Annotated in this window: 60 protein-coding genes, 1 tRNA gene and 8 pseudogenes; 33 read left to right on the top strand and 36 right to left on the bottom strand. The window is 70.0% G+C overall.

The window, feature by feature from the left end; all coding sequences use genetic code 11:
• Positions 1-415 precede the first annotated feature (415 nt).
• The gene (locus tag ACIQ6Y_RS37880) at positions 416-1,093 is read right to left on the bottom strand and encodes a hypothetical protein (RefSeq protein WP_404046991.1); all 678 of its coding nucleotides are present in this window, start codon (positions 1,091-1,093) and stop codon (positions 416-418) included.
• A 509-nt stretch (positions 1,094-1,602) separates the two neighbouring features.
• Here ACIQ6Y_RS37880 and ACIQ6Y_RS37875 point away from each other — a divergent pair.
• From ACIQ6Y_RS37875 to ACIQ6Y_RS37865, 3 genes are all read left to right on the top strand, one after another.
• Complete coding sequence (locus tag ACIQ6Y_RS37875; RefSeq protein WP_404046989.1) at positions 1,603-2,775, top strand: hypothetical protein; 1,173 nt, start codon at positions 1,603-1,605, stop codon at positions 2,773-2,775.
• 607 nt (positions 2,776-3,382) lie between these two features.
• A complete protein-coding gene (locus ACIQ6Y_RS37870; RefSeq protein WP_404046987.1) occupies positions 3,383-3,670 on the top strand; it encodes a hypothetical protein in 288 nt (95 codons plus the stop codon).
• A 12-nt stretch (positions 3,671-3,682) separates the two neighbouring features.
• Positions 3,683-4,762: a helix-turn-helix domain-containing protein gene (locus ACIQ6Y_RS37865; protein ID WP_404046984.1), complete on the top strand. Its 1,080-nt coding sequence runs from the start codon at positions 3,683-3,685 to the stop codon at positions 4,760-4,762.
• A 275-nt stretch (positions 4,763-5,037) separates the two neighbouring features.
• Here ACIQ6Y_RS37865 and ACIQ6Y_RS37860 read toward each other — a convergent pair whose 3' ends face one another.
• The 5 genes from ACIQ6Y_RS37860 to ACIQ6Y_RS37840 all read right to left on the bottom strand — a co-directional run bounded on the left by ACIQ6Y_RS37860 (position 5,038) and on the right by ACIQ6Y_RS37840 (position 12,639).
• Entirely contained in the window at positions 5,038-5,832 is a 795-nt protein-coding gene (locus ACIQ6Y_RS37860) for a DUF5677 domain-containing protein (protein WP_404046981.1), read from the bottom strand.
• 347 nt (positions 5,833-6,179) lie between these two features.
• Complete coding sequence (locus ACIQ6Y_RS37855; RefSeq protein ID WP_404046978.1) at positions 6,180-6,857, bottom strand: helix-turn-helix domain-containing protein; 678 nt, start codon at positions 6,855-6,857, stop codon at positions 6,180-6,182.
• A gap of 6 nt (positions 6,858-6,863) precedes the next feature.
• Positions 6,864-7,043 (bottom strand): hypothetical protein, encoded by a 180-nt coding sequence (locus ACIQ6Y_RS37850; RefSeq protein ID WP_404046975.1) that lies wholly within the window; start codon positions 7,041-7,043, stop codon positions 6,864-6,866.
• A 520-nt stretch (positions 7,044-7,563) separates the two neighbouring features.
• A complete protein-coding gene (locus ACIQ6Y_RS37845; RefSeq protein WP_404046972.1) occupies positions 7,564-11,034 on the bottom strand; it encodes a hypothetical protein in 3,471 nt (1,156 codons plus the stop codon).
• A gap of 231 nt (positions 11,035-11,265) precedes the next feature.
• Positions 11,266-12,639: a helix-turn-helix domain-containing protein gene (locus ACIQ6Y_RS37840; protein ID WP_404046969.1), complete on the bottom strand. Its 1,374-nt coding sequence runs from the start codon at positions 12,637-12,639 to the stop codon at positions 11,266-11,268.
• Between the two features lie 268 nt (positions 12,640-12,907).
• Between ACIQ6Y_RS37840 and ACIQ6Y_RS37835 the strand changes: the two genes are divergently transcribed.
• Positions 12,908-13,783, top strand: coding sequence for a DUF3800 domain-containing protein (locus ACIQ6Y_RS37835; protein ID WP_404046968.1), 876 nt, complete (start codon positions 12,908-12,910; stop codon positions 13,781-13,783).
• 497 nt (positions 13,784-14,280) lie between these two features.
• Here the strand turns inward: ACIQ6Y_RS37835 and ACIQ6Y_RS37830 are convergent, their stop codons facing one another.
• Entirely contained in the window at positions 14,281-14,418 is a 138-nt protein-coding gene (locus ACIQ6Y_RS37830) for a hypothetical protein (RefSeq protein ID WP_274506972.1), read from the bottom strand.
• Positions 14,419-15,225: 807 nt separating this feature from the next.
• Here ACIQ6Y_RS37830 and ACIQ6Y_RS37825 point away from each other — a divergent pair.
• Positions 15,226-16,911, top strand: a complete 1,686-nt coding sequence (locus ACIQ6Y_RS37825; RefSeq protein ID WP_404046964.1) for a hypothetical protein — start codon at positions 15,226-15,228, stop codon at positions 16,909-16,911.
• A 114-nt stretch (positions 16,912-17,025) separates the two neighbouring features.
• Here ACIQ6Y_RS37825 and ACIQ6Y_RS37820 read toward each other — a convergent pair whose 3' ends face one another.
• The 3 genes from ACIQ6Y_RS37820 to ACIQ6Y_RS37810 all read right to left on the bottom strand — a co-directional run bounded on the left by ACIQ6Y_RS37820 (position 17,026) and on the right by ACIQ6Y_RS37810 (position 22,726).
• On the bottom strand, positions 17,026-19,494 hold the full coding sequence (locus ACIQ6Y_RS37820) for a Helicase associated domain protein (RefSeq protein ID WP_404046961.1): 2,469 nt from the start codon (positions 19,492-19,494) through the stop codon (positions 17,026-17,028).
• Positions 19,495-19,650: 156 nt separating this feature from the next.
• Positions 19,651-20,274 (bottom strand): hypothetical protein, encoded by a 624-nt coding sequence (locus ACIQ6Y_RS37815; RefSeq protein ID WP_404046958.1) that lies wholly within the window; start codon positions 20,272-20,274, stop codon positions 19,651-19,653.
• Positions 20,275-20,356: 82 nt separating this feature from the next.
• Positions 20,357-22,726 carry a Helicase associated domain protein gene (locus tag ACIQ6Y_RS37810; protein WP_404046955.1) on the bottom strand — a complete coding sequence of 790 codons (2,370 nt, stop codon included), beginning with the start codon at positions 22,724-22,726 and terminating at the stop codon, positions 20,357-20,359.
• A gap of 174 nt (positions 22,727-22,900) precedes the next feature.
• On the opposite strand from ACIQ6Y_RS37810, the gene ACIQ6Y_RS37805 reads away from it, so the two are divergent.
• On the top strand, positions 22,901-23,944 hold the full coding sequence (locus ACIQ6Y_RS37805; protein WP_404046952.1) for a TniQ family protein: 1,044 nt from the start codon (positions 22,901-22,903) through the stop codon (positions 23,942-23,944).
• A 56-nt stretch (positions 23,945-24,000) separates the two neighbouring features.
• On the opposite strand, the gene ACIQ6Y_RS37800 is transcribed toward ACIQ6Y_RS37805, so the two are convergent.
• Positions 24,001-24,074: transfer RNA gene (locus ACIQ6Y_RS37800), tRNA-Met, on the bottom strand.
• A 193-nt stretch (positions 24,075-24,267) separates the two neighbouring features.
• On the opposite strand from ACIQ6Y_RS37800, the gene ACIQ6Y_RS37795 reads away from it, so the two are divergent.
• Positions 24,268-25,032: a hypothetical protein gene (locus tag ACIQ6Y_RS37795; protein WP_404046950.1), complete on the top strand. Its 765-nt coding sequence runs from the start codon at positions 24,268-24,270 to the stop codon at positions 25,030-25,032.
• A 65-nt stretch (positions 25,033-25,097) separates the two neighbouring features.
• Here ACIQ6Y_RS37795 and ACIQ6Y_RS37790 read toward each other — a convergent pair whose 3' ends face one another.
• The 3 genes and pseudogenes from ACIQ6Y_RS37790 to ACIQ6Y_RS37780 form a co-directional block, all read right to left on the bottom strand.
• Positions 25,098-25,673 (bottom strand): transcriptional regulator, encoded by a 576-nt coding sequence (locus ACIQ6Y_RS37790; protein WP_404046948.1) that lies wholly within the window; start codon positions 25,671-25,673, stop codon positions 25,098-25,100.
• Positions 25,674-27,222 (bottom strand): annotated as a pseudogene (locus tag ACIQ6Y_RS37785) (helix-turn-helix domain-containing protein).
• Complete coding sequence (locus tag ACIQ6Y_RS37780; protein ID WP_404046946.1) at positions 27,219-27,506, bottom strand: helix-turn-helix domain-containing protein; 288 nt, start codon at positions 27,504-27,506, stop codon at positions 27,219-27,221. Before ACIQ6Y_RS37780 ends, ACIQ6Y_RS37785 begins: the two are co-directional and overlap by 4 nt.
• A gap of 920 nt (positions 27,507-28,426) precedes the next feature.
• Between ACIQ6Y_RS37780 and ACIQ6Y_RS37775 the strand changes: the two genes are divergently transcribed.
• Positions 28,427-32,188, top strand: a complete 3,762-nt coding sequence (locus ACIQ6Y_RS37775; protein ID WP_404046944.1) for a hypothetical protein — start codon at positions 28,427-28,429, stop codon at positions 32,186-32,188.
• Between the two features lie 111 nt (positions 32,189-32,299).
• Here the strand turns inward: ACIQ6Y_RS37775 and ACIQ6Y_RS37770 are convergent, their stop codons facing one another.
• The 4 genes from ACIQ6Y_RS37770 to ACIQ6Y_RS37755 form a co-directional block, all read right to left on the bottom strand.
• Positions 32,300-33,790, bottom strand: coding sequence for a UvrD-helicase domain-containing protein (locus ACIQ6Y_RS37770; RefSeq protein ID WP_404046941.1), 1,491 nt, complete (start codon positions 33,788-33,790; stop codon positions 32,300-32,302).
• Complete coding sequence (locus ACIQ6Y_RS37765) at positions 33,787-34,269, bottom strand: hypothetical protein (RefSeq protein WP_404046938.1); 483 nt, start codon at positions 34,267-34,269, stop codon at positions 33,787-33,789. Before ACIQ6Y_RS37765 ends, ACIQ6Y_RS37770 begins: the two co-directional genes overlap by 4 nt.
• A complete protein-coding gene (locus ACIQ6Y_RS37760) occupies positions 34,266-35,126 on the bottom strand; it encodes a DUF6083 domain-containing protein (protein WP_404046935.1) in 861 nt (286 codons plus the stop codon). The genes ACIQ6Y_RS37765 and ACIQ6Y_RS37760 overlap by 4 nt, the downstream gene beginning before the upstream one ends.
• A gap of 170 nt (positions 35,127-35,296) precedes the next feature.
• The gene (locus ACIQ6Y_RS37755) at positions 35,297-35,560 is read right to left on the bottom strand and encodes a helix-turn-helix transcriptional regulator (RefSeq protein ID WP_014043978.1); all 264 of its coding nucleotides are present in this window, start codon (positions 35,558-35,560) and stop codon (positions 35,297-35,299) included.
• A gap of 192 nt (positions 35,561-35,752) precedes the next feature.
• Between ACIQ6Y_RS37755 and ACIQ6Y_RS37750 the strand changes: the two genes are divergently transcribed.
• From ACIQ6Y_RS37750 to ACIQ6Y_RS37685, 14 genes and pseudogenes are all read left to right on the top strand, one after another.
• A complete protein-coding gene (locus tag ACIQ6Y_RS37750) occupies positions 35,753-36,763 on the top strand; it encodes a hypothetical protein (protein WP_404046932.1) in 1,011 nt (336 codons plus the stop codon).
• Between the two features lie 405 nt (positions 36,764-37,168).
• Positions 37,169-37,927, top strand: a complete 759-nt coding sequence (locus ACIQ6Y_RS37745; RefSeq protein WP_404046929.1) for a TnsA-like heteromeric transposase endonuclease subunit — start codon at positions 37,169-37,171, stop codon at positions 37,925-37,927.
• Positions 37,928-37,944: 17 nt separating this feature from the next.
• The gene (locus ACIQ6Y_RS37740; protein WP_404046927.1) at positions 37,945-40,311 is read left to right on the top strand and encodes a transposase; all 2,367 of its coding nucleotides are present in this window, start codon (positions 37,945-37,947) and stop codon (positions 40,309-40,311) included.
• Positions 40,312-40,431: 120 nt separating this feature from the next.
• Entirely contained in the window at positions 40,432-41,553 is a 1,122-nt protein-coding gene (locus tag ACIQ6Y_RS37735; protein ID WP_404046924.1) for an AAA family ATPase, read from the top strand.
• Positions 41,554-41,748: 195 nt separating this feature from the next.
• Entirely contained in the window at positions 41,749-43,119 is a 1,371-nt protein-coding gene (locus tag ACIQ6Y_RS37730) for a Wadjet anti-phage system protein JetD domain-containing protein (protein ID WP_404046921.1), read from the top strand.
• Positions 43,112-44,392 carry a hypothetical protein gene (locus ACIQ6Y_RS37725; RefSeq protein ID WP_404046919.1) on the top strand — a complete coding sequence of 427 codons (1,281 nt, stop codon included), beginning with the start codon at positions 43,112-43,114 and terminating at the stop codon, positions 44,390-44,392. Before ACIQ6Y_RS37730 ends, ACIQ6Y_RS37725 begins: the two co-directional genes overlap by 8 nt.
• Positions 44,382-45,659 carry a hypothetical protein gene (locus tag ACIQ6Y_RS37720; RefSeq protein WP_404046916.1) on the top strand — a complete coding sequence of 426 codons (1,278 nt, stop codon included), beginning with the start codon at positions 44,382-44,384 and terminating at the stop codon, positions 45,657-45,659. Before ACIQ6Y_RS37725 ends, ACIQ6Y_RS37720 begins: the two co-directional genes overlap by 11 nt.
• Positions 45,656-48,808 (top strand): hypothetical protein, encoded by a 3,153-nt coding sequence (locus ACIQ6Y_RS37715; protein WP_404046913.1) that lies wholly within the window; start codon positions 45,656-45,658, stop codon positions 48,806-48,808. The genes ACIQ6Y_RS37720 and ACIQ6Y_RS37715 overlap by 4 nt, the downstream gene beginning before the upstream one ends.
• 703 nt (positions 48,809-49,511) lie before the next feature.
• A pseudogene (locus tag ACIQ6Y_RS37710) lies at positions 49,512-51,023 on the top strand (helicase associated domain-containing protein); the annotation flags it as partial.
• A 272-nt stretch (positions 51,024-51,295) separates the two neighbouring features.
• Complete coding sequence (locus tag ACIQ6Y_RS37705) at positions 51,296-51,604, top strand: transposase (protein ID WP_404046911.1); 309 nt, start codon at positions 51,296-51,298, stop codon at positions 51,602-51,604.
• 652 nt (positions 51,605-52,256) lie between these two features.
• Positions 52,257-53,450 carry a DNA-binding protein gene (locus ACIQ6Y_RS37700; RefSeq protein ID WP_404046908.1) on the top strand — a complete coding sequence of 398 codons (1,194 nt, stop codon included), beginning with the start codon at positions 52,257-52,259 and terminating at the stop codon, positions 53,448-53,450.
• 116 nt (positions 53,451-53,566) lie between these two features.
• Entirely contained in the window at positions 53,567-54,403 is an 837-nt protein-coding gene (locus ACIQ6Y_RS37695) for a TnsA-like heteromeric transposase endonuclease subunit (protein WP_404046907.1), read from the top strand.
• A 331-nt stretch (positions 54,404-54,734) separates the two neighbouring features.
• On the top strand, positions 54,735-56,213 hold the full coding sequence (locus tag ACIQ6Y_RS37690; RefSeq protein WP_404046904.1) for a transposase: 1,479 nt from the start codon (positions 54,735-54,737) through the stop codon (positions 56,211-56,213).
• Positions 56,214-56,472: 259 nt separating this feature from the next.
• Positions 56,473-57,186: pseudogene (locus tag ACIQ6Y_RS37685) on the top strand (DUF2637 domain-containing protein); the annotation flags it as partial.
• Positions 57,187-58,458: 1,272 nt separating this feature from the next.
• Here ACIQ6Y_RS37685 and ACIQ6Y_RS37680 read toward each other — a convergent pair.
• Positions 58,459-58,614 (bottom strand): annotated as a pseudogene (locus ACIQ6Y_RS37680) (IS701 family transposase); the annotation flags it as partial.
• Between ACIQ6Y_RS37680 and ACIQ6Y_RS37675 the strand changes: the two are divergent.
• Both ACIQ6Y_RS37675 and ACIQ6Y_RS37670 read left to right on the top strand, forming a co-directional pair.
• A complete protein-coding gene (locus ACIQ6Y_RS37675) occupies positions 58,600-59,043 on the top strand; it encodes a hypothetical protein (RefSeq protein WP_404046901.1) in 444 nt (147 codons plus the stop codon). The pseudogene ACIQ6Y_RS37680 and the gene ACIQ6Y_RS37675 sit on opposite strands and share 15 nt — an antisense overlap.
• A 584-nt stretch (positions 59,044-59,627) precedes the next feature.
• A pseudogene (locus ACIQ6Y_RS37670) lies at positions 59,628-60,230 on the top strand (transposase family protein); the annotation flags it as partial.
• Positions 60,231-60,345: 115 nt separating this feature from the next.
• On the opposite strand, the gene ACIQ6Y_RS37665 reads toward ACIQ6Y_RS37670, so the two are convergent.
• The 5 genes from ACIQ6Y_RS37665 to ACIQ6Y_RS37645 all read right to left on the bottom strand — a co-directional run bounded on the left by ACIQ6Y_RS37665 (position 60,346) and on the right by ACIQ6Y_RS37645 (position 63,815).
• Positions 60,346-61,326 (bottom strand): pentapeptide repeat-containing protein, encoded by a 981-nt coding sequence (locus ACIQ6Y_RS37665; protein ID WP_404046899.1) that lies wholly within the window; start codon positions 61,324-61,326, stop codon positions 60,346-60,348.
• Positions 61,323-61,751, bottom strand: a complete 429-nt coding sequence (locus tag ACIQ6Y_RS37660; RefSeq protein WP_404046897.1) for a DUF6233 domain-containing protein — start codon at positions 61,749-61,751, stop codon at positions 61,323-61,325. The genes ACIQ6Y_RS37665 and ACIQ6Y_RS37660 overlap by 4 nt, the downstream gene beginning before the upstream one ends.
• A 109-nt stretch (positions 61,752-61,860) precedes the next feature.
• A complete protein-coding gene (locus ACIQ6Y_RS37655; RefSeq protein ID WP_404046895.1) occupies positions 61,861-62,928 on the bottom strand; it encodes a hypothetical protein in 1,068 nt (355 codons plus the stop codon).
• A gap of 57 nt (positions 62,929-62,985) precedes the next feature.
• Positions 62,986-63,312, bottom strand: coding sequence for a hypothetical protein (locus tag ACIQ6Y_RS37650; RefSeq protein WP_404046893.1), 327 nt, complete (start codon positions 63,310-63,312; stop codon positions 62,986-62,988).
• Positions 63,294-63,815, bottom strand: a complete 522-nt coding sequence (locus ACIQ6Y_RS37645) for a hypothetical protein (RefSeq protein WP_404046891.1) — start codon at positions 63,813-63,815, stop codon at positions 63,294-63,296. Before ACIQ6Y_RS37645 ends, ACIQ6Y_RS37650 begins: the two co-directional genes overlap by 19 nt.
• Before the next feature lie 530 nt (positions 63,816-64,345).
• Between ACIQ6Y_RS37645 and ACIQ6Y_RS37640 the strand changes: the two genes are divergently transcribed.
• Both ACIQ6Y_RS37640 and ACIQ6Y_RS37635 read left to right on the top strand, forming a co-directional pair.
• Complete coding sequence (locus ACIQ6Y_RS37640) at positions 64,346-65,038, top strand: calcium-binding protein (protein WP_404046888.1); 693 nt, start codon at positions 64,346-64,348, stop codon at positions 65,036-65,038.
• Positions 65,039-65,714: 676 nt separating this feature from the next.
• Positions 65,715-66,041 carry a hypothetical protein gene (locus ACIQ6Y_RS37635; protein WP_404046886.1) on the top strand — a complete coding sequence of 109 codons (327 nt, stop codon included), beginning with the start codon at positions 65,715-65,717 and terminating at the stop codon, positions 66,039-66,041.
• A gap of 2 nt (positions 66,042-66,043) precedes the next feature.
• Here ACIQ6Y_RS37635 and ACIQ6Y_RS37630 read toward each other — a convergent pair whose 3' ends face one another.
• The gene (locus tag ACIQ6Y_RS37630; RefSeq protein WP_404046883.1) at positions 66,044-66,283 is read right to left on the bottom strand and encodes a hypothetical protein; all 240 of its coding nucleotides are present in this window, start codon (positions 66,281-66,283) and stop codon (positions 66,044-66,046) included.
• A 56-nt stretch (positions 66,284-66,339) separates the two neighbouring features.
• Complete coding sequence (locus tag ACIQ6Y_RS37625) at positions 66,340-67,683, bottom strand: XRE family transcriptional regulator (RefSeq protein ID WP_404046880.1); 1,344 nt, start codon at positions 67,681-67,683, stop codon at positions 66,340-66,342.
• Between the two features lie 870 nt (positions 67,684-68,553).
• On the opposite strand from ACIQ6Y_RS37625, the gene ACIQ6Y_RS37620 reads away from it, so the two are divergent.
• Positions 68,554-69,495, top strand: coding sequence for an ADP-ribosylglycohydrolase family protein (locus ACIQ6Y_RS37620; RefSeq protein ID WP_404046878.1), 942 nt, complete (start codon positions 68,554-68,556; stop codon positions 69,493-69,495).
• Between the two features lie 358 nt (positions 69,496-69,853).
• Here ACIQ6Y_RS37620 and ACIQ6Y_RS37615 read toward each other — a convergent pair whose 3' ends face one another.
• A complete protein-coding gene (locus tag ACIQ6Y_RS37615; RefSeq protein WP_404047016.1) occupies positions 69,854-70,132 on the bottom strand; it encodes an ANTAR domain-containing protein in 279 nt (92 codons plus the stop codon).
• Between the two features lie 687 nt (positions 70,133-70,819).
• Between ACIQ6Y_RS37615 and ACIQ6Y_RS37610 the strand changes: the two genes are divergently transcribed.
• Positions 70,820-71,203, top strand: a complete 384-nt coding sequence (locus ACIQ6Y_RS37610) for a hypothetical protein (RefSeq protein ID WP_404046875.1) — start codon at positions 70,820-70,822, stop codon at positions 71,201-71,203.
• 487 nt (positions 71,204-71,690) lie between these two features.
• Here the strand turns inward: ACIQ6Y_RS37610 and ACIQ6Y_RS37605 are convergent, their stop codons facing one another.
• The 4 genes from ACIQ6Y_RS37605 to ACIQ6Y_RS37590 all read right to left on the bottom strand — a co-directional run bounded on the left by ACIQ6Y_RS37605 (position 71,691) and on the right by ACIQ6Y_RS37590 (position 74,381).
• Positions 71,691-72,218 carry an EF-hand domain-containing protein gene (locus tag ACIQ6Y_RS37605; protein ID WP_404046872.1) on the bottom strand — a complete coding sequence of 176 codons (528 nt, stop codon included), beginning with the start codon at positions 72,216-72,218 and terminating at the stop codon, positions 71,691-71,693.
• Between the two features lie 548 nt (positions 72,219-72,766).
• Positions 72,767-73,243, bottom strand: coding sequence for a DUF4142 domain-containing protein (locus ACIQ6Y_RS37600; protein ID WP_404046870.1), 477 nt, complete (start codon positions 73,241-73,243; stop codon positions 72,767-72,769).
• A gap of 137 nt (positions 73,244-73,380) precedes the next feature.
• A complete protein-coding gene (locus ACIQ6Y_RS37595) occupies positions 73,381-73,830 on the bottom strand; it encodes an RICIN domain-containing protein (RefSeq protein ID WP_404046867.1) in 450 nt (149 codons plus the stop codon).
• Positions 73,831-74,198: 368 nt separating this feature from the next.
• A complete protein-coding gene (locus ACIQ6Y_RS37590; RefSeq protein ID WP_404046864.1) occupies positions 74,199-74,381 on the bottom strand; it encodes a hypothetical protein in 183 nt (60 codons plus the stop codon).
• 172 nt (positions 74,382-74,553) lie between these two features.
• Between ACIQ6Y_RS37590 and ACIQ6Y_RS37585 the strand changes: the two genes are divergently transcribed.
• On the top strand, positions 74,554-74,718 hold the full coding sequence (locus tag ACIQ6Y_RS37585) for a hypothetical protein (protein WP_404046861.1): 165 nt from the start codon (positions 74,554-74,556) through the stop codon (positions 74,716-74,718).
• 1,515 nt (positions 74,719-76,233) lie between these two features.
• On the opposite strand, the gene ACIQ6Y_RS37580 is transcribed toward ACIQ6Y_RS37585, so the two are convergent.
• Complete coding sequence (locus ACIQ6Y_RS37580; protein WP_404046860.1) at positions 76,234-80,076, bottom strand: FAD-binding protein; 3,843 nt, start codon at positions 80,074-80,076, stop codon at positions 76,234-76,236.
• A gap of 555 nt (positions 80,077-80,631) precedes the next feature.
• Here ACIQ6Y_RS37580 and ACIQ6Y_RS37575 point away from each other — a divergent pair.
• Both ACIQ6Y_RS37575 and ACIQ6Y_RS37570 read left to right on the top strand, forming a co-directional pair.
• On the top strand, positions 80,632-80,769 hold the full coding sequence (locus ACIQ6Y_RS37575) for a hypothetical protein (protein ID WP_404046857.1): 138 nt from the start codon (positions 80,632-80,634) through the stop codon (positions 80,767-80,769).
• 489 nt (positions 80,770-81,258) lie between these two features.
• A pseudogene (locus ACIQ6Y_RS37570) lies at positions 81,259-82,011 on the top strand (IS5 family transposase); the annotation flags it as partial.
• 137 nt (positions 82,012-82,148) lie between these two features.
• On the opposite strand, the pseudogene ACIQ6Y_RS37565 reads toward ACIQ6Y_RS37570, so the two are convergent.
• Positions 82,149-82,283: pseudogene (locus tag ACIQ6Y_RS37565) on the bottom strand (IS5/IS1182 family transposase); the annotation flags it as partial.
• Positions 82,280-82,690, bottom strand: a complete 411-nt coding sequence (locus ACIQ6Y_RS37560; protein WP_404046855.1) for a hypothetical protein — start codon at positions 82,688-82,690, stop codon at positions 82,280-82,282. The pseudogene ACIQ6Y_RS37565 and the gene ACIQ6Y_RS37560, both read right to left, overlap by 4 nt.
• A 289-nt stretch (positions 82,691-82,979) precedes the next feature.
• Between ACIQ6Y_RS37560 and ACIQ6Y_RS37555 the strand changes: the two genes are divergently transcribed.
• Positions 82,980-83,438, top strand: a complete 459-nt coding sequence (locus tag ACIQ6Y_RS37555) for a hypothetical protein (RefSeq protein WP_404046853.1) — start codon at positions 82,980-82,982, stop codon at positions 83,436-83,438.
• A 363-nt stretch (positions 83,439-83,801) separates the two neighbouring features.
• Positions 83,802-84,191: pseudogene (locus ACIQ6Y_RS37550) on the top strand (site-specific integrase); the annotation flags it as partial.
• Positions 84,192-84,293: 102 nt separating this feature from the next.
• Here ACIQ6Y_RS37550 and ACIQ6Y_RS37545 read toward each other — a convergent pair.
• Complete coding sequence (locus tag ACIQ6Y_RS37545) at positions 84,294-84,980, bottom strand: response regulator (protein ID WP_404046850.1); 687 nt, start codon at positions 84,978-84,980, stop codon at positions 84,294-84,296.
• A complete protein-coding gene (locus tag ACIQ6Y_RS37540) occupies positions 84,977-86,386 on the bottom strand; it encodes an ATP-binding protein (protein ID WP_404047013.1) in 1,410 nt (469 codons plus the stop codon). Before ACIQ6Y_RS37540 ends, ACIQ6Y_RS37545 begins: the two co-directional genes overlap by 4 nt.
• Positions 86,387-86,418: the final 32 nt, after the last annotated feature.

The raw sequence follows: 86,418 nt of genomic DNA, 5'->3' as shown, positions 1-86,418 counted from the left end.
CGCGCGTCCTGCTCCGCAGGAACGACGCGCCGACGCTACGCGTCGGTACCACGTCTCCGCTCCGCGGAGACGTCCGGGCCCGCCGGGCCCGGTTGATCCGCTCCGCGGATCAGAGGGTGGTGTCCCAATCGCTCCGCGATCGGGACCCGACGGTCTTTATCTGCAACTGGGCTGTACTCACGGTGAGTTGATGGGCCGTCCACTCCGTGGCCGGCCTTGGCTTGCTAGGGGGCAGCGTGTGCGGTCCGTCGGCTTCCTGTTGATGCCTCATCAGATAGCCGATCCGGCACGTGGTTGGTTGGGCTGCTTCCTTATCTTCAGAACTATGGAAGATTCGAGTCTTGGGTCTCCCCCGTTACGGAGGTGACCGCCCCGGTAGTACACCCTTTGTGAGGAGCCCGGTGCGGGGAGATCTTCAGGAATCAAGGGCGCGCAGGACGGGGGCGAGCAGTTTTCGCGTCCAGGTGGTTCGTTTGGTGTCGGCGCCTTCGGGTGGGTGGTCGAGTGCCGTGGCAATGCGGAGCAGCAGTAGCCGTGCGCCCAGCGCGGCGCGTAGCCGGTCCGCACCCTGGGCGACCTGCTGCGGATCGACGGCACCGGCGAATGCCCCCACACCCGGGATCATCCCGAGGCCGACCAACCCCACCTGCGCTGCGACCGACGACGGCAGCGAGGCCGCAGACGGCTCTGCTCCGGCGCTCTCTACGGTCGTCTGGGTATCCCGGGCCGACTGCGCCTCGTGCTCGCGCTGGCGCAAGATCGCCAGCAGCTTGTCGAAGCCGCGCAGTTGCAGGCCCTGAAGGCCGAGCTGGTCGGCGATCTGCGCCATCGCCTCCACGGCGCTGTGCACGAGGTCGTCGAGATACACCGTGGCCGCGCCCTGCTCCCTGGCGACCATCTCCCACTGCCGTAACAGCGACGTCTTGCCCACGCCGGCGTTGCCCCGGACGTGGAAGAGGAACTGGTAGTCGTCGTTTTCCGGATCCCGGGCGAGGTTCTCCCTGAACGCGTTCACCTCGCTGTGCCGGCCCACGAAACCGCTCCGGCGGCGGCGCCGTATCAGCTCCTGACGTGACAGCCGCTGTTCTGCCATCCCGCACCCCCGGCCGCCAGTATGGCAAGGGTGCACTGCGGCTGGTACACGGATGACGATGCCTTGCGTGGCCGGTGCTGGTGGCGTCCTCCCTCACCGTCAGTTCGTCAGCGATGCCCCTCGCCCGTTCCCTGTGGGCGGTCGGGGTACCAGGGGCGAGGCGCAGGAGGAGGTGGAGGGTGTGGCGGGCGGCGGTGCGGTGAGCCGGGCGGGGGGCGTAGGCGGCGCCGAGGGCGAGGGCGGCGGTGAGGGCCAGGAGCAGCAGGAGGGCAGCGCCGGCGTAGGTGAGGGCGGTGCGGCCGGTCGGGGCGAGCAGGAGCACGGTAGCGGCCGCGGTGGCCGTGCGGGCGGAGCGCTGACGGGTGCGGCGGGGGCGGGCGGGCATGGGTGGACGGCTCCTTCGCGGGCTGGGGTACCGGGCCCTTTGTGTCGGAGCCCTGTTGTCTGCCCAGTTCAGCGCGCACGTGACCGGTCTTTTCCGGGTGCCTCGCGGGGTTCTAACCTGGGGTGTGGCCAGAGGGGTGCCGAGCGCGGCGGATGCGGAGCTGATCGAGCGTCTGGAGGCGCTCGGGGTGCGGGTGTCGGCGGCGCAGCTGGAGCGGTGGCGTGGGGCGGGGCTGCTGCCCGGGCATGCGCGGCGGTGGCTTGGGCGCGGGCGTGGCTCCGTGTCGGTGTTGGCCGAGGAGACGGTCGCTGTTGCGGCGGCGCTGGGGCGGCGTGCGCGGCCGGGGCGGGACCTGCGGTGGACGGTGATCGCCTGGTATGCCGAGGCCGGACGCCCGGCGCTGCCGGGCGAGTTGGCGGTACCGGAGCCGCCTTGGCCGGCCGTGCACGAGGCCCTGGTGTGGGCGATGAGCCGGTCCTCGGCGCAGCGTCTGGTGGTGGCCGCGCGCGCCGCGGGCGAGGGTGGCGAGGCCGCGCAGGACGCCTTCTACACCGAGGCCGGGCGGGTACTGGGACACGGTCCGGCTGGCCCGCCCGATCCGCAGGAGATGCGGCGGGTGCTCGAGGACCCCGAGGCCGAACTGGACCGCAGCAGGGAGCGCCGGTTGCGGCGCGGGGCGGTGCGCCTGGCCGCGGCTGCCGGGATGGGGGCCGGTGAGGTCGGCAGCGAGGCGCTCGTCGAGGCGCTCGCCGTGCTGATGCCCGGCATCGACTGGAGCGAGATCACCCCCGATGCGCAGCAGGCCGAGGAGAGCGGCGAGTTCGACGGCTGGATCCAGGCCGGGTCCGTCGACCCGCTCGGCCGCCTGGAGGCGGCCGGCGTGCACGACATGGCTGCCGCGCGCCACGCTGCCCAGGTGCTCGCCGGGGTCGGCGGCCTGTACCTGATGCGCGGCTTCGGGATGCCCGAGACCCATGGCCTCGCCCGGCTGCGCACAGAGCTGGAGGAGTCCGGGTTCGCGCTGATCGTGGCCCAGATGGTTCCGCTCATGATCAACCCGAGTGGTGTCGTCCACGCCCTGTCCACGTGTCTCGCCCCCGAAGTCGCGGCTCTCGCCGCATGGTTGGAGTCAGTGCTCACCGAACACGCTCACAGTTCGGGCGGGTTGCTGCGGCTGCCCGGGGCCGAACAGGACGGGGTGGAGGCTTTCGGACGGGCCTGGATCGGGCGGCTGGACGATTTCACTGAGCGTGCGCGGGCGCGGCGGACCGGTGCTGTGGAGGCATCTGATTCGTGACGGTGGCGCAGTGGACGGGCGGACCGGGGCTGTCCATGCAGGGAGATCGTGTCGTTGATGCCGCGGCGCGCCGTGGCGCGGGTATGCGCGAGGGCCGACCCTCGCGTCGGGGGGCCGGCTCTCGCGTCCGCGGGCACGCGTCACCGTGACCTGCGGCAGTTGTCCCTGGGGCGCGTCGGTTTGCGGCCAGTAGCGGTCAGGGAACCGGCGGTCAGTACTGCTGCGACTACCGGTTGTGATGCAGCATCGGCCGCTTCTGTCGGAGAGGGCAAGGCAGGTTGAAACAGGAGCGGACCGCGGTCGCCGGGCCCGGGGGGACAACGTGCTGGCCACCGCGGGTGACGACGCCGAGCCGTTGTGAACTCAGTCTAGGTAGGTACCTGGAACACCCGTGGACCGGCAAACCGGCATTACGGTCTTAACAGGCACTCCGGGTGAGCGGGGTGGGGCGGGGCGTGCCATGCTCGTCGGCACCGGAGGGCTGGCAGCCGTCAACTGCCGTCTCGCGACACCGGTTTGCGGCCAGTAGCACCCCCATCCCGCCTGGCCGCCGGATCCCGTCCGCGGGACCGGCAGCCGGGCCACCGGTCAGGAGGAACACCCCGTTATGTCCCCGCACCACCCCGGCGCGAGCGCGCCCGAGTCCGAGCCATCCCGCACCCCCGTGCGGGTGCTCACGCCCGCGCAGGTCGCCGGCATCACCATCTTCCCCATCCTGGGCACCGGCCTCGTCCTGCAGGGCGTGCCCGTCGACGACATCCTCACTCTGCTCGCGGGGTGCGGCGCGATCGGCGCGGGCACCATCGCCGCCGCCGGCGGCGGACGGCGCCTGCTCACCGCGCTCGCGCAGGGCGTGGTCCGCGCGGCCACCCCCACCGAGAACGCCGGCAAGTAGAAGGGCAGGCCGATGACTTCGCCCTTGACCGCGCCCTCCGGCACCCGCCGGAGCTCGCGCCATCACGCCCATCTCACCGCGCTCCTGCGGGCGCTGAAGGACCGCTGCCGGCTCACCTTCAGCGAGCTCGCCGAGCGCACCGCCCAGGACGAGAGCGGCGCCGTCTCCGCGAGCACCCTCAAGCGGGCGGCCGGCGGCCGCACGCTGCCCCAGGAGGACGTCGTCACCGCGTACGTGCGCGCCTGCGGCGCCACGATGGAGGACGAGCTGGAGGCGCGGAAGCGGTGGCGGGCCGCCCGTGCCGAAGAGCGCGGCATCCTTGCCGACCTGCACGCCCCGGCCGTGCGAAGTATCCGCACCCCCGCCGACCTCGATGCCGCGCTGGCCGCCGCCTACGAGCGGGCCGGTGCCCCGCCCCTGCGCGTCCTGCAGGAACGCGCCACCACCGGCGAGGCCGACGGGACCCTGCTGCTGCCGCTGACCACCCTGTGGCGCATCACCCGCCGCGAAGCCCGGCCCGCGACCTGGGAGCAGTGCGCGGCCTTCCTGCGCGGCTGCGGCATCCACCGCCGCCGTATGGGCCGCTGGCAGGAAGCCTGGCAGCGCATCCACACCAATGTCTGGGCCGAGCAGCCCGCGTCCGCCGCCCAGCGGGCCGCCCGCGGCTGGTGGAACGAGGCCAGCCTGTCCGCGCACGTCATGCCGCTCGCCGAGCAGCTGGACCTGAGGGAGGCGTACCGTTCCGCGGTCGACCACGGGGAGTCCGCAATGGTTCACCCCGTCAGCCGCGTCTCCGCCGGGCTCGACCCCATCATCCGCGTCTCCGCCGGGCTCGACCCCGCCGAGCAGCGCACGGTGCTCACCGCAGGGCTCACCCACCTCCTCACCGCCCGGGGCCGGGCCCGCCGCAACGGCACCGCCCCCGACACCGGCATCGACGCCGTGGTCGTCCGCGACGGCGAACTCGTCCTGTTCCAGAGCAAGTACTCCGGGGGCACCGCCGCCCCGCCCACCGGCGAGAGCACGCCCGCCCCTGTTGCGCCCCGGCCCTCCGGCCCCGGCCATCGGGCCCGCTACGCCGCCTCGGCGTAGCCCCACCCCGAGCCCGACGGCGCACAGCCCTACGACGAGGCCGGCACTGAAGCAGGTGCCGGCCTCGTACCAGTAGCGGGGCTTCCAGGTGCCACCGGACGACCCGGACCACCGCACCGACTGGATGTCACGTCTTCGAGTCACCTGCCCCACCCTGCTGCGATCCCCTGCCACCTGGTGCTGGACGGGCCGTTCCGCTCGCTCCCTCGTTTCCGGGGCGCGCTGGCCGTCCGGCTCACCGAGTTCGCAGGCCGGAAGCAGTGCGGTCCAACCTTTTATCTGACGCGGACGGGAAGGAGTTGGGTGTTCTCCAGACCCAGCTCGGTGGCGGCCTCGTCGATGCTGGCACGCAGAGGGTCGCCGTCGATCAGAGGGCTCATCACGGTGGCGGTCTGCAGGAGGGCCAGAGCCAGCTGGATGATGTCGGCGTGACCGAGGTCGGCGGCTTCCTGCCGGATCTGTAGGGAGCCGTCGCTCATCTGCTCGACGTATGCGCTCGCGGTGGAGATGGTGGTGTGTGAGAGCGAGGAAAGGTGCGAGTAGACGGGGTAGATCTCAGCGACGTCGTAGCGGTCGAGCATGTCGTAGAAGTTCTTCAGCTCGTGCTTGAGCTTGTCGTGCAGAGCCTGTTCGGCCGGGGTGCGGACGGGCGGGGCCGGCTGCTGGGCGGCGGCCTGGTCGAGCGCGGCACGGAACTCGGCCGCATTGGGCCAGCCAGTCGCCTCCAACTTCCTGCACAGCGCCTCACGCTCCTCGTCGCCGCGGGCGATCAAAGCGTCGACGGCGGCATCTCCGTTGTCGACAAGCCAGTTGATGGCGTACGCGTGGTTGAGGATGTTGCGGACCATCGGCGCCGCCTCGAGAGTGAAGCCGCGCTCGGTGAGCAGCAGGACAGCCTCGGAGGTGCGGCAGACCAGACGCCACCAGCTGTAGACCGGGCCGAACACCCGCACCTTGTCCGCAGGCACCCGCACGCCGTTGGCGATGGCCGCGTCGGCGGCCTTGAGGAGGCTGGCGGCTGTCGCCCGGGCGCGGTCGGCGGACTCCTGGTCGTTCGCAAGGGTCGGCATACCGTGGACTGTAAGGCTGCGCAGCGGTCGGCACGAACGGTTTGAGGCCGCCTCAAGCAATGCACAGCCGTCCCCTCCTCGTTGGCGGGCGGATCATCCCAGTATCTCCTCGGGGCTGGAGGCGGTGGGGAGGGGCAGATGTACCTCGTGTCGTGCTCTGGCGTCGCTCAACACCCTCTGCCGTGCCTGCCGCCACAGGATCTGCTCGTCCGACGGCACGCCGAGCGCACCGAGCACAGGACCGAAGAAGAGGTCGCCCGGCTGCCGCCCGGCCATAATGCGCTCGACGGCGGTGCCAGGAGCCCACAACCCGATACGGGCGGAGCGCTCTGAGATCTGCTGGTCGGTCAGGGGCCCGGCGGCCAAGCGCAGGGCGCCCAGCGCGGCCACCAGAAAACCGTGCGCAGCGCGTCCAACTCCTGGCGCAGTCGCCACAGGTGCGGCACCTTGCGCTGGATCCGTACGGGGCCATTCAGGGTGATCACCCGGTCCCATGCCTGTACGCACTGGGAGCGCAGGGGTTCGTGGACTTCGACGGCGTCGAGGAAGGCGGCGAACTGGTCCCGGTCGGCCGGGATCGTCCTCTTGGTGACGAGGCGGTGCGCCGTGGAGTGCCCGAGCCGGCCGTCCGTACGATGCTCCATCTCGCTCATCGACGGGGCGCCGTTCTTCTCGTACAGCTCCTCGACGAGCGCGGCCAGGTCGACGACAGTGCGCACCAGATGCGCGGCGGGAGCCTGGGGGCGGGGGCGGTCGGCCAGCCGCTGGTGGTAACGAGCCTGCCTCCACAGGTCGATGGTCTCCTGCTCGGGTCCGCCGCAGTGGGTGACGGCGTCACGCACGACGTCCCGGCGCGGCGGGCGGCGGCCGGAAGCGGCATTGCGCAGGGTGGCGGCGGACCAGCCGGTGGCGCGCGCGAGATCCTCGTACGTCAGGCCCGCAGTCGCGCGCCATGTGCGCTGGAAATCGGCGAGCCGGCCGACGGCGGGCACCTTCCGGACGACCGGGTTCTCCGTGCGTCCCACGGCCATTCACTCCTCCCCGGCGAGTTTGCCGAGCTTGCGGATCCAGCCGCGTACGGAGATCCGGCTGGTCACCGAGGCCAGAATCACTGCCGCCAACCCACCCACAGCGGCGACCATGCGCATGACCTCTCCGAACGTCGCCCCGGTGAGATACAGGAGAATCGCCGTGCCGAAGACAACGGTCATCATGGCGGTCTCGGCCCGTTGAGCCGCTTGCTTCCCTCGTTCCCGGACGAGGAGACCGGGCCAGCCAGGGGCATGTCGGCAGCGGGAACCGCATGCGCGGAAGGAGGTACGGGATTGTTCTCGGGGGACGTCACAACTGGCTCCTGGAGGCGACAGGGCTCCGGCAGCGGGGCCCAACGTGGTGGGGGAAGCGGCGCCAGACCGCGGGGTCGCGTTCATCCGGCATGTGCCGTCATCCTTGCAGCCATTCGGCCAAGTTCCTTACTGGAAAAGGACTGTTGAAGCCGATTCCGCAAAAAACATCCCAGTGCTCCAGATGTCGCTCTGAGGGTACTGGGCCGCTTGCCGGATCGGTGCCAAAGGCCGGTGGCGCGGGCAGCCGCGCGTGCTGCGTCCTCTGCCGCCACCCGGGCCCACATATTCCGCAGATGTCATCCCAACCCCGGGCTGTCCCGGGGCGAGCAGGCATGCCTCACCCGGCCGGGGCCGAGCACGGCGTGCGAGGGCATGCAGATGCCGGTCAGTGACTGCTTGGTGGGTAGAGGCGGTGGGCGTCGAGGTCGCCTGCGGTGATCAGGGCATCGCGCAGTTCCTGCAGGGCGGGGGCCGGTTGCTGGGCGGGGGGAAGCTGGCCGGCGTGGGTGAGCTGGCTGCGGGCGTGGTCGCGGACGGCGCTGTCGCGCCAGGGGTCGGGGCTGGGGTGGGCGAGGAGAAGGGCGGTGATCTGGGCGGCGGTGGCGCTGTGAGGGTGGTCGGAGGTGCGTTCGGCGATGTGGTCGGGGTCGTCGAGGGAGGGGGTGTGGCGTGCGGAGGCGAGGGTGAGTTCCAGCCAGGCGGTGTCGTCGATGTCGGTGCGGGCGAAGGCTCCGGCGCCAGCGAGGGCGCCTTCGGGAAGGGAGGCGTCCAGTGCGGCACGCCACAAGATGACGGCCGTCTCGGTGGTGGCCGGTTGGGTGTCGAGGGCGATCCGGTGCAGCAGGCGGGAGACGGTGGCCGGTGCGTTGTTGCCGTGGGCAAGGTGGGTGAAGAACGTGTGCGGGTCGCCCAGTTGGGCGGGGTTATGCAGCAGGGCGTGAGCGAGGTGGATGACGATCTCGGGCGGGGTGTCGTCGCGTAGGCGGCGAAGGAGTTGGTCGCGGTCGAGTTCGGCGAGGAGCTGCGGGTGCAGCGGGCCGCGGCGCAGCCAGGCGTCGGCGGGTGATGCGGTGTCGGCGGGGAGGGTGAGCAGGGTGGTGCGGTGGGCGTGGACCCAGGCGGGAGCCATGTCGTGGAGCAGGGGAAGACGGGGGCCGAGGGCGGTGGCAGTACGGTGCGTGTGGCCGGTGGCGCCGGTGATGGCGCTCAGGTGGGTGATGAGTTTCTCGGGCGGTCCGTGGCCGGTGGTGCGGGTGTGATGGTGAGCGTGTTCCATCAGGCATCGCAGGGCGTGGGCGGCGGGATCGGGGCCTGTGGTGTCTGTGGCGGGCGGGTCCGCGGGGGCGGATGTGGTCAGTGATTCGGTCAGGGCGTAGAGGTGGTCCAGGGCTACGGGCAGGTGGTCGCCGAGGTCGGTGTCGGTGCGCCACGCGGCGGTCAGCAGGCGGAAGGCGGCCTGCTGGGCGAGGTCGGCTGCCGGGGCCTCGTCGTCCTCGTCGTCCGCTGCGGGGGTGGGCATCGTCGTGGGGGTGGGGGGCCAGGCGAGAGCAGCGGCGACGGCGTCGGTCAGGGCGCGGTGGGGGAAGGCACCGGGGGTGTAGGCGTGGTCTGCGGCGACGGCCAGGTAGTAGGCCTGCAACTCGGGCAGTGCGAGCGCCTGGAGGATCTCGGCCGGGGCGGTAGTCCAGGCGGTGGGATCGCCGTCGATCAGGGTGCGCAGGACCATCAGGTAGCGGGAGTTGCCCGCGTCGTCTGCGGCGGCCAGGGCTGCGGCTGCGGCGGGTGGGCCGTGCTCGGCAGCGCGACGTGCGGCCTGCTCGGCTGTGACCGTGGTCGGCTGCGGATCGGTGATCTCGAAGAGCGGGGCGGCGGTGCGCGGGTTGTCGGGGCCGGAGGGTCGGGCCTGCCGCAGCAGGGCCAAGGCCGGCTGCCAGGGGGTGGTCGCCGCCTCGGGCAGTACCGGGGACCAGTGCCATACCCGCCGCCAGGCTCTGGGGGGCCGGACGGGCCCGGTGGGGTCGTAGGAGGCCAGTTCGGCGGGGCCGGGCGGAGTGCCGAGGGCGGCCGTGATTTGGAGGGTGTCGTCGCCGGTGGTGAGGTTGTGGCGGAGCAGGTGATCGGCCAGGCGGGCGCCCTCGGCGGTGGGCTCGTGGGCCAGGAGTGCGGGCAGCAGGGCGCGTGCCTGTTCCCACCAGGTGTCCTCCTCCCCCGCCGCGGCGTCGGGGTGGTGCTCGTCGAGGTGGGCGGCAAGCATCCGGTCACGCATTCGCTCGTCCGCCTTGGCGACCTGCTGTGCCAGGGCTTTGGTGCGCTCGGTGAGCGGGACGCCGGCGCCAGCGTCGGCGCCGGCCAGGTCCAAGACCGCGCGGGCCAGCAGCGGCCCCACAAATGCCTCCGGGTGTTCCAGGGACACCTCAGCCAGATCCCGGTGGAAGACGGCCGTGTGGCGGAGGCGGGGATCGGTTAGGCGGAGGTCATCGCGCAGCAGCGCGGCGAGGACCGTGCGGACCGTGGGCGCCGCAGGGCGGGTGCCGCCACCTTCCGTATGGTCGGCGGTGGCTACGAGGGCGGCGAGCAGGCGGGCCGTCTCCCACTCGGGCAGGCGCGCAGCGAACCGTGCTGCGCGCTCCTCGGGCGACTGTCCCCCGGTAGGCGGGGCCTCGTCTGCGGCAGTGACGTCGCTCTCCTGGTCGACGGCGTGTTCAGCGCGCACTGCAGTGCGCAGCAGCGCCTCCACCGCGAAGATCCAGTCCTGGTCGCGGTGAGTGAGGGGGATGTCCTGGGCCCAGTCGGCGGCCAGCCGCAGCAGCCAGGTGTCCGTCGCCCGGACTTCCCGCTGAGGATCGGCGAGGCCCTCGAGGATCGTGCGAACCTGGCGGTTCAGGCCGATACCGGGCTGTCCGGCCAGGCGAAGCAGCGCGGCCGTGCCATCCGGCCCGGCCGCGGTGATCGCCTCTGCATGATCGGCCAGCCACACAGCGGCCCGGGCAGAGTCAGTCTGGGCGACGTGGTCGAGGTACGGGGCGGCAGGCCAGTGGCCGGTGGTGCTGCGGGTGTCGGGTAGCAGCAGGACGTCGTCCAACAGCTCCAGCCAGGCGGCTGCCGGGCGGGAGAGGAAGAAGTAGCGCAGGGCGCGCGGGTCCGCCCAGTCGGCCAGTACGGCCGCATCTGCGAGGTCGGGGTGCTGGAGTTCAGCGAGGGCCACCACCTCCTGGGCGCGGCCGGGCAGCGGGACGAACACTTCGCGGGCCAGGCGCAGCACCTGCCGATAGTGGGCGGCGGCTTGTTGTTCAGCGCTGCCGTGCAGCACGCCGGAGGTGTCACTGTAGATCTTGCCCCAGGCATCCAGGGCGTGGTCCTGCGCAGAACCGAGCTGCTGGCCCATGAGTCGCTCGGCGATGTTGCGGGCCCGGCGGCGATGGTATCCACCGGGCCGCCTCAACTCGGGGCGCAGTGCGTCGGCCGTCTGCCGGATCTGGCGCAGCGCCTCCTGCGGGTCCCTCCTGCGGGGGCGTCGTCCGGCAGAATCGGTGACCCGTTCGTCCTCGTCATCAGGCCGGTAGGCGTCCACCGCGTCCAGCAGGTTCTGGGCCGCGCTCTTCAGCCCTGCGGGCCTGGACACGGTGGTCGCGCCGGGCAGGTTCAGGAGGGCGTCAACCGCACCGCGTACGCAGGTGTCGGCGATCTCCCCCTGCCGCTCGTAACGGTCGTCGGCAAGCATGCGGTAGGCGTCGCGCAGCAGGCCCAACGCCCGCATACCGTCTTCGCCCTGGTCGGAAAGAGAGGCCGCCAGTGCCTCATCGACCGGCTCCAGCACGAGGTCGGCATCATCAGCGGGCGGCGTCGCAGCGTCCATGGCGGTCACCGTAGTCGGCGCCGAGCAACGCACATGCTTTTGGCCCGCTGCGAACTCGTCGTGCTCGGCACACCGCCGTCCGTATGTGCCCGGCCGAGCGCTTTTCAGACGCGGGGCTACCCAGCGGGTGGTGTGGACGTACGCCGAAGGCGAGACCGGCCGTCTGCCTTTGTCACGCTGGGCTCGCCCCAGTCTTCCGGCGGAATGGGCCATGTACTCCTCAACGATCCTTCAGGTCCTGCCGTCGGCGAACAGTTCGTAGAAGGGCTGCGCCTTGGCCCGAGGAAGCGTCACGGTTCCGGATTCGATCCCGTCGCGGTTGGTGCATGTAACGGACCACTCCGCGATGACTGAGCCCGTTTCGTCAGGGGAACTGACGACGACAAAGGATTCCAGGGCGGCATGCCGATGAGGTCGTAGGTGCACTGGTGGAAACTGAAGGCGCGCGGAGCCGCTGTTGTCGATGTTGACGGAGACATCACCCGTTCGGGGAATGAGATCTCCGCTGGGAACGGAGAATCCAGCGCCGAAGGTCAGGCGACTGCGCGGCCCGTAGGAGGGGCGAGCAGGCAGAGCCCTCGGGAATCGTTCGTTGTCGGCAGTCCAGTCAGACTCGGTCTCCAGAGCTTGCACTGCTCCAGGGATGTAGAGCTCAACCTGGACGCCTTCCAGATTGGTGCTCTCATGGTTGACCAGACGTAGGGCAACTGGGGTGATTCGTGCCGCCGCTGCCTCTTCGAGGGCTTCAGGAAGCTTCTGGCGGCATTTCTTCAGATAGTGCTGTACCTGCTGGCGGTACTGCTCTGGCGTGCGCTCTTCCGAGGTCTGCATGAGTGCATGGCTGAGGGATCGGGAGAGGGCTGATTGGGGTGTTGAGGGTTGAGCTTCTCGCGCCAGACGGCTCTCCAGAGAGGCCAGCGCTGCCCGTTCCTCCTCCCGTAGCCACAGTTTGATCTCGTCTTCTGTGCAGGAAAGTGGGCGGATGGCGCCGCTCAGCACCTCCAGGGCAAGGTTCATCGAGGGAGGGCGGTGCATCAGCCGTTCACTGAGCGCGTCAATGTCACGGGCCTTGGCAGGCCGGGTTTCTCCTTCGCGGGCTCGAACGAAAACGGCAGCTTCAGCAATGCTCTTGTGGGGACTGGGCGCTTGTTTCCGCATGCAGTGGATCGGGTCACCCCACTGAGGGGGATCCACCGTGATGACCAGGATGGAGACGGCCCCGTTCTCTCCCTCAGCCTCAACGTAGGTGGGCATCCAGCCGATCTTGTCGCCGACGTATGGGGTGATCCATCGGACGAGTTCAGTGACATCGTGCTGTTTGACACCGGGCATTCGCTCATGGTCAACGCCGACCAGGAGGTAGCCATGCCCTTCGGCGAAGCGACGTGCTTCCTCAGGATGCCGATTCGCGAATCCGATGATCGCTCGAGCGACGTGAGCTCTGCCGCTTTTGTCGCCCCTGTCGGCGGGGTCAAGATCCAGTTCGGACTTCCACTCCAGCCAGAGCGCCTCGTCCGCCTTGCTGGCTTGGCGCACTGCCCGGACGAGCCGTTTGAGGTCGCCGTGATTGCGTGGAGCTTTGCGGCTGTCGAAGTCCAGCGCCATTGAAACGCCCTCCCTGCTGTCCTGCCGCTGTAACGGTAAGGGACGCTGGTCGGCCGACGATCGGGCATCGGCAGCGAGCTCGGCGACAACGAACCAACGACAGCCCGCTCCACGGTCGTACGGCCCGCGGCGGTCCCCTGGGTCGCACGACCGTTCCGCTGCCCCTGGAACCCCAGGAGAGGCTCCCTCGTACGCTCCTGCGCCGGATGCACACCCCGAGGGTGGCGTTGCATGCTGGCGTAGTTGGATCAGGGACGGGAGAGAACGAGTGCGACTGATCTTCATTGATGACAGCGGGCAGCGAAGCCCTCGCCGGAAGCACCTCGGCGAGCTCGTCTCGGTGGGCGCGGTCATTTTCCCGGAGAATCAGGTGGCCGTGTACAGCCGCGCGATCGACCACCTCCGGTCTGAGATCGGGATGCCCAGCGGTGAGGAGTTCAAGTGGAAGCCGTCCAGGGGGAGCTGGCTGGCCGGCGCGGGCGGCGATGTGGTGAAGGGCATGCGCCGCCGGATGCTGGAGATCGCGGGGCAGTGCGGCGTCCGTACAGCTGTGGTGATCTGGGACCGGGGCCGTGTGGACTGGGACAAGGAGTTCGCGGCCAACGCGATCCTGAGCTATCTGTACGAGCGCATTGAGATGGAGTTGAAGACCGCTGAGGAACGTGGGGTGGTCATCGCCGACGTGCCCGGCGGCGGCAGCAAGGACCACACGAAGTGGCTGGCGGAAGCGCTGGATCTCACGACGGTCGGCACCACCTACGTGAAGCCGGACTGCGTGGTGATGCCCATCGTGACTGCCCCGTCCGATCACGTTCCGCACCTGCAGCTCGCCGACCTCGTGTGTGCCGCGACCACGGCCGCCGTCGCCGGCCTGCCCCACGGCCTGGAACTCATAGAGCTGCTCAAGCCGCTAGCCCGGCGGAACACGTACGGGCGCATCGGAGGAGCTGGCCTCGCGCTCTTCCCGCGAGATCTCGTCGACCTCTACTTCTGGCTGTTCGGGGAGAGCGAGTACTACAAGCAGGGTCGCGGCTCCCCAATCGGCCCGACGGACTCGCCCTTCTCCCAGCCTGGGCGCCCTTTCCAGCGCCACGACGGCCTGCCGGTCGCCGGACCGGACAGCACTGTCAGTGCCTCCCACTAGGGTCTTCGGACATGCCAGGGTTCCAGTGAAGGTCCCGTTGTCAGAGGGGGCGGGTAAAGTACCTCCGCCCATGGCTGGACGCTGAGGTTCCGCGAAATTTCACACGACGAACCTCCGGCAAATCACCCCATACCGCATCGCTCACGTGTGTCCCTCCCCACCCTCCAGCGTGTGATGTCCGTCACTGAGCAAGGTGAGAGGGTAGAGAAAACTGCCCGCAAGCTGGGCCGTTATCGGAATTCCGTGCCTCAAGTGCCCAGATCAACATATGGTTACGTGTCGCACAGGTGCGGCAACTCAAGGCAGTATGGGGTCATCGCCGCCTCCGGCTGTGACGGGCGTCACAAAACACCCGGTTTCACTTGCCTTACGGGGCGGTAACCGCATTCGGCCATAAGGAAAGCCCCACCCGGTCGCCGGCCAAGCTCGGGGTGAGGCCTTCCCTCCGTACACCGTGTGCAGCGCGGGCCCCGACCGTTAGGTCGGGGCTTTCCGCGTTAGAAGGGCCAGCAATCCACGATCTTGTAGACCACGTAGATCACTCGCACCGTCCAGCGGACGGCCTGCTTCGGCCGGCTCCGCTTGCTGCAACAGCGGCAGTGTCCCTCCGACTCCAGCTCCTTGAGCTCAGCCATCGGGCCATCACCCCTTTTCCCGTGAGAGGCCGCGGATCTCGCTGGCCTCTCGTGCGGGCCACGTACTTCTTCGTGAGCCGCTAGCGAGGCACGAGCACTCGTGGTTCTCGGGGGTGGCGGATGGCCACGCACGATACCCGAGCACCGGACTATCTGTGGGGCCGTCAACTCGCAGCCGGTACAACGAGACCGGGCACCGGATGCCACGCCGGGCGTATGCCGGCGGCACCGAGGGCAACTCCCGCGTCAAGCAGGCCATCTAGCTGGGGCGGAATCCGACAGTACGTCCGGAGCCGCGCACCGGTTCCCCTGGTCGACGTGCCGAACCTCACACAGGAAGCGCGCATTCGGCTGAACGCGCGCCCCCCTTCCGGCGTCCCAACGGCCCTCATACGTCCGGACATACGGCGGGTGGTCGGCGGCGCTGGTACGGCGCGGGCCAGGAGTGGTTCGCCCTGTGGCGGACACTCCTGGCCCAACTGCACCCGGGTTCCCACGTCGGTGTCTAGCTGCGGACCTCGAAGCGGGTGATCTCTGCGTCGGGGGCGAGACGGCCGCCTTCGACCATCCAGGCGTGGACGGCGGCCGCGACGTCGTCGCATTACGCGTCGACCCGCTCCTTGAACTCCCTCGCGTCGACCCTGGCCTCCCCCAGACCGAGGCCGGCGCTATTGCCGCCGCGTATCCGGCCGCTGCCGTGCACGCCTCCCGCTCCGGCGGGACGGCCGCGGATGTGCGGTACGGGGCCGCTGTCAGTGCCGAGTGGAATCATCGCCTGTGTGATGTGGTGCGCGGCTGGGGGCAGTTGTGGCGGTTGAGTGGGATCGCGTCGGGCAGCCGGGGTTCGACCGGATCGTCGAAGCGGTGGTGCACCGCGTCTACGAGCAGGCCGCGCGCGTGGAGGCTGTCAACGGGCGTGGCGGGGACGACGGGATCGACATCAAGGTCACCCGTGGCTCCCGGGTGCGGGTCTTCCAGCTGAAGTACTACCCGGACGGTTTCCCGACCACCTCGCACAAGGGGCGGCGCAAGTCGATCAGGGAGTCATTCGCGCGGGCCATGCGCGGCGGGCCGCAGGAGTGGGTGCTGGTGGTGCCGTGCGTACTGACGGCTGCGGAGCGGGCGTTCGTGCGGTCGCTGGCGGACGGGCTGGCGGTCGAGGTGGAGGTGTGGGACCGGGCGAAGCTGGATGACCTGCTGGCGGTGCACGCGGACGTGGAGGCGTCGTTCACCCGGGACCAGTTGTTCGAGGCGGCGAAGGTCTACGGGCAGGAGCGGGCGCTGCTCATGGACGGCATACGCGATGTGAGCGCCCGGGTGACAGCCCTGGGCGGGCAGGCCGACGAACTGGACGAGCACTGGACGGTGGACTTCGCCCGGCAGGACGACACCGTGGTGCACACGTTGCGCGGCAAGCACCCGCGGGCCCATGAGGTCTCCCCCATCGTGATCACCCTGAGCGGGATCGGCCCCCTGGTGCCGGAGCAGGCCGAGGCGGTGCGGCGCACTGTGGGCTACGGGCTCGACGAGAAGGTGGTGCTGCCGCGCGGGACGGTGGGGAAGATGACGGTCACCGGGCCCGCGTTCCTGGCCCGCGAGCATCAGGATGTCGAGGTGCGGTGGCATCCGGCCGAGGCCGCCCCGCTGGCCGGGACGGACGCGGATCTGGTGTTCGTGGACGGCGAGCAGGTCACCGCCTCCTACCCCGGCACCCTGCAGCATCTGGGGCGGGGCCCGACCGGCCGGTCCGTCCGCATGGAACTGGCGGGCGGCCACCTGCGGTTGCTGACGCCCGAAGACGCCGGCGCCGCGGCGTCCCTGGAGTTCACGTTCTCGCTGGAAGGGCTGGAGCCGGCCGCCGCATTGCGGGTGCTGCGCCTGCACCGGCGCATCGAAGCCGGCGGCGCCTTCGAGATCCGTACGCGCGCAGGGACCGTCGAGGGCGGCGAGATACCCCCCTCGCCCGCCGCGGCACACGGCGACCTGGCCCAGCTGCAGCTCTACCTTGAGGACCTGGAGGCGGTGCAGCGCCACACGGAGCAGTACTTTCCTGTCCCCGGCCAGCTCAGCCGGCAGGAGCGGATCGCGCTGCGCATCGCGCGCCTCCTGCTCGACGGGCACTGTGTGGCCTCCCCCCTCCTGCCGCCGCAGGCGCACATCACTCTCAACGGCCAGGACTCCCCCGCCGTGCGCGCTCTGCTCGGCGGCGAACCCCATCCTGTGCGGCTGGCGTGCCAGGCGTTCGCCCTCCAGCTCGCCGGACGGCGCCTGGAATTGGGGCCCGTGCTCGTCTTCCATCCGCAGGCCACCGCCGAACCGGACAGCGGCGCCAAGGCCCTGGCGGCACTCGACGCCGGCCGCGGTGACGGCACTGAGGTCACCGTGCGGCCCATCGACGCACAGCGGTTCCGGATGGTGCTGCAGCGCTGCCTCACCGGCACCGAACCGGCTCCCGTGCCGCTGGGACTGCCCGGATATCGCGAACCCCGCTGACCGGTAGGGCAGACTCCGCCTCGTCGGCGCCCGGCTCGCCCCAGAGCGGCGAGCCGGGGCGGGCGCCGGGCCCGCAAGCCGGTCGGGTAGGTCCCGGGGCCGGCAACTCCTGCCTCAGTCTTGGCCCTCGGGCCCCTCTGCGGGGCGGACGCCGGGGGGAGCGGTCCAGTCCTCCTGCAGAATCCCGGACAGCAACTGCGCTTGACTCGCGGGGAGCTGGCCGGCGTTGCGCTTGGTACTGGCCTTGGCGAGCCACGGGCCGATCATGACGCGCTCGCCATCGACCTCGATCCACTCACGGGCACCGGGAGGGCGCTGCCAGCGCTGGACGAAGAGCTGGAGGATTTCGGCAGTCTGCGCGAACGTGCGCCGCCGCGGTGCGTCCGGTCTTCCCGGGGCGCCCTTCCGGTCGAGGGTGACGCGGTCGGGGGTGAGGCCGAGTTGGGTGAGCAGGTCGCGCTGGCCGGGCTCAAGCCGCTCCCAGGTGGCGAGTTGGCGGTGGAGCCAGCTGCCTGCCTTCACCTCGCCGATCACGGTGTCGCGGGTGAGGGTGGCCGGGTGGTGGCCGGCTTCGATGTGGCGGCGCAGGGCGTGGTACTTGCGGTGCCAGTCGGCGCCGTGCGGCAGGCGCCAGTCGGCATCGAGGGCGTCCAGCTGGGCTGCGCGGGCGGGGGTGAGGCGGCCTTTGCGGTCCAGGGAGCGCTGGTCGGCGAGGAACTGGCCGCCGGGGGCCTGCGCGGGGATGGCGAGATGGCCGTGTTCGGCCTGGTAAGCCTCGACGGTCGCTAGGTGGCCCTGCCAGGCGGCCTCGTGTTCGTCCCAGATCATGCCGAGTGCCTCGAGTTCGGCGATCCACGCCGGATCGAGGGCGTCGGCGCGGTGGGCGGTGCGTTGGCCGGTGATGAAGGAGCCGAGGCGGTAGCCGTAGGCGTCCTCGTAGTCGGCCGGAACCCGTAGGTGGCCGTGTTCGGCCCGGTAGCGCACGGCGGCCGCCAGACCGGCACGGCGGGGGGCGGAGAGAATGGCGTTGTCGGCGGGCCAGGCGATCAGGTCCATTGCCTGGGCGATGGTGTCGGGTTCGAGGGTGAAGTCGAAGCGGAAGCGGCGGGCGAGGAGTGTGCGGGTGCCCTGCTCGAGGCGGTGCTTGGCGGTGGTGCGGGGGGCGCGGGCGGCGATGCTCTGGTCGTGGTGGCGCAGGGCGGCGGTGACGAGCCAGAGGGCTTCGTAGGGGGTGCCGAGGAGGTCGGTGGGGTCGGCGCCGTGGGGCACGTAGGCGGGGATGACGAGGCCGGCGGTCTTTGTGTCCTGGGTGGGGGGCTTCCGCAGGGCGCGGCCCAGGGCTTGGACGATGCGGCGGACGCTGGCGGTGCGGTCGGCGAAGACGACTGCGTCGACGGCCGGCAGGTCGATGCCCTCCCCCAGTACTTGGGAGTTGGTCAGTACGGCGCGGTCGGCGGTGGCGAAGTCGGTAAGGATGTCGTGGCGCTGGCCGGGGTTGTGGGCGCCGTTGATCGACTGGACGACCAGGTCGCTTGCCCAGGCGGGACGTCGGTCTTCGGCGAGGCTGCGCAGGGTGTGGGGGAACTGGCGGGCGAAGTCTGTGGCGTCGGCGACCTGCTGGAAGTACACGATCACGTGGTGGAGGTCGTGTTCGCTCATCGCTTTGAGGACCGCCAGGTGCAGCGCGGTGGTGCGGCGGGCGGTCGGGCCGAAGCCGGAGTGCGTGTCGGGGGTGGTCAGTTCGGTGCGCAGGTGGGAGTCGGTGATCGTGGGGACGACCAGCTGGTAGTCGGCGAGAACTCCGTCCTCGATGGCGTCCGCGTGGGTGTAGGTGTGCAGGCGGGGCCCGAAGGCTTTGGTGTCTGCCATGGAGGCGACGAGGGCGGGAGCGTCCCATGCGGGGGCGGTGGCGGCGGTGCGCTTGGGCTGAGGGCGGGTGGTGGGCGGCTCGGTCAGGCGTGGCGGATCCCATTCGTAGGGGGTGGCGGTCAGGTAGAGGCGGCGGTCGGCGCGGATGCGGGTGTGGTCGTGCAGGACGGTCCAGTTCTTGTCCCAGCTGCCTGCGGTGCGGTGTGCCTCGTCCACGATCATGAGGTCGAAGGTCGGGGCGGGAGCGCGGGTGTGCTGGGTCTGTTCGATCTTCGCAAGGGAGTCGAGCGTCACGAAGACGGTGGCCTGCTCGTGGCGGGCCAGCCAGGTGGCCAGGAACTCCGGGTTGTTGGTGCTGTGGACCGCTGCTCCGGCCAGGACCGGGTGCTTGGCGGCGGCCAGGGAGGACACCGCCATCATCGGTTCCGGACGTCCGTCGTTGCGGGCTGTGCGGGCCCACTGCGAGATGAGGTCCAGGCTCGGCACGGCAATCAGCAGGTGCCGGGCGTAAAGGGCTTCGGCGGTCCGCAGCGCGGTGAGCGTTTTCCCTGTGCCGCAGGCCGACACCATGTGTCCGCGGGTGTGTGCGCGTGCCAGGTGACGTGCCGCGCTGTCGACGGCCCGCTGCTGGTCGGGGCGCAGTGGGAGCCGGGCGGGGCGGGTGCGGGAGGCGGTGACGGCGGCGATCTCGGCGATGGGCTCCTCGGAGGGCATGAAACAAGATCCTCAGTGCGCGATGGAGCGGTGGCCGGCGGGATCCATCGTGTCGGGTGTCCTTCGCTGAGTGGTGTTGCGGGACATGGAGCCGGGCGGGTTGGGAGTGGGCCGTGTCGTGCAACGTTAGGGGATGACGTGGGGCTGGTCTGGAGGCTAGGCGAACAGGGCTTCTATCAGGACTGCTTGAAGCCTTCCTTCTTCTAGGGCGGTCGTGATTTCGGCTGCGGACGGGTCTCCGGTGAGGCCGGTGCACAGGACCGCGCAGGGCGGCTCGTTCTGGGTCATCTTCCACATCGCGTCGGACAGAACGGTGGCTGGGACGCGGAAGGTCTGCGTCTCTTCAAGGGTGGGGCCCTCGTAGTAGATGCCCCTGAAGGTGCGGTCCTGGGCGGCGAAGACTGCCTTCCACTTCTGGTGGGCCTCGGGGATGGTCTCTCCCTGCCAGGTCGGCCAGATAAAGCGGCTTCGATCGAAGTCGGTCTCGGCCAGGTGGGTGGCGGGGCTCACCACGATCACGATCACGTCGGTGCCCAGAGTGATTTCGTTGATGAGTTCGGTGAGGCGGTTGACCTGTACCTGTGAGGTGGGAAGCGTGACATGCGTGAGGCTCATGTTGAAGGCGGGCGGCCGGCCGGGTGAGGGGGGGGGCGGTGTCGTCATGATGCCGGAGTGCTCCTGATCGAGGACGTTCGGTTTTCCTGCTTGCGGGCTGCGGTGCGTCTGGTGGTTGCCAGCCGGGCCTCGGATTCCGGGGTGCCAGACGGATGCGGCAGACACCGCTGGGAGGATCCGGTACGGCTGTTTGTGCGGGGATGGAGCCGGGAGCGTGCGCCCGCGGTCTGCTGGCGCGCGCGGCGGTTCAGGGTGTGCTGTGCCGGTGGCGTGCGGTCCAGCGCATGTCGAGGGCTTCCAGGGCGTCCAGTTGTTCTCGGGAGAGGGTTTGCGGAGCGCGTCGTTTCTCGGCGATCCACCTTCCCAGGGCGAAGGCGGGGCCGTCCTGGCAGGTGTAGTTGTGGGGAACGTCCAGGTGATGGTGGCGGCGGCGGTAGGTGTAGGCGGCCCGGAGTCCTCGGGCGAAGGCCCACTGGGAGGCGCCGCGGGGTCGGCGCAGCAGGAGAGCCAGGGGGTGCTCGATGGGGAGGTCGCCCAGGAGGTGGTGCTGGTAGGGCTCGAGCTTGTCGAGGCTGTCGATCTGCTGGGCCAGCCATTGGGTGAGTGGAGAGGCGGCAGCGGTGAGTTGGTGCGGGCTGGGGAAGATCAGGGTGTTGTCGCGCGCGGCCGTGTGGGCGCGGGCGTAGGTGCGTTTCCATTCGGCTTTGCCTTTGGCGTTCCACCAGGGGTAGATCTCGTTCAGGGCCCGTTGGTAGCAGTAGGGCAGGCGGCGGGTGGTGACCTCCTTTCGGCGGTCGGCGAGCCAGCGGCCCAGGTGCATGCCTTGGTGGTGTTCGGCCCACCGGGGTGCGAGGTGTCCGTGGCGGGTGACGTAGTCGCGGGCGATGAGGAGTTTGCGCTCGATGCTGTGCGGGGGGTGTTCCCAGATCATGTCGAGCGTGTCCAGTGCTGCGATGCGTTCGGGCAGGAGCAGGCCGTTCTTGCGCATGGAGCGCTGTACTCCGGTCCACCAGCCGAGGTGGAAACGGCCGTGGATGTGGAGGCTGGGGACGTCGAGGTGGCCGTGTTGGGTGTGGAAGTTGGCGGCGACTTCGAAGGCGGCCTCCCATACGCGGTTGGGGGCCATGACGTCGTTCAGATCGAGGACAGGGATGATCTCGTCGGCGCGCTCCGGGGGCGGGGCGATCTGGGGTCCGGCGGGGTCGGCCGGGTACCGGAAGTGGTCGACGAGGTGGAAGGTGTGCTCGTCGTAGACGTCGAGGTCGATGAGGACCCGGTAGATCAGGTGGAAGGCGGTCTTCTTGACGGCTTCTGCGAGGGTTTCGCCGGGGGCCATGTAGATGGGGATGACGATGGTGGAGATCTTGCCGTCGCCGGGGGTCTGGCGCAGGGCGCGTCCGATGGACTGGATGATGTCGATGGTGCTGGTCTTGGGGTGGGCGAAGAGCAGGGAGTCGATGGCGGGGATGTCGACGCCTTCGGAGCAGCAGCGGCAGTTGGTGAGGACGGCCCGGCGCGGCGGCTGCTGTGAGGTGGGGGTGTTGAGAGGGGTGTCGGCGAAGGCCGTGTAGTTCTTGTGGCGTTCGAAGGGGCTCTGCCGGGAGCTGACGGTGCCGACCTGCAGGGGGGTGCGGTAGGCCGGGGGCATGAGGGCTGCGGTCTGGTGGAGTGTTTCGGCGCAGACTTCCGCCGCGTCGATGCAGGGGTGGAAGGTCAGGGTGCGGCGCAGGTCGTAGCGGTGCTGGGCGACCAGCAGGGCGACTTGGGCGGCTGCGGCACGCAGTGCTTCGCCGCTCCAGGTGTTCGCGGGGAGTCGGTTCAGCAGGCCGCGCAGGTCTTCGTCTCTGATGATGACGCCGGCGATGCGGTAGTCGGCGAGGAGTCCCTCGTCGATCGCTTCTCTCAGGGAGATGCGGTAGACGACGGGCCCGTAGATGCTCACGTCGTCCATGGAGGCGATGACGGTGTTGGGGCTGATGCTTTTGGCGCGGGCTTTCTTCTCGTCGAAGACGCGGGGCGTCGCGGTCATGTAGAGGCGGTGGCGGGCGGGCAGCTTGTCGTCGTGGTGGATGCGGGCCCAGGGTTTGTCGTAGTCACCGGCGGTGCGGTGGGCTTCGTCGGCGACCACGACGTCCCAGCGGGGCAGGTGGAAGTCGCGGTGGGCTTCGACGACCTTGTCCAGGGAGTCGTAGGTGCAGAACACGTTGAGCGGTCCCTGGGCGTCGGCGGCCTGCTGGGCCAGGTCGTCGGCGGTGTCGACCATGGTGAGGATGCCGGCCAGGTACGGGTCCGCCGGTTGGCCTGAGGAACAGACACCGAGGTAGCGGCCGGGCCGTCCTTCGCTATGCCATTTCGCGGCGGTCTGCTCAAGGAGTCGCAGGGAGGGGACTGCCACCAAGGAAGCGCCTTCTGGTGCGGTTTCCTGGACGACGTGCAGGGCCACCAGGGTCTTTCCGGTGCCGGTGGCCATGTAGACGCTGACCCGGCGGTAGCCCTCGATGAAGCTGCTGGCGGAGGTGTCGACGGCGATTTGCTGGCCTCCGCGCAGGCGGGTCTTCAGGCGGGGGCTGGCCGTGGGAGCGGTCGCGGCCGGGCGGAGGCGCGTCGTCGTGGCCATGGTCCTCCCCCGGTGATGGCGTGCGCGTGCACTTGGTTCACAGGGTGAGATGGGTGTGCTGGGCCATGGCTGGGCGTTTGCCGGGGTTCACCCGAACGAGTGCTGGCGCTCTTGACCGGCTTCCGGCGGGCCGGTCACGGTGGCCGTGGTGGCGGCTTCAGCGGAAGGGCAGCTGTGCTGGACGATCCCGGCCTGTACGGACCTCGCGTGCCTTTGCCACTGCGCGTACAGCCGGTGCCGGGTGAGTCGACGGGGTCGTTCGTGAACCGGCTCGCGCACGCCAACGGCCTGAGCCTGGCTGCTTTCCTCGACCGGGTCGGACAGGGCGAAACCCCTGCGGACCCTCAGCGGGTGGAGAAGTACCCGCAGTCCACCGAGATGTACGTGAACGAGGCAGGGCTGCGCTACCTGGCTGTCCTGGCCGGCCGGTCACCCGGTCTTCTGCAGCAGGATCTGCCCAGCCTGAACGCAGACCAGCTGCAGGCAGGCGGCGAGGACGAAGAGGCGGAGTGGAGGTGGCCCTGGGAGCCGCTGGCGGGGCACCTCGTGCGGTACTGCCCGCTGTGCGGTGATGACCTGGGGGTCGGCGAGGCGGTGTGGCTGATGTTGCCGGACAGCTGGCAGGTTTGCCTGCGGCACGGTTACTGGTCGGACGACTCACGCGGCCGTGGTCCGCACTGCGTGCCGCTGGCCGAACTGCCCGAGACGCTGACGGCGCACCGCGTGCGCCAGCAACTGGCCGAACAGTGGGGGCCGGCCGGTGAGGAGTTGTTCGCTGATGCATTCCAGGTGGCGGTGTACTGGTGGACGCGGATGCCGGACACCATGTGCTGGGTGCGGCGGGCTTGGACGGCCGGGCTGGATGCGCGGGAAATGCGGGCTGCCCCGCTGGTGATCTACCCGGAGGCGGCCGAGCTCGCGCGTGCCATGGTGGACTTCGAACGCGCCGGGCAGCGGGATACGGCGGACCGGACCCGATGGCTTGAAGGCGTGGAGCAGTTGATGTCCGGGTGGGGCGTGGACGTGACTGAAGGGCGTCAGGCGCTGCTGGTGTGGCTGGGACGGCATCGTATGGGGCCGCCCGAGCGGGGCTATCCGGCGGGTCCGCCTCGCCTCGCGCTGGCTTGGGGGCACAACAGGATCGCGTCCCGGACGGGTTCGGTGAGCCAGCGCTCGTGCCTGACCTGGCAGTTGGGCATGGCAGCTGCCGATATGTAGGCCACATACGGGTGGAGGGCTTCGAACCGTACGGTTCGAAGCCCTCCACCCGGCAGTAGCGGGGACAGGATTTGAACCTGCGACCTCTGGGTTATGAGCCCAGCGAGCTACCGAGCTGCTCCACCCCGCGTCGGTGAAGGCCACCGTACGTCATGGCGGCGGACGCTGGAGACCATTATGGGCCGGGGTCGTGTGTTCCGGATCTTTCTGGCCCTTGAGGTCGGCCTGACCTGGCCGTTGCGGCGTCCGGCGCGCTGGCCCCGCTCATCGTCCATTTTCCCGGTCCTAAGCCTGTTGGTCCGGCAGTGGGATACTGGCTCGCTATGACACTGGCTCACGCCGCCACCAGCCAGCCCGTCGTGGATGTAGACAGCCCCGCCACTTGGCCCGGGCCGCTGGCAGATCTCGTCTACAAGATCGCCGACGAAGCCGAACTGGACGAGCCGGAGCTGTACCTCGACTTGGAGTTGGAGGACGGGGAGGCGCAGACCCTCGACCTGCTCCGCGGCCACCTTCTGCAGGCGCAGCACTGCACCAGGCTGCTCGACCACGAGGCCGATGCGATTCGTGCCCATGGCCTGCGCCCCCTGAATGCCGCACTCGTTGATGACCGCCTGAACCAGGCCCATGAGCGGGGCTATCTGACTGCCGCTGAGCGGGAGGTACTGCGCTCCCAGAGCATGGTCGCCCCGGGGAAGCAGAGGATGGGCATTCGGGAGGGTCAGGTCTGCCTGACCCTCTCCGCCGAGGCCACTGCCCACGACATCGACGGAGCATGGCGGCTGCTGTCCTTCTGGGGCGGCGAGGCGATCTACTGGCAGCACTGCGACGACCCTGCCGGTATCGCTCAGAGACTGCGTTGCCTGGGCCGACCCGCACTGGTCACTGCCTACGTGGACCTCGCCAGTCCTGGCAGGCACCTCGTCTTCAAATCGGTGGTGCACACCTTCGTCGGCAAGGCCATCGGCTACGGACCCGCCAACGCCGACGTCCTCTACCGCAACGCGATCCCGCCGCAGCGCATCGAGTCCATCGCCTTTCCCGGCAATCCCGCCTACGACCGGTTTCCAGGCCTGCCCACCGCGTGATTGACCGCTCTGATCGCCCCGGTGGAACGTCCGGCGTCCGTCCTCTGGGCCGAGAGGGGCGGCTTCTACGCGGCGAAGCCGATGTTTTTGACGTATTCGTACTGGCCCCACTGGGAGCCCAGATCGGGCAGGACATCGGCGGTCCAGACGTCGTCCATGCCTTGGTGGTCGCCGGCCGCCCAGGATCCGACGATCTTGTCCCAGCGGCGCACGTTCATCGTCCGGTGTGCCACCACCCGCTGAAGCTGGCGCGCCACGCCGGACTGGTCGAGGGGGTGGATCTCCACGCGAGTGCCGCGGCCCTCGCGGTTGAGGCGGGCGGTGAGGTGGCGGGCGACGTTGCGGCGCCGCACCGCCCGGTAGGCGGCGTCGATGCGTTCCAGGTTGGCCTTCGACGGACGGCGGGTGCCCTGCATCCACGCCTTCAGCGTCCGGTCGCTCACGGTCAGTCCGGCGTCCTTGGCTGCCTGCCAGGCCCTGTCCGACGTCGTCAGGTAGTGCAGGCGTGCCATCAGGCCGCGCCTGGCGGTCACCGGGGTGGCGATGTGAGCGGCGAGCCGGTCGAGCTGGCGGGCGACGGCTTCGCTGCCCTTGATCCCGCTCGCGCCGAACTTCCCGAAGTCGATGTTCTTCTCGGGCATTTACTGCTCCTGCCTCGTGCCGGCTTCGGTGCCGGTCCCGGCGGTGTAGGTGTCTTTGACCTTGGCCTCGGTAACCGAGCGGCCTTCGGGGAAGACACGGCGCCAGTCTCCGATGATGTGGAGTTCGTCGGTTCCCATCGCCCGTACGACCGTCAGTCCCGCGTCGTGGGCCTTGAGCGCCTTCATCCAGAGGTTGGCGAAGGCCTGGGAGCGGATGATGTGCATCCAGTCCGGGCGGTAGAGCTCCCGGTTGTAGTTCGACTCCCCCATCGTGGACACGAACTTGGAGTACATCGCCTTCACGTATTCCAGCGTCAGCTCGTCGCCGTCTGCGATCGCGGTGTCGCGGGCGTCCTTGAGGGCGATCCGGAACTTCTCCAGGAGGTTCTCGGTGGCGCCCGAGGTGTACGACTCGTGGATCTCGGGCGGCTCGCACAGACGGTGCTTGGGGCCGGACAGGCGCAGCAGCAGGCGCAGGGTCGGTTCGGTGACCCACAAGGGGCCCGGTTCGTCGCGCTGGCCGATCGGGTTGGGCAGCACCGCGTCGTGCTCCCAGGCGGGCGGGGTGATCAGGTGGACTCCGGCGCGGCGCCGGTCGTGTGCGAAGCCCGTGGAGTGTTCCAGCTGGCCGAGCGGGAGGTGGGTCTTGAGTGCGCTCAAATAGGCGCCGTTGATGTCGAGCGCGGTGACGTCGTGCTTCCCGGGCGGCAGTTCGGGCCGCGTCCACTTGGGGCGGGCTTCCCAGATCTGGTCGGCGCCCTTGGACGTTGGCTTCTTGAGGATGTCGGGGATCCAGGGGTGGGCGATCACGTCGTAGCGGGCGCCTTTGCGGGTCTCGTCCAGCAGACGCATCGCGTCCGGGATGGCCCGCTTCAGCAACGCGGCGCTCGCGGCTTCGACATCGCCTTGGTGCTCGGCGAGCGCGGCGTGCACCGCTTCGCGGATCAAGTCTGCCGGCCCGGACGGCTCCTGGAACGCCCGCCCGCGCGGGGCCGCACCTTTCCCGCCGGCCGGGCGGGGCGGGCGTGTTGTGCGCGGCTCGTGGGCCTGGGCAGACGGCGCGGTGGGCTCGGGTTTCGGGGTTTCGACAGGGGTCGCTGGCAGTCGGAGGGGTCCAGGTGCTGGCGAACCCCGCCACGCGTTGTTCGGCGGGATGGCCGCACAGCACACACGGCTCGGGCACGGCGAGCAGCTCCACCTCGTCCTCGTCCTGGCCGACTTCCGGCGAAGACATAGAGGTAACGGCCGCCGCAGCAGCGCCTGACGCCATGGGCTGCTCGGCCAGCTCCGCCCTATTCTCAGTATCGGTGGCGAGCTTGGCGTTCAGTCCGTCCAGCAGATATGCGTACTTGGCCCGGGCCTCGCCGGCAGGGTCCCGGCCGCTCTCCCATCCGCTGAGGGTGGACGGGCTCACGCCGAGCGCGCGTGCCACCTGAGCCTTGGACAGCCGGGCTCGTTCCCGCAGCTCGCGGCGCACCTGGCAGGGCGGAAGTTGGGCCTGCGGGCCGACGGCGTCGAGCAGCGAGTCGATCGCGTCGAAGTCGCTCACCGGCTCGTCCCCTTCGTCTCGGCCCGGGCGGAACGGCGCCTGTCGGCGGGCAGCACCTCGCACGCTCTGGTCGGACCCGCCAGCAGGTCCAGCGCGCCGATGCCGTAGTGCTCGGCCAGGACATCGACGTCACGCAGGCTCCACGAGACGGCACCCGACTGTCTGCGCGACACCTGTGTCTGCGTCAGTCCCAGCACCCCCGCAACCGACCGCTGCGAGTCACCCGTCGCCTGCATCAACGCGGCCACCGTCAGCCGCAACGACTCCTCCAAGGCCAATCCCATACCTCTAATGTACCCGATTCGATGCAACTTTCGCTTGATAATTAGCTAATTGCTATCAGCGATGCACAGAAACTCTTCACCTGTTCAGAGCCGAGGGCCCCTCGCTATGGCGGCCTCTCGCCCGGGCCGACAGGTCAGCGATGAGAACCGCTTTACTCACGCGGAAGCCTGCGGCACGCGCGCCGGGCGTCCCTCCTCGCCTGGCGTGCCTCTTCAAGCGCCCGATCGGACAGGCACCGCGGGCACACGAGGTCCAGGACACGGCGGCGCAGGGCCCGGCGCAGCCGGGGTCCGGGAGGTAGCGGCCACCCACGGCAGTGACGGCGCACCGTACGCGCGCGGGTACCCAAGAGCGCAGCGACCACAGAGGCGTTGCCGGCGTAGGCGGCCAGGAGGAATGCCATCTGCGCCTGGTGGCCTGCCGGGAACTGCGCGGCGGACTCGGCCTGCTCTTCCGGGGGGAGGAAGGCGTCGTGGCGCTCGCAGCGCGGCGCCTTCCTGCTGTTCCGGGCGATGCCCGGCGAGCTGATGTTCACAGCTTGAAAGCCTGCCCGGGGCCGTCTGTGGACAGCGGGCGGCCGGTGGGGCCGTTCCGCATGCGGCGGGTGACAGGGCTTCCCGTGCGCCGCCCGGGCTGATGCCGACTGGCTGTCCGCATGGTGCACAGGTTGGCGTCCGGGTTACGCCTGTGCCGTTGTGGCGCGATGATGAAGTGGCGGTGCGGCAGAGGTGGCCGTGCGTACAGCCCTCTCACGTTTGCGGAGTCACCCGTGTACGAGACTGCGAGAGCCGCTCTGCAGGAGCTCGAGAACGATCAGGTCTTCGAGCGGGTGGCGCTGCATGTGCTGCGGGTCCGTTTTCCGTAACTGCGGATCACCAGTTCCACGGGGGATCTGGGCCAGGATGCGTTCGGCCGTCCCTTGTTCGGCGAGGACGACCAAGTCGTGCTGTGGGCGAGTCTGCAGCAGCGGTGGACGGACAAGCTGAAGTCCGAGCTGGTGAAGAACGCCAAGCACAGCAGGCGGGCCAAAGCGATCTACGTGATGAACCGCTCGACCAACGAGATCACCAAGGAGAGGTGGAGACAGAAAGCACGCACGGAGTACGGCGTTGAGATGGAGATCGTCACTCTGGCTGAACTGGTCACCGAACTGGAGACAGACGGCTTGCGGTGGGTGGCCGAGCTCGAGCTCGGTGTACGTCCGCGGGCTCCGCGCAGGCTGTCGACGTGGGCGCAGTACATCGACGCCCTGTCCGTCTCGGTGCCCGGGATGACCGCGCCCTTGGTGGGACGTGAGGCGGAGATGCAGGCGCTCAGAGCGGCATTGGCTGACAGGAGTCCGGCGGCGCGGGTCGTGGTGGTGGAGGGTGCGGGAGGGGTCGGAAAGACCCGTCTGGCGATCGAGGCGTCGCGGTCGGTGTCGGCGGTGCTCGTCGCGCCCACGGGTGTGTCGTTGGATGCCGGCGCGTTCACGGAAGCGCCGGTCGATGCTCCCCTGCTTGTTCTCATTGACGATGCCGACCGTGCCCCGGATCTGAGCGGTCTTCCCGCGCTCCTGCACGACGGCCGTTTCGACCGTGTGCGTCTTGTCCTGACGGTGCGGCCCGGCCGTCACCTGGGGGTGCTGCAGCGCTGGAACATCGAACGTTGGGGCGGTGCTGTCGTCCCGCTTCGTTCCCTGGGCAGAGGAGGCATCGACGCGCTTGTCACCGGGCGGGGGATCCTGAATCCGGCCTTCCGTGAAACCGTCATCAATCTGGCTCAGGGCAACCCGCTCATCGCTCATGCGGCCTGTGAAGCGGGGCTTTCCGCAAACCGGTTCGACTGGCCGAGCGCGGCCGATCTGCTGCGGGTCACCGTCGGGAGGCGTCTGCCGGCCGACGACCCCGCGCAGGAGCACCGGGCCGCGGCGGTGGCGCTGGCGGTGCTGGGCACGGTCACCAGTGGGGAGGATCTCGCCGTGCTGGCTGGTGCGGTGTCGACGCTTCCGCCGGAGCCGCACCGGTTGTCCGTCCTGCTGGATGAGCTGGCCGATGCCGGGCTGGCCGATTCTTCGCCGTACTCGGTGCGCCCTGCCCTGCTCGCCCCGGTTCTCCTCGCCGACGCGCTCGATCCTCACGCCCGGGTCCGGCTGGACGTGGACCGGGTGCTGCAAGCGGTGGTGGGGATGGCCGGGCTCGAGCTGAACGGGCAGCCCGTCACGTCCGCTGGCCGGCACCTGGAATTCGGGGCGTCCCGGCTCGGTCCTCAGCTGAACGTCCTGGCCCAGGCAGCACACGACCGGGCAGACCATGTCGTGGGGGCTCGGCTGGCTGCGGCTGTCCGCGCGCTGCTGCCGTCCGAGGCGCATCTGGGCGAGTGGGCGGCTGTAGTCGGCCTAGCCGGTGAAGTGGCCGTGGCCGCCCCCACTATCTTCGCGGACCTGCACGAGATGCTGGTGAAGCGGTGGCCGCCGGAACCTGCGCCCCGCTTGCTGGACGGCGGAGACCCGGTTGCCCACTACCGGTACGGTCTGCAGCACTTGGGCGAGCGGTTCGCTCAGCTCGCCCACCGCATCGGGCTCGATGCGGTACCCAGTCCGGTCAGCCTGCTGCTCGATGTGGCCTGGTTGATGGAACCGGCCCTCCACGTGGAAAACTCTGACCGGCGCGAGGGGGTTCTGCGTGCCATCGGGCAGTGGTGCTCCGCGCCGGCCCACGCCCTGCCGCAGCAAATTGACGCACTGTTCCAGCGGCGTCGCGAGGTCCTGCGGGTCATCGCCCAGTGGCACCGGGACCGGGCTGCCCACCCTCCGCAGGAGCTGGACGCCGGGGAAGGCGCCATCCGTGGCCCCCTCAGCCTCGCACGCGTGCTTGTAGCAGCCCTCCAGCCGCTGCTACGCCTGACCGTCGAAAGCACTGGCGGCACACCCGAGTCAGCGAGCACCATCTCCCTGCACGCCGCCGTGCTGCCCGATCGCCCCGAAACCCTCGCCCTGCTGCGCGAGGCGCTCACGCTGCTCGCCCCGCTGCTGGACGAACCCACAATGCGCAGTGGTGAAGGCTTGCCCGTACTGCACACGCTCGTCTCCCTGCCCGGTCAGCTGCGTGGTGAAGGAGCGCGGCCGATGGCGTTCTCCGGCGTGCCCCTGGCCAGCCATGCGGTCGCCGTATTGGACATCGCGGCAGGAGAGTTCACCGAACAGATCGCCGCGCGGTGGGACTCACTTCCTTTGGCGGTGAGGCGCAGCGCAGCCCAGGCTGTGCTGGGACCTGATCCACGGCCTCGTTCCCTCGCCGGAGCGGCCGAAGCCGGGGATGCGGTGGCAGCCATGGCACTCGCGGACACCCGACTTGGCCGTCTCCTTGTGCTGCAGCCGCTGCGCAGCCGCGCTCCCTGGCGTGAGGCGCTTGAAGACCAGCAGCGTGCCGCACAGCAACTGGGCAGCGAGATGGACCTGCCGGAGGCGCTCCGGCTGCTGGAGGAGACCGGCCCGAATGTCACGGGCGTAGCAGTCAGCGCGCTTCCTGCCTTCACTCGGGCGGTCGGAGCTGCAGCCCCGGATCCCCGGCCAGCGTTCGAGCGGATAGCCCAGGCGCCGTTGGCCGGCGAAGATGCTCTGCTGGCGGGACTCGCACAGCGTCACCCCGATGCCGTGTGGTCCTGGATGGAGGAACGGGTGGGCGATCCGCGTCTGGCCGCTGCGGCGCTGTCCTTCGCCCACGAGCATCCAGCGCGCGAGCCCCGCCTGTTCGACTTGATCCTGCAGGCCGCCTCCGCTGCCTCGGCGGCAGGGGGTGCGGGCGCGGCCCGCTTGGCGGGGAACCTGACGTGGCATTTGGTCGCGTGCAATCAGCCGCTCGCCCAACGCATGGCCGTCCTTGCCTTGCTGGCGGAGCAGTGTCCTGCCCCGGCTCTTCCCACCACGCTCGAGGTGATCGGTTTCTTGCTCCAGGAGGCGCGCAAAAGCAGCCTTCGCATCGATACCGCCGTCGCCGCGAAGTACGCGGATGGGCTGCGCCGTCGGTTCAGCGAGTCCGATCAGATTGCCGCGACCGTCGACTTCGACGAGGACACGGCCTACGGTGCCGCCGAGATCGCCTCCTCCCTGCCGGAGGAGTTCGCCGCCGTCGTATCCGGGCAGCTGCTGGCCGTCGACGGCAGATCCGGCCTCCCGCTCGCTTGGAAGCGGTCACTCGAGAAGCTCCCTCCGTCGGCGCGCGAACGGCTCGTCATCGCCTTCCAACGGAGGATGGACGAAGCCCGCGCTGCGGCGGGAGTCAGTGCCCGTGTCGATCTGACGGCCGCCGGGGTTCTGACGGTGCTCGGTAACGGAACGACGGCCTGGGCCGACATCCTGCGGCAGTGGGCGTCCGGGGCACCAGCCCAGCGTCGGCAGGCCGCGGCCGCCGTCCAGCACTCATGGCAGGATCCGCTGTGGGCAGAGATCATCTCGGTGCTTCTGTCCGCAGGCGTCGACGCAGCCACCAAAGAGGCCCTGCTGGCGGGTGTCGTCCTGCCCGGTATGACAACCGATCTTCCTGATGCACTTCAGCCTCGCCGGGGGGCATTGTCCCCGCTGCTCACAGACCCGACCGCTGCTGTCCGCGCTTTCGCCGCCGACGCCCTGCACAGCCTCGACGTCCTCGAAGAGGAAGAGCGTCGGCGGGAAGCCGACTTCGACCGCGGATACCGCACCTGAACCATCCTGGGTCGGTGCGGTCCCTGCGTCCCGCCTGTAGCTGTCGCGCCCGCCGCTCCGCCCTGCACTCCTCCAGGCGAACCACCGACCGCCAGAGCCCGCAGGGCGTGATCACTGCAGCGACCGAGAACTGGCCAGGACTCCTTCCGGATGCTCGTCGATCCAGGACAGGCCTCCCAGGTCGAGGCGTCGGCGAGTGCGGGTGACGGCGACGTAGGCGAGACGGGCTTCGGCGTCGTCGACGGGGTCGGGGGCGGGCGCCGGTGTGCTTCCTGCCGGGTCGTCGGCGGTGTCGTTCGGGGAGCGGGCGAAGTCCTCGGCGATGAGGACGCTGAGCCATTCGCGTCCCTTGGCCTTGTGGGCGGTGGAGACGGTGACGTGTGCGTGCGGTTCGGGGGCGAGTTGGGTGATGGCGGCGAGGATGGCGTCGGCGCCATGGGTGTCGACGAGGTTGACCAGGGGCTGGAGGTCGCGGCCGGCGGGGTCGTGGGCGGCGTAGTCCTGCAGATCGCCCCAGCAGGGGAAGAGGAGCAGTTCGGGGTGGTGAGTGCGGCGGCCTTCCTTGAGGTGGCGGGCCGCGAGGGCCAGGGCGTGCAGGCTGTCTCCTCCCCCGGCCAGGGCGACCCGGTGTCCGGCTGCCATGTGGGTCATGACCTGGGCCATGGCGCCGACGTTGGTGCGGCACAGGACGGCGTCCGGCTGTGTGACGAGGCCGAGTTCGGTGGGCACGGCGGGGGTGCCGGTGAGGCGGATCGGCGCGTCGGCCAGGTGCAGCCAGCGGTTGGCTTCGGCGGCGAGGTCGGGGCCGAAGCGGAAGGACTGGGACAGGGCGAGCTGGGTGCCGTCGAAGCCGGTCATGATGTCCTTGGCGCCGCGCCAGTGGTAGATGGCCTGGGCAGAGTCGCCGACCATGACCAGCTGGGTGTGGTCGCGCTGGGCAAGGAAGATCTGTTCGACGACGGGGTTGGTGTCCTGGGCTTCGTCCAGCAGCAGGAAGTCGGCCTGGATGCGCGGCCGGGTGAGGGCCCAGATCTTCAGGTAGTGGTCGTGGTCGAAGCGTACGGCGCCGTCGTCGGGGTGCTGCAGGTCGGCCCACGCCTTGTGGGCGAACGGCACGACATGGGCGGCGAGTTGGGTGTGGAGGTCGGTGTCTTCCAGTCCGCGCAGCCGGGGCACGTGATGGGGGGTGATGGCCTCGTCCGCGGTGTGGCAGAAGCGGGCGACGGTGCGCAGGGTGGCGTTGGAGAGGGCTCGTTGCGTCACCTCGCGGTCGCCGATGCGGACGGCTTTGGTGATGCCGAGCATCTGTCCGGTCTGCCAGGCGGGGCGGCGGGGTGCGTTCAGGCGGTGGGTGTAGCGGTGGCCGACGGCCGCGTAGGCCAGGGCGTGGGCGGTTTTGCACTGGACGGTGTCGGGGAAACGGCTGCGGGCGTCCTGGGCGATGGCCCGGTTGTAGGCGAGGTAGCGGCCGCGGCGTGGGGTGGCGTGGGCGAGCAGGGCCAGGGTGGTGGTCTTGCCCGTGCCGGCGCCGGCCTGCAGGGCGAGGTGCCGGCCGGCGTGGAAGGCGTCGGCCGCGGCCGTCTGTTCGTCGGTCGGGTTCATGCGGGGGCTGCTCCGGGGGTGCGGGTCAGGACGTGGCCGACGGCTGCCAGAAGGTGTGCGGCCGTAGTGCCGGCGAGTAGTTGCTGCACGGCCCGGTCGAGCCGGTCGGCCTCGTCGCTGGCGTGCTGTGCCAGCGCGCGGTGCAGGGCCAGCTTCACGAAGAGTTCCGGGCTCTGCCCCGCTTCATGGGCAGCCTGGCGGATCGTGGCGTGGACGGCGGGCGGGAAGGCGAGGTTGAGCAGGACCTGTCCTGCGGCGTCCGGGTAGTGGGTGGTGATCACATCCACAGGGAGCCGTGGGGCGAGGCGTTGGCGCAGCCGGTGCGCGGCGCGGTGGGGGGTTTTGGCGCGTACGAGGGTCATGAGGCGGGTGGTGTCGTGGTTGGTGGCGAGCGGCAGCACGCGGACGGCTTCGCGGAGTTCGGCTGAGCTCAGAGGGCGGGTCAGGACGACTTCCAGGGCGTGGTGCGGCATCGTCATCGCTCTCTGTTGTCGTGTGCCGGTGGATGGGGCAGATCGGTACGCAGGTGCTCGGCGTGCAGAAGCGGATCAAAGACCTGCCATCCGGCCAGTGCCAGATCGGCGGTGCCGTGGGGGACGGCGTGCGCGGAGCAGCGCTGGATGCGCCAGCGCCGTTGTTCGGCGTGAGGCAGCCGGCTGAGGTCGTAGACGGCCATCGTCTGTTCGGGCAGAGCCGGTTGGCCGCGCCGGGAACCGACCGGCAGCAGGCTCCAGGATCCGGCCGGGCTGTCCGGGGCGAGGATGGGGCGGGGGCAGCGGCGGCGGTGGTTCGTCTGGGCTACGCAGCGGACGGCCTCCACGGGGGCGTCGGCGAGGTAGAGGCACAGCAGCATCCGTACGATCGGGCGGTCGGGGCAGGCGGTGCCGGTGGGCGCTGTTGTGGTGGGGGAAGCCGTGGGTGTGAAGGCGCCGGTGTCGATCAGGCGGCGGGTCCGTACTGCGAGTTGGCGGCGCGCCGACTCAAGAGGTGGGCTGATCCGGCAGATGGGGGTGCGCTGCGGGCAGAGCACGGCGTGCGGAATGCGGCACCAGGTACGGCCGTCGTCGTGCGGGTGGGCGATGCCGGAGCTCAGGTGCCAGCGGCAGGGGGCGGGGACCTGGGCGGTGGCGAGTTCGGCGGGATGCAGGGCGATGGGTCGCCCGTCCGTACGTGGGTAGAGGTCGATGCGGTGGCCGCATTGGCGGCAGCGGCGGCTCTGGCCGGCGCGCAGCAGGCGGCTGGGGCTGGTGGTGGCCACCCGCAGGGGACGGCGCACCGGTGCGGTGCGGGGGCTGCCGTCCCAGTGGCAGCCGGTGGGGGCGGTGTTGGGGCGCATGGCGAGGACCGTGCCAGGCGACGCGGGCCGAGGGCAGGGTAGACCGGCGGGCAGTCCCCCGGCCGGCTCAGTGGTATCGAACGTTGACGCGGTTCTGCGAGTGTGCGTTCTATGCGTGCTCGCCGGTTCGGGTGATTCGTGCCGCGCCCCAAGCCTGGCGCGGGCCGGAGTCAGGCGCCCTTGGATCCGGGCGGGGTGTGGCCTTCGCAGAGCGAGCCGAGTAGCTGCTCGATGGGGACGTCGAAGGCGTGCGCGAGAGCATGCCAGGTGGTGACAGTGCCGGCGGCTCGGCCGTGTTCGAGGTCGATCAGCGTGCGCCGGGCCAGGCCGCTGCGGCCGGCGAGTTCATCGAAGGTCCACCCGCGCTCATTCCTCAACCGTGCCAGCGTCACACGCAGGGCGTCGCGGTCCGGGTCGGGCGGCAAGATCGTCACCCCACCATCCGACGGTGCAGACACCTGCCCTGTCAGTGCGGATTTCTGCACTATCAGTGCAGGTGAGCGCACCGGGCACCCACTTCTGCGTGAGTGCAGGAATCTGCACTACGGTGCGGGCGGCTCCCGTGTGCGTCCCGGGAGACCACCGCACGAGGCCGGCGCAGACCAGAACGGAGGGACAACGAGCCGATGCGGCTTGCCAGCACACACGCCACGGTGCAGCGCATCTGGACAGTGCACCTGCGCCCGCAGACGGGCGGACCGGCCCTGGCCTGCCCCCGCTGCGCGCACAGCCCCGTCCTGCAGGCCCTCTCCGCCCGCTCGGCCGCCCTCACCCATCTGGCCCGCCATGCCCGCGCCGACGCGTTGCCCGGGCATCTGCGCACCTGCCAGTGCCGGGCGCTGGGCTGCCGCTGGCACCCTCGCCACCGCGGCTGTGCGGGGCCCGTTCTGCTCGCCCTGACCTGCGACCGCGGCGGCCGTACCTGGCGGCTGGCCGATGCCTGCGCCGCCTGCGCGGCGGCGATGAGCCGCACCGCCGTCGTGCCGCCCACCCTGCTCCGCGCCGACCGCGCCCAGAGGCACTCCAGTACGTCACGCTCTGCGCGCATCGCACCGCCATTCGGCCCAGCAGAGCAGCAACGCGTACGCGAAATGCTCACCTACCTCGCCACAGCACTGCCGCGTTTCTCCTCCCCCGCGGCCCGGCTGCTCGCCCTGCAGTGCGCACTGCGCGCTGACCGCCAGGGGCAGATCCGCCTGCCCCACGGCTTCCTGCGCGGCATGCGGCTGCACGGCCGCGCAGAGCTGTGGGTGGAGCTGGAACACGCCGGCTGGCTGCACCGCTCCAGGCGCAGATGCTCCCCCGTCCAGGCGCAGTTGCTCGATGCCGCCGTCCTCCACCAGAATCCCGGACGCACCGCGCGCGTCCGCGCCGCCCAATGGGCGCTGCGCCCCGCCCCGCTGATCCTCTCGCCCGCCCTGCCCTCTGCTCTGCGGCTGGCCGCACTGGCACTGGCCGCCCACAGCACCGCCGGGGTGGGCGGGGGTGAGCTCGATGCTCTCGCCCGCCAGTGCGGGCAGCCGCCTCAGCAGTTGGAGGACCTCCTCGACCAGCTGGTCCGCGCCCGTGTCGTGACCGTCTGGCGCCTCCATCACGACCGTGACGAGGTGCGGTGGGAACTACCCGCGCGCTCCTGATCGGCGCAGAAGCCGGCCAGCGGGCCGAAGCCGGCTTCTTGGCAGGCGACTTCAGCAGCCGAGCCACCGCGCAGGATGCCGACCGGGCAGCGCCCGGCGTCCCTCCGTTGTCGCCAACCTGTTCACCCTTTCAGGTGTATCCGGCAGGCGGGAAAGTTCTCGCGGCACGGCACGGAGCAGCATGGGCATGCCGGGCTGCGGCAGCAGCCATCACCGAAAGAGGCAGGGGCGGGTGAAGGTGACGGGAACTTGGCTGTCCGGCCCCCGCCAACCGCTGCTGGTGAGGAGGGAGTCGACGGCGGGCGGTTTCGCGGGCCGGCCGGTGCACGGTCAGGGACGGGGCCCAAAGGGGCTGGCGACCTGCCAGGTACGCGGGACTCCGCGGCACGGCAAGGGGTGGGCGGCGTGAACGCGGCGGAGGGCCCCGGCGGCCTGATGGAAGGCGAGGCCGTGCCGAAGGCGGGGCAGGGTGTCGTGGCTCTGTACCGCGAGCCCTACGGGCCGGTGCGCCTGTGCAGCGCGGCCAAGCTTCGGGGTGTGGCGCTGGAGGAGTTCGGGCCGGTGAGCGAGCCGGTGCCCTACCGGGGCCGCAAGGGCATCATCACCTACTGGCCGGTGGCGACGCGGGAGCAGACCGTGGTGTGCGGCAGCCTGCGGCAGTGGCGGCTGGCGGTGGAGCTGGACTTCGAGCCGGCCTGGGTGGCGTTCAGTGCCGGCCCGGTGGAGCTGCGGTGGCGGGCGGGAGGCCGCCTTCGCCGCTGGCGCCCCGACTTCGTGGCGCGCACGGCCGAGGGCGAGCGTGAGGTGCTGGTGCTGAAGCCGCCCCGGCAGGAGAGCCTGCCCGCGGTGAGACTCGAGGTGCTTCAGGAGGTGGCGCAGGCGGCCGGGTGGCGGGTGCGCCAGGTGCGTGAGCCGTCGGGGCTGCGCGTGCGCAATCTGGGGTGGCTGGCCGGCTACCGGTTTCCCGGGGGCGACGAGGAGGACCAGGGGCGGGCGCTGCTGGAGGCGTTCAGGCAGCCAGCGGGCCTGCGGGCGGGGGTGGCGGCGAGCGGGCTGGACGAGCTGACGGGGCTGGACCTCGCCTACCGGATGCTGTGGCAGCGGCGGCTGTTGTTCGACCTCGCGCAGCCGCTGCTGCCCGATGCCGTGGCCTGGGCGGCCTGATGGCGCGGAGGGGGCGCATGGCGGGATCGGGTGAGGGCCGGCTTGCGGGGTCGCTGTCCATCGGGGCGCGGGTGCGCTGGCAGGCGCGCGAGTGGGAGGTGGTGGCGTGGCAGGGGTCGCAGGTCACGCTGCTGCCGCAGGACGGTATGGAGGCGCCGCGGGCGGTGTCGTACCGGTGGCTGGTGGGCGGGGAGGACTTCGCGGTTCTCAGCGGCGGCGGGGCACCGGCCGTGGACGGCACGGCTCTTGGCGGGTGGGGGCGGCAGGAGGGCCGGGAGGAGGAGGCCGCGCTGTGGCAGGCGCGCATGGTGGAGATCGATACCGGTCTGGCGCCGGGCCGAAGCGAGCATGCGCGGGGATTCGGGCCGGAAACGACGCTGGCCCAGCGGTGCGCCGCGATGTCGGCGCGGCTGGCCGCCGACGGCGTCCGCTGTTCCGCCCACACCCTCGCCGACAAGCGGCGCAAGTGGAAGACGGCCGGGGAGAATCCGGTTGTGCTGTTGCCCGCCGCGCGGGACAAACGGGCGGGGGGCTTCACCGACCCGCGGTGTCTGACCGCCATGCAGGACGTGGTGGCCCGGCGCGCGCACGAGTCGGACGTGACCATCGAGCTGATCCGCGAGGAGGTCGAGGACCTGCTGCACTCGCGCTACGACGAGGAGCTGGGCGACCCGGCTGCCGTGGCGGCTCTGCTGCCCTCCCGTTCCACCTTCTACCTTCGGATGAAGGAGTCCGGCCTGGCCGACATTTTGGACCAGCCAACACGGGCGCGGGCCGCCCTGGCCTCCACCCCGCCCCTGCCCCACGGCGGGCGCGAGGCCGTGCTGCGGCCGGGACAGGTGACCCAGGTCGACACCACGCCGCTGCGGATCCTGGCCCGCGGCGACGACGGCCGGCCTACCTCCACGGAGATGACCTGGCTGATCGACGTGGCCAGTCACAGCATGTGCGCGCTTATGATCACGCCAAGCCGTCCCCGGGACGCCGAGAGCGGACAGGCAGGCCAGGCGACCCGGGCGATCGACCTGACCCTGATGCTGGCCCAGGCTCTCGCGCCCTGGCCGGTGATGCCAGGCTGGGACCCGCTGAGCGCGGCCGCCGCCTCCGGCCTGCCGTTCGGGGCGCTGCGCGCAGCAGACGAGCGGTTCACCGAGGCCACCGCCGCCCGCCCGGTCATCCGCCCCGAACTGATCATCTACGACCAGGGCAGCCCTTACGTGAGCGAGCATTTCACCGAGGTCTGCGACCGGCTGCGCATCGCCCGCCGCCCGGCGCGCAAGAGGACCGGGCCCGACAAGTCGCTCGTCGAGCACTCCTTCACCACTCTCGCGCACCGCTTCAGCCAGTACGTGCGGCACGGCTGGCAGGGCCGCAGCCACAAGAAGCGCGGCCGCGGCATCGAGCGGATGCCGCTGTACACGATCGCCGAACTCCAGCAGATGGCCCAGGAATGGGTGGCGCTGGAGTACCAGCAGACCCCCGATGCGGGGCTGCGTGACCCGTTTCGGCCGGACGTCGTGCTGTCCCCCAACGACATGTATGCCGTCCAGGTGGCCCGCAGCGGCTACCGGGCCGTGCCGCTCTCCCCCGCCCAGAACCGCTTCTTCCTGCTGCTGCGGTGGGTCGTCCCCGGCAAGAGCGGCTTCATGATCAACTATCGGACCTATCAGCCCGTCGCGCAGGACGCCGCCCACTACCGGGAGATCCTCCTGCGCGGCGGCTCGAAGCTGCCCGGCGCAGAGGACAAGTGGGAATGCCGCTTCAACCCCTACCGTCCCGAGCGGGTATGGCTCTACGACCACACCGCGGGCACCTGGGTGACGTGCGACTTCCGGCTGCGGCACCTGCTTCACGACCCGTGGACCGCAGACATGTGGCAGGAGCACGCCGAGCAGCACCGCGCTGCCGGCGGCAGCGAGCAGGACGAGGAAGCGATCGCCCTGTCCCTGGCCCAGCGTGACCGGCGCCGCCGCAGCCGCAGGCCGCCGCCCAAGCGCACCGGGGCCGAACCACCCTTCCAGGGACTGGAGTTGGAGACCGAACAGCCCTCCCACGACCCCTACGCGGGTCTGAAGGAGTTCGACCTGTCGACGCTGCGGCCCTACCCGGCGCTGCCCATCTCCCCTCTGGCTCCCCCGTCCGCAGCCGCCCCGCCGGCGCTTCCGACAGGCACGGGCGGCGTGGAACGGCCCTCGGACAGCGGGCAGGCTCCGCATCCGCTGGCAGCACTCTTCCCCGACGACGGCGACGACAGCCCGCCGGATGCCTCCGCTGCCGGAGCATCGGCAGCTGCCCACGAGGTCGTCGAGGCGGAACTCCTCGACGACCTCGATCCGGACGGTGATGACGGCAACGAGGGCGAGGGCGACGTATGGGAGATGTAGACGACCGAGGACAGGAGCCGTGACGACGCAGCCCCAGGCCGCCCCCGAGAGCGGACAGGTTTTTGCGGTCCTGAGCCGGTGTGCCGGTGCAGTGCAGGACCGTGACGAGAGAAAAGCGTGATGAAGGCATCCATCGAACTGCGCGACAAACGTGAAGCCCGTCTGCGTCAGCAGTTGAAGGACACACCGATGCGTCCTCTGCCGCTGTTCCAGCTCACCGGCTGGACCCACTTCGTCGACGAAGAAGTGGAGCCGCCCGCACTGGCGGCGGGCAGCAGTCCGGCCGAGGACAGGAAGACGGACGAACAGGCCATCGCCTACCACCGGCATCTGCGGATGGTGCCCACCGACGCGATGACCCACATGCAGGAAATGGTCGTCGAGGCAGTCCACGCCAACAGCGGGCGCCGTGACGGGCTGATGGACCATGTCATCGACGGCCCCGCGGGCACCGGCAAGACCTGTCTTCTGCGGGCGATTGGACGCACCGCCCAGAGGGAGATCGAAGCCGCCATGGGCGGCAGGCGCCAGAACACGATCCCGGTCGTGCACATCACCACCCCCGCGGACCCTGAGCCCAGGGTGAACTGGCTCTGGGAGATCGGCTCCTACCTGGGTCTCAACCCCGAACCGAAGAGCCTCATGGAAGTCCTGGAGATGCGCAGGCACCAGGACGTGACCCTGCCGGTCAACTACGTCCTGGAGACCGCGCAGACCCGTCTGCTGCTCATCGACGACATCAACCGTGCCTCGCCGCAGCACCTGGCGAACGTGCTGCCCTACTTCGACTACCTGCGCGACAAGCTGGGCATCTCCATCGTCTTCTGCGGCACCGGAGCCAGCCACCGCCTGCACCAGGCCCGCATCCTGGCCGGAGAGCTGACCCGAGTCAGCGAGGAAAACCGGGTACGGCTCGAACAGGCGGGACGGCCGGCCGAACCCGTCTCGCCCTCTCCCACCGCCCTGCTGCCGGTGACCTGGCTGCACCCCCTGCCCCTGGACACCGAGGACGACGAGACCTTCCGGCGCGTCCTGGCGAGCTTCGAGGCCGACTTGAGCCTGTACCGACTGGAGGAGAACGCCCTGAGCAAACACCCCGTCACACTGCACCAGCGCACCGGCGGCTACTTCAAAGCCCTCACCTACGTCATCTCCACCGCCGCCGTCCTCGCGATCCGCAGCGGCAGCGAGAACATCACCGAGAAAGAGATCGACGCCGCGACAGCCCAACTCAGTCCCTAGCAACTCCAGCACGGGGCGAGTAGCAGATGACGTTGCGTCACCGTGCCAGCCGTGGGCCAGTGTTGGATTGGACTCACTTTGTCTTTTTGTGAGGCGCAAGGGGATTTGTGTATGCCTTCCTGACAGAGTGGATCTGCCTGGGTCCAAGGTCCGATGTGTCTCTGGGGAGGGCATGTGAGTGCCGGGGCGGGCGCTATGGCTCTGTTGTTCAGTGAAGCGGAAGGCCGCATCCGGGTAGCGCTGGCTGAAGTGCCGGAGGGCACACATGCTCTGTCCGTGCCGGTACGTCGTGAAGGGATGAACCGCGCACCGCGTAATCGCCAGGGTTTGCTGCGCATTCGGGAAGTCGACCTGGTGACTGCGCGGGAGCAGCCGGCCTATGAACCTCCGGAGACTTTGGATAGCCGGCATCTGGTGTGGGTGCTCTCGGCGCAGCGGCGCTCTTGGGCCACGGTGGAGTCCCGTTTCGGAGACAGGGCGTGGGATGTAGCACTGGCGCTGGTGCGGTGCGGAGGTGTGGTCCTGCGTTGCGCGGTTGATGACGATCTCGAGCTCGCCGGTCCATCGGCATGGCGTCTTTCTCATTCGTGGGCATTACAGGCGGATGAGTTGCTGCAGGAACTGCGCGGATGGCGGGATCCCGATGAGGTACGCAAGGAACTGCTTGCGCTGATGGCGCCGGTACCGGAGCTGGAGCGGGAGCAGGTGCTGCTGGATGCCTGTCCGGCGGGTTCGCCGCTGAGGGTGCCGCAGGACAGTGCGGTCGCGACCGAGGCGTGGACTGCCTATGAGGCGGCGGTGCGCGCGGCGTCTGTGTGGTGGCCGGCGTACCGGGACGGGGAGCGGTTGTCCGCCAAGGAGTTGGCTGGCCTCGCGTTGAGCGGGTCGAAGAAGTGGACCCCTCCACGGCAGGCGGCTTTCGAGAACCTGGTCGGGATGAGCTTTGACCTGGCGCTCGATGAGGCTGATGTCGATATTCGGGTGCGGGGGCCTTTGCGGTGGCGGGTGGGGTCGGTGGCTGCCGACGCTGCGGTGGCCAAGCCGTGGATCGCTCTGCCTGCTGGTGCTCTGCGGCTGGTGGGGGAAGTCGAGCACGGCGGGCGGGGCGTCTTCTTGGTTGAGAACTCGGACACGTTTGAACGCGTGTGTGCGATCCCAGAGGTTACGTCGCAGTGGCTGTGCATCTGGGGCAAGGGGTACGTCACCAACAAACTGGTTGCCCTGCTGGAGTGGATGCGTCCGGAGCGGATGGCCATCTGGGGAGACCTGGATGCGGATGGGATTGCCATCATCGATGATCTGTCCCGGCGCTTGGACCGCAAGGTGCATCCGGTGGGGATGGAAGTGGAGATGTGGCGTGCCGGCCCCTACCGGGATCAGGAGCCAGAGCAGTATCCGAAGGCGCGCGCGCTGGCGGAGAGGATGGCGGCGGAGGGGCCGGTGGAACTGCGGGCCCTGGCGGCGGAGATCGCGGTCTCGGGCGAATCGTGTGAGCAGGAGCCGTTGCACCGGAAGGTGCTGCCTCGCTTGGTTGGGCTGTTGGAGGCGGTGCCGGCCGGTGGGTGAACAGCTCGCGTTCGGGGACGGCGATCGGGAGGATCTGGCGGCGGCTGTTCAGTTGGCCAACTGGCGGGCGTTCATGGCTCCCGTTGCTGAGGATGCTGGTGCTGTGGCGCAGCACCCGGAGGTGGCGCGGGTGGCGCTTGCGATCCTGAAAGTGTTTGCCGAGCATGCCGGGGCGCACGGGCTGTCGAAGGCTGAGGTCGTGCAGGCATTGAGGGGCAATCCTTCGGGGTGGCCGGAGGAGCTGATCGATCGCCGTTTGGCTGTCCTGATCCGGCTGGGGTTCCTTGAGCCGTATCTTCTGAAGTCCCATCAGGACCGGTATGTCGTGCGGCCTGCAGGGCTGGCGGGTGCTTTGGCGGCTGAACGTCTGGCGGAGCACGGGGGTGTTGATGAGTTGATCTTGCTGCTGGATCGGGCGAGGGCGGTGTTCGATCGCAGCAATCCCGACCCCGAGGCGGCTCTGGACTATCTGGTGTCGTGCCGGAACGCGCTGCGGGTTTTTGCTCTGGATTTGCAGCGGCAGATCGCTACCGGCACGACGGCCGAGTTGATGGAGTCCCATCGACAGCATGATCATCAGGGGTTCACGCGCCAGGTGAAGGAACTGAACAGACTGGTCACGGACCGGTTCAGTGGTGACTGGGCGCTGGAGGAAGCTGGTTCGGCTCTGATCGAGGCGGAGCAGTTCTACCGTCTGCAGGTCATGGCCGCCGCGGACAAAGTGCTTGAGCAGGGCGGCGGCAGTCTGAACTTTGACGTGCTGACCGTGAAGGAGTACGACCACGCCGCGGTCCAGGGTGACGTCGAGCTGCTGTCGCAGGTGGGTACGGCACTGGTCGCCGACGTGCCAGCAGTGTGGATCGAGCCGGCTCAGCTCCTGGAAACAGTGGAGGGCTTCGCCCCGCGCTCGCGGGCACGCGTACGGCCCCTCGTGGTCGAGGGCGACGACGAGGATAAGGACGATCCTTTGCAGTGGGCCGAGGATGCACACGCGCATCTACGGGAGCGGCGTCGGCTGCGGGCCGATGAGTTGTTGGCGGCAGACGAGGAAGTCGATCTCACGCAGGCGCTGTACGAAGCGGGATGGCCTGCGGCTGCGTCGATCATCACCGATGTGCTGGCGCTGAGTGACGATCCTGGCGAGCCCTATACGGTCGTGGTGGAGGACGGTCTGCTAGCCGATCCGGAGGCCTCCGTCACCTATCTGCATCCTCTGCGTCTTCGGCGCCAGAATGTGACTCAGAAATCCGATGGGGGTTCGGATGGCTTCTGAACAGGACGCCATCCGTGAGGTGGATGAGGACAGAGCGTTTCAAGCAGCGTTGCTTCTGGGGCGGTTGCGGGCCGCTGGAGTGACGTCGGCCGAGACGACCGGTCCCGTGGCGTTTGCCGCTGCGGCAGCGGCCGCCCGGATCGGACGCCGGGTGATCCGCGTGCACGGGGTGGGCCGGCTGGCCGATGTGCTGGTCTTGGGGTGGGACGGTGAGACGGCACCGGCTGCCGGCCTGTCGCCGGCGTTCCGGATTGGTTTGTCGCCGGTGCCGACCCTGGTGTGGGCGGCGTGCCTGCGCGCGGCGTGGCCGCGGCCTGAGCGCGCGCCGTTTCCGGGCGGGCCGTTTAGGCGTGCCGCCATTGTGGCCTTGTGTTCTCAACTGGGCGCGGACCGCGAAGCGGTGGAGCGGGCACTCGAGCGGACCTTGCCGGAGGCCGGCCTGATCTCCGTGGACGGGGACGAACTGCGGCTGGGGGCAGCCGTTGCGGCCTTTCCTGCTGTGGTGGTGGAGGGCCTGCGCCGCGGACACCATCTACTGCCGGCTCCCGGGGCGGATGAGCAGGCGAGCGGGGAGCCGGATTCGCCGGTGCCACCGCATGAAGTCCGGGCCGATGCCGAAACGGCGCTTGAGATGTCCGACGGATATGTAGTGCGGTCAGTGATCGCCACACTGGAGACGGCTCGTCGGCCGGTGCCCCGGGGTGAGCTGCCGATGCTGGCTGATCCGGCGATACGGGCCGCAGTGGATCAGGCCTTGCTGCCGTGCGGGCGGCAACTGCTGCAGACGGCGGCGGGCAACTGGGTCACCGGGTTTTGTGACCCGCTCGCCGATGCCCTGGTGGCCGAGGAGGTCGGGACCCTCGCCGCGGTGGACCGGGCCGTGCTGGCCCTGATCCTGTTGCACACGGTGGCGATCCCGAGAGCTCGGGGGCGGCACCGGCACAGCCGTTGGACGGGGGAAGCCCACACCGTCACCCTGGCGGAGCTCGCTTCCAACAGGCGGATCTCCAAGGCCGCGATGCGGACGGCGCTGCGCAGGCTGCGTGCAGCGGGCATGGTCGCGGAGACCACCACGGGCCGTTACCTGCCTGGCCCCGCGCTGGAGCGCATGAGCGAGGCCCGCAGCAACCTGCTCTGGGAGGACCTGATCCTGGTCGGTCGGCCCGGCGGGCAGCTGGCCGCCGCCATCCGTCGGCGGCGTGGCCTCGAAGTCCCGGCGCCTCGCGGCGAGTTACCTGAGATCCCGACAGAGACGGACCGCATGTGAGTCAGCAGATCCCTAGTGCACGTGGCAAGCGGGGAGTGATCGGCACCCGTCAGCTGGTCGCTGTCCAGACATTCTCCATTGCCCGTCTGACCTCCCACCCGGTGGCGATCGTCCCCGGCACATTCGTCGCGGTGACCGGGCGGGGGCCAAAGGACTCCAATGAGTCGGGAAAGACCAGCTTCCTGTCTGCCCTGGCCCTCTTGCTGGGAGACCCGGAATGGCGCATGACGGGCGGTGGCTCCGTGCACGCACCCAAGCTGCTGTTCGAGCCCGTCACCGCCGGCGCATCGCCAGAAGTGAACGAGGCCGCCTCGATCGGCTATGTGGTGGGCGTCTTCGCCGAACCCGAGAATCCCCTGGGCAGCGCACACACCGTGTGGCTGCAGGTATCGGCCAAGTCACCGCACATCGAGGTACGACACAAGGAAGGGGTGCACCTTCTACTCAGCGGAGATGATCGCAGCCAGCACGAGCTGGCTCCAGGGTTCTTCCGCGCGCTCGGTGGTAAACCCCTGGGGGCCACGGACTACGCGGAGGTCCTCTACGGCCGCGCCCCGCGTCTGCTGGCCTACATCATCAGCCGCGGCGGCATGCGGTCGCGGCCCTCTTTGCTGAAGCTGGATGCGGGCACCTTCACGCCCGTGCAGATCGGGGAGGCGCTGCTCGATCTCACCGGCAAGGCCAGCATGCTCGCCACGGACGTACAGGCCCGCAAGGATCTGGCTAGGACGCAGAAGAACCTGGCCGACAAACTGGCCGATGCCGAGAAGTCCTGGCACGAAGAGGAAATCATCCTTCACTCCGTCGAAACCCGACAGCGGGCCCGGGTGGAGGCCGGCCGGGCTCACCGCTTCTGGCGCCTGGCATCGGCACGCGCCGCCCTTGATGCCGTCGTCTACGAGCGCCGGATCGGCAGCAGCCTCGCCCGTGTCGAGGATGATCTGGCAGCTCTGGCTGCGCGGCATGATGCAGTGCAGGGCCAGCTCACCAAAGCCCGCGACATCGGCCAGCTCCGGCAATCGGCCCGTTCCGCACAGTTGCTCAGCGACCAGCATCAACGGGAGGTGGAGGAGGCCAACGAGAAGGTGGGACTGCTTCGAGGCGACTTGAAACGGGCGCAGCAGGATCACCGCCAGGCGCGGCAGCAGGCCGAGGACTACGCTGGCCCCTCCCCCACCGAGCTCGCCCAGCACGTCAGCAACCAGGAGGCACGTCAGCTCGAGGTAAAGGCCGAACTCCTGCTGGCCGAGGAACGTGTCAGGGCTCTGGAGGGAGAGCTCGCCGAAGCCCGGGAGGGGCGCACCGGCCAGGCAGGGGCGGCGTTGCGGGCCCTGGAGGGGGCAACGTCCCACCGGAGGGTGGGGCTGATGGCCACCACTCGCGTCCGTCCTGAGGCGCGGTCCCAGTGGGAGGCCCGCCTGGCGCCGTGGAGGGAGGCGGTGTGTATCGCCTCCGATGCCCTGGAGGATGCCAGCCGTGCGGTGAGCACTCTGCCCGGGACCATCCTCATCTGCGGGCCGTCGAGCGAACCAGAAGCGGCAGGTTCCGGCGCCCCGGACGGCTTACCCGAGGGCATCCTGGACGCCGATCCCCTGGCGGTGCCGTTCCTGCATGCCCTGGCCGATGCCACCGAGGTGACGGTTCCTCCGCATGCCTGGCTGTCCGGGCTGGGGGTCCGCGTCATCGGAGGCTTCGAGAAGCCGATCGCCGGCCAAGAAGACATCTGCGCCCACCTTGAAGGGCAGCGGGACCAGGCCCGGGCCCAGTGCGCTGCACTGGAGACCGCAGCCGACCTGCACCGTCGCCGGATCGCCGAACTGCGCCGGGACATCAAACGGGCCGAGGCCCAAGAGCTCGCACAGCAGCTCGTTCCCAAGATCCGCGACCTCGAGGACACACACGCCCAGTGCGTTGCCGCGCTGCCCGAGCTGCGCACGTTGGCCAGAGAGGCAAGCGAGACAGCGCATAAGGCCCAGACGGCGTTCCTCACCGCGAAGGAGCGCGCAGACAAGCTCGAGGGCGAACTGCGGAAGCTGAAGGACGACAGGGCGCAGGCGACGCGGAGGAAGGAGAAGCTGGAGGAGCTCCGCAGGGGGTCAAGCGCCGACCGGGCACGGATGGCCTGGACGGGCTCTGAGGAAGAGGCTCTGGAGGAGCTCAACTGGAGTTGCCTGCCCGAGGATGAGCCCGGCGCGGAGCCGGCCGACGGCATCAACTCCTATGCCGTCGTACCACGGGACACCGAGCGCCCGCCCGAGGTCCGCGCCTGTGCGGACCTTCGCAGCGAGAGCCGGTCCCGGCTGGCGGCGGCGCTGACGAGACTCGCCGCAGACACGGCAACCACCGGTGTGGCCACCGTGGAGATCGCCGACGCCCTGCACCATCACGAGGCGCACACCCACGATCCGCACGACACCATCTTCCGTGGCTCGCTGACCGCGCTGAAGACGTGGCTGGATGAGTACCAGGAGCGGGACGCAGGAGCTCGGGAGCAGGTGGAGGTGAAAAGACGAGAGCGGGAGGACGAACAGAGATACCTCCACGACCTCGTCGAGGAGTCACGCCAGGCGCTCGAAGAAACCCAGGAGTCCATCAAGGAACGCGTGCACAGTGCGCTGGAGCGCATCAGCAACCAGCTCAACATGCTGCACAGGAAAGAGGGATACGCAGCCGACCTGGTCTACAACGTAAGCGCGCCGGACAGCGCCGAGGACCAGTGGATCTGCCATGTCGTGCCCCGGTGGCAGCGCAACCCCGGCGGCTCCTTGCTGGCCTACGATGCGCCCACCAACACCGCCCAGGAGAAGCTATTCTCCATCCATCTCGTCCTGGCCGCCCTGCTGGCCGCACCCGACGCGCGGGGCCGCGTCCTCATCCTCGACGAACTCGGTGACTCACTCGGCGCGGAGCACCGTCGTGAAGTGATCGCCGCACTGCGTGACGCTGCGCTGGAACACGGCATCACCGTATTGGCCACCTGCCAGGACGGCCTGATGGCGGACGTAGGGCCGATGTGTGGCCAAGTACTGCAGTTCCGCTACTACTCGAAATCCGACCCATTGAACCGGCCCACTGTCATGTACGGATTCGACGCCAACCGGCGCCGCGTCAAGCTCACCTTGAATGATCTCGTGGTCAGCCGATCCTGAACGACGTGTGCGCATCCGCCGACGGCCGTTGGCCCGACCCTCGGCACCCGCAGCCGGAGCACGGCTCTCGTCGTCGTCTTCGTCCTTGCACTCCTCGTCACCCGTCATCAGTGTCCTCGAGGTCGTAGGGCTCCGCGGCATGCCCGTGACCGTAGTGCACTGCAACCGGACTAAATCGACCATGAGTTCACCGACCGGGCGTGGGCCTCGCTGACGTTATGTCCGCACCTTAGGAGCGCGCACTGGCACCCACCGGAAACGGTTCGACGGGCACTGCCAGATCCTTCTCCTGATCACGGATACGCAGAGATCAACCTCCTTGCACCAGGCCAGCCAACCAGCTTGTCACCACCGACCGCGCCCGCAGCCACGCGCTATGACCCACCCCCGCTCCCCCAAGCCTGCAGACCACCCTGACCAGCGCAGACTCGCTCCGCCTGATCCACCCGGCAATGAAGAATCCTTCGACGATCACCGGATTCCGGAACGATCACTGAACTCGCACTTCAGAGGGCTCTTGGGCTCTTGAACCTGCACGAAAACCCCAGCTCAGATCAATCCGCCACGACGGCTCGGGATCCTGTGACGATCACTAGATCAGCAGCTCAACGCATCACTCATGCAGTGATCCTCCGTGGATTTGTCAGACGGCGAGGTGCTGCTCGATGCGGTGGCGCAGGAGCAGGTGGCCGTGTGGTGTCGTATGCCGGCGGGGCATCTGGCGCGGGCGCTGCCGTCGTGGGCGGCCGGGCCTGAGGCGTTGGCCGGGCGTGGCGGGCAGGGGCAGGGGTGGGCGCGGTGGCGGGTGGGATCGTCGGAGTACGGGCCGGTGGTCTTCGGGTGCCAGTTGTGTGCGGCACGGCGCGGGGCGGGCGGTCGTGGGGTGTGGGTGTACCGGCCGCGGTGGCGGCGGTTGTGCGCACGGCATGGCCGGTGGCTGCTGGAGGCGGGCGAAGGGCATGCACTGGAGTACGTCCGTGTTGCGGGTATGGCCGGGGAGTTGGGCCGGGCCGAGAGCCGCTGGGATCGGGCGGCGTGGGCGGCGGGTGCAGCGCCGCAGGAGGTGTTCGATCTGGCGCGGGCGGCGGTGTGCGGGTGGTGGGAGAGAGAGGATTTCTGGTCCCGGGACGCCGTGTGGGGGCCGCGGCTGGAACAGGTGGTGAGCGCCACACGTCGGCAGGGGCCCTGTGGGTGGGGCGATGAGCAGTGGCGGCTGGTGGCCAGGGATGTCGTGGTGTTCCCGGAGATCGTGAAGGTCGCGCAGGTGTTGCTGGATCCGCGTGTGCAGGCGCAGGTCGCAGATGGCGGCTGTGGGGGGCTGGTGCGCGGGGGCGGCGGGCGGGTGGCTGCCCTCGTGGGTGAACGGCTCGGCCGGGGGTGGCTGGGTGAGGTGGAAGCGGGTCTGTCCGGGCCGCTGGTGTCCTGGGCGCAGGCGGTGGTCCGCGAGCGGCGTCGTGCGGTCGGCCGGCCTCCCCGCGTGGGGCGGTATGGGCTGTGGTGGGTGCACAGAGCGCACCGGCCGGTGGACGTGGGCCAGGGCCTGCGCCTGCTGCCAGGTCCTTCAGGGGAGAGTGGGGTCGGGTGGCGGGCGGAGTGGGCGGTGCCGCGCAGAACGGGCCGCGGCCGGGGCCTGGAGCAACGGTGTGCGCAGTTGTTCGTCGAGGGGCTTGAGCATGCGCGTGCGTGTGCGGCGCGGCACGGTCATCTGGCCGTCGCACATGTGGACGGCGCGGTTGCAGGCGGATTCGACCTGGGGCGGTGGCTGGCCAACTGGCGTGCGCAGTCTGCGGCATTGACCGTCGAGCAGGCGGCGCAGCTTCGCCGGCTGGATGCGTGGTGGAATCCGCCGTGGCCCATCGACTGGCAGCGTGCCTGGTACCGCGCTCGCGCCTATGTGTGCGAGACGGGGCCGGTCGGCGGTGGCGACAACCTGGAGGGGCTGCCGCGCTGGCTCGAGCGGTGGCTGCGCCAGCAGATCAGCGGCTATGGGCAACTCCACGACGGTCAGCGGCAGCTTCTCGCCGAGCTGGGCCTGACCAGCGGTGAGGTGGGGCGTTTTCACGCCTGGCCGGGCCGGCGCCGCCCGATGGCCGACGGCCTGCACACGGCCCGGGCCTACGCTGCCCGCCACGGCCACCTCGCCATCTCCAAACCCACCATTGTGGACGGCTTCCCGCTGGGGGCTTGGCTGGCCCGTGCCCGGACCCGCCAGCGCAGCGCTGGCCGGCCCACCCGGCTGGGACAGCAGCTGACCGGCCTGGACGCCTGGTGGGACCCGCCCTGGCCGGTCGCCTGGCAGCACATGTGGTGGGCATGCCGCCACCACCTGACCGGACTGGCCAGCGGCCTTCAGTGGTGGCCCGGTGCCCCCAACGCCGACCATGGCGGAGCCTGGCTGAACCAGCAGGCCGCCCGCCGACCACTCCTGCAGCCGCCACAGCGTGAACTCGTCGACGAACTGCTCGCGCTGGCCGGCCACGTACCGGTATGGCAGCCCCGGCTCTCCGACAGCGCCTGGCAGGCGCTGTCCCCCTGCTGCCGGCACTCCCCCACACCGGCGGCCGCCGCCGCAACGAACGCCAGGTCCTCGAGGCGATCGTCCACATCGCCTGCACCGGCCAGCCCTGGCCACAGCTCCCGAGGGCCCTGGGCCCCTTCCAGGCCTGCCTCCGCCGCTACCGGCGCTGGCTGACCGACGGCACCCTGGCCCGCATCAGCGACACCAGCCTGCGCCGCGCAGACACCGCCTGGCAGCAACGCCTGGCCCGTCACATCGAGGGGACTGCGGGCGGATGATCGCGTACCTGGCCGAGCACGTGCACGGCGCCGGCGACCGCAGGGCTCGGGCGGGTGCCGGTCGCCGGTGGTGGCCGCTTCATCCGACACCCGCCGCGATCCTCGACCGGAAAGGCGGTAGGCGCTTGGGGTTGGCGGCGACGAGAGTCCCAAGCACGGACGCGGGCCACATGCCGGCGGGGCGATGCCACCGCGCCGCCCGTCGGGCGGCACCGGTCCCACCGCAGCACGAAAGGAACGGCGCACGACAGCGCCGGAGAACTGGTCCACCCCGTGCCTGATGTGCCAAAACCATGCCTCCGCCGGACACAGCGCCGCCTGAACAGGCCCAACTCAGCCCCCGGTCCCGAACCCAGCAGAGGGCCGGTGAGCGGGGCCGCTCCGCAGCGTCACACAAGACCGAGGCTGAAATGATCAGCCTGCCCTCCAATGGCACACCTCATCCCGCGGGAGTCTTGTGCACCGCACCTTTCCCGGGAGAGACGGCGTCCTCGCTGGTCAGCCGCCTCGCACACCGCTATGGCCTGGAGGAAAAGGCTCTGCGGTCGTGCTGGCAGTGGCGCAACTACCCGCCCCGGCACGAGAACGGGGACGCTCGAGTGGACGCCGAAATGCTGCTGAACGCGGCGGGGCGGCGACTCCTGTCCCAGCTGTGCGGCGTCGAACAGGACGGCTGGCACGGGCGCTGCCGTCCTGGGGGCAGGAGGATGCCAAACTGCCGACCGGACAGGACGCCGCGCCAGCGGCTGCGTGGCGGATCGGCGGCGCACTCGCCGGGCCGGTGGCGTTCGGCTGCCGCCTGTGCACCGTCCGGCGCACCGGGACGGCCGCACAGGTGGTGCGCTACGCCCTGCGCTGGGAGCGGGTGTGTGTCCGGCACGGGCGGTGGCTGCTGGACGCGGACGCCGACCAGCCTTTGGAGCATCTTGATCTGCGCGGCGTGCCCGAGGTCATCACGGCGCAGCGCCAATGGGCCAGGGTGGTACGCCGGGCGGTGCGGGCCGGGGCCGCGCCGGAGCGGGTGTTCGCGCTGGCGCACGCGGTCGTGGCCCGCTGGTGGGAGCAGGCCCCGGGCTGGGAGCAGGAGACGATCTGGCCGCGGCGCCTGGACCACCTCGCCGGCGGCAACACCGTTGCGGATTTGGGGTGGTGGCAGATCGTGGGCCGGGACGCGGCTGTCTTCCCCGAGATCGTGGCTGTCGCCGGTGCGCTGCTGGATCCGGCCATGGCCGAGCTGGTCTGGGTGGACAGCGGGGGCCTGCGGCCGCGGCCGCTGTCCGTCGACGGGATGTTCTGCCGCCGACTCGGCGAACGCCTCGGACGAGAATGGCTGGGGCCGCTGGCCGCCACTGACTACGGCAGCCCGCTGACCTCCTGGATGGGCGCTGTCATCCGCCTGCGCCGCAGCAAGGGCCGGACAGCCGGTCACGACGACGACGTGTGGTGGCTGCGCCAGGAACATCAGCCCGCCACCATTGCCGGACGGCTGCGCGTAGCGGGCAGGGAGAAGAAGGCGCCGGGCTCGGGCCGGACGTGGCGGGCGGCGGTGTCTGCCGAGCAGCGCATGCTGATCACCCGGGCGATCGAGGGCGCCGAGGAGCAGCTGATTCAGCTGCGCGGTGCTCAGTACGGCAAGACCGCCGAAGTCGCGCAGCAGTTGCTGAGCACGCTCGGCCATGCCGCCACGCTGATCGACAAGGCCGTGCGAGAAGGCGCCGCAGCAGCCCTCAGCGTCGGGATGGCACTGGAGGAGGTGGCGCACTGGGCCCGCCTGCCCGCCGAGGTCCTGGCGGATGTGCTCGTGGACGATGACGACGAGCAGTCGGTGGCGCAGTGGTGGATGTGACCGGGAGGGTGGCGGGGTGCGCGCCGCGCAATCGCATGAGCTCGATACCCGGCGCTGTGCGATCAATATGGGTGAAGCCGCCCGCGCCCCGGGCAGGACGGGCTTGACTGGGGCGGGTGGGCAGCAAGGACGCAGCGGCCGCGGGTCGCCGTACACCGCACGGGCAGACAGATACCGATACCGGGTTCGGGTGGGAGGCGGTCTTCCTCGACCCGCTCGGGCAGGTGGTGCAGCAGCGGTGGGCGGACGCGGTTCTCACGGTGGCCTTCGAGGAGTTGGAGCCGACCTCGGCCTTCCCGGTGGTGCCCGGGCGGCGGTGGGGGCCGGGTCTGTGGTGGTCGGCCACCACCGGCCGGCATGTGGCATGCGGGTCGGCCGCCATGCGGGCGCAGCTGATGGTGCTGGACCGCGACCCCGACGTGGTCGGCCTGGCCGGACGGCCGGTGCGTGTGCTGTGGCGCACCAGGCGCGGCCAGGTGCGCTCGTGGACGCCGCAGCTCTTCGCCCGCTACCGCGACGGCACCGCCCTGCTGGCCGACTGCCCCAGCCGCCCGGGGGCCGGCGGACAGCGGGCCTTGAAGGCCGCCACCGTTCTCCAGGCGGCGTGCGCGCAGGCCGGCTGGACCTACCGGCGCTTTACGCCGTTGGAAGACACCCTGGCCGCCAACCTGAAATGGCTGGCCGGCTACCGCCACCCTCGCAACGCCGGCCGCCTGGGCCTCATGCCCGCTGTCCTCGAAGCGTTCACGCGGCCGCGGCCGCTGATCGAGGGCGCCGAAACGGTCGGCGACCCGATCGAGGTCCTGCCCGCCGTCTTTCACGCCCTGTGGCAAGGGCAGTTGACCACCCCCTTGGACGTGCCGCTGCAGGAGCGGGCCCTCGTCAGCCCCGCCACCAGCAGGGCCCAGCATCCACAGCGGCAGCCTCGCCTCGAGCAGCGTGTCGGCGGGTGAGCGCACCGCGGCGGGTGAGCGCACCGCGGCGGAGGGCGCCGGGGGCGCGGGGCGCGCAAACGGCCGCCGCCGTGGGGGCGGGCGGTGAGCGGGCCGCGCCCCGGCAGGCCGGTGCTCGAGGTCGGCGCGCACGTCCGCTTCCGGGACTCCGCTTGGCAGGTCGTCGCTGTGGCCGGGCAGCTCATCCACCTGGCGGGTGAGAATGCAGACGAGAGCGTGCTGGCGGGGCACCTGTTCGCCGATGCGTCCTTCTGCATCGTCGGCGCCCAGACGCCGCAGGAGGTGACGCAGTGGGGTCTGTTCGAGACCGCGCCCGAGGACGCGCACCACCGTGCAGCGGATGCGGCTGGCCTACCGCAAACAGGCCCTGTGGGGGCTGGTCGACCACCGCACCACCCGCCGGCCCAGCCCCGCCGGGCGCGCCGACGCACGCGTCATCGCCGCGATCGAGGAAGCCCGGCGCCGCCAGCGCGGCCGCTCCAAGGGCACCGTCAAAGGCCTGATGCCCCTGGTCGCGCAGATCCTTGCCGACCGGCATGGCAACGGCACGGTGCCGCTGCCCTCCCAGGCCACCTTCTACCGCCTCGTTCACCAGCTCGCCGACCCCGCCGAGCACCCCCACCGCCCCACCCGCACGGGCAACTCCCCGGCCGGCCGGCGGGCGTTCACCCCGACTGTGGCGCTGCGGCCCGGAGAGCAGGTGCAGGTCGACACCACCCGGCTGGACGTGATGGCTGTCTTCGACGACGCCACCACCGGCCGGCCCGAGCTGACCATCGCCGTCGACGTCGCCACCCGCGCCATCCTCGCCGCCGTCCTGCGCCCGGCCGCCACCCAGGCCGTCGACGCCGCCCTGCTGCTCGCCGAGATGGCCGTCCCGCACCCTGCCCGCCCCACCTGGCCCGTCGCCCTGCGTCTGGCCCACAGCCCGCTCCCCCAGCTGAAGCGGCTGCTCAGCCTGGACGAACGCCTTCACGGCGCGGCGGCCCGGCCGGTCGTGGTGCCCGAGACGATCGTCGTCGACCGGGGCAAGATCTATCTGTCCGCGGCGTTCACCGCCGCCTGCGAAACCCTCGGCATCAGCGTCCAGCCCACCCCGCCGCATGCCCCCGCGGCCAAAGGCATCGTCGAGCGCACCTTCCACACGATCAACCAGCTGCTGTGCCAGCACCTGCCCGGCTACACCGGATCCGACGTCACCCGCCGTGGACCCGACGCCGAAACCGAGGCCCGCTACAGCGTCGCCCAGTTGCAGGACCTCCTCGACGAATGGCTCATCCACTACCGCCACCGCCCCCACGAAGGGCTGCGCCACCCCACCCTGCCGAAAAAAGCCCTCACCCCCAACCAGATGTGGGCCGCCCTCATCGCCGTCACAGGCCACGTCCCCCTCCCCCTGACCGGCAACGACTACCTCGAACTGCTCCCGGTGCGCTGGCAAGCCATCACCCAGCGCGGCATCCGCCTCGACCACCGCACCTACGACCACGACTGCCTGACCCCCTACCGCGGCCAGCCCTCGCCCCTTGCCTCCCGCGGCGGCAAATGGGAGATCCACACCAACCCCCACGACGCCCGCCAGATCTATATCCGCCTGCCCGACGGCCACCTCACCGAAATCCCCTGGATCCACCGCGACCACATCCACGCCCCCTTCAACAACGCCACCTGGCAGCACATCAAAACCACCACCACCCGCGTGAGCGGCGACCGCGACACCCACGAAGCCGACCTCGCCGACGCCCTCGACCAGCTCATGCAACTCCTCAACCCCCGGCCAGAACAGCCAGACACACACACCAGGCCATAACCGACACACCCCCACCCCGCACCCCGAGCCCGACACCCCGCACCCCGCACCCCGCACCCCGTACCGCAGGCCCCGAGCCCCGCACCCCGAGCCCGACACCGCGTACCGCGGGCCCCGCACCCCGAGCCCCGCACCCTGTACCCCGTACCGCGGGCGCCGGCAGCCCGTACCGCGGGCCCCGGCCGGGCAAGCCGCCCGCAGGCAGGACAGCAGCCATCAGTGACGCGGCACAACAGCACCCAGAACCAAGGCAGGAGAGATGAGCGCACCCGTCCAGCTGACACGGGCACACCGCGTCCTGATCGCCGTGGTCGCCTCCGGCGTGGTGATCATCGCCGGTATCGGATTCGCGGGTTCCTACACCGCCGTCCGCGAACTCGCCTGGAACAAAGGCTTCGGGAACTTCTCCTACCTCTTCCCGATCGGCATCGACGCCGGCATCTGCGTCCTGCTCGCCCTGGACCTGCTGCTGACCTGGATCCGGATCCCGTTCCCGCTGCTGCGCCAGACGGCGTGGCTGCTGACGGCGGCGACGATCGCGTTCAACGGTGCGGCCGCCTGGCCGGACCCGCTCGCCACCGGCATGCACGCGGTGATCCCGGTGCTGTTCGTGGTCGCCGTGGAGGCGGCCCGGCACGCCATCGGCCGCATCGCCGACATCACCGCCGACAAGCACATGGAGGGCGTACGGCTCACCCGCTGGCTGCTCAGCCCGGTGCCAACGTTTCTACTATGGCGCCGGATGAAGCTGTGGGAACTGCGCTCCTACGACCAGGTCATCAAGCTCGAACAGGAACGACGCGTCTACCAGGCTCGCCTCCGCGCCCGCTACGGACGCACCTGGCGGCACAAGGCTCCGGTGGAGTCGCTGCTACCGCTGCGCCTGGCCCGCCACGGCATCCCCCTCACACAACCAGCCCCCGCAGGCACGGCCCCCGCAGGCACGGCCCCGGGAGGCACCCGACCAGCGCCCACCACACAGGCACCCTGGCACATCACCGGCCAGCCGGCCCCGCCCGGCCTCCACGACGACGCTCAAGGCGCTCAGAGCACGCCACACAACGAACCTGCGCAGCCCGACCAGACCGCCCGACCTCCTCAGCCAAACCCGTCACCAGCAGCTGATCCGCAGCACGACCCCAAACCCAGCACCGAGACCAGCGCCACCCTCCCTGACGCGAGTGCGGCATACGCGCAGCAGCCCCGCAACCACCACAACCAACCGGGCGCCCCGCACCAGACAGTCCGGCTCCGCGACACCGCCGGAATCACCAACGCTCCTGGCGCACCGCTCACCGACGAACAGATACAGCCCCCGTCGGCCCTCAGCCAGCGCCACACCCCCCACAGTGACTCCCCGGGCGAGAGAGCAGAGCCGGCGCCGGGCGACGAGAGGTTCGCCTGCTTCGCAGATGACGGGCACGCCTACGCGCAGGAGACGGATACCGAGCCCGGCGAAGAAGACCTCGCGATATCCGTGCAAGGACAGCACGGCCTCACCCACGCAGACGGCCAACCCCTCGCCCGCACCACCAACCCCGCCGCCGCCCTCTTCAAGCCCCAGCAAGCACACGGCGCCGCCGCAGGCACCGAACGATCCCAACCGCGAGAAGATGAGGGACCGCCACCCCTCCCGGCGCCGCAGGGATCCCCCTCACCGGCCGCGGCCAAGGCCGCCGCCATGCCTCACACTCCACAGACGAGCGCGCCCGCCGGCCAGCCGCAGACACCGGCCGCGACAGCGGACCTGACCACTCCCGACCGCTACTACCTCGCCTGGACCGAATACCAGCACCAGCACGGAACAGAACCCACCGGCGAACAACTCTCCGCCTACCTCACCGCCAAAGGACTGACCGGCCGCGGCGGCAAACCCATCAGCCCCGCCAACCTACGCCGCCACTTCCTACGCTGGCGCATCTACACCATCTGGACCCAACACCGCACACACACCAACCAACCCTCCCCCCAAGCCATCACAGCGTCCTGCGCCATCCAAGGCATCACCGCCCAATACAACCGACCCCTCACCCCCCAACACATCACCCAACACCACCCAGACTTCGAACGACGATGGCACACCCTCAACCACCACCCACAACCACACCCCTGACAACCACCCACCACCCACCACCCACCACCCACCAGCCACAGCCACAGCCACAAACTGTCGGCACGCCATCTCCGTGGCTATGTGCCTGGGCAGGGGCCCACAGGCCACCAATTCCACAGGAAAGCTACTCAGGCAATTCCTGCGTGGCAGGTCCGACAACAACCCGAGCACCAACAACCTCGGCCGGCGCCGCGGTTCCACCCGGGCGAACCGCCCCGCGATCCGGCCCATCAGGACCCCGAACATGTCCTGCCAGCGGGCAGGATCTACGCTGTGACCTGCGGCCACCGTCTGTTCTGTTGTCTTCACACACCGGCGGCCGCGCCCGTTCCCCAACCAGCCCCGGCCAGCAACGTCACGATCTGGGCCGAAGCACCGACTCTGGAATTGAATCCGCTGATGGACATGTCCTCCCGAGAGATCCGCATACCCCTCAACGAGGTCGTCGCCGTCCTGCAGGATTTGAACGAGTTCGTGGTTTCCCTCGACCGACTCGGATCCCGCCAGGCATCCGGAACCGCCGACGAGCACACCGTCGGTAAATTCATCGCCGACTGGGATGTAGCGCAACGACTGGCCCGCGCACGACACGTCATCAGCGTCGCGCTGGATCAGGAACTGAGCGAGGAGCAGAACGCTGAGATCGACGCCCTGTGCGAGCAGGGCCGCTTCTACACAGACAACGCAGACCATCCCTCCCCCGACCAGTCCACCTGACACCGCAAGCGCGTCCGGCCGGACCAATTGACGGGAATCAGCCCGACCGCAACCTGGCATCCCACCAGCAAGATCACGATCTACGGCTGGAGTACTACAGATCAGTAAGCACCCGGCTCGCGCCAGTTCTTGCGTACCAGGTCGGCCACCACATTCTTGTCCCACTTCTGCGCAGGTGTGGAAGCGGCTGGGCTCGGGCCTCCCCATGCGCCCGTTCTTCGTCGCCCGGAGTCCGGTTCGACGGCGGGAGCGGTTCGGCCACCCTCCGCAGGGCCGAGGCGGCCAGTTCCCGTACCTCACTTCGCGCTTCAGCGCTCTGCGCCACCTGCCGCACCACGCTGAGCGCGCTCGGGGGCGCCAGCTCTTCCAGGGTGGTGACCACGCTCACGAATTCCGTCGGGCCGTGACGCACCGAGCTTCTTCGAGCCGGGCCCCGATCAGGTGACGCCCGCCAAACGCAACGAGCGAGGCCCCCGGGCTGTTGATCGAGATGTCTGACGTCTCAACCACGATGCTCGGGGGCCTCGTTGGTCATCTATCATGCCGTACTCGACCTACCGCATGCGCTCGTGGAGTGGGTCACCATGCTCGTTGTCACCCGTGAGGGCGACCGCCGCTGCAAGCTCCGCCCGTCCCAGCGCGCGATGGTGGCACTGGTGTACCTGCGCGACCACACCACCCTGGCGAAGATCGCTGCCGGGTTCAAGATCAGCGAGTCCACCGCCCACGCCTACACCAGCGCGGTCGTCCACCTGCTGACCGAACGAGCGCCGGGTCTGCTGAAGGTCTTGCGTGAGACCGACCCCGACTTCGTCCTGCTGGACGGCACGCTCGCCGAGTGCGACCGGGTCGCCGACGGACGGGCCGACTACTCGGCCAAGCACCGCCGGCAAGGGGTGAACGTGCAGGTGGTCACCGATCCGGGCGGCCGGCTGCTGTGGCTCCCACCCGCACTGTCGGGCCGGGCTCACGACCTGACCGCTGTCCGCACCCACCGGATCATCCGCATCTGCGAGCGCCAGGGCGTCCCCATCCTGGCCGATCTCACCTACCAGGGCGGCGGCCCCTGGGTGACCACGGGCATCAAACGCAGGCCCCCTGCAGGAACTCACCCCCACCGAGAAGACCCTCAACCGGGCCCTGGCCGCGGCACGGGCACCGGCCGCACGCGGCGTCGCACACGCCTGAAGTCCTGGCGGATCTTCCGCAGATCCCGATGCAGCCCCAACCGCATGACGTCAATCACCAAAGCCGTCCTCACCCTGAGCGGCAACACTGAAGAAGCTCACATTTTCAAGTTCACTAGCGCTCCAGTGGGAGCCCTCGAGCGCCGGTCCGCTTTGCACCCTGCAATTTCGCGCCGGTCAGCTTGGCGCCGCGGAAGTCCGCGTTGGTCAGGTCCGCGTTGGCCATCTGCGCGTGAGCGAGGTCCGCGCCACGAAGATCGGCACCTTTCAGGTGCGCGTCGCTAAGGTTTGCGTGGCTCAATTTGGCGTTCCTTAGATCTGCGCCCTCCAGGAAGGCGAAATTCAGATCCACACACTCCGAGAACCCTTCCTCGTCCGCTGGATCAAGTGGCAAGCGGCCACATGTCATATCTGCTCCGCGAAGGTTCGCATCCGTGAGTGCCACGAGGGAGAGACGCGCCCCAAAGAGTTGCGCACCACTGAGGTTGGCCCCTTCAAGGATGGCGTAATCCAGGTTCGCGTAGGCCATGGACGCCTTGTGGAGGTCGACGGCGCGGCGTGCTCGGAGGTCGAACGCGCCGCTCAGATCGGCATGGCGAAGATCTGCTGCGTCTAGGTCCGCCCCAGGGAGTTTGATGGGAGCCTCGCCGGGGAGCCTGAGGCCACGGAGATCGGTTCTGCTCAGGCTGACAACTGCCCCTCTGTCGCGTTCGGGGCGGCGTCTGGCCAGCGTGGCGATCGCTGCCGTGACATCGGCGCTGGGTGTATGCGCGTCGGGGACCCGATCGAGCGGCTCTTTCAGGCTCTTGCTACTGGACCCGGCGTGCCGTTGCGCGAAGGCCGCGAGCACGGAGACAACCGCGGGTTGGTCGCGGGCGGAGTCCTGCATGATGCGCTGCAGGGCGTAGATGCCGCCCAATCGGATGTCCAGGGACTCCGATCCCAGATTGCCGATCGCGGTATTGAATCGGCTCGTGATCTGTCCTTGTTCGGCGATCCCGAGCTCCTTGGTGGCCTGTCCGACCTGCATCCAGGTGAACAGCAGCGCTCCCAGAGCGGCGAGCCCCGGCAGGCTGGCCGCGATCAAGGTGATCAATTGCGTCCGGTCGGCTTCCCTGGTTCGGCGTGCGCTCGAACCACCGTGCTGTTGCCGGCGGCCAAAACGGCGGCGAGCGGTACGGCGAAGCCTATCGATGCTCGGTGTCCCAGCCACGTGCCCATGGCATCCCGTAGGCCAAGTGCCAGCAACTGGTACTGCTCCAGGGAGAGCACCACCAAGGCCCGATCTAGTCGAGAAACCCCAGCGTTGTCCGGCTCGCACTGGGGGCACGGCTTGACCCCGTCGAGAGCGCTCGCCGGGCCTGCTCGCGGCCGATCCCCGTCGACAGAGGCCCCGGCCCAGCAGTCGCCGACATGAACGTACAGCGGCTCGCCCCCGGTTAGTTCCGGGGCCGAGGAGCCAGTCCGGCTCGGGCGGCCGGGCCTGCCTGCCGCGCTGCTGCTCCGCCTCTCGCCGCTCACCTCCCTCGATCAGGACGAAGACGCCTTCGGCGTAGCTCTTGTCGGCGTGGCACACCTGGACCAGCCGAACGCGGCGTTCGCGCAGCAGGGGCAGCGACCTCGTGCCCGTTCAGCCGTGCAAAGCGGTGCCTGCCGGGTGAATCGTCCTGGGCTGACGGGTGCCGCGCCGGCCGTCCGTGAGCGCTGCGAGCAGCTCGGCGGGATCGGGCTGCTGCTCCTCGCTCAGGTAGCGGATGCCGTCGCCCTCCGGCGGGGTGCCGGTCTCCTTGCCGATGGGGTGACGCCGGCTGACGGCGGTGCGCCACCCGTAGCGCTCGTCCCACACCAGGGCGGGCGCATAGGAGCCACTCAGCAACACGGCCGCGGCGAGCACGTCACCCTCCACGCGCTGCACCACAGCGTCCTGCTGCTCGGCCAGGCCGGCGCCGACCAGGACGTCGGCGACGCGCTCCAGGTAGCGCTGGACCTGGCGGGCGCGCAGCTCGGTAGCAGCGCTGGCGAGGGCAGTGCGCTGCACTGCAGTCGGGTAGCCGAGACGGGTGGCGGCGGCCTCGGGGGTCAGCTCCGACTCGGCCTGCAGCAGGTCGGCGATCCTCTCGCCCCGCAGCCGCGGCAGGGCGCGCGCCGCGGCGGCGTAGGACAGGCCGAGGCGCTCCTGGACGGTCGCGAGGGTCACCGCCGGGTCTTCGTCGAGGAGGGCGCCGACCCGGGCGGAGATCTCGTCGCGCGGAACCATGTCACCGCTGCCCTTGGGGCGGCCCCCCTTGGGGCCGGTATCCGCGCTGGCGCTCTTTGCCGCGCGGAAGGCCTGCACGATGCCGCGCGGGCAGTGCTCCACTCCCTTGACCTTGATCAGGTGAGGGGCGATCTGGGGATGGGTCTTGTAGGAGTCCCAGGTCTTGGGGGTGATCCCGAGCTCGGCTGCGGCCTCGTTGCGATCGAGGAGGTCCTGGTCGTCGTCCTCATCCGGAAGGGCGGGGACGGGGCGGCCAGCCAGGTGGGCTGCTGTCTGTTCGCTGTCCCACAGCTTCACTCGCGCGTCTTCCGAACTGATCAGGGGCGGAAAGTCCTCGGCGGTATAGGGCTGCTTGTTGCGGAAGGTGCCGATGCTGATGCCCATCGCCGCAGCGAGCTCGTCGCTGGTCTGGGTGTACTTCCGGCGTCCGGCGCGGATCATGTTCTCTCCTGGTCGGTGGGCAGCGCGCCGGCGTCGGCGGTCCGAGGGGCAGGTGGCCTACGTGGTGGGGGCGGGCGTGCGGTCAGCGGTGGCGGCTTTCCACTGCGCTTGGAGCACGTGGACGGCAGCCCCGTAGCAGTGATCGTCCTCGCCGGTCCGCGCGTCCTGGGACTCTTTCAGCGCCTCGAGCAGCTCCGGCTCGTCCAGGAGGCGGTGGTGCAGGTCCAGGCCGAGGCGGGCACCGAGGTCCTCGAGGACTCGATCGTGACGCTTGAGAAGGGCTGCACGGCGGCGCCGCAGAGCCTGGCGTTCCCGGGGATCGGCTCGCCAGGTCACCGCAGCCAGCGTGATCAGCCCTCCGAGCGTCACGGCGCCGGCCGCCATACCGATCGTCGCCCACGGGACGGCGACGTCGGGCAACAGGGGCGGGGCCCGTCCCGCTCGAACCGCACAAGCGGTTCCTCGCTGCCGCCGCCGGACAGGGTCATCTCGTGGGCTGCCCTGGGGGCCAGGGTGCCGTCGGCCTCCCGCACGAGGGTGGTGTACACCGGCGTCCACACGCCGTCCTTGCGGACGCGCTCCACCACCGCGGAGGACTCCGCGGTGAACGTGCCGTCCGGGTTCGCGAGGACCTGGTTCGTCTCCGTCGTCAGACCCTGAACCGCAACCCGCTGCCCCGTCTCAGCAGCCTTACGGGACGCCTTCAGCTCCGCCGACTCCGCCGGAAGCCCGTCGTCCTCCCAGAACGAGCGGCCCTCGGCCTCATCATTTCCCGGCTGCGTGGAGGAGGCACCGATGTTCGTCTCAGCACCGCCGTCCCCCTCAGCGGCACCCGCCGCGGCTGGGCTCCCGCCCAGCAAACCGGCGACCACAGCCGCGGACAGCACGGCTCCGATCGCACCTGAGACCGGCCGCCGCCATCGGCGCCGGTACTCCCCCACTGTCATAGTCCAAACCCCAACTACCTGCAGAAACGCACAAGTCGCCGCAGGTTAAAGATCGGGTAAGGAAGCGATCAAGAAGCAGATACCCACCCAAGTAGGGGCTTGCCCCAACGAACCATGACGGGCAGCCAAGTGTGAAGAACCTCGCACAACTTCCGTACAACCTTTGCCGATATTCCGCACAGCGAACACACGGAACAGGCTCCTACCAGCCGGGCCCATCGGCCAGCACCCAGGAAGCACGCGATGGTGCAAACGAGCGAACCCACCGAACCTACCTGCGGAAGGCTGCGGCCCAGGCCCTGGCCCCACGGAAGTACGAGAGCCAGGCGGCTAGCATCGCCCCGCTGCTTCGGTCCTCCCTGATCACTCAGCTCAGGGACCGGCGTTTTCACCTGGGGGTTTCACACATGGGCAAGCGTGCCGCCGCAACTGTCGTCGCCTCACTCACAATCCTGTGTCTGAGCACATCGATGGCCACAGCGGAAACCCGCCAGGGCGACACGCAGATCCTGGCCGCCTCCGTCAACGGCGGCCGCCCGCTCGTCATCGGAACCCCCGCGGAAGCGTCCTTCAGCGCAACTGTCACCGCCAGTGACCCCGCAGGTATCGACTACATCGACGCTTTCCTGTACCGAGGCCCCAGCACCGCACCCACAGGCGCCCTGGCAGCGGCAACGAAGCCCCCCTGCACAGCGGTCAGCGCATCAACGACGCGGTGTTCCTTCGAGTTCTTCATGGGCGAGAACTGGCTCCACAACGGCGACGCCGGCACCTGGCGGCTCTACGCCGACGCCACCGCACTCGACGGCGACCACCACCGCAAGGCCGCAGCATCCCTCAGCGTGCTGCGCGCCTCGAAGGTGACGGCCAACGCAGCGCCTGAGCCTGTCACCAAGGGCAAGCCGATCACCATCACCGGCACCCTCAGCCGCGTCAGCTGGAACGACGCCAAGTACTACCACTACGCGGGCCAGCCCGTACGCCTGCAGTTCCGCACCCCCACCGGCCACTACACCACCGTCAAAACGGTCACCACCAGCTCAACCGGCTACCTCAAGACCACCGTCACCGCCACCCGCGACGGCTACTGGCGATACAGCTTCCCCGGCAACACAACCACCGGAGCCGCGAACGCCCCCGGCGACTACGTCGACGTGCGGTAACAGGTGACATCCGTCCAAGCTGACCGCCGTCACAACCTGTGCAGTGTCATTGTCGCTGCCGTCGTGCATCCGGTGGGCTTGAAGTGCACTGCGTCTGGCTGCTTCCCTGAAGCTCGTACCGTTGTGACCTGCTGCGCCGCCCAGTTCTCCATGTCGTCCTGCAGCCGGGGGCTCAGCGAACAGCCCGCCGAGTCAGGAGAACAGTTCATGGTGACTCCTTGTCCACCGACGGCCCAGAAGTCAGAGCTTTCTACGATGGGCCGGTGACCGAGACACTGCCGCCCGTGGGCATTGACCTCTTCGACGTTGAACGGCTTCTGCTTGCCGAAGCTGCGGAGCCGACGCTCTCGCCCCAGGACGCTGAGGCCCGCGACCAGGTGTGGGACATGGCGGTCCGGGCCAACCCGGCCCTCTTCGACGGGCCTGTGGTGGCGTGTGGGGGCCTGGAGTGGACGGGTCCGCGCAGCCTGCTGTTGTCCTGGGTGCGTGTGACCTACCGGCACTACGCCTTGCGTCGGGTTCCCGGCGCTACCGCGCTGCCGTCGCTGTTCGTGAACGTCGTCCAGCCGGCCGACGACGGCCGGGTGCTGGCGGCGAGGATGTCGCCTTCTACGGCAGCCCCGGGCCGCTGGCAGCTGCCCGGGGGATCTGTGGAGCCTCCCCAGGTCGGGGCGGTGTGGATGAGCCGGCCGTGGCCGGTCAGGCCGCGCGGGAGCTCGCTGAGGAGTTGGGGATCGGTGCGGCCGCCGAGGACCTGAAGCTGTGGGTCGTCACCCGCGGTGAGAACGGCAGTGTCGGCCTGACCTACCTGGCCCCCGCCCTTCTCGAGGCCCGGCTGCGCGCAGCTTTCACCGCTGCCGTGGCAGCCGAGCGCGTCCGGGGCAGCGAACCTGAACTCGACGACATCGCCCTGGTGCACTCGCCCGGCGAACTAGAGGGGCTGGCCGGGCCGCACGCTGACTACCTGGAGCCGATCGTCCGCCGCTTCACCCGGGGCCGCTGAGGTCAGCCGCCGGCGAGGAAGTCGCGTCCCCGTTCGTCGAGTTCGGCCACGCATCGCAGGCCACGGGCCCTGAAGCTTGCAAGGTCGCTGCGCATGCGGGAGACCGCCCTGCGGGCGCGGACGGAGCGGACACCGTCCATGTGGTCGATGGCCCGGCGCCAGGTGGCACATGCCTGCTCGATGCTGCCCCGCTTGCGGTGCATCTCCGCGCCCGCGACCAGGTCCAAGGCGACGATCCGCACGTAGGTACGGGCCGGGCGGACTGTGGCCAGTGCGTACTGCGCGGTGGCCGTCGGCCTCAGTCAGCGGTGCGGCTCAGCGCGTACTCGTGGAGGGTTTGGACGGCTGGGTGGGTGGTGCGGTGCCGGGTGATGCGTTGGACGGATTGCTGGACGAGACGGATGCAGCGGCTGGCGTCGGTGGCGAGGGCTGTGTCGAGTGCGGTGCGGGCGTCGTGGGCGGCGGTTTCGAGGTCGCGGCGGGCGAGCGCGGTTTCGGCGCGGTAGGCCAGTGCGAGGGAGCGGGTGCGTTCGCGTGATGGGGACAGCAGTGCGACGCCGTGTGTCAGGGCCTGTTCTGCTCGTCGGGGTTGTCCGAGGGCGAGCCAGCAGCGGCCGCTGTCGACTTCCAGGTCGGCAGGTGACATCCACGACGCCCAGGCCGGGGTTGTGGCGGGCCGGGCCCGGTTGAGGTCCTTCTCCGCGGCGAGCAGCGCGCGGTGGGTGGCGTGGGTGTCGCCGCTGGCGGCCAGCGCGCCGGCGCGGCGCAGTTGGAGCAGTGCGCGGGCAGCGGGTGAGCGTGTGTGGGACTGTGCGGTCTCTAGCAGCGGAATTGCCGTGGCTGGCAGGTTGAGCCAGGTGGCGAGGTAGGCGAGGTCCGACAGGATGCCGGCACCAAGGTCGCGGTCGGCTGCGGCGTGGGAGGCGTGCCGGGCGGCGAGCCAGTGCTTTTGCGCGGCGGCGTGTTCGCCCTGGTCGAAGTGGAGCCAGGCCGCGCATTGCGCGGCCGAGGCTGCGACCTGGTGCAGGCGGCGCTCGGTGGCGTGGTCGTAGACGGCGTTGTCGATGAGTTGGATCGCAGTGCGAAGCAGCGAGTGGACGAGATCGGTGCACTCTGGTGCGCTGGTGTTGGTCATGGCTCGTAGTTCGTCGGTGCGGGTCTCCAGCCAGGTGACCAGGGTGGGGTCGACGCGTCGGCCGTTGAGGGCGCCGGCCAGGCGCTCGGGCTCGACGGTGGCCCATTGTTGGGCGGCGCCGGCCAGGGCGCCGCTGCTGATGGCGAGGAACGTGCGCCGGTCGGGATGGTGCAGGGCCACCAGGACCTCCCTGAGGGCGGCACGGGTGCCGCGAGGGCTGAAGTCGTGCGGGGTGTCGAAGGCGGGCAGCCACCACGGCCAGCCGAGCTGGGCGACGTGTGTCTGGCCCACGCGGAAGACCTCGGCGAGCAGCATCTGGTAGTCGTCGTCGGGGGCGGTGACCCGGCCGGACTCCCATTTGTAGATGCGGTCGCGGCCAGGGTTGAGGATCATGCCGTGCCGTGCCGCGGCGGCCTGCAGCTCATGGGCGAGGCGTTCCATGCTCCATCCGAGCTGGCGGCGGACATACGCGAGCGGGTGCTGCTCGAAGCGTGATCTCGCCTGCATCGCCCCTCCGTGGGTGACATGCCCCTTCTTGTGCGGCTCTACCGTTGCGCGGCGCGCGGCAGTTGGGCAAGTACGGCCCGCCTTCCCCGGGTTGGGCATACAGCGGGCATACAGACGCCACGCCCGATCCGGCGAGAACGTGTCTCGCGCGACATACCCCCTTCCACCCCGGATGCGCGGGCGACGGTCGTGTTCCGGTGAAGGAGTGCTGCCGTGATTTCGAGGAAGGGCGTGCCGGGTGGCACAGCGCGCGGTCCGTCCCTTCGAGCGCAGAACCTCGCCTGTCCCGTCCCGGGATGGCTATGCCGGCTGCTCATGTGCCCCGGTCTGTCGCCCACCGTGTGCCCGCCCCTGTCGCGTGACCGGTTCCCCCTCGGCGGGGGCGGCCCAACCCAGCGCCTGGAGTTCCTGATGGCCACACGCTCCTCGACCACAGCGCAGCCCGCCAGCCCCGTGGCCCCTTCGGGCTACCGGCTCCTGAGGGAATGGGGCGCCGCCGCACCGCGTTCGTGCCCGCGCGTACCAGGAGCGCCCGGCTGCCAACGCGAGACGCTGTGCGGCCGCCTGACGGACGCACAGCCTCGCTCCACGGAGGAAGGGAGACCCGGGCGTAGCGAAGGCGCGGGAGAGGGGCGCGCAGCCGCAGCCTCATGCAGGCCCGCTTCCCCGACCTGGTGCAGGCCGCCGAGCAGCAGCTGCCCGACTGCCTGGTCCTGGATGGCGTTATGTGACCTGTGCGGGTGTCTCAGCCCCAGGGTGTCTCAGGTGGCGCACCTCTGTAGACGAGAGGCGTTCGCCGCCGATGGTTCAGGGAGCCGAAGAAGGAACAGGGCCGTGCGGCCGTCAGCGCGGCACAGATAACCTGCGCGAATGAAGCGGATTCAGCGGGCCGCTGGCGCGGTTGTCGGCTCAGCGGTGGGTGACGCCCTGGGCGGCCCCTTCGAGTTCGGCCCCGAGGGAGCGTTCTCCGCGCGGTTTCCCGCGCCAGGTGCCGGTGGCGAGATGTGCGGAGGCGGTGGCTGGGACCCCGGCGAGGCCACTGACGACACGCAGATGGCCGTCTTGGTCGCGGAGTCGCTGCTGGAGCAGGGCGGACTGGATCTGCCGGACATCTTCGCCTGCTTCCAGCGGTGGGCAGCATCAGACCCCAAGGACATCGGCCTGCAGACCGAAGACGTCCTGACCAACGGCATGCCCTGGGACCTCGCCGCCGCGATCCATTTCCAGGTCAACCAACGAGCGGCCGGAAACGGCTCCTTGATGCGGGCATCGACCTCCGCAGTCCACTTCGCGGCCGCCGGCCAAGAAGCCACCATGGACGCCGCGCGCCGCATCGCTGCTCTCACCCACGGTGACCGCGCGGCCTGGGAAGGAACCGCGATCTTCCACGAACTCATCCGCGTCACGTTCGAGGACACCGACCCCCTCACCGCGCTCCCGGACATCCTGGCTCATGTCCACCCCGACCACCGCAGCCGCTACACCACCGTCCTCTCGCCCGACTGGCACCCCGATCAGGCAACCGAGTTCAACGGTGCCGTCTGGCCCTGCCTGGGCTCCGCCGTCTGGGCCCTGCGCACCACCACCAGCTTCGAAGACGCGATACGCGCGGCAATCGACCTCGGCGGCGACACGGACACCGTCGCCGCGGTCACCGGAGGCCTCGCGGGGGCGCACTACGGGCTGGATGCCATCCCCGCCCATTGGACCCAGCCGCTTCATGTCCCCCTCCCAGGCTTCGATGGACGGGTGTTGCACCTGGCAGACCTGCTCCACCTCGCACACCGCCTCCTGGAGGTGGGCCGTCGATGAGACAGACTTGGCAGCCCACATAAACGGCGAGCTGATCGTGTGGGGCGACGACCGCATGTCGTTCGAAGCGCTCCAGCGCCGTGCGGTCTCCATCGGCCGGACCGCAGCCCGACTCGCCCAGGAGTGGCCGGCGCACTTCATTGCCTTCGACCTTCTCCAGGCCGACGGCGAGGAACTGGTGGCCGCTCCGCGATGGAGCTTTGCAGAGAAGTCGAGGAGCCGTGTCGGTGGCCGGCGCCGTCACAACGTGCCCGGTGGTCTGCCACACCAGGCGGCCGCCGGGCACCCAAGCTGCCCGCGTACGGCCGCGCGCGGCCTAGCCGAATCCGGGCTGTGGCGCCGCAGCCCGGCGTTCGCCTCAGTCCGCGCCGGCACCGGTGATCTGGCGCGGGGCGTGACGATCGAGCGCCTCCTCGAGCTCGGCACCGATCTGCGGAGGCATCTCCCCGCTCCGGCCCCACAGCACAACCAGCTCGGCCACCTCGCGCAGCCTGACGTTGGTGTGCTGGGACACCTCCCGCAGCACGGTCCAGCCCTCGTCGGGAGCGATCCGCCCCAGCGCGACCATCATCCCGATCGCCTGGTCCACCACCGCTTGCGACGTCACCCCCTCCTCCCCCACCCCGCTTCTCCCGATCCAGACGGGCGCGGAGAAGTCCCGTGCGTGACATCCCCGGGCAGCGCCCGGGCCGAGTGGAGGATGGGGGGTATGGCAGATCACCTGCGCTCTGATGATGCCCTGCTCCTCCTTGATGACCAGCAGATCGCGGTAGAGGTCGACCTGGGCCTGTTCCTTGCGCACACCGGCGTATGGGGCGGCATCCTGCACCAGGTTCCGCAAGAGCTCGCCGACGCCGTACGCGGCACTCACCAGATGCGCCTGCGCCTGCACAGCGGCCAAGAACGCCGAATCCGTCCCCTTGCCACCTCCAGCGTGACGACGTCGATCCCCTTCGTCGGCGAAGGAACACCGCCCTCTAGCGCCAGCCTCTGCCAGAGTCTCGCCCATCACCTCAGCCGTACTCACGGCCCCGGCCGACGCCGCAAGCCAGACACGACGGCGCCCGATCCCCTGTCCGGCGACCGCAGCCCTCCCTCCCCGCCTCTCTTCTCCAGGTCCAGGCAGGGCTCAGGGAGGCGTACAGGGGATGTCAGCACCCCGACCACGCCCACACGGGCCGCCCACCTGCCCTGACGAGCACGTCGGCCAAGCCGGCGCGCAACATCCCCAGAGCAACCTCCAACGCAGCCTCCAAGACGCAACATCCAGCGCGGCACCAACAGCCCGGGCGAGGCGGTCGACGCCGGCACCAAGCAGATCGGCGTGGCCGGCGCCGAGACGGGCGGCGCGGACACCACCACCTGGGTCACCCCACCGGGCGACCACCCCTTCCTGGCCTGGGGCCAACGCGCGGCCATGTTCAAAAGCGCCCAGCACCCCGCGGCCGCCAAGCTCTACCTCAACTGGCTGCTCACACCGGAGTGGCAGGCCGTCGGCCAGCACGGCTGGGGCATGCGCACCGACGTCACCCCGACGGGACAGGGCATCTGGGTTGTCCCCCACGCCCACACCCGCGACTTCAACGAATTCATGGCCGACCGCGCCGCCGTCGAACGCTGGCGCCAGACCATGATTCTCTACTTCGGCGAAGTCTCCGGGCCGCCCACCCCCGGCCGGCTCGGACTGTCCCCCACCCGCCACCCCTGAACAACTCCGGCACCCCGCCCCGCCCTGAAAAAACCCATGACCCGGCCTGCGGGGATCATCTTCCGCGACGCTGACGGAACGTGGTGGTTGCAGGACCTCTTGGAGCAGAGTCTGTACCAGCAGAGCTTTACTCCCCCGCGTCGGCCAGGTGCGCCGCACGCTCCGTCGGCTCGAGAGGGAAGGGCGTCTGACGACGCCCTGGCGGGCAGTGCGCGGCGGCAACGGTCATAACGCGGCATGGTGGTCCGGGCATTGCGGTCGGCGAACACGAGCAGCCGCCGGGCCCGCGGGCGGTGCAGGGAAAGGTGCGCCCCTGTCATAGACGGTATGCCAGGCGGCACTGACAACGTCGTTGGCTGCCGGGGGCACGGAACTTGATGTGAGCGTCCAGCGGGACTGCGAGAAGAAGCGACCACCCAGCCCGGACCATGTGGTCACGGACGGGTGGTCACACTGTGTCTGTCTTCGTGCCCTGCTCAGCCTGGAGTCAGACCTGGCCGAAGAAACGGGAGGTGGGGTGGCTGGGATCGCCGCTGGCGTAGAACTGCTGCACCGCCTCGATGGCCACATCGACGGCGACAGGACCGCCCGTGAAGGCCATCTCCCTGGGGGCCTCCCTTCCCTCGCTGAGGGCGCCCAGCATGCGGCGATACTCCTCGGTGCTCAGCCTCCCGTCGCCGTCGACGTCGGCCGCCTGGACGACAGCCTCGGCCCACGGGCGGACAGCCTTGGCGAAGTCGTCCGGGGAGCCGAGCGGGCCGTCCGTGACGGCCTTGGAGAACTCCTGCCGCGTGATCCGGCCGTCCTGGTCGCCGTCCGCCGCTTGGGCCAGGTTGTCCCAGAACTGTCCAGCACCGTCCAGGATCGATCGGCCCTGGGAGGACTCCCGGGTGAAGCCGATGCCGGTCAGGAACCGCTGGGCCAGCTGCTCGAAGTCCTCTCGGGTGATCACGCCGTCGACGTCGAAGCTGTCGAAGTGCATTCCCGTCTTGCACTGGAAGAAGTTGTTGTCCATGGGGCCCTTCCCAGGTCGGTTGAGATGGCGTACGAAGGTCATCCTCCTGGCCGGTAAGCCGCCGCCCCGTGTGACATGCCGACCCGACGGGTGACGCAGGGGCCCCAGACCGTCCGCCGGGCCATGAGTGACTCCCGGCCGACGGCATCGTAGGTCTTGCTGAGGAAGTAGGCGGCCAGGCCGGCCACGATGGCCGCGGATGCGTTCGGGCCGGACAACTCCTTGGCGACGGAGATCGGCACGCTGCCGTCAGATCCGGCTCGAACTTGGTCATCGTCCGGGCGGAGGTGACTTTGGTTCCCGGGCGATGAGGTCTTGGCCCACCGTCGGCGCGCGCGAGCCGCGAAGTCCCAGCGGCGGAGTTCGGCCACACGTACGAGCGGGCCCGGCCCTCCGACTTTGCCGGGGCCGGGCCCGTGCCGCATACCAGCCCCGGTCGGCTGGTCTTCCCGCCCGGTTCGTGCGGCTGCGTGATGACCTGACCCCGCGTCAAGCGCCGGCGTTCCGCAGCCGACTCCCACTCCGTCAGGACCCGACGGGCAGCCGGCTCACTGCGTGATGCCCAGCTTCTGTCCGAGCTTCTGTGCCATCAGGTAGTGCTCACGCAGGGTCGGCAGGGCCTCCTGAGCGGCCTGCTTCAGCGAGAGGTTCTCGCCCTCGGTGGCTTCCTTCTCGAACGCGGCGATGGCCTGCCGGTGCGCCTCGAGCCCGGCCTTTGCCACGTAGGCGCGGTCGAAGTCGCTGCCCTTCAAGGGCCGAAGCGCGTCCAGGAGGCCGGTGTCGCTGTTGTCCTTGGGGATGGTCACGCCCTGCGGAGCGACGGCCTTCAACTGCACGAGCAGGCGCATGCTGTCGGCGATCATGTGCCGTGCGAAGGCCCGCACGTCCGCAGTGGACGTGGTCTTGTGCACCAACTTCCCCGCGTCGACACTGGTGCTGTACAGCATTGTCGCCGCCTGGACGAAGTCCCGGTCCATGGCCGGCAGCGGGTTGGCCGCGGTGACGGTGGCAGCCTCGGTGGGCATGATGTGCTCCTTACTCGGTGATGCACCGCACGGCTCTGGCCGGCGGCACGCTGTGGGTGGCCGTCGTCGACGCCGCCAGCCCGGGCGCCAAAGACGCACGGGCGCACAAGGGCCGGTCGGGACGTCGCCAGGACTGCTCAGACGGCGGTGAGGTACCAAACCTGCGTGAAGTCGTCCTGATCGGCCGGCCGCAGGCCCGCCAGAGGCGGGAAGACACCCAGCTTGTGCAGGCCGACCGCGACCGTACTGCCGTCATCGGGGCCGTCGGCCACAACGAGCTGCACACCCCCGTCCCCGGTCGTCACCTCGCGCAACTGCCACTCGTCCGGCTCCAGGTAGCCGAACACCACCTCCCAGTCGTAGGAGTCGTGGTCGTAGCCCATGTACGTCCCGGAGGCGACGTTGCGGAGGGTGACGTTGCCGGAGTCCAGCACCTCCACCTGCCACTGCTGCGCCTTCTCCATGCCCAGTTCATCGGGCGGGAGCAGGACGACCTGGGTCCGCACGTCGGCGTACCCGCCGAGCAGGGTCAGACGCAGATCGGCCTCGTTGGCGATCACGTAAGTACCGGAGGTCACGGGTGCCACGGTTGTTCTCTCCTTCGGTCACGCAACTGATCAGCATCAGCCAGCACCGTCCCCACAGGTGGAGCTGGCGCTGTCGATGTGATCTTGCGTTGCACAGCCGGGTTCCGAACTCTCCGACACACGCAATCCACTCGACCGTGGGCATTGGTCGCGATCTGGTCCCAGCAGAGACAACCAACTGATATCCGCACATTCCAGCCCGGGACCGCACCTGGCGCGAGGTGCGTTTGTCTCATGAGAGTTGGTGGGGCTCAGCCCGCCGCCACCGCACCGCTCCCGATATGCCGAGGCATTCACCCTGGGAGCCCGGGAGCCGATGCCGCTCAGAGCTGGGGCAGCGCTTTCGGGCCGCGGCCGGGGTCGCGGTATCACTGGATGAACGCGCGGGCGGCGGGACGGCGGGCGTCGCACGCCGGGCAGAGCGCGGTTACACGCTTGCCGAGCTGCTGCACGACGGCCTCCGCAAGGCGCTGGATCCGGCCCTGCTCCTCGCGACGTTCCGCCACGAAGCAGCGCGCTTCGCTGCGAGCCAAGCGGACCTCGACACCCACTGACCATCACGGTGCCCCCCCCGGCAACCTTGCCGGGGCCACCCCGCCCCGCCTCCCTTGTGTCGACCTGATTGCCCCCGGCGTCAACGTCGCCTCGGCCTGGACGTCCCCGGACACGCCGACCGCCACGAATGCCACGGAAACAGCCTCCGGCACAGGCGCCGCCGCCTCCGTGACAGCCGGACTGGCCGCCTACTTCCTCAGCAAGACCCCCGACCTCGCCGGCCACCCGCAAAAGCTCTACGACCTCCTGGCCAAATACAGCCGCACGGGCACGATCAAGAACAACCCTCCCGGCACCCCGAACCTCGCAGCGCACAACGGCACGACCAGCTGAGACCGCCCACCGCCCCACAGGACCGGGCTGCTACCAGCAGGCACCGACCTGAACATGGTTGCGGTCCCGTGCGGCGTGCGAAGCGAAGACACGGGACCGCCGGCCCCGCCGTCAGGTCCCGGCGGGCAATCGGACCGTACGGCAGCCCGCAGAGTGTCCGCATGTCCGATGGTGCGGAAGAGTGACCAGCGCTGCTTCGTCAAAAGCTGATCACCGTGAGCGTGTCGGGCTGATGTACGCCAGCATCGCCCGCCGGTGCTGCCTGCTGCGTGCCCCCGTTCCTTCCATCTCTGGGCGCCCTGAGTGGCGGTGTCCCGGAGGCGGGTGTCGAGTCGATAGCTGTTCTGTCTGCGTGTCGGCAAGAGGGAGTTGAGCACGCGCTCGGGTCGGCGTGTCCAGGGTGGGGTGGCCGCGAGGATGAAGGCGATGCGGTCGGCGAAACGGGCCTCGGGCAGGGGGATCTCGAGGTCGGGGTGGCGTCGGTAGCCGTGGTTCACCACGCGGGCGACGTAGTTGGTCAGGGCGTCCACCCGGTGCGTGCGGGGGCGGTCTGTACAGGTTGTCAGGCGGCTGAAGATGCGCAGGACGGTGGGGATGCTGGTGTCGAAGCGGAAGCGGTGCAGCGGCGGGTGGATGCCGGTGACCGTGATGGTGTCGCAGTCGGTCGCTTCCTGGAGGCCGCTCTGGCCGTAGTAGAAGGCGGCAGCGTAGTCCTCGCGGTGGGCGTGGTGGTGCAGGGAGAGGCAGTACGCGGCGGCGGGGTGTTCGGCTCCGGCGGTCCGCTGACCTGCTGGTTTCTCGCGACTGACAAGCCGACCTTGCGATCGAGGGGTCAGCATCACAGAAGTTGTGCCAGAGCCCGAGAACGGGCAGCGGGTGTTCATCACTTCGGGCGGCACCCCAGCCCAGAGCTGGTCGATTGCAGTCCCACCGCAGGGAGGCGTGGGCGTGCCTTGGGGCAGGGCGTCCACATGCACACGGCGAGACGGGCCAGAGCACTCAGCGGAAGTCCTCCGGCCCGCGTGAGGCCGGCGAACTGCCTGGGTCGTTGCTGCGGGTGGCTGATCCTGCTGGAGGACCTACTCGCAGTCGGCTTCCGGCTCAACGCCCCCGCACCGACGGACAAGGAGTCGGGTGGGCCCCGCCTCCATCCCCACGACTCGCCCGCCGTGCCTGAGCCGCACGCGCCCGTTACTCCTCGGCCTCCCGAAGTGGCGCAGCCGGTTGAGTGAGAAGGCAGGCCCGGGTGGCTCTGGGACGGCACGGTCGCAGGCCGGTCTACGCATGCGGACGGCTCGATCAAGCCTGTCGCCCCGCGGAACTACGCCTCCCTACGCAAAGCCGCGACCGCGCTTGTGGCCGGTGCGGGCATGGCCGCCGGAAACCGTTCCTGGGTGACTCCCGCCCGGAGGTCTCGTTGACGGCCCCCAGGTTGCCCGAGCCGTCGACCGCCTGCGCCGGAGGGTCAGGCGGTCGACGGCCGTCCTCGGAGGGCGGCGGCTGTGTCTGCTCCTTTCAGTCCCCGGCCGGTCCGGGAGTGACTGCTTGGGGGAAGGTGAACAGCTGGCCGGGATCGCAGGTGGCCTTGACGCGTTGCATCCTTGGGTAGTTCTCGCCGTGGTAGGCCACAGCCCATTCGGTGAGTTCGGGGTCCATGCCGTTGGTGTAGCCGCCGGCCCCGAGGTGGGGCTGCATGGTGGCGTGGGTGTCGCGTAGCCACTCAATCCGGCGCTCCACATGGGTGCGGTCGGTGAGCTGGTGCCAGTAGGAGTGGTATTGCACGACGCCGACGGCGGATCGGTGGGGGAAGGCTGTCGCGTCCGAGGGCCGGTCGTTGACTGCGCCGCCGAGGGCGTCGATGAGCAGGCCGCTGGCCCCGCCCACGCTGGTGAATTCGTGCAGCCGCTCGAGTGTTGCGGCCAGGTCGGCTGCTGATCTCTGGGTGAGGGGTTCACGCACGATGTGGGATTTGGCGGCGAAGGCGACGCGGGGGCCCCAGGTGCCGCTGCCCCAGCGGTCCGCTTCGCTGGCGGCCCGTGTGTAGTCGCAGGGGACGATGACCCGGCCGTCCTCGGGCCGGCCCACCCGGGAGGCCAGTTGGTCCAGTACTGGCTCGAGGTCGCCGGGAGTGCCGATGAAGGTTCCGGTCACGGTGGGCAGTGAGGGCATGCCACTGTCGCTGAGTTGCTCGAAGGCGCTGCACACCGCACGGGGTGTCGCCGGGTCGGCGTTGAAGGCCGTCCAGCCCTGGATCACGGCCGCGGTCGCGGTGGCGGGCCAGGTGATCATGAAGCGGGTGTAGCTGAGATCGCGGATGTCCTCGGTGGCGAACTCCAAAGAGGTGACGACACCGAAGTTGCCTCCGCCTCCACCGCACAGGGCCCAGAACAGGTCGTCGTCCGGGGGCAGCGAGTCGGGGTGCACGCGGCGGATGTGGCCGTCGGCGGTGACGATCTCGATTTCGGTCAGGTGGTCGCAGGCCAGCCCCCACGCCCTGGTGAACGCGGACAGTCCGCCGCCGAGAGTCACTCCGGCCAGACCGATGGTGGGGCAGCGGCCCAGCGGCAGTCCGGCTCCTGCTGCGGCCAGCGCCAGGTGGGCCTGCCCACCCTTCACACCGGCCCCGAACAGCGCCCTTCCCTCCCCCACAGCACTGGTGTTGAGGGAGCTGACGTCGAGGACGAGGCCGGGGCCGGTGGAGTATCCGGCGTAGCTGTGCCCGCCGGAGCGCAGCGCCAGCGGGACGCGGTCGGTGCGGGCGAAGTTGACGCACTCGACGACGTCGTGGACGTCGGCCGGGTAGGCGATCGCCTGCGGGCGGATGTCGTCGAAGCGCTGGTTGACCAGCAGGCGGGCCTGTTCGTAGGAGGCCTGCTCCGGCTGGAGCAGCACACCGCGCATGCCGGCCTGGAGCGCCGGCCAGCTCGTCCGGGACGTGCCTGAGAGCGCCCGGCGGGTCGGGGTGGCGGGGACGTGGGCGCTGCGCAGGGCGGACAGGGTGTGGATGTCGGTGAGCACCGGGTAGTCGAACGGCAGCGGTCGCGGGCCGACCTGGTCGGGTGGCGAGGTGAATCCACCGTCGCAGTCCTGCTGCTTCAGCAGGTACGTCACGGCCCGGCTCACCGAAAGCGGGGCTCCGTGCCGCGCCAGGACGGGGACGGCCTGGGCGGTGGAGAGCACGTCGCTGGTGTCGTCGGGGAGTTGGCCCCAGCCGCCGTCGCCGTGCTGCGTCTCGACAAGGCGCGCCACGGACCGGGCGGTGGCGACCGCGATTCGGGCAGCCAGATCGGGGGTCGCTGGGGGGATCGCGTGCAGCGCGTCCAGGGCGCGAAGGATGGCGCTGGACTCGCTGATCGTCCAGCTGCGCTCGAAGGTTCCGTCGGGAAGCTGAGCGTTGAGCACGAACTCCAGCGCGCCGGCGAGCAGCCGCTCGTGCTGTGCGGCGTTGGGGGCGAGCGCGAGGATCGCGCCGGCGGTCATGTCCAGATCCGGCGCGTCGTCGCGCACCCAGGTGGGGAAGGCGCCGTCCGGGCCGGCGATATCGGTCAGGTACCTGGTCGCCTTCTCGAGCGTGTCGTGGTGACGGGCGGGGTCGGCGGCGTGGAGGAACTCCATGCACCGGGTGGTGGTGTCCACATCGGTCTGCTGCATGCCGGTGGCGAACGGCCAGCCTCCGTCCGGGGCCTGCCAGGACGCCACGAGATCAGCCATCCTCGGAACGAACCGCGCCAGGGTGTCCTCGCCGGTGAACGCCAGACCCGCCACGGCGGTCAGCCACAGATCCTGGCTGTCCAGGAACGGCACGCCGTCGTCGGCGTTGACGGCGAGGCACAGCCGCAGCACACCGTCGGCGAGCACCTGCGCGCCGGGCCGGAAGGTGCGCATCGCGTGCAGGCCGAGCAGGTGGGTGGTGGCGCTGGCCTCCCACAGCACCCTGTCGCGCCCCAAGGACATCAGCGACACCAGACGGTCCCGCTCCGCGTCGGTGACCGCGTGCGGACGGCCGCAGGCGTACGCGTGGATGATCCGGGTCGACAAAACGTGCACGTCGGTGAAGGTGGTGATGCCCTCCGGGCCGGCCGGCGCGGGAGCGTCGCTGTGGTCCAGGGGGGAACCGCACAGCAGGTGCAGCACCGTGGCCAGCATCACGGATTTGAGCCGCCCGCGCCCGGCGGTGCCGCTGCTGACCGTCATCGGCAGGTCGGCGGCCATCTCCCGCACAGGGCCGGCCATGCCCGCCGGGTCCAGACAGGCGTCGATCAGCAGGGCGTCCACCCGGCCGGCGCCGGGCCGGCGTCCCTTCAGGAAGCCTGTGAGCCGCTCCTGCTCGCCCGGTTCGACATCCAGTTCTCGCAGCAGGGCCAGCAGCAGTGTGGACTCCAGCATGCGGCTGCCGCACCGATCGTCCACGCTGCCGTCCGCGTGCACGGCCGCGGCCAGGTGCTGTGTGAGCGCGCGCACCCCCCGCTCGCGGGTGTCGGCGGTGATGCCGCGGCCTGCCGGATTGCGGTGGGTTTCGCGCTGCCACGCAAGCGAGCCGTCCCGCACGCGGCGGATCGGCGCCGCCCGGTCGCCGTTCGCGGCCCGGTCGAATTCGTCCATGCGCTCGGCCAGCATGCTCCGGGCCAGCGCCGCTGCCTTGGACCGGCTGCACCGGTGGTGGCGGACCAGTACACCGACGAGATTGTCCGTACCCTCCTCGAGTTCCCGCGGTGCCGAACGCAGATCGTTCGTCCAGGCGACGATGTCCGCAGCCGCGGCCCGCAACCCATCGAGCTCGCGCGCCGCGGGCAACGCCCGTTCCACCACGGCGAGCACGGGCAGCACAGTGATCGTGCGACGGCGCAGCGCCAGGTAGTCGTCGAGCCCCAGTTGTTCACCGCGGGCGCGCAGCCGCATCTCGGTGCACGTGGCCTCGGCGAAGTCCCGGTACAGCGCGAGGAACCGCTGTCGCCATCCCGGCCGGGCCGAGACCCTGGTGCGCTCCCACAGGTCGGCGAGCGCGGTAACGGCGGGCGCCGCCGTCACCGGATATCTGGTTCCGTCCGCGCTGGCGAGCACGTCGAGCAGCTGGTCCAGCACCGTACGGACCTGCTGCGGTGAACGGCCGGGCACATCGAAGCTGTCGTCGACCAGCGCGATGAAAGCACCCCACTGCGCCAGCAGCGCCAGCTCCGCCGGGCTGGCCTTGGGGGCCAGCCAACCGGCCATGCGCCCCTGCCCCATCCGGGCCAGCCGCCGCGTCTGCTCCTCGCCCGCGACGAGGCCGTGCCGCAACGCCCAGGAGCGCACCTGCCGTTCGGCATCAACCCAGCCATGACTGCAAGCTGTGATCAGCTTGTTGCATTGTGTAAACATCAGGCGAGAAGCTACCGGAATGGAGCAATCCACAGGACCCATCCAGGCGGTCACCAAGGGGCGGACAGTGGCACACCCGACGACAACAAGCACATCCATGCGCCCCCAGCCGGCGCAGACGGCCCCCGCTGCCCCGGTCAGCGTCACATCTCAGCGGGTGTCGCATGGGTGCAGGGCTTCGGCCGTGGGGGACCCGTCGATCACCTAGGAGCGGACCGAGCCGACGCCACCCATCGCGATCAACGCGCCCGTCGCCACCGGTGTCCAGTGCATCGCCGACGCTCCGCGTCGACTCCCTCCTCTTCCAGTTGCACGCACCAGACCCCGCTCGACCCAGCCAAATACGCCGCACCTCACAACCAGCCTGTCCGAACACCCTAGTTGGCCCGAGTGCCCGAAGGCGGCCTGCCAGGGAACCGGCACAGCAGCTCTGATCAGGCCCTGTTGAACGCTGGGAACTGCTCACCGAGCGTGTGGTCCCGCTGCTGTGGGCTCGACGACCTTGCGCTGCCTTGCGAACCGCACGGAGCGGCGCGTCCACCGAACCACGATCGGGTGCGACCGCACTGCACCGGGCTGGGCAAGGATGGACTGCGCTCGACCCGGGCGGGCCTCGACGCGCTGCCCAATCTCATCCCCCACGACCCGCCCCCGGACCACTGGGCCGCCCCGGACAAGGCGCGCTCGAAGTAGCCCGCCCCCTTCCGGGTGCTCGTGTGATGTACGGCGGATACGGGGTACTCCGGGGCAGGCAGGTTCCGGATCAAGGGATCGGCGAGGCCCGCGGTTCGGAAGAGCAGTCCCTGCGTGCGCTCCCACGGCCGGGGCAGGACGCGGGAGCAGTCGCTGCCGAACGGGCTGCCCGGCAGCGACCCACAAGAAGGGGGAGCCCGGTGGGTGGCCGGCTCCCCCGTCACGCCGGCCGCGGCCTCTTTGCAGGGAGCGGGCCGCGGCAGGCACGTGACCGCCACGGCGGCTCAGGCGTTGAACACGTCCTCGTGTGTGCACAACACAGATGGTGAGGGCCCGGTCACGTCATGGCACGGGCCCTCACCCCTGCCCGGCCCCTGCCCGCATCCGCTCCGGGTCGCGGGGTCTGTGGCGGGGGGCGTAGACCGGATCTATGGTGCTCAGGCCGCCGGTGGAGCCGATGCTGGCGCAGGCCCGTGACACGGTGCCCGCGCCCGGCGTGGGCGCCCGGAGAAGTGGCCGCGCCGCGACATCGTGGACGCCATCCGCTACGTGGTCGACACGGGATGCAAGTGGAGGGCGCTGCTGCACGACTTTCCGCCGTTCCAGACCGTGTTCGGCTTCTACAGCCGCCGGATCAGGGCGGGCGTCTTCAACCTCATCCGCGACCAGCTGAGACGGCGCGTACGACGCGCAGCCGGCACCTACCCCAACGGCGTGGCCGTCGTGATCGACTCCCAGACCGTCAAGGTCGCCGCCACTGTCCCGAAAGCCACATCCGGTTACGACCCGGGCAAGAACATGTCGGGCAGCAAGAGACACATCGTCGTCGACACCCGCGGGCTGCTGCCGTTCGTGCTGGTGACGCCGGGCAACGTCCACGACAGCGTCGCGGCCCGCGAAGTTCTCTTCCGACTTCGCCTCATACACCCGGAGATCACCATCGTCTGGGCGGACACCATCTACGCGGGCACGCTCGTGACCTGGGCGAAATCGTTCCTCGGCCTCACTGTCAAGACCGTGAGCAGACCCAAAGGCGCGCGGGGCTTCGTTCTCCTCCCGCGCCGTTGGGTGGTTGAACGCAGTCTCGCCTGGTGGCTCCAAGCCCGCCGCAACGTCCGCGGCTATGAGACGAAGCCCGAGCATGCCGAGGCGATGCTCACTATCGCCGCCATCACGCTGATGACCCGCCGCCTCACCCGGCAGCCCGTCCACCCCACCGCCGCTCCACCCCGGCCAACAGCTGCAGTTGCGACCGTCGCGTGACCCCAGGGTTCAGCCTGGCCAATGATTCGGAACCGGGCTGACCGCCACCACACCGTCCTGGACCGGCTCCCCGCAGCTTGCACGTGAGCCCATCACTGCCTGACCAGTTCGGCCAGGCCGCCGTCGGCGATGGTCATGGTCGTGCCGACGGCGGCCTTCGCGCTGTACTCCTCACCCGCCTTGCAGTCGTTGCGGTTGCCGGGCAGGGGCCGGCCGACCACGACGACGAGACGCGTGTCGGAGTCGATCAGGCCTCTGACGCATCGACGTTCAGGGTGACCTTCCACAGGGCAACGGAGTCAGGGCAGACAGCATCGCCGACCGCTTGGCACGTCCTTTGTGCAACGAGGTCGACCGCGCCCTCACCCACAGCCTTGAAACTGCCGGGGATGTCCACGGTCTCATCGTCCGCGTCGGTGTCGGGAGCCAGCACAGCCTCGTCAGAGCTCTTGGCTTTACTGAACGTGAACGTCAGGCCGTCCTCCTCGTACGGGTCGAGCTTGACCTGCACCTCCTGGCCGACAGTGGCGTCAAAGGTCTTCCCGGAGTCATCGTTGGACAGCTTCACCACGCCGCCGGGGTCCGGCGCCGCCTGGGCGTCCGGGAGCGCTGTCGGGGCGATGAGTGCGGTGACCGCGAGCGCGGTAGCAGCGAGCATGGTCCTGCCGAGCAGGGAGATTCTCCTTGATCACGTGGCGGGACCAGCTAAGCGCGACCCCTGCGACCAGTACCAATCACCACACACCGATTCACCCGAAGGGCCGCCCACCGCCTGACAGGAGCCAGACTCTCCATTGCACGACGAGCCTCGGCGATCTCCTCGCAGCCCTCGAACGCGGCCGACATCCCGACCGGCCGACCGCCAGCGACTGTCGGCATCCGACTTCCGTAACTTGCCCGCCCTTCACGGCGCCGGTGGCGGTTGGAAGACAGGTTCTGAGGAGCTCGTGATCCGGGGCAGCGCGCAGCGGTATCTGCTGGGGGCCAGGGCGCTGTACAAGGTCAGACGCCGGGACACCACCGAAGCGGTGATCGGCGCGATCACCGGAAGCCTCGCGCGGCCGCAGACACTCGTCCTGGGCCGCCTCGACGAAGCCGGGGTGCTGCGGCCGGTGGCCCGGAGCACCCCGCTGCACCCCGACGCCACCCGGCAGCTGGCCGAGCACCTGGTGCCGGCGGCGCCCGGGCATCCGTGGGAGGGCGTGCGGTTCACCACCTCATGGGGCTCACGCACCCCGCTGGACGTGATCCTGGTCGAGCCGCTGCTCGTGGCCGAGATCGTGGCGGACACGGCCCAGGAGCGGGGAGCGTGGCGGCATCCCGAGCGGCTCGCCCGGCTGCGCCACGACGTCACGGTCGATGACGTGCCGCTGTTCGGGACCGGCCCGCCAGCCGCGGCAGGATGACCCGTGGGCGCGCCGGGTGGGCTGTCACTCCAGAATTCCCAGTTCCGTGTCCGGCCAGCAGAACGTACAGGCCGTCGTCCCACCCGCGAGTGCCCGCCACACTGTGTCCGCACCCACCCGTCAGCCGTCAGCTTGTCCCGCTTCGGGCGTTCAGGCTGCCCCGTTGACGATGACGTCGAAGGCATCCAGCGTGCCCAGCACTGGTGACCCCGCGGTTTCCCCCTGCTGGTAGAACATGACCGGCTCCTGCAGTGTGTACAGCTGGTTGACCGGGGGGATGCCTTCAAGCCGGTCGCCCGCAGGGTCGCGTACTTCGCCGGGTCCGCGGCGGGGCGCGGTGGGTACCCGGGGTACCCCGCCTGAGACGCCGGCACCGCCCGGCTGCTGCCACGGCTGCTCAAGGGACGCGGTCGTGGTCCAGTGTTCGTCACCCACCGCCGCCCCGGACCGGGCAAGGTCGTCAGTCCCCGCAATGTCTGCCCGGACACCGGTTTCGCCCGGCTCTCTTACGGCCAGGCGCGGGCGCTGCTGGACGAGCACTCCGCGCTGCGCGGGCCGGGGGCAGGCTGGGACCTGCACGAGTGGCGGCATTCGTCGCTGACGCACCTTGGTGAGGCCGGGGCGAGCCTGCTGATGTTGATGGCCAAGTCCCGGCACAAGAAGCCGGAGAACCTTCGCCGCTACTTCAAGCCCTCTCTCGAGGCGATCTCCGAACTGACCAGCCTGCTTGCGCCCTGCGACTCCCGGCGTTGATCCATCGGAGCCCTGGTCTGCCTGGCGGGCTTGGCCGTGATCATGTACGTGCCGCGCAGCCACTGACCGAACGCTGTCCCCTTCGGGGCGTTGGCCGCGGAGTCAGTCGGCGTTGTCGGGGATGAATCGGTAGCCGATGCCGGGTTCGGTGATGAGGTAGCGGGGATGGGAGGGTGCGGGTTCGAGTTTGCGGCGGAGGTTGGCGAGGTGGACGCGTAGGTAGTTGGTCTCCTTTTCATAGCGCGGTCCCCAGACTTCATGGAGGAGTTGGCGCTGGGTGACCAGGCGTCCGGGGTGGCGGACGAGGGTTTCCAGCAGGTGCCATTCGGTGGGGGTGAGCCGGGTTTCGCCGGCGGGGGTGGTGACGCGTTTGGCGGCGAGGTCGATGGTGAAGGCCGCGGTGGTGATGACGGGCTGCTCTTCGGCGGGGGTGGCGCGGCGCAGGGCGGCGCGGATGCGGGCGAGAAGTTCGCCCATGCCGAAGGGTTTGGTGACGTAGTCGTCGGCGCCGGCGTCCAGGGCGTTGATCTTGGCGCTCTCGTCGTGGCGGGCGGACAGGACGATGATCGGGGCGGTGGACCAGCCGCGCAGGCTTTCGACGATGTTGATGCCGTCCATGTCGGGCAGGCCGAGGTCGATGACGGCGGCATCCGGCGGCGTGGTGGCGGCGGCGTGCAGGGCGGTGGTGGCGTCGGGAGCGGCGTTGGTTTCGTAGCCGCGTGCCGTCAGGGCGATGGTGAGGGCGCGCAGCAGGTGGGGGTCGTCGTCGACGATGAGGATGCGGGTCATGGTGCTGTGGGGAGAGTAAGGGTCATGGTCAGGCCGCCGCCGGGGGTGTCGGTGGGGGTGAGGGTGCCGTTCATGGCTTCGGTGAAGCCGCGGGCGATGGCCAGGCCGAGACCGAGGCCGTGGTGGGTGGTGTGGTCGTCCAGGCGCTGGAAGGGGGTGAAGATGCGTTCCCGCTGGTCGGCGGGGACACCGGGGCCGTGGTCGGTGACGTGCAGGCGGATCGTGTTTCCTTCCTGGCGGGCGTGCAGGCGGACCGGCTGGTCGGGCGGGCCGGCCTGCAGCGCGTTGGCTACCAGGTTGGCGACGACGCGTTCCAGGAGACCCGGGTCGGCCCAGAGCGGGGGCAGGTCGTCGGGGACATCGACCTCGACAGCTCGGCCGGGAGGCACGGGGGTGTGCAGGAGGGCGGCGGCGGTAATCTCGTCCAGCGCGGCGGCTCGGGGGTGGACGCTGAGGGCGCCGGCCTGCAGGCGGCTGAGCGCAAGGAGGTTCTCCACCAGGTCGTTCATCTTGTCGGCGGAGGCGTCCACGGTGGCCAGAAGTTCGGCCTGCTGGGCGTCGCTGAGTTCCAGGTCCGGTTCGCGCAGGCTGGAGACGCACGCCTTGATGCCGGCGAGCGGGGTGCGCAGGTCGTGACCCACGGCGGCCAGCAGGGCCGCCCGCAGCTTGTCGATCTCGGTCAGTTCCCGCGCGCGGGCGGCCTGGGCGGCCAGGCGCTCGGCCTGCAGCGCACGAGCGGCGGCGGTGGCCAGCAGGGTGAGGAAGCGCTGGTCGGCGGCGAAGACGGCCGGACCGTCCGCCACCAGCCGCAGGTGCTTCCCCGCCGACGCGGACAGTGTCGGATGATCAGATGGCGGCTCGCCGACGACGGCGACCGGGCGTTCACCGACACCGTCGAGTTCCAAGAGGGCGGCGCCGGTAGTGCCGAACGTGTCCCGGACGTGCTCCAGCACTGCGTTCAGCGGCCGTTCCTCCAGCGGTGCCTCGGTGATGCGTGCCAGCAGGGCGGCCTCGACGCCGCTGCGGGCCGCGGCGGCGCGCTGCCGGGCGGCCAGGTCGACCGCGACGCTGACGGTGGTGGCCACCACCACGTAGACGGCCAGGGTGATGACCAGGTCGCGGCTTTCGACGGTCAGAGTGTGAAAGGGCGGGACGAAGAAGAAGTTGACGAGCCCGTCGGAGGCGACGGCGGCCGCCAGCGCCAGGCGCAGGCCGCTGGTGGCGGCGACGATGACCACCGCGGTGAGGTAGATGAGCACGATGCTGGCCAGCGACAACGAAGCCCTCGCGGGCACCAGGCCCGCGGTGAGGATCGCCAGGCCCGCCGCGGGGGGGGGGGGGGGGGGCGCCGCCGCCGCCCCCCCCCCCCCCCCGCGGGCGGGGGGGCGGCGGCGGCCCCCGCCCACGCAGCACCACGCATCAAACAGCTCCCGACGGG

The organism is Streptomyces sp. NPDC096205, from assembly GCF_044763135.1.
Classification (GTDB): domain Bacteria; phylum Actinomycetota; class Actinomycetes; order Streptomycetales; family Streptomycetaceae; genus Streptomyces.
The sequence above is the reverse complement of the archived record's forward strand: the minus strand, read 5'-3'. Positions and strand labels throughout refer to the sequence as shown.

Bases quoted from the DNA above. Each gene is read 5' to 3' on its own strand.
- ACIQ6Y_RS37760 (WP_404046935.1), bottom strand. From the start codon at position 35,126: ATGCGCCCCAACACCGCCCCCACCGGCTGCCACTGGGACGGCAGCCCC.
- ACIQ6Y_RS37730 (WP_404046921.1), top strand. From the start codon at position 41,749: ATGGCTCTGTTGTTCAGTGAAGCGGAAGGCCGCATCCGGGTAGCGCTG.
- ACIQ6Y_RS37840 (WP_404046969.1), bottom strand. From the start codon at position 12,639: ATGGCGCTGGACTTCGACAGCCGCAAAGCTCCACGCAATCACGGCGAC.
- ACIQ6Y_RS37780 (WP_404046946.1), bottom strand. From the start codon at position 27,506: ATGGGATTGGCCTTGGAGGAGTCGTTGCGGCTGACGGTGGCCGCGTTG.
- ACIQ6Y_RS37580 (WP_404046860.1), bottom strand. From the start codon at position 80,076: ATGTTTACACAATGCAACAAGCTGATCACAGCTTGCAGTCATGGCTGG.
- ACIQ6Y_RS37600 (WP_404046870.1), bottom strand. From the start codon at position 73,243: ATGCCCACCGAGGCTGCCACCGTCACCGCGGCCAACCCGCTGCCGGCC.
- ACIQ6Y_RS37620 (WP_404046878.1), top strand. From the start codon at position 68,554: ATGAAGCGGATTCAGCGGGCCGCTGGCGCGGTTGTCGGCTCAGCGGTG.
- ACIQ6Y_RS37560 (WP_404046855.1), bottom strand. From the start codon at position 82,690: ATGCTCGCTGCTACCGCGCTCGCGGTCACCGCACTCATCGCCCCGACA.
- ACIQ6Y_RS37735 (WP_404046924.1), top strand. From the start codon at position 40,432: ATGAAGGCATCCATCGAACTGCGCGACAAACGTGAAGCCCGTCTGCGT.
- ACIQ6Y_RS37655 (WP_404046895.1), bottom strand. From the start codon at position 62,928: ATGATCCGCGCCGGACGCCGGAAGTACACCCAGACCAGCGACGAGCTC.
- ACIQ6Y_RS37845 (WP_404046972.1), bottom strand. From the start codon at position 11,034: ATGGACGCTGCGACGCCGCCCGCTGATGATGCCGACCTCGTGCTGGAG.
- ACIQ6Y_RS37850 (WP_404046975.1), bottom strand. From the start codon at position 7,043: ATGACCGTTGTCTTCGGCACGGCGATTCTCCTGTATCTCACCGGGGCG.
- ACIQ6Y_RS37640 (WP_404046888.1), top strand. From the start codon at position 64,346: ATGGCCACAGCGGAAACCCGCCAGGGCGACACGCAGATCCTGGCCGCC.
- ACIQ6Y_RS37820 (WP_404046961.1), bottom strand. From the start codon at position 19,494: ATGCCCTCCGAGGAGCCCATCGCCGAGATCGCCGCCGTCACCGCCTCC.
- ACIQ6Y_RS37795 (WP_404046950.1), top strand. From the start codon at position 24,268: ATGACACTGGCTCACGCCGCCACCAGCCAGCCCGTCGTGGATGTAGAC.
- ACIQ6Y_RS37810 (WP_404046955.1), bottom strand. From the start codon at position 22,726: ATGGCCACGACGACGCGCCTCCGCCCGGCCGCGACCGCTCCCACGGCC.
- ACIQ6Y_RS37790 (WP_404046948.1), bottom strand. From the start codon at position 25,673: ATGCCCGAGAAGAACATCGACTTCGGGAAGTTCGGCGCGAGCGGGATC.
- ACIQ6Y_RS37765 (WP_404046938.1), bottom strand. From the start codon at position 34,269: ATGACGATGCCGCACCACGCCCTGGAAGTCGTCCTGACCCGCCCTCTG.
- ACIQ6Y_RS37870 (WP_404046987.1), top strand. From the start codon at position 3,383: ATGTCCCCGCACCACCCCGGCGCGAGCGCGCCCGAGTCCGAGCCATCC.
- ACIQ6Y_RS37865 (WP_404046984.1), top strand. From the start codon at position 3,683: ATGACTTCGCCCTTGACCGCGCCCTCCGGCACCCGCCGGAGCTCGCGC.
- ACIQ6Y_RS37880 (WP_404046991.1), bottom strand. From the start codon at position 1,093: ATGGCAGAACAGCGGCTGTCACGTCAGGAGCTGATACGGCGCCGCCGC.
- ACIQ6Y_RS37625 (WP_404046880.1), bottom strand. From the start codon at position 67,683: ATGCAGGCGAGATCACGCTTCGAGCAGCACCCGCTCGCGTATGTCCGC.
- ACIQ6Y_RS37545 (WP_404046850.1), bottom strand. From the start codon at position 84,980: ATGACCCGCATCCTCATCGTCGACGACGACCCCCACCTGCTGCGCGCC.
- ACIQ6Y_RS37705 (WP_404046911.1), top strand. From the start codon at position 51,296: ATGGCAGCCCCGGCTCTCCGACAGCGCCTGGCAGGCGCTGTCCCCCTG.
- ACIQ6Y_RS37740 (WP_404046927.1), top strand. From the start codon at position 37,945: ATGGCGGGATCGGGTGAGGGCCGGCTTGCGGGGTCGCTGTCCATCGGG.
- ACIQ6Y_RS37860 (WP_404046981.1), bottom strand. From the start codon at position 5,832: ATGCCGACCCTTGCGAACGACCAGGAGTCCGCCGACCGCGCCCGGGCG.
- ACIQ6Y_RS37770 (WP_404046941.1), bottom strand. From the start codon at position 33,790: ATGAACCCGACCGACGAACAGACGGCCGCGGCCGACGCCTTCCACGCC.
- ACIQ6Y_RS37720 (WP_404046916.1), top strand. From the start codon at position 44,382: ATGGCTTCTGAACAGGACGCCATCCGTGAGGTGGATGAGGACAGAGCG.
- ACIQ6Y_RS37750 (WP_404046932.1), top strand. From the start codon at position 35,753: ATGCGGCTTGCCAGCACACACGCCACGGTGCAGCGCATCTGGACAGTG.
- ACIQ6Y_RS37605 (WP_404046872.1), bottom strand. From the start codon at position 72,218: ATGGACAACAACTTCTTCCAGTGCAAGACGGGAATGCACTTCGACAGC.
- ACIQ6Y_RS37650 (WP_404046893.1), bottom strand. From the start codon at position 63,312: ATGGCGGCCGGCGCCGTGACGCTCGGAGGGCTGATCACGCTGGCTGCG.
- ACIQ6Y_RS37830 (WP_274506972.1), bottom strand. From the start codon at position 14,418: ATGGCTGAGCTCAAGGAGCTGGAGTCGGAGGGACACTGCCGCTGTTGC.